102 protein-coding genes, 2 tRNA genes and 1 other RNA gene (2 of these 105 running past the window's edge) are annotated in these 115,343 nt (G+C 75.1%); 79 read left to right on the top strand and 26 right to left on the bottom strand.

Translation table 11 applies throughout. The features are described from left to right. A protein-coding gene (locus tag LQU92_RS11025; protein WP_230780721.1) for a phosphotransferase crosses the window boundary here: on the bottom strand, nt 1-892 show its 5' portion. The gene continues 662 nt to the left of window position 1, outside the view; only the first 892 of its 1,554 coding nucleotides appear in the window; its start codon is at nt 890-892; its stop codon lies off the left edge, out of view. 100 nt (nt 893-992) lie between these two features. Between LQU92_RS11025 and nudC the strand changes: the two genes are divergently transcribed. Both nudC and LQU92_RS11015 read left to right on the top strand, forming a co-directional pair. Beyond that, nucleotides 993-2,081 carry an NAD(+) diphosphatase gene (nudC, locus tag LQU92_RS11020; RefSeq protein ID WP_308071624.1) on the top strand — a complete coding sequence of 363 codons (1,089 nt, stop codon included), beginning with the start codon at nt 993-995 and terminating at the stop codon, nt 2,079-2,081. Then, entirely contained in the window at nt 2,078-4,003 is a 1,926-nt protein-coding gene (locus LQU92_RS11015) for an ATP-dependent helicase (RefSeq protein ID WP_230780719.1), read from the top strand. Before nudC ends, LQU92_RS11015 begins: the two co-directional genes overlap by 4 nt. Here the strand turns inward: LQU92_RS11015 and LQU92_RS11010 are convergent. Beyond that, nucleotides 3,976-4,686: a hypothetical protein gene (locus tag LQU92_RS11010; RefSeq protein ID WP_230780718.1), complete on the bottom strand. Its 711-nt coding sequence runs from the start codon at nt 4,684-4,686 to the stop codon at nt 3,976-3,978. The genes LQU92_RS11015 and LQU92_RS11010 overlap by 28 nt on opposite strands. A 441-nt stretch (nt 4,687-5,127) precedes the next feature. On the opposite strand from LQU92_RS11010, the gene LQU92_RS11005 reads away from it, so the two are divergent. Then, on the top strand, nt 5,128-5,742 hold the full coding sequence (locus LQU92_RS11005; protein ID WP_101852017.1) for a M48 family metallopeptidase: 615 nt from the start codon (nt 5,128-5,130) through the stop codon (nt 5,740-5,742). Here LQU92_RS11005 and LQU92_RS11000 read toward each other — a convergent pair. Beyond that, nucleotides 5,670-7,070 (bottom strand): zinc-dependent metalloprotease, encoded by a 1,401-nt coding sequence (locus LQU92_RS11000; protein ID WP_230780717.1) that lies wholly within the window; start codon nt 7,068-7,070, stop codon nt 5,670-5,672. The two genes, LQU92_RS11005 and LQU92_RS11000, sit on opposite strands and share 73 nt — an antisense overlap. A 225-nt stretch (nt 7,071-7,295) precedes the next feature. Between LQU92_RS11000 and LQU92_RS10995 the strand changes: the two genes are divergently transcribed. The 3 genes from LQU92_RS10995 (at nt 7,296) to LQU92_RS10985 (ending at nt 11,613) form a co-directional block, all read left to right on the top strand. Then, nucleotides 7,296-8,366 (top strand): S16 family serine protease, encoded by a 1,071-nt coding sequence (locus LQU92_RS10995; RefSeq protein ID WP_230780716.1) that lies wholly within the window; start codon nt 7,296-7,298, stop codon nt 8,364-8,366. Between the two features lie 145 nt (nt 8,367-8,511). Next, nucleotides 8,512-11,490 carry a UPF0182 family protein gene (locus LQU92_RS10990; protein WP_230780704.1) on the top strand — a complete coding sequence of 993 codons (2,979 nt, stop codon included), beginning with the start codon at nt 8,512-8,514 and terminating at the stop codon, nt 11,488-11,490. Between the two features lie 46 nt (nt 11,491-11,536). Continuing rightward, nucleotides 11,537-11,613, top strand: a tRNA-Met gene (locus LQU92_RS10985). Between the two features lie 382 nt (nt 11,614-11,995). Here LQU92_RS10985 and LQU92_RS10980 read toward each other — a convergent pair. Further along, a complete protein-coding gene (locus LQU92_RS10980) occupies nt 11,996-12,739 on the bottom strand; it encodes a PspA/IM30 family protein (RefSeq protein ID WP_058859227.1) in 744 nt (247 codons plus the stop codon). 134 nt (nt 12,740-12,873) lie between these two features. Further along, nucleotides 12,874-14,910 carry a TPM domain-containing protein gene (locus LQU92_RS10975; protein ID WP_230780702.1) on the bottom strand — a complete coding sequence of 679 codons (2,037 nt, stop codon included), beginning with the start codon at nt 14,908-14,910 and terminating at the stop codon, nt 12,874-12,876. Nucleotides 14,911-15,173: 263 nt separating this feature from the next. Between LQU92_RS10975 and LQU92_RS10970 the strand changes: the two genes are divergently transcribed. Next, a complete protein-coding gene (locus tag LQU92_RS10970) occupies nt 15,174-16,586 on the top strand; it encodes a S1C family serine protease (protein ID WP_230780700.1) in 1,413 nt (470 codons plus the stop codon). A 120-nt stretch (nt 16,587-16,706) separates the two neighbouring features. Here LQU92_RS10970 and LQU92_RS10965 read toward each other — a convergent pair whose 3' ends face one another. Further along, nucleotides 16,707-17,174: a tRNA (cytidine(34)-2'-O)-methyltransferase gene (locus tag LQU92_RS10965; protein WP_101852020.1), complete on the bottom strand. Its 468-nt coding sequence runs from the start codon at nt 17,172-17,174 to the stop codon at nt 16,707-16,709. A 42-nt stretch (nt 17,175-17,216) separates the two neighbouring features. Between LQU92_RS10965 and LQU92_RS10960 the strand changes: the two genes are divergently transcribed. From LQU92_RS10960 to secA, 10 genes are all read left to right on the top strand, one after another. Beyond that, nucleotides 17,217-18,437 (top strand): cysteine desulfurase family protein, encoded by a 1,221-nt coding sequence (locus LQU92_RS10960; RefSeq protein ID WP_230780698.1) that lies wholly within the window; start codon nt 17,217-17,219, stop codon nt 18,435-18,437. A 70-nt stretch (nt 18,438-18,507) separates the two neighbouring features. Further along, nucleotides 18,508-19,707, top strand: coding sequence for a tRNA 2-thiouridine(34) synthase MnmA (mnmA, locus tag LQU92_RS10955; RefSeq protein ID WP_230780696.1), 1,200 nt, complete (start codon nt 18,508-18,510; stop codon nt 19,705-19,707). Between the two features lie 10 nt (nt 19,708-19,717). Beyond that, the gene (locus tag LQU92_RS10950) at nt 19,718-20,119 is read left to right on the top strand and encodes a chorismate mutase (RefSeq protein ID WP_058859221.1); all 402 of its coding nucleotides are present in this window, start codon (nt 19,718-19,720) and stop codon (nt 20,117-20,119) included. Continuing rightward, entirely contained in the window at nt 20,116-21,168 is a 1,053-nt protein-coding gene (locus LQU92_RS10945; RefSeq protein WP_230780694.1) for a hypothetical protein, read from the top strand. The genes LQU92_RS10950 and LQU92_RS10945 overlap by 4 nt, the downstream gene beginning before the upstream one ends. A 219-nt stretch (nt 21,169-21,387) precedes the next feature. Then, nucleotides 21,388-22,071 carry an MtrAB system response regulator MtrA gene (gene mtrA / locus LQU92_RS10940; protein ID WP_058859220.1) on the top strand — a complete coding sequence of 228 codons (684 nt, stop codon included), beginning with the start codon at nt 21,388-21,390 and terminating at the stop codon, nt 22,069-22,071. Continuing rightward, the gene (gene mtrB, locus LQU92_RS10935; RefSeq protein WP_230780691.1) at nt 22,068-24,002 is read left to right on the top strand and encodes an MtrAB system histidine kinase MtrB; all 1,935 of its coding nucleotides are present in this window, start codon (nt 22,068-22,070) and stop codon (nt 24,000-24,002) included. Before mtrA ends, mtrB begins: the two co-directional genes overlap by 4 nt. After that, nucleotides 23,999-25,717, top strand: coding sequence for an LpqB family beta-propeller domain-containing protein (locus tag LQU92_RS10930; protein ID WP_230780687.1), 1,719 nt, complete (start codon nt 23,999-24,001; stop codon nt 25,715-25,717). The genes mtrB and LQU92_RS10930 overlap by 4 nt, the downstream gene beginning before the upstream one ends. Nucleotides 25,718-25,942: 225 nt before the next feature. Then, nucleotides 25,943-26,728, top strand: a complete 786-nt coding sequence (locus LQU92_RS10920) for a phosphoribosyltransferase family protein (RefSeq protein ID WP_308071623.1) — start codon at nt 25,943-25,945, stop codon at nt 26,726-26,728. 103 nt (nt 26,729-26,831) lie between these two features. Next, nucleotides 26,832-27,518 (top strand): ribosome hibernation-promoting factor, HPF/YfiA family, encoded by a 687-nt coding sequence (gene hpf, locus LQU92_RS10915; RefSeq protein WP_083529594.1) that lies wholly within the window; start codon nt 26,832-26,834, stop codon nt 27,516-27,518. A 167-nt stretch (nt 27,519-27,685) separates the two neighbouring features. After that, nucleotides 27,686-30,397 (top strand): preprotein translocase subunit SecA, encoded by a 2,712-nt coding sequence (secA, locus tag LQU92_RS10910; RefSeq protein WP_230780685.1) that lies wholly within the window; start codon nt 27,686-27,688, stop codon nt 30,395-30,397. 257 nt (nt 30,398-30,654) lie between these two features. On the opposite strand, the gene LQU92_RS10905 is transcribed toward secA, so the two are convergent. Together LQU92_RS10905 and LQU92_RS10900 are read right to left on the bottom strand one after the other, a co-directional pair. After that, the gene (locus tag LQU92_RS10905) at nt 30,655-31,173 is read right to left on the bottom strand and encodes an Rv3235 family protein (protein ID WP_219588421.1); all 519 of its coding nucleotides are present in this window, start codon (nt 31,171-31,173) and stop codon (nt 30,655-30,657) included. A 38-nt stretch (nt 31,174-31,211) separates the two neighbouring features. After that, nucleotides 31,212-32,162, bottom strand: a complete 951-nt coding sequence (locus tag LQU92_RS10900; RefSeq protein WP_230780683.1) for a LysM domain-containing protein — start codon at nt 32,160-32,162, stop codon at nt 31,212-31,214. A 415-nt stretch (nt 32,163-32,577) separates the two neighbouring features. On the opposite strand from LQU92_RS10900, the gene LQU92_RS10895 reads away from it, so the two are divergent. After that, the gene (locus LQU92_RS10895; protein WP_230780681.1) at nt 32,578-33,141 is read left to right on the top strand and encodes a hypothetical protein; all 564 of its coding nucleotides are present in this window, start codon (nt 32,578-32,580) and stop codon (nt 33,139-33,141) included. 12 nt (nt 33,142-33,153) lie between these two features. Here the strand turns inward: LQU92_RS10895 and LQU92_RS10890 are convergent, their stop codons facing one another. After that, nucleotides 33,154-33,369 carry a helix-turn-helix domain-containing protein gene (locus LQU92_RS10890; RefSeq protein ID WP_058859215.1) on the bottom strand — a complete coding sequence of 72 codons (216 nt, stop codon included), beginning with the start codon at nt 33,367-33,369 and terminating at the stop codon, nt 33,154-33,156. Between the two features lie 259 nt (nt 33,370-33,628). Between LQU92_RS10890 and LQU92_RS10885 the strand changes: the two genes are divergently transcribed. From LQU92_RS10885 to LQU92_RS10875, 3 genes are read left to right on the top strand one after another with little or no spacing between them, the layout of a single operon-like run. After that, nucleotides 33,629-34,285 (top strand): hypothetical protein, encoded by a 657-nt coding sequence (locus LQU92_RS10885; protein WP_101852027.1) that lies wholly within the window; start codon nt 33,629-33,631, stop codon nt 34,283-34,285. Next, on the top strand, nt 34,282-35,622 hold the full coding sequence (locus LQU92_RS10880) for a P-loop NTPase (protein WP_230780679.1): 1,341 nt from the start codon (nt 34,282-34,284) through the stop codon (nt 35,620-35,622). The genes LQU92_RS10885 and LQU92_RS10880 overlap by 4 nt, the downstream gene beginning before the upstream one ends. A gap of 48 nt (nt 35,623-35,670) precedes the next feature. After that, on the top strand, nt 35,671-37,227 hold the full coding sequence (locus tag LQU92_RS10875) for a sensor histidine kinase (protein WP_230780677.1): 1,557 nt from the start codon (nt 35,671-35,673) through the stop codon (nt 37,225-37,227). Between the two features lie 87 nt (nt 37,228-37,314). Here LQU92_RS10875 and LQU92_RS10870 read toward each other — a convergent pair whose 3' ends face one another. Further along, the gene (locus tag LQU92_RS10870; RefSeq protein WP_017833636.1) at nt 37,315-37,563 is read right to left on the bottom strand and encodes a WhiB family transcriptional regulator; all 249 of its coding nucleotides are present in this window, start codon (nt 37,561-37,563) and stop codon (nt 37,315-37,317) included. A gap of 324 nt (nt 37,564-37,887) precedes the next feature. Here LQU92_RS10870 and LQU92_RS10865 point away from each other — a divergent pair, with 324 nt between their 5' ends. The 6 genes from LQU92_RS10865 to LQU92_RS10840 all read left to right on the top strand — a co-directional run bounded on the left by LQU92_RS10865 (nt 37,888) and on the right by LQU92_RS10840 (nt 44,497). Beyond that, entirely contained in the window at nt 37,888-38,298 is a 411-nt protein-coding gene (locus tag LQU92_RS10865; RefSeq protein WP_058859212.1) for a hypothetical protein, read from the top strand. Nucleotides 38,299-38,405: 107 nt separating this feature from the next. Beyond that, nucleotides 38,406-39,584: a glycosyltransferase family 4 protein gene (locus LQU92_RS10860; protein WP_230780676.1), complete on the top strand. Its 1,179-nt coding sequence runs from the start codon at nt 38,406-38,408 to the stop codon at nt 39,582-39,584. A 104-nt stretch (nt 39,585-39,688) separates the two neighbouring features. Continuing rightward, entirely contained in the window at nt 39,689-40,876 is a 1,188-nt protein-coding gene (gene glf, locus LQU92_RS10855) for a UDP-galactopyranose mutase (protein WP_230780673.1), read from the top strand. Beyond that, nucleotides 40,873-42,882, top strand: coding sequence for a glycosyltransferase (locus tag LQU92_RS10850; RefSeq protein WP_230780670.1), 2,010 nt, complete (start codon nt 40,873-40,875; stop codon nt 42,880-42,882). The genes glf and LQU92_RS10850 overlap by 4 nt, the downstream gene beginning before the upstream one ends. Then, nucleotides 42,882-43,742 carry an ABC transporter permease gene (locus tag LQU92_RS10845; RefSeq protein WP_058859208.1) on the top strand — a complete coding sequence of 287 codons (861 nt, stop codon included), beginning with the start codon at nt 42,882-42,884 and terminating at the stop codon, nt 43,740-43,742. Before LQU92_RS10850 ends, LQU92_RS10845 begins: the two co-directional genes overlap by 1 nt. After that, entirely contained in the window at nt 43,742-44,497 is a 756-nt protein-coding gene (locus tag LQU92_RS10840; protein ID WP_101852031.1) for an ABC transporter ATP-binding protein, read from the top strand. Before LQU92_RS10845 ends, LQU92_RS10840 begins: the two co-directional genes overlap by 1 nt. Nucleotides 44,498-44,578: 81 nt before the next feature. Here LQU92_RS10840 and LQU92_RS10835 read toward each other — a convergent pair whose 3' ends face one another. Next, nucleotides 44,579-46,690, bottom strand: coding sequence for a DUF6541 family protein (locus LQU92_RS10835; RefSeq protein WP_230780667.1), 2,112 nt, complete (start codon nt 46,688-46,690; stop codon nt 44,579-44,581). Between the two features lie 141 nt (nt 46,691-46,831). Between LQU92_RS10835 and LQU92_RS10830 the strand changes: the two genes are divergently transcribed. From LQU92_RS10830 to LQU92_RS10790, 9 genes are all read left to right on the top strand, one after another. Next, nucleotides 46,832-47,497 (top strand): glycosyltransferase family 2 protein, encoded by a 666-nt coding sequence (locus LQU92_RS10830; protein WP_230780662.1) that lies wholly within the window; start codon nt 46,832-46,834, stop codon nt 47,495-47,497. Between the two features lie 31 nt (nt 47,498-47,528). Beyond that, a complete protein-coding gene (locus LQU92_RS10825; protein ID WP_101852034.1) occupies nt 47,529-47,945 on the top strand; it encodes a DUF2304 domain-containing protein in 417 nt (138 codons plus the stop codon). A gap of 237 nt (nt 47,946-48,182) precedes the next feature. Beyond that, a complete protein-coding gene (locus LQU92_RS10820) occupies nt 48,183-49,445 on the top strand; it encodes a CpaF family protein (RefSeq protein WP_230780659.1) in 1,263 nt (420 codons plus the stop codon). Further along, nucleotides 49,442-50,299, top strand: coding sequence for a type II secretion system F family protein (locus tag LQU92_RS10815; protein WP_230780656.1), 858 nt, complete (start codon nt 49,442-49,444; stop codon nt 50,297-50,299). The genes LQU92_RS10820 and LQU92_RS10815 overlap by 4 nt, the downstream gene beginning before the upstream one ends. Continuing rightward, nucleotides 50,296-51,243, top strand: coding sequence for a type II secretion system F family protein (locus LQU92_RS10810; protein WP_230780654.1), 948 nt, complete (start codon nt 50,296-50,298; stop codon nt 51,241-51,243). The genes LQU92_RS10815 and LQU92_RS10810 overlap by 4 nt, the downstream gene beginning before the upstream one ends. A 112-nt stretch (nt 51,244-51,355) precedes the next feature. Continuing rightward, the gene (locus LQU92_RS10805) at nt 51,356-51,547 is read left to right on the top strand and encodes a hypothetical protein (protein WP_058859933.1); all 192 of its coding nucleotides are present in this window, start codon (nt 51,356-51,358) and stop codon (nt 51,545-51,547) included. A gap of 194 nt (nt 51,548-51,741) precedes the next feature. Further along, nucleotides 51,742-52,089, top strand: coding sequence for a TadE/TadG family type IV pilus assembly protein (locus tag LQU92_RS10800; RefSeq protein WP_230780651.1), 348 nt, complete (start codon nt 51,742-51,744; stop codon nt 52,087-52,089). Between the two features lie 70 nt (nt 52,090-52,159). Then, entirely contained in the window at nt 52,160-52,543 is a 384-nt protein-coding gene (locus LQU92_RS10795) for a hypothetical protein (protein ID WP_230780648.1), read from the top strand. Beyond that, nucleotides 52,540-53,007 carry a pilus assembly protein TadG-related protein gene (locus LQU92_RS10790; RefSeq protein WP_230780646.1) on the top strand — a complete coding sequence of 156 codons (468 nt, stop codon included), beginning with the start codon at nt 52,540-52,542 and terminating at the stop codon, nt 53,005-53,007. The genes LQU92_RS10795 and LQU92_RS10790 overlap by 4 nt, the downstream gene beginning before the upstream one ends. Nucleotides 53,008-53,021: 14 nt before the next feature. On the opposite strand, the gene LQU92_RS10785 is transcribed toward LQU92_RS10790, so the two are convergent. Continuing rightward, nucleotides 53,022-54,182, bottom strand: a complete 1,161-nt coding sequence (locus LQU92_RS10785; protein WP_230780643.1) for a sugar phosphate nucleotidyltransferase — start codon at nt 54,180-54,182, stop codon at nt 53,022-53,024. A gap of 101 nt (nt 54,183-54,283) precedes the next feature. On the opposite strand from LQU92_RS10785, the gene prfB reads away from it, so the two are divergent. From prfB to LQU92_RS10765, 4 genes are all read left to right on the top strand, one after another. Continuing rightward, complete coding sequence (gene prfB / locus LQU92_RS10780; protein ID WP_101852041.1) at nt 54,284-55,405, top strand: peptide chain release factor 2; 1,122 nt, start codon at nt 54,284-54,286, stop codon at nt 55,403-55,405. A 227-nt stretch (nt 55,406-55,632) separates the two neighbouring features. Beyond that, nucleotides 55,633-56,115: an SsrA-binding protein SmpB gene (smpB, locus tag LQU92_RS10775; RefSeq protein ID WP_101852042.1), complete on the top strand. Its 483-nt coding sequence runs from the start codon at nt 55,633-55,635 to the stop codon at nt 56,113-56,115. Nucleotides 56,116-56,198: 83 nt separating this feature from the next. Then, nucleotides 56,199-56,582, top strand: a transfer-messenger RNA (tmRNA) gene (ssrA, locus tag LQU92_RS10770). A gap of 163 nt (nt 56,583-56,745) precedes the next feature. Beyond that, complete coding sequence (locus tag LQU92_RS10765) at nt 56,746-57,555, top strand: DUF4190 domain-containing protein (RefSeq protein WP_230780640.1); 810 nt, start codon at nt 56,746-56,748, stop codon at nt 57,553-57,555. 135 nt (nt 57,556-57,690) lie between these two features. Here LQU92_RS10765 and hisN read toward each other — a convergent pair whose 3' ends face one another. The 4 genes from hisN to LQU92_RS10745 are packed head-to-tail and all read right to left on the bottom strand — an operon-like array spanning nt 57,691 to nt 61,566. Then, on the bottom strand, nt 57,691-58,491 hold the full coding sequence (gene hisN / locus LQU92_RS10760) for a histidinol-phosphatase (protein ID WP_230780637.1): 801 nt from the start codon (nt 58,489-58,491) through the stop codon (nt 57,691-57,693). A gap of 55 nt (nt 58,492-58,546) precedes the next feature. Then, nucleotides 58,547-59,656 carry a ribosome small subunit-dependent GTPase A gene (locus LQU92_RS10755; protein WP_230780635.1) on the bottom strand — a complete coding sequence of 370 codons (1,110 nt, stop codon included), beginning with the start codon at nt 59,654-59,656 and terminating at the stop codon, nt 58,547-58,549. Next, nucleotides 59,646-61,010 (bottom strand): 3-phosphoshikimate 1-carboxyvinyltransferase, encoded by a 1,365-nt coding sequence (gene aroA / locus LQU92_RS10750; protein WP_230780632.1) that lies wholly within the window; start codon nt 61,008-61,010, stop codon nt 59,646-59,648. Before aroA ends, LQU92_RS10755 begins: the two co-directional genes overlap by 11 nt. Nucleotides 61,011-61,026: 16 nt before the next feature. Next, complete coding sequence (locus tag LQU92_RS10745) at nt 61,027-61,566, bottom strand: DoxX family membrane protein (protein WP_058859192.1); 540 nt, start codon at nt 61,564-61,566, stop codon at nt 61,027-61,029. A gap of 343 nt (nt 61,567-61,909) precedes the next feature. Here LQU92_RS10745 and LQU92_RS10740 point away from each other — a divergent pair, with 343 nt between their 5' ends. Both LQU92_RS10740 and rsrA read left to right on the top strand, forming a co-directional pair. Beyond that, a complete protein-coding gene (locus tag LQU92_RS10740; protein WP_230780630.1) occupies nt 61,910-62,596 on the top strand; it encodes a sigma-70 family RNA polymerase sigma factor in 687 nt (228 codons plus the stop codon). A gap of 2 nt (nt 62,597-62,598) precedes the next feature. After that, entirely contained in the window at nt 62,599-62,865 is a 267-nt protein-coding gene (gene rsrA / locus LQU92_RS10735) for a mycothiol system anti-sigma-R factor (protein WP_101852046.1), read from the top strand. A gap of 122 nt (nt 62,866-62,987) precedes the next feature. Here rsrA and LQU92_RS15390 read toward each other — a convergent pair whose 3' ends face one another. The 3 genes from LQU92_RS15390 to LQU92_RS10725 all read right to left on the bottom strand — a co-directional run bounded on the left by LQU92_RS15390 (nt 62,988) and on the right by LQU92_RS10725 (nt 67,746). Then, nucleotides 62,988-63,062 carry a 50S ribosomal protein bL37 gene (locus tag LQU92_RS15390; RefSeq protein ID WP_095343185.1) on the bottom strand — a complete coding sequence of 25 codons (75 nt, stop codon included), beginning with the start codon at nt 63,060-63,062 and terminating at the stop codon, nt 62,988-62,990. A gap of 151 nt (nt 63,063-63,213) precedes the next feature. Further along, the gene (locus LQU92_RS10730) at nt 63,214-63,813 is read right to left on the bottom strand and encodes a GDSL-type esterase/lipase family protein (RefSeq protein ID WP_101852047.1); all 600 of its coding nucleotides are present in this window, start codon (nt 63,811-63,813) and stop codon (nt 63,214-63,216) included. A gap of 93 nt (nt 63,814-63,906) precedes the next feature. Further along, the gene (locus LQU92_RS10725; RefSeq protein ID WP_230780628.1) at nt 63,907-67,746 is read right to left on the bottom strand and encodes a multifunctional oxoglutarate decarboxylase/oxoglutarate dehydrogenase thiamine pyrophosphate-binding subunit/dihydrolipoyllysine-residue succinyltransferase subunit; all 3,840 of its coding nucleotides are present in this window, start codon (nt 67,744-67,746) and stop codon (nt 63,907-63,909) included. A 275-nt stretch (nt 67,747-68,021) separates the two neighbouring features. Here LQU92_RS10725 and LQU92_RS10720 point away from each other — a divergent pair, with 275 nt between their 5' ends. The 3 genes from LQU92_RS10720 (at nt 68,022) to LQU92_RS10710 (ending at nt 72,061) form a co-directional block, all read left to right on the top strand. Beyond that, nucleotides 68,022-69,488 carry a GuaB1 family IMP dehydrogenase-related protein gene (locus LQU92_RS10720; RefSeq protein WP_230780627.1) on the top strand — a complete coding sequence of 489 codons (1,467 nt, stop codon included), beginning with the start codon at nt 68,022-68,024 and terminating at the stop codon, nt 69,486-69,488. Nucleotides 69,489-69,653: 165 nt separating this feature from the next. After that, nucleotides 69,654-70,982 (top strand): hemolysin family protein, encoded by a 1,329-nt coding sequence (locus LQU92_RS10715; protein ID WP_230780623.1) that lies wholly within the window; start codon nt 69,654-69,656, stop codon nt 70,980-70,982. Continuing rightward, nucleotides 70,979-72,061 (top strand): hemolysin family protein, encoded by a 1,083-nt coding sequence (locus LQU92_RS10710; protein WP_230780613.1) that lies wholly within the window; start codon nt 70,979-70,981, stop codon nt 72,059-72,061. Before LQU92_RS10715 ends, LQU92_RS10710 begins: the two co-directional genes overlap by 4 nt. Nucleotides 72,062-72,071: 10 nt before the next feature. On the opposite strand, the gene LQU92_RS10705 is transcribed toward LQU92_RS10710, so the two are convergent. Beyond that, a complete protein-coding gene (locus LQU92_RS10705) occupies nt 72,072-73,019 on the bottom strand; it encodes a diacylglycerol kinase family protein (protein ID WP_230780611.1) in 948 nt (315 codons plus the stop codon). A gap of 13 nt (nt 73,020-73,032) precedes the next feature. After that, nucleotides 73,033-73,461, bottom strand: coding sequence for a Fur family transcriptional regulator (locus LQU92_RS10700; RefSeq protein WP_101852051.1), 429 nt, complete (start codon nt 73,459-73,461; stop codon nt 73,033-73,035). A 109-nt stretch (nt 73,462-73,570) separates the two neighbouring features. Here LQU92_RS10700 and LQU92_RS10695 point away from each other — a divergent pair, with 109 nt between their 5' ends. Together LQU92_RS10695 and LQU92_RS10690 are read left to right on the top strand one after the other, a co-directional pair. Beyond that, nucleotides 73,571-74,233 carry an MBL fold metallo-hydrolase gene (locus LQU92_RS10695; RefSeq protein WP_230780608.1) on the top strand — a complete coding sequence of 221 codons (663 nt, stop codon included), beginning with the start codon at nt 73,571-73,573 and terminating at the stop codon, nt 74,231-74,233. A gap of 143 nt (nt 74,234-74,376) precedes the next feature. Further along, nucleotides 74,377-74,805, top strand: coding sequence for an HIT family protein (locus LQU92_RS10690; RefSeq protein ID WP_230780605.1), 429 nt, complete (start codon nt 74,377-74,379; stop codon nt 74,803-74,805). 72 nt (nt 74,806-74,877) lie between these two features. On the opposite strand, the gene hrpA is transcribed toward LQU92_RS10690, so the two are convergent. Next, on the bottom strand, nt 74,878-78,972 hold the full coding sequence (hrpA, locus tag LQU92_RS10685; RefSeq protein WP_230780600.1) for an ATP-dependent RNA helicase HrpA: 4,095 nt from the start codon (nt 78,970-78,972) through the stop codon (nt 74,878-74,880). 200 nt (nt 78,973-79,172) lie between these two features. Here hrpA and LQU92_RS10680 point away from each other — a divergent pair, with 200 nt between their 5' ends. From LQU92_RS10680 to LQU92_RS10660, 5 genes are all read left to right on the top strand, one after another. Beyond that, a complete protein-coding gene (locus LQU92_RS10680; RefSeq protein WP_230780598.1) occupies nt 79,173-80,168 on the top strand; it encodes an ABC transporter substrate-binding protein in 996 nt (331 codons plus the stop codon). A 178-nt stretch (nt 80,169-80,346) separates the two neighbouring features. Beyond that, nucleotides 80,347-81,285, top strand: coding sequence for an ABC transporter permease (locus tag LQU92_RS10675; RefSeq protein ID WP_058859180.1), 939 nt, complete (start codon nt 80,347-80,349; stop codon nt 81,283-81,285). A 3-nt stretch (nt 81,286-81,288) separates the two neighbouring features. Then, on the top strand, nt 81,289-82,116 hold the full coding sequence (locus LQU92_RS10670) for an ABC transporter ATP-binding protein (protein ID WP_230780595.1): 828 nt from the start codon (nt 81,289-81,291) through the stop codon (nt 82,114-82,116). Between the two features lie 96 nt (nt 82,117-82,212). After that, on the top strand, nt 82,213-82,587 hold the full coding sequence (locus LQU92_RS10665) for a hypothetical protein (RefSeq protein WP_230780592.1): 375 nt from the start codon (nt 82,213-82,215) through the stop codon (nt 82,585-82,587). Nucleotides 82,588-82,657: 70 nt separating this feature from the next. Continuing rightward, nucleotides 82,658-83,998, top strand: coding sequence for an APC family permease (locus LQU92_RS10660; RefSeq protein WP_230780590.1), 1,341 nt, complete (start codon nt 82,658-82,660; stop codon nt 83,996-83,998). 198 nt (nt 83,999-84,196) lie between these two features. Here the strand turns inward: LQU92_RS10660 and LQU92_RS10655 are convergent. Beyond that, a tRNA-Arg gene (locus LQU92_RS10655) sits at nt 84,197-84,269 on the bottom strand. A gap of 131 nt (nt 84,270-84,400) precedes the next feature. Here LQU92_RS10655 and argS point away from each other — a divergent pair. The 9 genes from argS (at nt 84,401) to LQU92_RS10610 (ending at nt 96,578) form a co-directional block, all read left to right on the top strand. After that, nucleotides 84,401-86,071, top strand: coding sequence for an arginine--tRNA ligase (gene argS / locus LQU92_RS10650; protein ID WP_230780587.1), 1,671 nt, complete (start codon nt 84,401-84,403; stop codon nt 86,069-86,071). Beyond that, a complete protein-coding gene (gene lysA / locus LQU92_RS10645; protein ID WP_230780584.1) occupies nt 86,068-87,525 on the top strand; it encodes a diaminopimelate decarboxylase in 1,458 nt (485 codons plus the stop codon). Before argS ends, lysA begins: the two co-directional genes overlap by 4 nt. Further along, the gene (locus tag LQU92_RS10640) at nt 87,526-88,869 is read left to right on the top strand and encodes a homoserine dehydrogenase (RefSeq protein ID WP_374229690.1); all 1,344 of its coding nucleotides are present in this window, start codon (nt 87,526-87,528) and stop codon (nt 88,867-88,869) included. It abuts the gene before it with no gap. Between the two features lie 94 nt (nt 88,870-88,963). Next, nucleotides 88,964-90,073, top strand: a complete 1,110-nt coding sequence (gene thrC / locus LQU92_RS10635; RefSeq protein WP_058859174.1) for a threonine synthase — start codon at nt 88,964-88,966, stop codon at nt 90,071-90,073. A gap of 7 nt (nt 90,074-90,080) precedes the next feature. Beyond that, nucleotides 90,081-91,043 (top strand): homoserine kinase, encoded by a 963-nt coding sequence (gene thrB, locus LQU92_RS10630; RefSeq protein WP_230780582.1) that lies wholly within the window; start codon nt 90,081-90,083, stop codon nt 91,041-91,043. A 320-nt stretch (nt 91,044-91,363) separates the two neighbouring features. Further along, the gene (gene rho / locus LQU92_RS10625) at nt 91,364-93,409 is read left to right on the top strand and encodes a transcription termination factor Rho (protein ID WP_230780579.1); all 2,046 of its coding nucleotides are present in this window, start codon (nt 91,364-91,366) and stop codon (nt 93,407-93,409) included. A gap of 117 nt (nt 93,410-93,526) precedes the next feature. Further along, nucleotides 93,527-94,609: a peptide chain release factor 1 gene (gene prfA, locus LQU92_RS10620; RefSeq protein ID WP_101852060.1), complete on the top strand. Its 1,083-nt coding sequence runs from the start codon at nt 93,527-93,529 to the stop codon at nt 94,607-94,609. Between the two features lie 13 nt (nt 94,610-94,622). Then, a complete protein-coding gene (prmC, locus tag LQU92_RS10615) occupies nt 94,623-95,492 on the top strand; it encodes a peptide chain release factor N(5)-glutamine methyltransferase (protein WP_230780576.1) in 870 nt (289 codons plus the stop codon). A 12-nt stretch (nt 95,493-95,504) separates the two neighbouring features. Next, on the top strand, nt 95,505-96,578 hold the full coding sequence (locus tag LQU92_RS10610) for an L-threonylcarbamoyladenylate synthase (protein WP_230780573.1): 1,074 nt from the start codon (nt 95,505-95,507) through the stop codon (nt 96,576-96,578). Between the two features lie 199 nt (nt 96,579-96,777). Here LQU92_RS10610 and LQU92_RS15170 read toward each other — a convergent pair whose 3' ends face one another. Continuing rightward, nucleotides 96,778-97,758 carry an NAD(P)-dependent oxidoreductase gene (locus LQU92_RS15170; protein ID WP_058859169.1) on the bottom strand — a complete coding sequence of 327 codons (981 nt, stop codon included), beginning with the start codon at nt 97,756-97,758 and terminating at the stop codon, nt 96,778-96,780. 299 nt (nt 97,759-98,057) lie between these two features. On the opposite strand from LQU92_RS15170, the gene LQU92_RS10595 reads away from it, so the two are divergent. From LQU92_RS10595 to murA, 15 genes are all read left to right on the top strand, one after another. Continuing rightward, on the top strand, nt 98,058-98,969 hold the full coding sequence (locus tag LQU92_RS10595) for a glycosyltransferase (protein WP_101852064.1): 912 nt from the start codon (nt 98,058-98,060) through the stop codon (nt 98,967-98,969). Then, complete coding sequence (locus LQU92_RS10590; protein ID WP_308071621.1) at nt 98,966-99,796, top strand: glycosyltransferase; 831 nt, start codon at nt 98,966-98,968, stop codon at nt 99,794-99,796. The genes LQU92_RS10595 and LQU92_RS10590 overlap by 4 nt, the downstream gene beginning before the upstream one ends. A 56-nt stretch (nt 99,797-99,852) precedes the next feature. Next, a complete protein-coding gene (locus LQU92_RS10585) occupies nt 99,853-101,736 on the top strand; it encodes a nucleoside-diphosphate sugar epimerase/dehydratase (RefSeq protein ID WP_101852065.1) in 1,884 nt (627 codons plus the stop codon). After that, nucleotides 101,733-102,857, top strand: a complete 1,125-nt coding sequence (locus LQU92_RS10580; protein WP_230780570.1) for a glycosyltransferase family 4 protein — start codon at nt 101,733-101,735, stop codon at nt 102,855-102,857. Before LQU92_RS10585 ends, LQU92_RS10580 begins: the two co-directional genes overlap by 4 nt. After that, nucleotides 102,854-103,219, top strand: coding sequence for a hypothetical protein (locus LQU92_RS10575; RefSeq protein ID WP_230780567.1), 366 nt, complete (start codon nt 102,854-102,856; stop codon nt 103,217-103,219). The genes LQU92_RS10580 and LQU92_RS10575 overlap by 4 nt, the downstream gene beginning before the upstream one ends. Further along, on the top strand, nt 103,216-103,677 hold the full coding sequence (locus tag LQU92_RS10570) for an AtpZ/AtpI family protein (protein ID WP_230780564.1): 462 nt from the start codon (nt 103,216-103,218) through the stop codon (nt 103,675-103,677). Before LQU92_RS10575 ends, LQU92_RS10570 begins: the two co-directional genes overlap by 4 nt. A gap of 33 nt (nt 103,678-103,710) precedes the next feature. Next, nucleotides 103,711-104,502, top strand: coding sequence for a F0F1 ATP synthase subunit A (gene atpB, locus LQU92_RS10565; protein WP_230780562.1), 792 nt, complete (start codon nt 103,711-103,713; stop codon nt 104,500-104,502). Nucleotides 104,503-104,608: 106 nt separating this feature from the next. Beyond that, the gene (atpE, locus tag LQU92_RS10560; protein ID WP_017833261.1) at nt 104,609-104,812 is read left to right on the top strand and encodes an ATP synthase F0 subunit C; all 204 of its coding nucleotides are present in this window, start codon (nt 104,609-104,611) and stop codon (nt 104,810-104,812) included. Nucleotides 104,813-104,859: 47 nt separating this feature from the next. Then, nucleotides 104,860-105,411, top strand: a complete 552-nt coding sequence (locus LQU92_RS10555; RefSeq protein WP_058859163.1) for a F0F1 ATP synthase subunit B — start codon at nt 104,860-104,862, stop codon at nt 105,409-105,411. Further along, complete coding sequence (locus LQU92_RS10550) at nt 105,411-106,223, top strand: F0F1 ATP synthase subunit delta (RefSeq protein WP_230780559.1); 813 nt, start codon at nt 105,411-105,413, stop codon at nt 106,221-106,223. The genes LQU92_RS10555 and LQU92_RS10550 overlap by 1 nt, the downstream gene beginning before the upstream one ends. 120 nt (nt 106,224-106,343) lie before the next feature. Continuing rightward, entirely contained in the window at nt 106,344-107,969 is a 1,626-nt protein-coding gene (gene atpA, locus LQU92_RS10545; protein WP_101852069.1) for a F0F1 ATP synthase subunit alpha, read from the top strand. Nucleotides 107,970-108,029: 60 nt separating this feature from the next. Further along, the gene (locus LQU92_RS10540; protein WP_058859160.1) at nt 108,030-108,944 is read left to right on the top strand and encodes a F0F1 ATP synthase subunit gamma; all 915 of its coding nucleotides are present in this window, start codon (nt 108,030-108,032) and stop codon (nt 108,942-108,944) included. A gap of 52 nt (nt 108,945-108,996) precedes the next feature. Further along, the gene (atpD, locus tag LQU92_RS10535; RefSeq protein WP_230780557.1) at nt 108,997-110,463 is read left to right on the top strand and encodes a F0F1 ATP synthase subunit beta; all 1,467 of its coding nucleotides are present in this window, start codon (nt 108,997-108,999) and stop codon (nt 110,461-110,463) included. A 2-nt stretch (nt 110,464-110,465) separates the two neighbouring features. Next, nucleotides 110,466-110,738: a F0F1 ATP synthase subunit epsilon gene (locus tag LQU92_RS10530; RefSeq protein WP_101852071.1), complete on the top strand. Its 273-nt coding sequence runs from the start codon at nt 110,466-110,468 to the stop codon at nt 110,736-110,738. Nucleotides 110,739-110,865: 127 nt separating this feature from the next. Beyond that, the gene (gene murA, locus LQU92_RS10525) at nt 110,866-112,140 is read left to right on the top strand and encodes a UDP-N-acetylglucosamine 1-carboxyvinyltransferase (RefSeq protein WP_101852072.1); all 1,275 of its coding nucleotides are present in this window, start codon (nt 110,866-110,868) and stop codon (nt 112,138-112,140) included. Between the two features lie 103 nt (nt 112,141-112,243). On the opposite strand, the gene LQU92_RS10520 is transcribed toward murA, so the two are convergent. Both LQU92_RS10520 and nucS read right to left on the bottom strand, forming a co-directional pair. Next, nucleotides 112,244-112,447 carry a cold-shock protein gene (locus tag LQU92_RS10520; protein ID WP_058859157.1) on the bottom strand — a complete coding sequence of 68 codons (204 nt, stop codon included), beginning with the start codon at nt 112,445-112,447 and terminating at the stop codon, nt 112,244-112,246. Between the two features lie 265 nt (nt 112,448-112,712). Beyond that, nucleotides 112,713-113,408: an endonuclease NucS gene (gene nucS / locus LQU92_RS10515; protein ID WP_058859926.1), complete on the bottom strand. Its 696-nt coding sequence runs from the start codon at nt 113,406-113,408 to the stop codon at nt 112,713-112,715. A gap of 87 nt (nt 113,409-113,495) precedes the next feature. Between nucS and LQU92_RS10510 the strand changes: the two genes are divergently transcribed. The 3 genes from LQU92_RS10510 to LQU92_RS10500 form a co-directional block, all read left to right on the top strand. After that, nucleotides 113,496-113,840 carry an ATP/GTP-binding protein gene (locus tag LQU92_RS10510; protein WP_101852073.1) on the top strand — a complete coding sequence of 115 codons (345 nt, stop codon included), beginning with the start codon at nt 113,496-113,498 and terminating at the stop codon, nt 113,838-113,840. A gap of 213 nt (nt 113,841-114,053) precedes the next feature. Then, complete coding sequence (locus LQU92_RS10505) at nt 114,054-115,013, top strand: tetratricopeptide repeat protein (RefSeq protein WP_230780554.1); 960 nt, start codon at nt 114,054-114,056, stop codon at nt 115,011-115,013. Nucleotides 115,014-115,141: 128 nt separating this feature from the next. Then, nucleotides 115,142-115,343: the 5' end (the start) of an ABC transporter ATP-binding protein gene (locus LQU92_RS10500; RefSeq protein ID WP_230780551.1), read on the top strand. The gene runs 656 nt beyond the window's last position; the window shows 202 of its 858 coding nt (coding positions 1-202); its start codon is at nt 115,142-115,144; its stop codon lies off the right edge, out of view.

Raw genomic sequence — 115,343 nt, 5'->3', positions numbered from 1 at the left:
GCGCCACGGCGAGCTCCGCGTCGAGCCGGGCCCGGTCCAGCAGGTGCGGGTCCGGGTCGGCGTCGGGCGCGCGGAAGGTCCGGTCGCGGCAGGTCCCGGCGTAGGCCTCCAGCACGGCGGCCGCGAAGCGGGCGTCCCGGGCGCCGATCAGCCACGCGAAGTCGTCGGCGGGGTCCCCGACGTGCAGGTCGGTCCAGCCGGTCACCCCGCGCACCCGCCCGCGGGAGATCACGATGTCGTCCTCCTGCAGGTCACCGTGCACCACGCGGGGGACGAAGCCCCACACGGCGTCGTCGCCGAGCACGCGCTCCCACCGTCCCACGAGGGCGGCCGGCACCCGCCCGGTCGCCTCCGCGCGCCGCAGCTCGGCCAGGCGCCGCTCGCGGCACTGACCGGCGGTGTAGGAGGGCAGGTCCGCGTCCAGCACGAGGGACGGCGGCAGGGCGTGCACGGCGGCCAGCACCCGGCCCAGCTGCACGGCCAGCGGCGGCAGCGGCTCGGCGCTGGGCACGTGCCGGTGGTGGGCGGGGTCCGGGTGCGCGGCCATGCGCGCGAGCGCGTCCAGGCCCAGCGGCTCGCCCTCGATGTGGGAGTGCACCACCGCGTGCAGCCGCTCGTCCTCCACGGCGGCCACCGCGGTGGGCACCAGGAAGGGCAGCCGGGAGCGGATCGCCGGGGTGAAGGAGCGCAGCACGAGGTGCTCGGTCTCCAGGCGCACCCCCGCCTCGGGGGTCACCGGCGCGCGCACCCGCCAGCGCCGGCCCTCCGCGTCGAGGACCACGGCCGAGCGGAAGTCGGCGTCGTCGTCCGGGGAGGGGCCCACCGCCACGGGCGCCAGCCCGGGCACGCCGGCGGCCGCGACCGCGGCGAGGTGCTCGAGGGAGGTGCTCACCCGCCCACCCTACAAGAGGCGGGACCGGGTCCCCGGGCCGGTCGCGGCCCTCCGTGGACACCCCGCCTGCGGGTTGGCCCCGGTCGCTACAGTGGACGTCGTGCCCGCCTCCGACTGCCCTCCGCCCCGCCCCGAGCCCGCCCGCCCCGCCGCCCCGGAGCGCCTCGACCCGGCCCGCATGCCCTTCACGGCCGCCGCCGTCGACCGGGACGGGATCGAGCGCGAGCTGCGCGACGTCCGGCCGGTCGCGGCGCAGGAGCCCGGGACGCTCGTGCTCGTCCTCGCCGGCGGGCTCGCGCCCGTGGCCGGGGACGACCTGCTCCTGGTGCCCGCCGAGGGCCTCCCGCCCGGCCCGGCGGACCCGCGCCACCCCGAGGTCTACCTCGGGCGCACCACCGCCGGGGGCGTCCCGGGAGCCCGGGTGCTGCTGCGCCCCGTGCCCGGCCCCGCCCCCGGCGCCGCGCAGGAGCCCGCCGAGACCGGCGCGACGGCCCCGGGTCAGGACCTGCTGGCGGCCGTGGCCCGGCACGCGGCCGCGGACGGCGCGCCCGCGCTGCGCTGGGCCGGGCTGCGCGAGCTGGGCCCCGTGCTCGCCCCGGAGGACGCCGCGCTGCTCGTGGCCGCCCAGTCCGTGGGCCTGTGGCACCGCGACCACCCCCGCTGCCCGCAGTGCGGCGGCCCCACCGACGTCGTCCGCTCCGGCTGGGCCCGCCGCTGTCCCCACGACGAGTCCCTGCACTTCCCCCGCACGGACCCCGCGATCATCGTCGCCGTCTCCGACGGCGACCCCGACCCCGCCCGCGAACGGCTCCTGCTGGGCCGCTCCGCCCTGTGGCGCGGCAACCGCTTCTCGACCTTCGCGGGCTTCGTCGAGCCGGGGGAGTCCCTCGAGCAGGCGGTCGTGCGCGAGGTCGAGGAGGAGACCGGCCTCGTCGTCGGCGACGTCCACTACCTCGGCTCCCAGCCCTGGCCCTTCCCGCGCTCGCTGATGCTGGGCTGCCGCGCCGTCGTGCGCTCGGGGGCGGCCGTGCCGGACGGCCAGGAGATCCTCGAGCTGCGCTGGTTCACGCGCGCGCAGCTGCTGGCGGCCGCCCGCGACGGGTCGGTGACCCTGCCGGGGAAGGTCTCCATCGCCCACGCCCTGATCGAGCACTGGCTCGGCGAGGCCCTGCCGGAGAGCACCTGGTGAGCGAGGCCCGTCCGGGCGGGGCCCCGGAGCTGCCGCTGGAGGAGCGCATCCTCGAGGGCCTGGACCCGGAGCAGCGCGAGGTCGCCATGACCCTGCGCGGGCCGGTGTGCGTGCTCGCCGGGGCGGGCACGGGCAAGACCCGGGCGATCACCCACCGGATCGCCTACGGCATCGCCACCGGCGTCTACACCCCGCAGAAGGTCCTGGCCCTGACGTTCACGGCGCGGGCCGCCAACGAGATGCGCAACCGGCTGCGCGGTCTGGGCGCGTCCGGGGTCCAGACCCGCACCTTCCACGCCGCCGCCCTGCGCCAGCTCCAGTACTTCTGGCCGCAGGCGGTGGGCGGGCCGCTGCCCGGGCTCGTCGAGCACAAGGCGCGGCTGATCACGGAGGCCGCGCAGAACATGCGCCTGTCCACCGACCGCGCGGCCGTGCGGGACCTCGCGGCGGAGATCGAGTGGGCCAAGGTCTCGATGCTCACCCCGGACACCTACCCGGCGCGGGCCGCCGGGCGGGACATGCCCCTGGGCTACGACGTGCGCACGGTCCAGCGGCTCTACCAGTCCTACGAGGAGCTCAAGACCGACCGCCACCTCATCGACTTCGAGGACGTGCTGCTGCTGACCGTCGCCGTGCTCGAGGAGGACGAGCGGGTCGCCGCGACCGTGCGCGAGCAGTACCGTCACTTCGTGGTCGACGAGTACCAGGACGTCTCCCCGCTGCAGCAGCGGCTGCTCGACCGGTGGCTCGGCGGCCGCGACGACGTGTGCGTGGTGGGCGACGCCTCCCAGACCATCTACTCCTTCACGGGCGCCACCTCCCGGCACCTGCTCGAGTTCCCCCGGCGGCACGAGAACGCCCGGGTGATCGAGCTCGTGCGCGACTACCGCTCCACCCCCCAGGTCGTCGAGACCGCCAACCGGCTGCTGGCCGCCCGCCGGCCCGCCCCCGGCTCGACGCCGGGATCCTGGGCCACGCCGCTGCGGCTCGTCGCCCAGCGTCCCGACGGGCCCCGGCCCTCGTGGAACGAGTACCCCGACGACGAGGCCGAGGCCGCCGGGACCGCCGCGCGCATCCGCGACCTGCTCGACGACGGCGTGCGCGCCGCCGAGATCGCGGTGCTGTTCCGCACCAACGGACAGTCGCAGGCCTTCGAGGCCGCCCTGGCCGAGGCCGGCATCGGCTTCCAGCTGCGCGGCACGGAGCGGTTCTTCAACCGGCCCGAGGTCAAGCAGGCCGTCGTGCAGCTGCGCACCGCCGCCCGCGCCGCCGGCGCCGCGGAGGACACGCCCCGCCTGGTCCGCGACATCCTCTCCTCGCTGGGCTACAGCGACCGCGCCCCGCGCTCCACGGGCGCCGTCCGGGAGCGGTGGGAGTCCCTGGCCTCCCTGGTCTCGCTCGCGGACCGGATGGCGCAGGACGCCGCGGCGCGCGGCGAGGAGTTCGGGCTGCCCGCCCTCGCGGCGGAGCTCGAGCGACGGGTCGCCCAGCAGGACGCGCCGGTGCTGGAGGGCGTCACCCTGGCCTCCCTGCACTCGGCCAAGGGCCTGGAGTGGGACGCGGTCTTCCTCGTGGGGCTCAGCGAGGGACTGATGCCGATCGGTTTCGCCGAGACCGCCGACGAGGTCGACGAGGAGCGGCGGCTGCTCTACGTGGGCATCACCCGTGCGCGCGAACACCTGGTGCTGTCGTGGACCCTCTCCCGCACCCCCGGGGGCCGGCCGAACCGGCGGCCCTCACGCTTCCTCGAGGCCCTGCGCGCGCCCGAGGAGGCCGCCGCCGGGGGGCGGCGCAATGCGGTGCGCGGCGGCCCGGCGCCCCGGAGCGGGCCGCCCCGGACCGGGCCGGCCCGGGGCGGGACCTTGCGCCCGGGCGCCGCCGGGGCCCGGGCGGGTCAGCCGCGGTCGCCGGGCAGGTCCTGACCCAGCCCGCACAGGCACGACCGGCGGTCGATCGCCAGCGGCTCGGACCCGGCCGGGAAGGGCGGGCGCAGGACCTCGGCCTGTCCGGGGCCACCGCCGCCCGGCAGCGGGAGGCCCCCGTCCAGCGAGGGCAGGGCCACGGCGAGCGCCTCCGCGGCGAGGCGGGCGGCGACGGCCGCGCCGAACGCCGGGCGCGCCCAGGCGGCCAGCACCTGCTCCCGCCGGCCCGCCCGGGCCCGCGGCACGGCCGCGAGGGTGGCCCGCAGGCAGTCGGGGCAGGGCCGGTGGGCCCAGGCGACGACCGGCCAGCGCACCACGGCCCCGGGCACCGCGTGCACGGACAGCAGCGGGTGCTCCGGGGCGGCGGCGTCCCCGGGGTCCGGGCACAGGGCGCGCCCGCCGGCGTCGTGGACGCCACCGCGCAGCACGAGGCACCCGGGCAGCAGCGGACCGGGGAACAGCTCCGGGCCGCTGACCGGGGCACAGCGGGGGTCCTGGGCGCGCAGCCGCCCGCGCAGGGCCGCCTCCCGGGGGCGGCCCAGGTCCCCGCGGGAGTAGGCGCCGGTGCCGAGGTCGGTCTCCGTGACGGGGCCGGGGTCGTTGACGTTGAGGGAGAGCACCCCGCAGCGCAGCAGGTGCACGGCGGCCGCGGCGGTGATCCCGTCGAGGCCCAGCACCAGCACGTGCACCTCCTCGGGGCGCGGCAGCCCCGCGGCCGGCACCGCGTCGCCGGCCGCACCGGGCCGGCGTCTCGGCACCCGGGCGGGCCCCGGGCCGACCGGGCCGGGGCGTCCGGGGCCGCTGCGCACAGGAGCCGGGACGGAGGGATCCGGGACGGCGGGATCCGGGACGGAGGGGCCCGGGACGGCGGGGCCCGGAGCGGCGGGAGCCGGGGCGGCGGCACCCCGGCGGAGGGGACCCGGCCGGGCGGCGTGGGCCGGGAAACCGGGCGGCGGGGCGGGGGAGCGGGTCACGAGCACCTCCGGGTCGTGCGGGCGGGAGCTCCCCACCCTGCCCGCGCGCCGGGACCGGCGCACGGCGGGCCGCAGTGTCCACAGTCCACAGACCCCGGGTGCGCACACGGCCGTCTCGCGCCCCCGGCCGCCGGCGTGTTCAATGTCCCCATGACCGCACCCTCCGAGCCCGAGGTCGTGGTGCGCCGCTCGGCGCGCCGCCGCAAGACCGTCTCCGCCCACTGGAGCGAGGACACGGTCGTGCTCTCCGTGCCCCAGGCGGCCACCCGCCGGCAGATCGAGCACTGGACGCGCGAGCTCGTGCCCCGCGTCGTCGAGCGCCGCCGCCGCGAGGCCGCCCGCGGCGCCGCCCGGCGCTCGGACGACCGCCTCCTCGAGCGCGCCCAGGAGCTCTCCCGCCGCCACCTCGAGGGCCGGGCGCGCCCCTCGGACGTGCGCTGGTCGGCGCGCCAGCAGGCCCGGTGGGGCTCGGCGACCCCGGCGACCGGGGTGATCCGCCTCTCCGCGCAGCTGCAGGAGGCCCCGGAGTGGGTCCTGGACTTCGTGCTGGTGCACGAGCTCGCGCACCTGCTCGAGGCCGACCACAGCCCGCGCTTCCGCGCGCTGGAGGCCCGCTACCCGCACGCGGAGCGGGCGCGGGCCTTCCTCGACGGCGCCGCGTGGGCGCACCGGCAGGGCGCGCCCGGGACGGATCAGCGGGAGCCGCCGCCGTCCTGCGGGCCGTCCTCCGCGCCGGAGGGCCCGGAGCCGTCCGGGTCGTCGTAGTCGCCGGAGAGCAGCTTCTGCAGGGCGGCGTCGACCTCGTCCTCGGAGGCCGTGAGCAGCCCCCGGCGCGCGGTGAAGCCCGCCGGGTCGTCGAGGTCCTCGTCCGTGGGCAGCAGCTCGGGCGCGTCCCACAGCCGGTCGCGCTCCCCGACGCCCCGCTGCCCGCCCACGTGGCGCCAGAACTCCGCCGCCTCGCGCAGCCGCCGCGGGCGCAGCTCCAGGCCCACGAGCGCGCCGAACGCGTGCTCGGCGGGTCCGCCGGAGGCGCGCCGGCGGCGGATCGTCTCGGACAGCGCCCCGGCCGAGGGCAGGTTCGCCGTCGACTCCGCCGTCACCACGTGCACCCAGCCCTCGACGAGCGCCAGGACGGTCTCCAGGCGCTTGAGGGTGACCTCCTGGTCGGGGGTCTGCTGCGGGGCGAAGATCCCGGAGGACAGCGCCTCCTGCATGCTGGAGGGGTCCATGGGGTCGATGTCGCGGGCGGCCTCCTCGATGCGGGCCATGTCGATGTGGATGCCCTCCGAGAAGCGGCGGACCAGGTCCAGAACGTGCCCGCGCAGCCAGGGGTTCGCGGTGAACAGGCGCACGTGGGCGGCCTCCCGCACGGCCAGGTAGAGCATGATCTCCTGGGCCGGGAGGTCCAGGCCCTCGCCGAACTCCTTGATGCTCGCGGGCAGCAGCGCGGAGCGGCCCTCGGCCAGGGGCAGGCCGATGTCGGTCGAACACAGCACCTCGCGGGAGAGCCCGCCGATCGCCTGGCCCAGCTGCATGCCGAAGAGCATGCCCCCGGCGCCGGCGAGCATGCCCGTGGCCCCGCCCATCATGGCCGTCAGCTCTGCGGGCAGCTGCTGGGTGAGCGCGTCCGTGAGCGCCTGCGTGACGGAGCCGGCCACGGGGCCGGTCATCTCCTGCCACGTGGGCATCGTCGCCTCGATCCACTCGGCCCGCGACCAGGCCTGCGGGCGCACGGCGGTCGGGTCGAACGCCGTGTGCTCGCCGAGCCACAGCTCCGCGAGCTTCATGGCGTCCTCGACGGCCCCGCGCTGGGCGGCGGTGACGGAGGGGTCGCCGTCGGCGGCCGCGATCCGCCGGGCGTGGTCGTGGGCGAGCTTCCAGTTGACGGGTCCCTCGGTCCCGGCCCCGCCCATCATGGACTGGATCTGCTGGAACATCATGGACATCGTCTGGGGGTCCATCGGCACGCCGGCCCGGCGCAGGTCCTCGGGGTTCATGCCGCTGCCGCCGAGCAGGCGCTCGAGCATCTCCTGGAAGGGGTCCTTGCGCCCGTCGTCGTCGCCGGAGGGGTCGTGGGGAGGCTGGGAGGTCATGGGTCCACCGTTCGGTCGGGTCGGGGCTGGGGCCCGGGCGAGCGGGCGCCCGGGCGGTCTCTGCACCCAGCGTAGCCACGGCGCCACGGAGCCGACCACGGGCGAACTCCCAGTTCGCTGGAAGCTCACGGCGCCGGCGCCCGGGTAGACTGGGCCGCTCGGACCGGGGCGCCCGCCGCGGCACACGGCCCGGTCCGCCGCCCCGCCGACCGCCGAGGACCGTCCGTGACCCCTTCCCCCCGCCCGCGCCGCCGCAGGGACCTGCCGTCGTGGGCGCTGCTCGGCTCCGCGGGCCTGCTGCTCGCCGGCACGCTGCTGCCCGCCCCCTTCGTCCTCGAGGCCCCCGGCCCGACGTTCAACACCGTGGGGGAGCACGAGGGCCGGCAGCTGCTGGAGGTCACCGGGGCGCCCACCTACCCCACCGAGTCCGTGCTCGACCTGACGACCGTCTACGTCTCCGGCGGCCCCAGCAGCGACGTCGGGGTCCTGGGGGTGCTGCGCGCCTGGCTGGACCCGTCCACCGCCGTCGTCCCCGCCGACGTCCTGTACCCGCACCGGGTCTCCGCGGAGGAGCTCGACGCCTCCAACTCGGTCGCGATGACCTCCTCGCAGGAGACCTCGGTGGCCGCGGCCCTGGACCACCTGGGCATCGAGCACAGCACCCGGCTCGTGGTGCGCGGCACCGTGCCCGGCAGCCCCGCGGAAGACCGGCTCGAGCAGGGCGACGTCCTGCGGGCCGTGGACGGGGGACCGGCCGGGAGCGTCGAGCAGCTGCGCTCCGCCCTCGACGCCGCCGGTGAGCGCGGGGTCCTCCTGCGCGTGGAGCGCGACGGGACCGAGCGCGACGTGCGGGTGCCCACCGTCCAGGACGAGGCCTCGGGGCACCGGCAGCTGGGCGTGCTCCTCGAGCCCGACCACGACTTCCCCCTCGAGGTCTCCTTCGCGCTGGAGGACGTCGGCGGTCCCAGCGCCGGGGCCATGTTCGCCCTCGGGATCGTCGACGAGCTCACCCCCGGCTCGCTGGCCGGGGACCACCACGTCGCCGGGACCGGCACCGTGGACGCGGACGGGCTGATCGGCCCCATCGGCGGCGTGCGCCAGAAGCTCGACGGCGCGGCCGCCGCCGGCGCCGAGCTGTTCCTGGCCCCGGAGGGCAACTGCCCCGAGGTGCGCGGGCACGAGCCCGAGGGCCTCACCGTCGTCGCGGTCCGCGACCTGGACGACGCCGTGGCCGCCGCGTCGGCCGCCGGCCGCGGGGAGGACCTCTCCGCGCTGCCCTCCTGCGGGACGCCGTGAGCGGCCCGCCGTGCACGATTGCACCCCCTTCAACGCCCTGGGCAGAATGGACGGGGTGCGCCGGCCGGACAGTGCCGTCCCGCCGGCCGTTCCCCCGACCGAGCCCCGCTCGACCCCGACCCGACGCCGAATGCAGAGGTAGCCAGTGACCGCCGGACCCACAGCCCCCCGACCACCGAGGCAGCAGCCCGACGGACAGCGGAGGAAGCGGGGTGCGCTGTGGCCCACCGTCGTGGTCGTGCTCGTGCTCGTGGCCGCCTTCGTCGGCGCGACCCAGCTCTACACCGACGTGCTGTGGTACGACCAGCTCGGCTACCTGAGCGTCTTCCTCACCGAGAACCTCGTGAAGATCGTGATCTTCACGGTCGCCGCGGTCCTGGTGGCCGCGCTGATGTTCGCGAGCCTCTACCTCGCCCACCGGCACCGGCCGATCACGGCCGAGTCGATCGTCGACGACAACCTGCGCCGCTACCAGGAGGCCCTGGAGCCGGTGCGCAAGATCGTCATGGTGGTCGTGCCCGTGCTCTTCGGCCTGTTCGCGGCGTCCACGGCGATGACCCAGTGGGACACCGTCCTGCTGTTCCTCAACCAGGAGCCGTTCGGCCGGGAGGACCCGCAGTTCGGCCTCGACATCGCCTTCTACGTCTTCACCCTGCCGTTCCTGCGCTTCCTCATCGGCTTCCTCGTCTCGGCGATCCTGCTCGCGGGCGTCGGCGGGATCCTCATGCACTACGTCTACGGCGGGATCCGGATCAACGAGCGCGGGCTGGCCACCACGCGCGCCTCCCGGGTGCACCTGGGCGTGCTCGCGGCCCTGTTCCTGCTGCTGCAGGCGGCGAACTTCTGGCTGGACCGCTACTCGACCGTCCAGTCCTCCTCCGGGAAGTGGACCGGCGCGCTGTACACCGACGTCAACGCCGTGATCCCCACCAAGGCGATTCTGGCGGCCGCCGCCCTGATCGTGGCGGTGCTCTTCGTCGTCGCTGCCGTGATCGGGCGCTGGCGCCTGCCCGTGATCGGCACCGCGGTGCTGCTCGTGGTGGCCGTGGTCGCCGGCGGGATCTACCCGTGGATCGTCCAGCGCTTCCAGGTGCTGCCGACGGAGCAGGCCCTGGAGAACGAGTACATCCAGCGCAACATCGAGCTCACCCGCGCCGCCTACGGCCTCGACGAGACCGAGGTCATGCCCTACGACGCGACGACGCAGACGGAGCAGGGCGCGCTGCGCCAGGACACCGAGACCACCTCGAACATCCGCCTGCTGGACCCCAACGTGGTCTCCGCGGCCTTCTCGCAGCTGCAGCAGTTCCGCCCGTACTACCAGTTCCCGGACACCCTCAACGTCGACCGCTACGAGATCGACGGCGAGGTCCAGGACACCGTGATCGCCACGCGCGAGCTGAACCCCGACCAGAACCAGGGCTGGTACAACCAGCACGTCGTCTACACCCACGGCTACGGCGTGGTCGCCGCCTACGGCAACCGCGTGCAGGCCGACGGCAAGCCGCAGTTCATGCAGGCGGGCATCCCCTCCCGGGGGGAGATCTCCGACGACTACGAGCCGCGGATCTACTTCGGCGAGAACTCCCCGGAGTACTCGATCGTCGGCGGCGGCGAGGGCGACGAGCCGCTCGAGCTCGACCGTCCGCAGACGGCCGACGACGAGGGCGCCGACGCGAAGACGACCTTCGCCGGCGACGGCGGCCCCTCGATCGGCAACTTCTTCAACCGCCTCGCCTACGGCATCAAGTTCCAGTCCTCGGATCTGCTGCTCTCCGACGCGGTGCGCCCCGAGTCGCAGATCCTCTACGACCGGGACCCGCGCGAGCGGATCGAGAAGGTCGCCCCGTACCTGACCGTCGACGGCTCCCCGTACCCGGCGATCATCGACGGCCGGGTGCAGTGGATCGTGGACGCCTACACCACCTCCGACGCGTTCCCGTACTCGACGCCGTCGGTGCTGCAGGAGGCGACCCAGGACACCCAGACGGCCCAGGGCGCCGCGGCGACCCTGCCCCCGGAGCGGGTCAACTACATCCGCAACTCCGTCAAGGCCACGGTCGACGCCTACGACGGCTCCGTGGAGCTCTACGCCTGGGACGACCAGGACCCCGTGCTCAAGGCCTGGCAGAAGGTCTTCCCGGACACGCTCAAGCCCTACTCGGAGATGTCCGCCGACCTCATGGCGCACGTGCGCTACCCGCAGGACATGTTCAAGGTCCAGCGCGAGCTGCTCAACCGGTACCACGTCACCGACGCGAACAGCTTCTACGCCAACGACGACGTGTGGTCGGTGCCCAACGACCCCACGCAGGACCGCGACGTTGCCCTGCCCCCGTACTACCTGTCGATGCGCATGCCGGGGGAGGACCAGGCGAACTTCTCGCTGACGACCTCCTTCATCCCGCAGCAGTCGGAGACCGGCAACACCCGCAACGTCATGTACGGCTACCTCTCCGCCAACGCGGACGCCGGCACCGGCGAGGACGGGGTCAAGAGCGAGGAGTACGGCACGCTGCGGCTGCTCGAGCTGCCGCGCTCCTCGGTGGTGCCCGGTCCCGGCCAGGCGCAGAACCTCTTCAACTCGGACACCGACGTCTCCACGGAGCTGAACCTGCTGCGCCAGGGCGCCTCCGAGGTGATCAACGGCAACCTGCTGACCCTGCCCGCCGGCGGCGGCATGCTCTACGTCCAGCCGGTGTACGTGCAGTCCTCCGGGGACGCCGCGTACCCGACGCTGCGGCGCGTGCTGGTCGGCTTCGGCGAGGAGGTCGGCTTCGCACCGACCCTCGAGGAGGCCCTGGACGAGGTCTTCGGCGGCGACTCCGGCGCCCAGACCTCCAGCGGCGCCGGCGTGAGCGAGGCCGAGGCCGAGGCGGGCGCCGAGGGCGGCGACGGGGCCCCGGCGGACAGCGGCAGCCTCGAGGACGCCCTGTCCCAGGCCAACGAGGCGATCCAGGAGTCCGAGCAGGCGCTGCAGGACGGCGACTGGGCCCGCTACGGGCAGGCCCAGGACCGGCTCCAGCAGGCCATCGAGCGGGCCCTCGAGGCGGACGGCGTCGTGGCGCCCGAGGCCGAGGGCGCCCTGGCCCCCGAGGAGGGGGACGAGCAGCCCGCCGAGTAGCCGATTTGCGGGCCCACCCCGCGGCACGTATAGTCGTACATGTCGCCGCGGGGTGGAGCAGTTCGGTAGCTCGCTGGGCTCATAACCCAGAGGTCGCAAGTTCAAATCTTGCCCCCGCAACCACGGAAAGGCCCCGGACCACCAGGTCCGGGGCCTTTCGCCTGTCCGGGTGCGGGTCTCCGCCGCCGCAGGTCTCCGCCACCGGTGTCCGCCGCGGGTCAGCGGCGCGGGTCGTCCCCGCCGCGCCCGGTCCCGGCGGCCTCCCGGGCCCCGCACCCCGACTGCTCCCTGCTGCCGGCTCGGGCCCGCCGCCCCCGGTGCCGGCCCTCCGTGCCCGAGCGCGCCACCGCGCGACCCCGGCCGACGCGCGACGGCCCGTCCGCCCGGTGCCGGTCGTCACCGTGGCGCGCTCCCGGAACGGGCGAGGCCCCGTGGCACGGATGCCACGGGGCCTCGCCCGTCGTGCGCTCGGCCCGCCCCGGCGGGGGAGCGGCGCCGGCTGCCCTCAGACCTCCTCGGAGGAGACGATCCGCTCGGCGCTGCGGGACTTCAGGGCCGCCAGGCGGGCCTCGACCTCGGTCTGCTGCCCGAGCTCCTCGAGGGACTCGAACTGGGCGTCCAGGGAGGACGCCGCGAGCTCCTGCTGGCCCAGCACGCGGGCCTCCTCGCGCCGGATCTTGTCCTCGAACCGGGAGACCTCGCTCGTGGGGTCCAGCACGTCGAACGCCTTGAGGGCGTCCTGGACCTGCGCCTGGGCCTGGACGGTCTTCTGGCGGGCGTTGAGCTCGTCCCGCTTGTTGGACAGCTCCTGGAGCTTGCCCCGCATCTTGTTCAGACCGTCCTTGAGCTTCTCGACGACCTCGGTCTGCGCCTGGATCTGCGGCTCCGCGCCCTTGGCCTCCGTCTCGTACTGGATCTGGCGCTGCAGGGCCACCTTGGCGAGGTTGTCGAACTTGTCGGCCTCCGAGCCGCGCCCGGCGGCGCGGAACTCCTCGGCCTTGTTGGACGCGGCCAGGGCCTTGTTGCCCCACTCCCGCGCCTCCTGCACGTCCTCGGCGTGGTCCTGCTCGAGCAGGCGGAGGCTGCCGATGGTCTGGGCGACGGCGGCCTCCGCCTCGCGGATGTTCTCGGTGTAGTCGCGCACCATCTGGTCCAGCATCTTCTGCGGGTCCTCGGCGGCGTCGATCAGGGCGTTGATGTTGGCCTTCGCGAGCTGGGCGATGCGGCCGAAGATGGACTGCTTGATCATGGTGCTCTTCTCTCCTCGGGGTCGAGCCCGGGCGGCGCCCGGGACGGTGGTCGGTCGGGGAAGCTGGTCGCCGGCGGCGGCGCGGGCCGGCGGGTGCGCGGGGTCGGGCGTGCCCGGTCCCGGCGGGTGCGGGCTCAGAAGTTGCCGCCGATCCCGCCGTCGAAGCCCCCGAAGTCGATGCCCCCGCCCCCGCCCCCGCCGAAGCCGCCGCCGAAGCCGCCGCCCAGCCCGCCGCCGCCGTTGAGGATCGAGCCCAGCAGGATCCCGCCGAGCATGGCGCCGCCGAGGCCGCTGTTGCTGCGGCCCCGGTAGCCGTAGCCGCCCTGGGGCAGGCCGAAGCCGCCGTGGCCGAAGCTGTCGACGTCGTGCTGGGCGATGTACTGGGCCTCGCCGGCCAGGCGGACGGCCTCGTTCGCGTGGCCGAGGGCCTCGGAGGGGCTGGACGAGCGCAGCTGCTGGGCGGTCGCGAGGCAGCGCTCCGCCTCGGCCAGCCGCGTGCGCGCCTCGGGCCCCACACCGCCGCGGCGCGCCCAGATGTACTCGCTCGCGGAGCTGACCTGGGCCTGGGCGGAGACGAGGGTGTGGGCGAGGGTCTCGCGCGCCGAGCGGTCCCGCTCGTTCTGGGAGCGCACCGAGGCGAGGCCCTTGTCGAGCTCGTCCTTGGCCACGGCGAGCCGGCGGCTCAGCCCGAGGGGGTCGACGCGCCCGCCGGCCATCTGCTCCTCGACCAGCCGCAGCACCTCCTGGACGCCGGCGGCGGCGCCGGCCAGCTCGGGGTTCGTGCCGCGGCGGACCAGGGCGTCGGCCTCGGCGACGTCTCGGCGGGCGATGGTCACCGCGTCCTTGAGGGACTCCTCGGCCTGGGCCAGCTCCCGGGCGGCGTGCTCGACGGCGTCGAGGAGCCCGCCCGCCTGGCCCACCGCCTCCTCGGCGGCCCGGACGTCGAGCACGGCGTCGCTCGTGCGCCCGGCGGCCAGCTCGTCCCGGGCCTCGTCGACCGCGGTGCCGACGAAGGCCAGGCGCTCGCGGGCCTGCTCCACGTTGTCGCGCACGGGCGCCAGCGCCGTCTCGTTGTAGCGCTGCCCCAGCTGCCGCAGCCGCTGCTCCGCGGTGTCCAGGCGGGGCCGGACACCGTGGGCGGCGCGCTCGACGTCCTCGAGCGCCTCGGGGGCTCGGGTCTCGAGCCGGCGCAGCTCGCTGAAGGCCTGCTCGTGCTGCTCGAGCGGGCGCTGGGCGTCCTGGGAGCGGCCGATGATCTCCGTCAGCCAGGCGCGCTGCTGCTGCTCGGTGTCGGGGATGTGGTCCTCGAGCTGCTGCTGGAGGGCGAAGGAGGCCTGCATGTGCCGCTTGGCGTCCTCGAGGGCCCGCCGGAAGGGCTCGACCTGCTCCCGGCCGTACTGCATCTCGGCGAAGGCGAGCTCCTGCTCGGAGTGCTGGATGGCGTTGTCGGTCGCGACGAGCAGCGCGCCGGCGCGCCGGCGCAGCTCGGGGATCGGCACCTCCTGGTGGGGCTGCGCGGGCCCGCCCGGCCCCGCCGGGGTCCCCTGCCGCTGGGGGGCCCGCTCCCGGCGCTTCTTCCGGCTCGCGGCGAACCCGTAGGCGGCCAGGCCGCCGGCGCCGAGCAGCCCCACGCCCAGCAGGGCCAGCCCGCCGCCCCCGCCGTCGTCCGTCCCACCGGCCGCGGCGCCGCCGGAGAGCTCGGTCCCGATGCCCTCGACGGCGCCGAGCACGGCCCCGTCCCAGTCGCCGGCCGAGAGGGCGGGGAGAATCTGCTCCTGGTAGATCGCCCGCAGCGCCGCGTCGTCGAGCGGGCCGCCGTCGGCGGCGTCGAAGCGGGCCTGCCGGTCCTCGGTGGCGATCGCGAGGACGGCGTCGTTGCTGCCGAAGCCGTTGAGGTCGGCGAACTCCTGGACCCACCGGTCCGGGTCCGAGGGGCTGGTGAAGGAGTCGACCGTCACCGCGTAGAGGGTCACGCCCTCCTCGGTGGCCAGCTGCCGGATCTCCGCCTCGAGCGCGGAGGGGTCCTCGAGGGCGCCGCTGCCGTCCACCACGCGCTCCCCCGGGGGGACGTCCACGGGCGGCTGGGCCACGGCCGCGCCCGCGGGCACGAGCAGGGCCAGGGCCAGGCCGCAGCCGGCGGCGGTCCGGCGGGAAGTGGTGCGCCAGGTCATGATCTCCCTCACGTCGTTCGGTGGTGCCGATTCTAGGGCCGGCCCCCGGGGGCGGGGCAGGGACACCGCGGCCTACGCGCAGGGCGAAACCCCCGTGACGGCACCGTGGACGGTGCCGTCACGGTCCCGGCGTCGTGCCCGTGCCCGGCCCGGCGCGGGGTCCTCTCAGCGTCGTCTCAGTGCCCGTTGCGATACTGGGGGCGAATCCCACCGGCCCGCGGCGGCTCCCCGGCCCGCCGCGCCCCTCCCCGAGGAGTTGCCCCATGACCGAGCCCCGCGACCCGAGCCGCGGCACGGACCCCCAGCACACCCGGCCCCTCCCGCCCGTGGACGGCCGGGCCGGCGAGCGCGACCCGTGGGCCCGGCCCCTCTACGGCGCCCCCGCCGGCGGGGAGGGCCCGGGCGGCGGGCACGGGTCCGGCTCCTCCGCCGGCCCGGCCCCCGCCGGCCCCGCCCCGGCGGGGGCCCGAAAGCGGTTCACCGGGGGCGCGCTCGTCACCGGCATGGTCCTGGCGGCGCTCGTCGGCGCGGGGACCGCCGCGGGGACCGACGCGCTCCTGGACCGGGGGTCCACCGGCGCCGCGGGCGGCTCGGCGCCGGCCTCGGTCATCGTCAACGACCAGGACGAGGTCAACGCGGTGACCGCCGCGGCGCAGAAGGCGTCCCCCTCGACGGTGACCATCTCCGTGTCCGCGGGCAACCAGGCCGGCTCGGGCTCGGGCGTGGTCGTCGACGACGAGGGCCACATCCTCACCAACACCCACGTGGTGACCCTCGACGGCACCGCCGGGGACCCGTCCATCGAGGTCCGCCTCGACGACGGCACGGTGCACCCGGCCACGGTCGTGGGCACCGACCCCCTCTCCGACCTCGCCGTGCTGAAGGTCGACGCCCCCGGGCTCGTGCCCGCCGAGCTGGGCTCCATCGAGGACGTCAACGTCGGGGACACCGCCATCGCCATCGGCGCGCCCCTGGGGCTGTCGGGCACCGTCACCGACGGCATCGTCTCGACCCTGGACCGCACCATCGCGGTCGCCTCCTCCGCCGCGCCCGACACCCCCTCGGAGGGCGACGGCGGCCGGACCCCCGGCCGGGACGACTTCTTCTTCGACCTCCCCGAGGAGGGCGGCGGGGGAGGCTCCTCGCGCGGGGCCTCGGAGTCCGTGTACCTCAACGTCATCCAGACCGACGCCGCCATCAACTCCGGCAACTCCGGGGGGCCGCTGGTGGACCGCGACGGCCGGGTGATCGGGATCAACGTCGCCATCGCCTCCGCCGGCGCCTCGGGGGAGGCCGGCAACATCGGCGTGGGCTTCGCCATCCCCGTGGACACCGCCCGGCGGGTCGCGGAGGAGATCATCGCGGACGGCTCCGCGAGCCACGGCTACCTCGGCACCACCGTCTCGGCGGCGGCGGCCGCGGACGGGCGCAGCCAGGCCTTCTCGGCGGGCGCGCAGGTCCAGGAGGTCGTGGACGGCTCCCCGGCCGACGAGGCCGGGCTGCGCGCCGGCGACGTGATCACCGAGTTCAACGGCCACCGCATCGAGGACGCCACCTCCCTGACCGCCGCGGTGCGCGAGCTCCCGGCCGGGGGCACCGGTACCGCCGTGTACCTGCGCGACGGCGAGCAGCGGACCGTCGAGGTCACGGTCGCCGACGCCGCCGAGCAGGGCTGAGCCGGACCGGCACGCCCCGCGCGGATCCGGGCGGGGCGAGCCGGGCGGTGCGGGACCGGGCGCGTCCCGGGACGGGCCCGGGCGGCCCGGACCGGGCGGGGGCCGGGGCTGTCCGGGCCCTCAGCGCCCCGCGCCGGCGAAGCCCAGCTGGCGCCACGCCTCGTAGACGGCGATCGAGGCGGCGTTGGCGAGGTTCAGCGACCGGCGCGCGGGCAGCATCGGGATCCGGACCCGCGCGGTGACGTGCGGGTCCGCCTTGACCTCCGCGGGCAGCCCGTCGGACTCCCGGCCGAACAGCAGCACGTCGCCGTCCCGGTAGGCGATCTCCGTGTGGGCGAGCTCGCCGTCGGTGGTGAACGCGAACACCCGCTCCGGGGCCAGCGCCGCCCACGCGCTGTCGAGGTCGGGGTGGACCGTGAGCACCGCGAGGTCGTGGTAGTCCAGTCCGGCCCGCCGCAGGTGGGCGTCGGCGAAGCCGAAGCCCAGCGGCTCCACCAGGTGCAGCTCGGCGCCGGTCACGGCGGCGAGGCGGATGGCGTTGCCCGTGTTGCCCGGGATCTCGGGGGTGTGGAAGAGGATGCGGAGCATCCGGCCAGTCTACGGAGCCGCGGGCCCGCCTAGACTGGGGGGATGGCCCGCCCCGCCGTCTACCTCGACCACGCCGCCACCGCACCCCTGCGTCCGGCCGCGCTCGCGGCGCTCACCGACCAGCTCGCCCGCGGCGGCAACCCCTCCTCGCTGCACGGGCCGGGGCGGGCGGCGCGCGCCGTCGTCGAGCAGGCCCGCGAGGACGTCGCGGCCGCCCTGAACGCGGACCCCGTCGAGGTCGTCCTGACCTCCGGGGGCACCGAGGCCGACAACCTGGCCGTCCAGGGTCTCTACCGCCGCCGGCGCGCCGAGGACCCGCGACGGCGGCGGATCCTCGTCTCCGCCGTCGAGCACGCCGCCGTGGCCGAGACCGCCGAGTGGCTGGCCGCCCACGAGGGCGCCGAGGCCGTGTGGCTGCCCGTCGACGCGCAGGGGCGGGTGGACCCCGAGCGGGTCCGGGCCGAGATCGCCCGGGACCCGGCCGCCGTGGCGCTGCTCGCGGTGATGTGGGCCAACAACGAGGTCGGCACCGTCCAGCCGGTCGCCGAGCTCGGGCGGCTCGCCGCCGAGGCCGGGGTGCCGTTCCACTGCGACGCCGTCCAGGCCTTCGGCGTCCTGCCCGTCGACGCCCGGCTGCCCGGGCTGACCACGCTCGCGGTCTCGGCGCACAAGATCGGCGGCCCCGTCGGCGCCGGCGCGCTCGTGGCCGGCCGCGGGGTCGGCCTCGAGCCGGTCCTCCACGGCGGCGGGCAGGAGCGCAGGGTGCGCTCCGGGACCCTCGACGCCGCGGCCCTGGCCGGCTTCGGCGCCGCCGCCCGCGAGGCCGCCGCCGAGCGGGAGACCGAGGCGGCCCGGCTCGCCCGGCTCCGCGACCGGCTCGTCGACGGCGTGCTGCGGATCGTGCCGGACGCCGTGCCCCGCGGACCCCGCACCCGCGGTCCCGGCGAGGACCGGCTGCCCGGCCTGGCCCACTTCACCTTCCCGGGCTGCGAGGGCGACTCCCTGCTGTTCCTGCTCGACGGCGCCGGGATCGCCTCCTCGACCGGCTCGGCCTGCCACGCCGGGGTGCCGCGGGCCTCCGCCGTGCTCCTGGCGATGGGCCTCGACGAGACCGCCGCCCGTGGCGCCCAGCGGTTCAGCCTCGGGCGCACCAGCACCGAGGCCGACGTCGACGCGCTGCTCGCGGTGCTGCCCGAGGTGCACGACCGGGCCCTGCGCGCGGGGCTCTCCGGGGCCGCCGCCCCCGGCCCCGGCCGGGAATAGTCCCGCCCCCGGCCCCCGTTGAGGCCACGGACCCCCGCACCCCACCGAAGAACCGGAGGCAAGACCCACCGTGCGCGTACTGGCAGCCATGAGCGGCGGCGTCGACTCGGCCGTGGCGGCGGCCCGCGCCGTCGACGCCGGCCACGACGTCACCGGCGTCCACCTCGCCCTCTCCCGCGCCCCCGGCACCCTGCGCACGGGCTCCCGCGGGTGCTGCACCGTCGAGGACTCCCGCGACGCCTGGCGCGCGGCCGACCTGCTGGGCATCCCCTACTACGTGTGGGACTTCTCCGAGCGCTTCCAGGCCGAGGTCGTCGACGACTTCGTCGCCGAGTACGCCGCCGGGCGCACCCCCAACCCGTGCCTGCGCTGCAACGAACGGATCAAGTTCGCGGCCCTGCTCGAGAAGGCCCTCGCCCTGGGCTTCGACGCCGTGTGCACCGGCCACTACGCCAAGGTCGTCGAGGGCCCCGGCGGCCACCGCGAGCTGCACCGCGCCGCGGACTGGGCCAAGGACCAGTCCTACGTGCTCGGCGTGCTCACCGCCCAGCAGCTCGAGCACGTGCTGCTGCCGCTGGCCGGGACCCCGTCCAAGGCCGAGGTCCGAGCTGAGGCCGCCCGCCGCGGGCTGTCCGTGGCGAGCAAGCCCGACTCCCACGACATCTGCTTCATCCCCGACGGCGACACCCGCGGGTGGCTGGCCGAGCGGATCCCGCCCGCCGAGGGCGAGATCAAGGACGCCGAGGGCGCCGTCGTGGGGACCCACCCCGGCGCCCACGCCTTCACCGTCGGCCAGCGCAAGGGCCTGCGCATCGGCACCCCCGCCCCCGACGGCCGGCCCCGGTTCGTGCTGGAGATCCGGCCCAAGGACAACGAGGTCGTGGTGGGCCCCAGGGAGGCGCTGGCCGTCGACGAGCTGCGCGGGATCCGCCCCAGCTGGGCCGGGCGTCCCGTGCCCGAGGCCGAGCAGCTGCTGCAGGGCCCGCGCGAGGCGGGGCGCACGTCGTCGTCGTTCCCCGTCCTCGCCCAGGTGCGCGCCCACGGGGACCCGGTCCCCGCGCGCGCCCGGCTGGAGCTGGTCGAGGGCCCGGACGCCGAGCCCGCCCCCGAGCTCGTGGTCCGCCTCGACGAGCCGATGAACGGCGTCGCCCCGGGGCAGTCGGTCGTGCTCTACCAGGGGAGCCGGGTGCTCGGGCAGGCCACCGTCTCCGCGACCCGGTCCCCGGTCCGCCCGGCCGCCGGCGCGGGCGGGCCCGCCGCCGGCCGATAGACTGGCGCCCATGAGCGCACTGCACGACAACGCCCCCGCCGACGTCCGCGCGCACCGCGACTTCGACCCCGAGGCCTCCTCCCTCCACGGCGAGGCCGACCCGGCCGTGCTCGCCGAGCTGCAGGCCATCCGCGGCACCATCGACAACATCGACGCCGCCCTCGTGCACATGCTCGCCGAGCGCTTCCGCGCCACCCAGCGCGTCGGCGTGCTCAAGGCCGCCCACGGCCTGCCCGCCGGCGACCCCGACCGCGAGGCCGCCCAGATCGGCCGCCTGCGCGCCCTCGCGGCCTCCGCCCAGCTCGACCCCGAGTTCGCGGAGAAGTTCCTGAACTTCATCATCAGCGAGGTCATCCGCCACCACGTGGCGATCTCCGAGGACCACCGGCGCCGGGACGACGGCACCCCGTGAGCCGCGGCGAGTCCACCGGCACCGGCCACGACGGCCCGCCCCGGGTCACCGGCACGGCGCTCGGGGTGCTCCCGGGCACGGACGTGCTCGAGGCGGTCACCCTCCTGCGCGGGGAGCTCGGCGCCCCCCACCTCTCCTTCCTCCCCGCCCTGCCCGACCGCGGCCCGGTGGCCGGGCCCGTGGCGCGCACGGCGGCGGTGCTCGAGGAGCTGCACGCCGACCGGCAGCCGCACGGCTGGCGCGTGTCGGGCACCCCGGGCAAGGACTCCCGGGCGGCGCGCGCGCTGCTGGGCAGCGACGTCAACGTCCTCGCCGACGTCGTCGGCGCCGAGACCGGCCCCGACGACGCCCCCGTGAAGACCCAGCTGCTCGGACCGGTCAGCCTCGCCGCCGAGCTGCACCTGCACGCGGGGGAGCGGGCGGTCAGGGACCACGGGGCACGGCGGGACGTCGCCGCGTCCCTCGCCGCCGGCATCGGCGAGCACGTGCGCGCCGTCGCCGCGGCCGCGGCCGGCCGGGACGTGGTGGTCCAGCTCGACGAGCCGCTGCTGGACCGCGTGCTCGCCGGCAGCCTGCCCACCGCGAGCGGCCTGCGCACGCTGCGGGCGGTGCCCGCCGCCGAGGCCCGCGCGGCGCTGGCCCTCGTCGTGGAGGCGGCCCGGTCCGCGGGCGCCGCCGGCGTCGCCGTGCGCCCCCCGGCCGGGACCGATCCCCGCACCGCCGCCGAGGCCGGCGCCGACGCCCTGGTCCTCGACGCGCCCGCCGGCTCCGCCCGCGAGTGGGAGCCCGTCGCGGCCCTCGTGGAGGCCGGGCTCGAGCTGTGGCTGGGCGCCGTGCCGGTGCCCGCGGGCACCGGTGGCGCCCGCGCGGCGGCGGCCGGGCTGTGGCGGTCCTGGCGGGACGTCGGCCTGCCCGCCGCCGCCCTGGACCGGGTGCGGATCACCCCGCGCGCGGAGCTCGGGGCCCTGGACCCGGCCGGGGTGCGGGCGGTCCTCGCCCTCGTCACGGCCACGGCCGAGGCCCTCGCCCGCACGGCGGCCGAGGCGTGAGCCGGGGCGGGGACCCCGGACCGACACGTTGCGCCCCGGGGTGCGCCACCGCCCGGGAATCGGACACAATGCAGGTGGACCGTGCTCGCGGACCCCGCCGGCGGACCGTTCCGCGGCCCGCCCGCGCAGCCGACCGGTCCACCACCGCGCCCCGGACCTCCCGGGACCGCGGCGGGAGCCCGTCCCCGGGCCGGCCCGCACCACACCAGCGGAGAGGCGATGAACGCGCGAATCCTGGTCGTCGACGACGACGCCGCCCTGTCCGAGATGATCGGGATCGTCCTGACCTCCGAGGGCTTCGAGCCGGTCTTCTGCTACGACGGCGCCACCGCCGTGGAGACCTTCCGGGCGGTGGAGCCCGACCTGCTGCTGCTCGACCTGATGCTCCCGGGCAAGGACGGCATCCAGGTCTGCCGCGAGATCCGCGCCGTCTCCGACGTGCCCGTGGTCATGCTCACCGCCAAGTCCGACACCGTCGACGTCGTGCGCGGTCTCGAGGCCGGCGCCGACGACTACGTCCCCAAGCCCTTCAAGCCCGCCGAGCTCGTCGCCCGCGTCAGGGCCCGCCTGCGGCCCGTCGAGCGCGCCAACGCCGCGGAGCTGCGCATCGGCGACGTCACCATCGACGTCACCGGCCACAGCGTCCGGCGCGGCGACCACGAGATCAACCTCACCCCGCTGGAGTTCGACCTGCTCACCGCGCTCGCCCGCGCCCCGCACCAGGTCTTCTCCCGCGAGATGCTGCTGCGCGACGTCTGGGGCTACCAGCACGCCGCCGACACCCGGCTGGTCAACGTGCACGTGCAGCGCCTGCGCGCCAAGGTCGAGAAGGACCCGGAGAACCCGGAGATCGTCGTGACGGTGCGCGGGGTCGGCTACAAGGCGGGCCCGACCCCCCGATGACCGCACCGGAGGCCGCCCGCACCCGGCGGAGCGCATCCGGTCGCCTGGGCCGGCGGCTGCGCCTGGGCCGGACGCTGGTGGCCCGCCGCTGGCGGCAGTCCCTGCAGTTCCGGGCGCTCGCCGTCGCGCTGTCGCTGACCGCCCTGGCGTTCTTCGTCACCGGCAGCTTCCTGTCCCACCAGATCGCCGACCGCCTCTTCAGCGACCGGCTCGAGCAGGTGCTGGCCGGGGCGAGCGCGGACTTCGAGGACGTCCAGGCCAGCTTCGACGCCTCCGACGCCGCCGACCGCGACGAGCTGCAGGCCCTGGCCGCCTCGACCCTGGGGGCGCTGTCCACCGACGGCTCGGACGCCCAGCGGCGGTGGATCCTCGTGCCGATGGACTACACCAGCGGCCAGGCCCTGATCCCCGCCCAGAGCCAGAGCCCCTGGATGACCTCCAGCACGGTGCCCCCGGAGCTGCAGGAGCGGCTGGCCGCCCAGGACGGCGTGTACTGGCAGCCCGCCTCCGTGCCGATGAGCGAGAACGGGGACGAGGTCCCGGTCATCGTCGTGGGCACCGTGGTGGAGCTGCAGCAGAACGCCCGCTACGGGCTCTACCTCGTCTACGACTTCTCCGACCCGCAGCGCACCCTGGACGCCATGCACGCGGTGCTGCTGCTGTCCGTGGTGGTGCTGCTGCTGCTCGTCGGGGCGATCGTGTGGTACGTGACCCGCGAGGTGGTCCGGCCCGTGACGAGCACCGCCCGGGTCGCCGAGCTGCTGGCCGAGGGCGACCTGGGCGTGCGCATGCCCGTGAGCGGCGCCCACGAGGTCGCCCGCCTGGCCCGCTCCTTCAACCGCATGGCCGACAGCCTGCAGGAGCAGATCGTCCAGCTCGAGCACCTGTCCTCGATGCAGCAGACCTTCGTCTCCGACGTCTCCCACGAGCTGCGCACCCCGCTGACGACCGTGCGGATGGCCGCGGAGGTGCTCTTCAACGCCCGCGAGGACTTCGACCCCGTCAACCGCCGCTCCGCGGAGCTGCTCTACCACCAGGTCGACCGCTTCGACGCCCTCCTCGCGGACCTGCTCGAGATCTCCCGCTTCGACGCCGGCGCGGCCCGCCTCGAGGTCGCCAACGTGGAGCTGTTCTCCGTGATCCAGGACGTCGTCGAGGCCGCCGCCCCGCTCGCCGTGTCCTCCGGGTCGGTGATCACCGTGCGCTCGGGCCTGACCCGCTGCACGGTCCAGGGCGACCCGCGGCGGCTCGAGCGGATCCTGCGCAACCTCGTGGTCAACGCCCTCGAGCACGGCGAGGGCCGGCCGGTCGAGGTGGTCGTCGCCGAGGCGGACGCGGTGGTGGCCGTCGCAGTGCGCGACCACGGCATCGGCATGACCGAGGAGGAGGCCGAGAAGGTGTTCAACCGCTTCTGGCGCGCCGACCCCGCCCGGGCCCGCACGACCGGCGGCACCGGGCTCGGGCTGGCGATCGCCACCGAGGACACGCGCCTGCACGGCGGGCGCCTCGACGTGTGGGGTGCGCCGGGGGAGGGGGCGTGCTTCCGGCTGACGCTGCCGCGCGTGCAGGGCCGCCGCCTGGGACCGGAGGACCCCAGCCCGCTGCCGCTGCCCCCGGCCGCCGCGGAGCTGCCGGAGCGCGCCGGGACCACCCCGACGGGCACGCTCGTGCTCGTCCCGGGCCCCGCGGAGCCCGCCGGGCCCGGGACGGGACCGGACGGCGCGGCGGCCGGGGACCGTGCCGGGGAACCGCCCGCGGCGGACCCGGTGCCGGCGTCCGGCCCGCAGACCGCTGCGCCCGCCCCGGAGGAGCCCGCCGCCGGCCGGCCCGCACAGGCGCCCGGCGCCCCGCCACCCGGTGGTGCGGCACCCGGTGGTGCGGGGCCGCAGGCTCCGGTGCGCGCGGACGGTCCCGCGGGGCCGCGGCCGTGACGGCCCGCAGCGGCCGGGCCGCCCGGCGGGCGAGGACCGGGGCCGCGGCGACGGCCCTGGTGCTCGGGGTGGTCGTCACCGGATGCGGCGCCATACCCCGCTCCGGGCCGGTGCACCGCCACGCGGAGCCCAGCCCCACGGCCACCGAGGCCCGCCCCACCTACCTCGTGGACCCCGCCGGGCCCGTGCCGGGGGCCGGCCCGGAGCAGGTCGTGGAGGGCTTCCTCGCGGCCGGCACCGGGGTCGCCGACGACTACTCGGTGGCCCGCGAGTACCTGACCCCCGAGCTGGCCGCCACCTGGCACCCGGACGCGCGCACGCTCGTGCACCGGGGCGAGCCCTCGCTCGTGCCCCGGCTCGAGGACGGCCAGTACCGGCTCAACGTCGAGGTCTCCGCCGTCGTCAGCGCCACCGGCGTCATGGAGCGCAAGCCCGCCGGCTCCACCGAGGTGCTCGACTTCGAGGTCGTCCAGGTGGACGGGCAGTGGCGGATCGCCGAGGCCCCCGACGCCACGCTGCTGACCCCCTCGGACTTCGAGGACATCTTCGAGCCCCACGAGCTCTACTTCGCCGACCCCGACCTGTCCAACGCGGTGGTCGACCCGCGCTGGTTCCCGGAGCGCACCCCGGTGTCGACGTCGATCGTCCGGGCCCTGCTCAACGGCCCCGCGGCCTACCTGCGCGGCGCCGTGAGCACCTCCTTCCCGACCGGCACGACCCTCGCCGGCTCGGCGGTGCCCGTGCAGGACGGCACGGCGACCGTGGAGCTGAGCGTGCCGGACTTCGACCCGGCCGACATCGAGGTCAACCGCAGGATGCACGAGCAGCTGCTGCTCAGCCTCGCCCAGCTGGAGTCCGTCGACTCCGTCGAGCTGGTCGTCGACGGCGCCCCCGTCGAGCTCGGCGCCGCACGGGGTGAGCCGGAGCTCGCCGACGAGGTCACCGTCCCCTCCCGCCAGGTCGGGCTGGTCGACCGGCAGCTCGTCTTCTACCAGGGCGGTCAGACGGAGCCCGTCCCCGGTCTGCCCGCCCTCGACGCGCTCCAGCCGTCCCTGCCGGCGATGGACGCGGCCGCCGAGCACTTCGCCGTCGTCGACGGCGCCGACGGCTCGCTGGTCACCCTCGCCCGCGGCGAGCAGCCCGCGGAGCGCTACAGCGGGACGGGCCTGACCCGGCCCAGCTTCGACGAGCACGGCTGGGTGTGGACCGCCGACTCCGCCGGGACGGTCCGGGCCGTGCGGGCCCCGGCCCGCGGCGGGGAGCCCGTGCGGGTCGAGGCGCAGTGGCTCGCGGCGCGCACCGTGACCTCCCTGCGCGTCTCCCGCGGCGGCACCCGCGCGCTCGTGGTCACCCAGCAGGACGGCGTCTCGCAGCTGTGGCTCGCCGGGATCGTGCGCGATGGCGACGGCACGCCCCGCCGGCTCAACGAGCCGTACCGGGTGGCCGCCGACGTCGACGCCGACATCGCCCTGTGGCTGAGCGACCGCGAGTTCGTCGCCGCCCCGCTGGGCGGCGCCGACCCCGTGCGGCCCCGGATCTACGACGTCTCGGGACAGTACGAGGAGCTGCCCGCCATCGGCGGGCTGACCGGGCTCAGCGCCGGCAACGGCCCCTCCGCGGTCTACGCGCTGGCCGACGGCACGCTGCACATGCTCACGGGCAGCGCCTGGGCCCCCCAGGACGACGAGGTGCGCGACCCCGCCTTCGCCGGCTGAGCGTCCCGGCCGGGGCCGGCGGGGGACGACGACGGGGCGCGGTCCCGCCGCCGGCACCGGACCTCGCCCCGCGGCCGGTGGGCGGGCACGGCCCCGCCGGCCCGGGCGCGGTCCCGCCCCGACTCGGCGGGACCGGCAGCCCTCGGCTCCCGGCCCCGACCACCGGTCCTCCACAGGCGCGGCGGGCGGGGTGCGCGGGGCGCCGGTGCCGGCGAGGATGGGCCCGTGCCCCCGGACCCCGCCGCCCTCGACCGCACCGCCGCCCGCGCCCTCCGCCGCCTGGCCGAGGTCGCCGAGGTGCTCGTACCGGTCGAGTGCGCCGTGTGCCGCGCCCCGGGGGTCCCGCTGTGCCGGGGCTGCCGCGCCCGGCTGCGCCGCTCCTGCGCGCGCCCCTGCGAGGTCTCCGCCGCCGCACCCCTGCTGGAGCCCCCGCTGCCGGTCGTGGCCGCGGGGCGCTACGGCCACGAGCTGGCCGCGTGCCTGCTCGCCTTCAAGAACGGCGGGCGCACCGACCTGGGACCCGTGCTGGCGGCCTGCCTGGCCACCGCCCTGCACACGGGCGCCGCACAGTGGGAGGCGCCCGCCGCGGACGGGCGCCCGGTCCTGCTCGTCCCCGTGCCCACCGCGCCGGCGGCCCTGCGCCGGCGCTGGTTCGACCCCGTCGCCGTGCTCCTGGACGAGGCCGGACGCCGCGGGGTCCTGCCCGCCGGCACGGTCGTGGCCCGTGCGCTCCGGCACCGGGGAGCGCCGGCGGGACCCGCGCAGAAGCGGCTCGGGGCCGCGGCCCGCCGCACGCGCCCGGCGGGCACGATGCGCGCGGCGGGGGCAGCGGGGCGGCGGTGCGTCGTCGTCGACGACGTCCTCACGACCGGGGCGACGCTGGCCGAGGCCCGGCGCGCGCTGGCCGCCTCCGGGGCGGTGGTCGTGGGCGCGGCGGTGCTCGCGGCGGTGCGCGCACCGGCGGTTCCGCCGACCGCTGATTCGGCTCCCGCCACGCCGCCGGCCGGGTGACCCCCGGGTGTGATTCGACTAACGTTGAGTCACGGGACGCAACACGACCTCCCGGGTGGGCGGCCCGTCCGCCCACGTCACCCCCGAAGAACTGGAGGGCATCATGGAACTGAACGTCATGGGGCGCAACGTCGTCGTACCGGAGCGGTTCAAGGAGTACGCCGCCGAGAAGGTCGTCAAGTTCGAGGAGCTGGGCAACAAGGTCCAGCGCATTGATGTCAAGGTCACCAAGGAGCACGACCTGCCCGGCCACCAGGGCATGGGCGTCGAGATCACCGTGACGGGTCGCGGTCCGGTCCTGCGGGCCGAGGCGCGCAACGACGACAAGTTCGCGGCCTTCGACGAGGCCTACGGCAAGCTCCTGGAGCGGCTGCGCCGCGCCCGGGACCGTCGCAAGGTGCACCGCGGGCAGCACCGCCCCACGGCAGTCCACGAGGCCACCGGCACCCTGCCCGTGGTCCCGAGTTCCGGCCCCATCTACTCCACCCCCGAGGAGCTCGCGGCGGCGGAGACCGCCGCGTTCGACCAGAGCGTCAGCCTCACCGACGCCGTCACCCCCGTCGAGATCCGCCGCAAGCGCTTCCCCGCCGACGAGCTGAGCGTCGACGAGGCCGTGGACCGCATGGAGCTCGTCGGCCACGACTTCTTCCTGTTCGTCGACCGGGAGACCGGCGAACCCTCCGCCGTCTACCGCCGCAAGGGCTGGAGCTACGGCGTGATCAGCCTCAGCCCGGACGGCGAGGAGGCCGAGGAGAGCGTGCGGGCCTACCAGCCCGAGCCCGCGCGCTGACCCTCCCGCACACCCTTCGGCGCCCGGGACGGACCCGGCGCCGGACGAGCCCGGCGGCACGGCCCGCCGGGCTCGTCCGCGCCCGGGGCCCCTCCCGTAGACTGGAGGACGGCGCCGGAACCCCCAACTCTTCCGGTGCGGCCGACGAGACACCGAGGAGCTTGCACGTGGCGTCAATCCTGGAGAAGGTCCTCAGGACCGGGGACAAGAAGGTCCTGTCGAGGCTGCGGTCCTACACGGATGCCGTCAACAGCCTCGAGGACAGCTTCCGGGAGCTCAGCGACGCCGAGCTGCGTGCGGAGACCGACGCGTTCCGCGCGCGCGTGGCCGACGGCGAGTCCCTGGACCGGCTGCTGCCGGAGGCCTTCGCCGTGGTGCGCGAGGCGGCCTCCCGCACCCTCGGCCAGCGCCACTACGACGTCCAGCTCATGGGCGGGGCCGCCCTGCACCTGGGCAACATCGCCGAGATGAAGACCGGTGAGGGCAAGACGCTCGTGGCCACGGCCCCGGCCTACCTCAACGCCCTCACGGGCAAGGGCGTGCACGTGGTGACGGTCAACGACTACCTGGCCGAGTACCAGGCGAACCTCATGGGCCGCGTCTACCGCTTCCTCGGCATGGAGACGGGGGTGATCCTCGCCAACCAGGACCCCGCCACCCGCCGGGCGCAGTACGCGGCGGACATCACCTACGGGACGAACAACGAGTTCGGCTTCGACTACCTGCGCGACAACATGGCGTGGTCCCCGGAGGAGCTCGTCCAGCGGGGGCACCACTTCGCGGTCGTCGACGAGGTCGACTCGATCCTCATCGACGAGGCCCGCACCCCGCTGATCATCTCGGGGCCCGCCTCCGGGGAGGCCAACCGCTGGTACACCGAGTTCGCCCGTCTCGCCCAGCGGCTCGTGCCGGGGACCGACTACGAGGTCGACGAGAAGAAGCGCACCGTCGGCGTGCTCGAGCCCGGGATCGAGAAGGTCGAGGACTGGCTCGGGATCGAGAACCTCTACGAGCCCCAGAACACCCCGCTGATCGGCTTCCTCAACAACGCGATCAAGGCCAAGGAGCTCTTCCGCGCCAACAAGGACTACGTGGTGCTCAAGGGCGAGGTCATGATCGTCGACGAGCACACCGGGCGCATCCTCGCCGGCCGGCGCTACAACGAGGGCATGCACCAGGCCATCGAGGCCAAGGAGCAGGTCGAGATCAAGGCCGAGAACCAGACCCTCGCCACCGTGACCCTCCAGAACTACTTCCGCCTCTACGACAAGCTCGCGGGCATGACCGGCACCGCGGAGACCGAGGCCGCGGAGTTCATGAACACCTACGGGCTCGGCGTCGTGGCGATTCCCACCAACAAGCCCCTGGCCCGCATCGACCGCCCCGACCTGGTCTACAAGAACGAGGTCGCGAAGTTCGCCGCGGTGGTCAAGGACATCGAGGAGCGCCACCGCAAGGGCCAGCCGGTGCTCGTGGGCACGGTCTCGGTCGAGAAGAGCGAGTACCTCTCCAAGCTGCTGGCGCAGCGCGGGGTCCGCCACGAGGTGCTCAACGCGAAGAACCACGCCCGCGAGGCGGCCATCGTCGCCCAGGCCGGGCGCCGGGGCGCCGTGACGGTCGCGACGAACATGGCCGGGCGCGGCACCGACATCATGCTCGGCGGCAACGCCGAGTTCAACGCCGTCGAGCGCATGCGCGAGCGCGGCCTGGACCCGGTGCGCGACGCCGAGGAGTACGAGCGCGTCTGGCCGGAGGTCCTCGCCCGGGCCGAGGAGGAGACGAAGGCCGCCCACGAGGAGGTCGTCGGCCTCGGCGGGCTCTACGTCCTGGGCACCGAGCGCCACGAGTCCCGGCGCATCGACAACCAGCTGCGCGGGCGCTCCGGGCGCCAGGGGGACCCGGGGGAGTCGCGGTTCTACCTCTCCCTCGCCGACGACCTGATGCGCCTGTTCAACGCCGGTGCCGCGCAGCGGCTGATGGCGGGTGCGCCCGACGACACCGCCCTGGAGCACAAGATCGTCTCGCGGGCCATCGCCTCGGCCCAGAGCCAGGTGGAGGGCCGCAACGCCGAGCAGCGCAAGAACGTGCTCAAGTACGACGACGTGCTCAACCGCCAGCGCGAAGCGGTCTACCGGGACCGGCGCCGGGTGCTCGAGGGCGACGACCTGCACGAGCAGATCGCCCAGTTCGTGGAGGAGGTGCTCACCTCGACCATCCAGGAGCGCACCTCGGCGGGCCACCCCGAGGACTGGGACCTCGAGGACCTGTGGGAGGCCCTGCGCATGGTCTACCCGGTGACCCTCACCGTCGACGAGGTCGTCGAGGAGGCCGGCGGGCGGACCCGGCTCACGGCGGAGTTCCTGCGCGAGCAGATCCTCTCCGACGCGCGGGTCGTCTACGCCCAGCGGGAGGAGGAGGCCGGCAGCGAGGCGATGCGCAACCTCGAGCGCCGCGTCCTGCTGTCGGTGATCGGGCGCAAGTGGCCCGAGCACCTCTACGAGATGGACTACCTCAAGGAGGGCATCGGCCTGCGCGCCATGGCCCAGCGCGACCCGCTCGTGGAGTACCAGCGGGAGGGCTACGCGATGTTCCAGGCGATGATGGAGGCCATCCGCGAGGAGACCGTGAGCACCCTGTTCCGGATGGAGATCCGGCGCCAGCGCGCCGGCGCCGGCGGGGCGGTCGACCTGCAGATCCCGCGCCAGCCGAAGTTCCTGCAGTACTCCGCGCCCGACGAGACGGGCGGCACGGAGACCCACGTGGAGCCGGCCCCCTCCGGCGCGGACGGCGAGCGCCCGGACGGGTCGCCGGGCGCCGAGGCCGCCCCCAACCGCGCCGGCCGGCGCGCCCGCGCCCGGGCCGGCGGCGCCGAGTCCTGACCGGGCGGAGGGTTCCGCTCGACGAGGGCACCCGCGGGGCCTGAGGCCGGTCCCGTCCGGGCGGGCCCGGACGGGATGCCGCCGGGACCTGCGGGGGTGCTCCGCGGGGCCGCGGGGGTCGTGGCCGGGATCCACGGCAGCGTCCCGCGGGGCCGCGGAGGCCGCCGCAGGGCGGCGGGGCGGCCTGCGGTTGCCGGCGGGTGCCCGTCTGTTCGCCCGGGGCCGGCGGCGTCCTGTGCGCCCCGATCGCCCGGGGCTCAGCCGACCTCGAGCTCGGTGACGCACCAGCCGCGGCCGAGGCGCTCGACCCGCAGGGCGACCGCACGGGCCCGCCGCGGCTCGTCGACGACGAGGGCCACCTCGTAGACGCCGGGGCGCACCCGGCAGGCCCGGCACCGGCGCACGTGCGGGTTGCGGTGGAGCTCCTGCAGCTGCGGCTTGTTCTCGAACTGCTCCTGGAGCAGCCGCAGCATCTCGGCGCGCAGCTGGAAGCGTTGCACGATCTCCGGTGTCGTCCAGCGCGCCAGCTGGGCCGCGGGTCGGCTGCCGCCGAGCACCTCCACGGCGGCCTGGCCGATCGAGCGCGCCAGTGCCGTGACGCGGGACTGCTCGTCCCCGGGCCCCGCCGTGACGGTGCGCGCCGCGCCCCAGCGGTAGCCGCCCGGCGCCGTGGGCGGTCCGGACCGGCCGGAGGCCGCGGGCGCACGGGCCGGCACGGGCGGCCGCGGGGCCGGGACGGTCGGGGCGGCGGGATCGGAGCCTGCGGTGGTGCTCATGACGTCTCCTGGGACTCGGGCGAAGGGAGGGCAGCGGTTCACGGGGCTCGGCACGGCGGGCCGGCGGGGACCTCGAGCTGCTGACCGGGCAGCAGGCGGTCGGGGTCGTCGCCGAGGACGGCGCGGTTGAGGGCGTGCCAGCGGGGCCAGGCGCGGGCGATCTCGGCGTCGGTGGCGCCGGGGCCGAGCGCGGCCGCGGCGAGGGACCACAGGCTGTCCCCGCGCCGGACCGTCACGCGCCCGTCGACCGTCCGGGCCGCGAGGTCCCCGGCGGCGGGTCCGGGTGCCGGGCGCTCCCGGCCCGGCTGCTGCGGCCCGCGGGCGCCGTCGGCGGCGGAGCCGGGGCTCTCGTGCGGCTGCTGCGGGGCGTCCCCGGCCTGCCGGTCCCGCGGGGCGCTCCCGGGCCCCTCGCCCGCACCGGGATCCGGGGCGTCGGGACCCGAGCCCGACGGTGGGGCGCCGTCCGGGGACCCGCCCGCCCGGGACCCGCCGGGGCCCGGCTCCGGCGGCGGGCCGGTGTCCGGGCGCCCGCCCGGCGGGGGGCCGGACACGTCCTCCGGTGCGGCGGTCCCCGCCGTGCTCCCGGCGGGGGAGTCCGTCCCGGATCCGGGCGGTGCGGTCTCCCCGGCCGTGCGGCCGGCGGAGGGGGTGGGCTCGGGCCAGAAGGGGGAGGGCCCGGTGTCCGCCCGGGCGGCCGGGACCACGACCAGCTGCAGGCCCAGCACCGCGACCGCCGCCCGGCGCAGCAGCGCCGGGGAGAGCCGCCGGCACACCCGGCCGGTGCGCTCCCAGCGGCGGTGGTGGGCCACCACGGCGAGCAGGGCGAGCGCCGCGGCGACCGCCCACGCGAGCACCAGCAGGCACCCTGCCGCGGCCGCCGCCAGACCCAGGAGCGTCCCCGCTCCCCGCGGGCCGTGGGCGGGGCCCGCGCCGAGCAGCACCGCGGCGCACCCCGCGAGTCCCGTGCCGAGCACCGGCGCCGCGAGCACCGGCCACCAGGGAACCGGTGTCCCGGATGCTCCCGGGCCACGGGCGTGTGCGGGTCCCGTCCGTGCAGGGCGGTCCGTGCCGGTCATCTGGTCCCCCGATCGGGCCGACGGGCGGGAGCGGCGGGTCCACGGGGACCGCTGTGCCGTCGCCGGCTCTGTGATGCTGTTCGATGCCGTTTGACGCTATTTGACGCTGTTTGACGCTGTTTGACGCGTTTTGCGTCGTGGTGCATTGCTACCACCGCCTGCGCCGGGGTGTAAAGACCCGCGGCCGGGTCCGTGGACGGTCCTCGACGGCCGCGTGGCACGAGCGGCTCCGCGACGCCCGCGGCCCTTGACGGCTCCGGGGGCCCCGCCTAGCGTGAGCGGCTCCGCGACGGGCTGCGCGGGGACGCGAGGGACGAGGAGGACCGCGGTGCGCTGGGACGAGCTGTTCGCCGACATGGAGGCCCAGCTGGCCGCCGCCGGTCAGCAGGCGCTCGAGGCGGAGGCCGCGGAGCAGGCCCGGGCCGAGTACTCCCGGGTGCTGCTCGCCGACCGGCTGCGCGCGTGCCACGGGGAGCCCGTGCGGGCCCTGCTGGCGGACGGGGCCCCCGTCGCGGGGCGGGTCGCGTCCCTGGGGGCGGGATGGGTCCAGCTCGCCGAGCGGGACGCGGAGCACCTCGTGCCCCTGGACGCCCCGGTGTGGTGGGAGCTGCCGGGGCGCCGGTGGGCGCCGGGCGACGACGTGCTCGCCCTGCGCCTGGGCCTCGGCCACGCCCTGCGCACGCTGGCCCGGGCGCGGGCCCGCGTGCGCGTGCGGCTCGCCGGGGCCGGTCCGTCCGGCGTGCTCGACGGCACCCTCGACGCGGTGGGCGCCGACTTCGCCGACCTCGCCCTGCACCCCGGCGAGGACTGGCGGCGGCGCGGGAGCGTGCGCGCGGTGCGGAGCCTGCCGTTCGCGGCCCTGGCGTGCGTGTCCTCGGCCCCGGGGGAGTGAGGGGCCGGCGGCTCAGTCCAGCGAGCCCGCGCGCACGGCCTCGGCTGTGCGTTCGTAACCGCGGGTAATGTACTCCTCGAGCTTGACCTTCTCGACCCGCCACTGCCCGCGGCCGCCGACCTGGATGGCGGGCAGCTCCCCGCTGCGCACGAGCGCGCGGGCCTGCGAGGCCGAGACGTTGAGGATCTCGGCGACGTCCGCCAAGGTCAGGAAGCGCTGCTGCGTCATTTCCCGCCTCCTTGTCCGTGGGTGCACTCCGGCTCCCAGTCTGCCACCGAACGCCCCCGCGGGGGTCCCGTCCACAGCGGCCGCGCCCCTGCACCGCGCGCGGCGGGCGTGCCGCGCGCGGTGGGCGCGGGACGACGGCGCTGTCCCCAGTTGTGCACCGGCCGGTTCCGGGCCCGGCCGGGTCCGTGCAGAATGTGGGCGACGTGCGCGCCGGGGGTGCGCCGGGAGACGACGGCGGAGCACGGGAGGCGGGCGGCGGATGAGCGCGACGGTCGGGGGCACGCACTCGGGAGGCGCTCGGTTCCGGCGGCCCGCCTGGCGGGACCCGAGGCTGCTCACCGGCCTGCTGCTGGTGCTGCTGTCCGTCGCCGGGGTCGCGGCGGTCGTGGCCGTCACCAACCGCACGGAGCCCTACTGGGCCGCCGCCCGGGACATCGCGGTGGGCCAGGAGGTCACGGCTGAGGACGTGGTGGCCGTCGACGTGCGGCTGCAGGACTCCGCCGAGCGCTACCTGCCGGCGGCCTCGGCCCCGGACCCCGGCACCGTCGCCGTCCAGCGCATCGCCGGCGGCGAGCTGCTGCCCCGCACCGCGCTGGCCGACGCCGACCGGCTCGACCGCAAGCCGGTGGGCATCGCCGTGGACCACCCGCTGCCGGACGAGGCCGGCCCCGGGTCCCGGGTCGACGTGTGGGTGGCCGACCCGCAGCGGTCCGGGCGCGGCTTCGAGCCCGCCCGGCTGCTGCTGCCCGCCGCCGAGATCGCCTCCGTGGAGGCCGAGCAGACCGCGCTCGGCGCGGGCCGCGGCACGGTCGTGCACGTGCTCGTGGAGGACGGGCCGATGGAGGAGCTCGTGGACGCCCTCGGCAATGACGCCCGGGTCACGCTCGTGTGGAACCCGGCGGGACGGGCCCCGTGAGCCTGCCCCTGATCACCCTGGGCGTGTCCACCTGGCCGCTCGTGGACGGGCTCGAACGGCTGCACGGGACCGTGACGGTCGTGCGGCGCTGCCTGGACCTCGCCGAGCTGCTCGCCGCCGGCCGGACGGGCCTGGCGCGGGCCGTGCTCGTGGCCGAGGGCGCCGAGGAGCTCACCGCGAGCCTGGCCGAGCAGCTGCGGCTGGGCGGGGCCGTGCTGCTGGTGCTCGAGGGCCACGACGCCCGCCGCCTCGCCTCCCTGGGCGCCGTCGTCGTGCCCGAGGCCGCGGGCCCGGAGGAGACGGCCCGGCTGGTGGAGACGGCCGTCGCCGACGGTGCGCGGGCCCCCGGGACGGCCGGCTACGCCGAGGTGGGCGCGGCCGCAGGCACGGTCCCGGACGGGGCGGCGGCCACGGCCGGCGAGGACGCGGCGGAGCCGCCGGCACCGACCGGTCCGCGCGGCCCGGTGGTTGCCGTGTGGGGCCCCACGGGCGCCCCCGGGCGCACCACGGTGGCCGTCAACCTCGCGGCGGAGCTCGCGCTGCTCGGGCAGGAGACGGTCCTGCTGGACGCCGACACCTACGGCCCGTCGGTCGCGGCCTCGCTGGGCATGCTCGACGAGGCGGCCGGGCTGGCCCAGGCCTGCCGGCTGGCCGAGCAGGGACGCCTCGACGGGGCCGCGCTGCGCCGCACGGTCGCCGACGTGGCGGTCGCCGGGCGCACCCTGGGGGTGCTCACCGGTCTGACCCGCCAGGACCGCTGGCCCGAGCTGCGCTCCGGGGCCGTCGCGACGGTGCTCGAGGCCTCGGCCCGGGAGTACGCCGCCACGGTCGTGGACTGCGGCTTCGCCCTCGAGGCCGACGAGGAGCTCAGCTTCGACACCCTCGCGCCCCGCCGGCACGCCGCGGCCCTGACGGTGCTCGAGCGGGCCGACGTCGTCGTCGCGGTGGGCGCCGCGGACACCGTCGGGATCCCCCGGCTGCTGAAGGCCCTCCCGGAGGCGGTCGCGGCCGCCCCGCAGGCCCGGCTGCTCGTGGTGGTCAACAAGGTGCGCCGGGCGGCCGCGGGGCGCGACCCCGAGCTCGCCGTGCACGAGGCCTGGGCCCGCTACGGCCCCGGCGGCGCCCCCGAGCTGTTCCTGCCCTGGGACCCCGGCGCGCTCGACGAGGCGCTGCTGGCGGGCGCCGTCCTGGCCGAGAGCGCCCCGGGCGCCCCGGTGCGCGGGGCCCTGCGCGGGGCGGCCGGCCGCGTCCTCGGCGACGGCGACCCGGCGGAGCAGCCCGTGCCGGCGGGCGGGACTACGCTGGGGCGGAGGATCCGGGGCCGGATGCGCCGCTGATCCCGGGGCGGCACCGTGCCGGCCCGCCCGAGCAGAACCGGAGGCGACGTGGCGTTCACCGAACCGCTCAGGCGCAGCGAGGACTTCGGGCCGGGGGACTACGAGTGGCTCCACCTGCTCGTGGGCGACTGGCAGCTCGTCTCCGACCTGGGCTTCGCCGACCTGGTCCTCAGCTTCCCGGTGGACTACATCCCGGCGGCCGGCAGCGGCAACGGCCGCGGCATGCCGGCCCCCGGCAGCGCCTTCGAGGTCCTGGCCCACGTGCGCCCGCTGACCGGCCCCACCGTCTTCCACCAGGACCTCGTGGGGGAGCTGCTGCCGGCGGAGCTGTCCGGGCCGCTGCGCGCGGCGTGGGTCGCCCGCCGCCCGGACACGCTGCGCGCCGGGGCCGGACGCGGCGAGGGCGCCCGCCAGGTCACGGCGGTGCCGCTGGTGCGCAACGGACGCACGCTGGCCGTGCTCACCGTGCACACCCGGCGCCGGGCCGGGGAGGAGGCCACCCGCCAGGAGCTGGTCTACCGGGAGACCGCCGACCTGCTGCTGCGCATGGCCAACGAGGGGCTGTGGCCGGACTTCTCCGCGCCCACGGGCTCGCGCCGCGGCGCCCCCCGCGTCGGGGACGGGGCGATCCGCCTCGACGCCGACGACCGCGTGGTCTACGTCTCGCCCAACGCGGACTCGTCCCTGCGCCGGCTGGGCATCGACGGCGAGCTGGTCGGGGAGCGTCTGATGGACCTCGTCCCGCCCGCGCTGGGGGCGGGGTCCGTCCCGGACGAGACCCTGGCGCCCGTGCTGACCGGCCGGATGCCGTGGCGCACGGAGGTCTCGGGCAGCCGGGCGAGCATCTCCTTCCGCTCCGTGCCCCTGAAGGACCGCTCGAGCCGCTTCGGGGCCCTGCTGCTGTGCCGGGACGTCACGGAGCTGCGCCGGCGCGACCTCGACCTCGTCTCGCAGGAGGCGACCGTGCGGGAGATCCACCACCGGGTGAAGAACAACCTGCAGACCGTCTCGGCCCTGCTCCGGCTCCAGGCCCGGCGGATGACCACCCCCGAGGCCCGGCACGGGCTCGAGCAGGCGATGCGCCGGGTGGCGACCATCGCCCTCGTGCACGAGACCCTCTCGCAGGGCTTCACCCAGAACGTCGACTTCGACGAGCTCATCGAGCGGCAGTTCCGGCTCGCCGCCGAGGTCGCCGCCCCGGAGCAGTCCGTGCGCACCCGCATGATCGGGGAGTTCGGGGAGCTGCCCGCCCGGCTGGCGACCCCGCTGGCGCTGGTGATCAACGAGCTCGTGACCAACGCCGTCGAGCACGGCCTCGGCCGGCGCCCCGGCACGGTCACCCTCGAGGCCCGGCGCACGCCGGGGACGGAGGACGGCGGACCCCGTCTGGAGGTCGTGGTCAGCGACGACGGGGCCGGGATGGACCGGCCCGTCGTCGAGGAGTCCGGGGCCGCCGCGTTCCGGCAGGCCGGCCCCGGCGAGGGCCTGGGCATGCAGATCGTCCGGACCCTGGTCGCGAGCGAGCTCGACGGCACGATCCGCTGGGCCCCGCGGGAGGGCGGCGGCACCGAGGTGACCGTCTCCGTGCGCCTCGAGGAGCCGTGACGGCAACGGCCGAGGACCGGGACCCCGCGGGGTCCCGGTCCTCGGCCGCCGGCGCCGCTCAGCGGCGCCGTGTCGGGGGTGCCGTGCTCAGGAGGCGCGGCGGGCGCGGGCGGCGCGGCGCTTGAGCGCGCGGCGCTCGTCCTCGCTCATCCCGCCCCAGACGCCGGCGTCCTGGCCGGACTCGAGGGCCCACTGGAGGCAGGTGTCCATCACCGGGCAGGACCGGCAGACGGCCTTGGCCTCCTCGATCTGGAGGAGAGCAGGACCGGTGTTGCCCACGGGGAAGAACAGCTCGGGATCCTTCTCCAGGCATGCAGCGCGACTACGCCAATCCATGGTCGACGATCGCTCCTTTCGAGGACGGGTCCCGGGGCAGGGCGGAGCGTCCTGCTGCACAGGGTCCGGGACAAGAGAAAAGGCCCATTTCGCACGGGCCTTGTGGAGAACTGACGTCTACTCTGGCACGTGAACGACCGGTGAACAAGGGATCTGCGGCGCCTGTCACACCCCCGTCCGTGAGGTCTTCCTCACACCGCGGGCCGGCGGGCGCCGCCGCCTGCCGACCCGCTCCGGCCCGCCCCCGCAGGCCGGGCTCCCGGCGTCCGGGGTGGCCCCGGACGCCCCCGCCCCGCACGAACACCCCGCACGAAGGAGACCCCCGTGACCCCCACGGCCGCCCCGACGCCCCCGGGCCCCCGCCCGCGGGCCGTCACCGTCCTCGCCGCCGTCGTGCTGCTCGAGGCCCTCGCCCTCGCGCTCGCGGGAGCGCGGCTGCTGTGGTCGCTGGTCGCCGAGGAGCCGCTGACGGTGGGCGGCACGGTGTTCCTGCTCGTGGTGGCCCTCGCCGGGGCCCTGTGGCTGCACCGGGTCGCCCGCGGCCTGTGGCGGGGCTACCGGTGGCCCCGCGCCGCGGCCCTCGTGGTCCAGCTGTTCCTCCTCGTGCTCGGCGTGCCCCTGCTGCAGGGCGGGCAGTGGGCGGCCGGACTGGCGCTCGCCCTCCCGGCGGCGGTCGTGCTCCTGCTGCTGTTCCGGCCCGCCGTGCTGGCCTGGACCAGCCGCACCGTGCGCTGAGCCGCACCGGCGGGGACCGGGCAGTACAGTTGTACCGCCGCGGTCGGCCCCGTCGTCGTCGCGCCCGCCCCGACGCGTCCCCGAAGCTCCCCCGAACAGGTGGTCCCGTGCCCTCGCGCCGCATCGTCATCGTCAGCCGCATCTTCGCCCCCGAGCCCGCGGCGGCCTCCTTCCGCCTGCGCGCGCTCGCGCGCGGGCTGACCGAGCAGGGCGCCGAGGTCGTCGTGCTCACCACGCGCCCGCCGGCGTCGGCGACCGTCGAGCCCGAGCCCTACGCGGTGCGGCGCTGGCCGGTGCTGCGCGACCGCTACGACTACGTGCGCGGGATCGTGCCCTACCTCAGCTTCGACCTGCCCGTCCTGCTGCGCCTGCTCGTCACGCGCGCGGATCTCGTGGTCAGCGAGCCGCCGCCCACGACAGGGCTGGCCGTGCTCGTCTCCTCCTGGCTGCGCCGCCGACCCTACGTCTGGTACGCCCCCGACATCTGGACCACGGCCACGGAGAAGATGGACGTCTCCCCGCTGCTGAAGCGGGCCATGCGCCTCATGGAGACCCTCGCCGCCCGGCGCGCCGCCGGCGTGCTCACCGTCTCGGAGGCCATGGGCGAGGAGCTGCGGGCCGTCACCGGGGTCGACCGGGAGAAGATCCTCGTCGCGGAGAACGGCATCGACACCGACGTGTTCCGCCCCGACGGCCCCGTGGCCGAGCCCGGGGCCCCGTACTTCGTCTACGCCGGGTCCATGTCGGAGTGGCAGGGCGCGGACGTGCTCGTGCGCGCCCTGCCCGAGGTGCTCGCCGTCCACCCGGAGGCGCGGCTGCGCTTCCTCGGGCGGGGCTCCGACATCGAGCGCGTCGAGGAGGTCGCCCGCCGGCTGGCCCCGGGCAGCGTGGTGTTCGAGGGGCTGCGCCCCGCCGAGGAGACCGCCGCCTGGACCCGCGGGGCCGTGGCGGCCCTGGGGGCCGTGATCCCCGGCATCGGCTACGACTTCACCAAGCCCACCAAGATCTACGCCGCCGCCGCGTGCGGGACGCCCGTGATCTACGCCGGCGCCGGGGTGGCCGCGGAGCTCGTCGAGCGCAACGGCCTGGGCGCGGTCGTCGACCACGACCCGCACGCGGTGGCCGCGGCCATGATCGAGGCCCTCGACCGCGCCGCCGACCCGGCGCGCGCCGAGGAGAACGACCGGTTGCGCCGCGAGCGCTCCGCGTGGGCGGCCGAGCACGCCTCCCTCGCGGCCTCCGGGCGCCTCGCCGCCCGCTGGCTGCTCCGGGGGCTGCAGCGGTGATCAGGTACTTTGGTGTGCAGTCCCCGCCCGGGGCGCCCGCGCCGTCCCCCGCGCCCGGGTCCCTCCCGGGCCGCCCCACGACCCCGACCCCCAGGAGCTAGTCCGTGAACGCAGATCTCGTCGTCGTCGGGTCGGGCCTCTTCGGCCTGACCGTGGCCGAGAGGGCCGCCACCGAGCTGGGCCTCGACGTGGCCCTCATCGACCGGCGCTCCCACATCGGGGGCAACGCCTACTCGGAGCGGGAGGCGAGCACGGGGATCGAGGTCCACCGCTACGGCGCCCACCTCTTCCACACCTCCAACGAGCGGGTCTGGGACTACGTCAACCGCTTCACCGGCTTCACCGACTACGTGCACCGGGTCTACACGCGCCACCACGGCGAGATCTTCCCGATGCCGATCAACCTCGGCACCATCAACCAGTTCTTCCGGGCGGCGTACTCGCCGGCCGAGGCACGGGCGCTGATCCAGGAGCAGGCGGGCGAGCTCGCCGGCACCGATCCGCAGAACCTCAACGACAAGGGCATCCAGCTCATCGGCCGCCCCCTCTACGAGGCGTTCATCAAGCACTACACGGGCAAGCAGTGGCAGACCGACCCGAAGGACCTGCCGGCCTCGATCATCAACCGCCTGCCCGTGCGCTGGACCTACGACAACCGGTACTTCAACGACAAGTACGAGGGCCTGCCGGTGGACGGCTACACGGCGTGGCTCGAGCGCATGGCGGACCACCCCAAGATCGACGTCCGCCTCGACACCGACTTCTTCGACGACGGGCACGAGTACTCGCGCGCGGCCGTCTCCGGGCAGGTGCCCGTGGTCTACACGGGCCCCGTGGACCGCTACTTCGACTACGCCGAGGGCGACCTGTCGTGGCGGACGATCGACCTTGAGCAGGAGGTCCTCCCGATCGAGGACTTCCAGGGCGCGCCCGTGATCAACTACCCCGACCCGGACGTGGACTTCACCCGGATCCTCGAGTTCCGCCACTTCCACCCCGAGCGCGACTACACCAAGGACGCCACGGTGATCATGCGGGAGTTCTCCCGCTTCGCCGAGAAGGGCGACGAGCCCTACTATCCGGTCAACACCCCGGTGGACCGCGAGAAGCTGCTGAAGTACCGCAACCTCGCCCGCGGCGAGGACAAGGTCCTGTTCGGCGGCCGGCTCGGCACCTACAAGTACCTGGACATGCACATGGCCATCGGCGCGGCGCTGTCCATGGTCGACAACAAGATCGCCCCCCACTTCACCGGCGGGGCCACCATCGAGAGCGGGGGAGTGGACGCGTGAGCACGACGACCGAGACGGCGGCCCGGACCACGGACGAGAGCGGGGCGGGCGCCCTGCGCGTGCTGCAGGAGGTCGTGCTGCCCGCCAAGGACCGCCTGGCCACCCAGCCCCTGTACATGGACACCCGCGCCGACACCGGTGCGGCGGTCCAGCCGGAGGACGGCGCGCGCAAGAGCTCCCCGATCGTGGTCAACGTGGCCTCCGAGACCGCGGCCACCGACGCGCTGGCGATCCTGGACCGGCACCGGCTGCGGGTCCACGCCCGGGCGACCGTGTCCTTCGCCACCTACTTCAACGCGTTCCCGGCCAGCTACTGGCGGCACAACACCCACGTGCGGGAGGTCGTGCTGCGGGTGCGCACCACCGGGCGCGGCACCGTGAGCGTCTACGGCTCCAACGCCCGCGGCGAGTCCGTGCCCGTGTCCGTGCACGAGGTCGCCGGCGCGGAGCACACCACGGAGGCCGTGCTGCCCCTGAAGGCCTTCGCCGACGGCGGCTGGTACTGGTTCGACCTCACCGCCGCGGACGAGGACCTCGAGCTGCGCGGCGCCGAGTGGCTCGCCGACGGCACCGGGATCCCCGAGGGCAGCGTCACCCTGCAGATCACGACGATGAACAAGCCCTCCTACTGCCTGCGCAACGCCCGGCTGCTGTTCGACCAGCGCGAGCGCCTCCCGCAGGTGCGCGAGGTCGTCATCGTGGACCAGGGCAACCAGAAGGTCGTCGACGAGCCCGGCTTCCGCGAGGTGCAGGAGCGCTTCGGGGAGCGGCTGCGGGTGCTCGACCAGGCCAACCTCGGCGGCGCGGGCGGCTTCGCCCGCGGGATGTACGAGGCCGTGCGCGCCGGGTCCGACTACGTGCTGCTGATGGACGACGACGTCGAGATCGAGCCCGAGGCCGTGCGCCGGATCAGCGTCTTCGCCGACTTCTGCAAGCGTCCCACGCTCGTGGGCGGGCACATGATCGACCTGCTCAACCCCACGAAGATCCACAACTTCGGCGAGGAGATGGACCCGTACAGCTTCCAGTACGGGCCCGCCGGGGAGGGCGTGGAGATCGGCCACGACTTCCGGCACAGCAACCTGCGCGCGACCCCGTGGATGCACCGGCGCATCGAGGTCGACTACAACGCGTGGTGGATGTGCCTGATCCCCACCTCCGTGATCCGCGAGATCGGCCTGGCCCTGCCCGTGTTCATCAAGTGGGACGACGTCGAGTACGGGGTGCGCGCCAAGGCCGCCGGCTACCGGACCGTGTCCCTGCCCGGGGTGGCGGTGTGGCACCTGGCGTGGGCCGACAAGGACGACACCATCAGCTGGCAGGCCTACTTCCACAAGCGCAACCAGCTCGTGGCGGCGCTGCTGCACTCCCCGTTCGAGCGCGGGGGCGAGGTCCTGGGCCGCAACGGCATCAAGGACCTGCGCCACGTGCTGTCGATGCAGTACTTCGCCGAGGAGGCCCGGGTGCTCGCCCTGCGCGACGTGCTGGCCGGCCCGGAGGCCCTGCACGAGCTGCTGCCCCAGCGCATCCGCGACGTGCGCCGGATGATGACCCAGCACTCCGACGCCGTCTACGAGGCGGACCTGGACGCCTACCCCGCGGTCGCGCCGGCGAAGCCGGCGCGCACCCGGCGGCTGTCCTCCCCGCACGGGCTGAAGGTGCTGACCTCGGCGGCCACCGCGGTCGTGCGCCACCTGGCCGTGTCCCCGGGGGCCGGGGCGCAGGAGCACCCGCAGGTGCACCTGCCCTACCAGGACGCCCGCTGGTGGCGGCTCGCCCGCTACGACAGCGCCCTGGTGACCGCCTCGGACGGCACCGGCTACACGTGGTACAAGCGCTCCCCGAAGGACGCCCGCGCCCTGCTGGCGGAGTCCGCCCGCCTGCACGCCCAGCTGGTGCTGCGCTGGCCCGAGCTCTCGCGGCGCTACCGCGAAGCCCTGCCCGCGATCACGTCGCTGGAGGCGTGGGAGGAGACCTTCCGCGAGCACTCGGAGATCGGCGTCTGATGCCCGCTGCCACGGTCGTGCGGGACCCGTCCCCCGGGACGGGCCTGCCGGCGGTCTTCCGCCAGCGCTACCTGCTGAAGCTGCTCGTGGACAAGGAGCTGCAGATCCGCTACCGGGGCACCGTCCTGGGGCTGCTGTGGTCCTACGTCAAGCCCGGGATCCAGTTCGTGGTCTTCTACGTCGCGCTGGGCATCTTCCTGGGCCTCGAGCGGGGGATGGAGAACTTCGCGGTCTACCTGTTCTCCGGGATCATCCTGATCAACTTCTTCTCGGAGGCCTTCGGCAACGCGGCCCGCTCGGTCGTGGCCAACGCGAGCCTGATCAAGAAGATCTACCTGCCGCGGCAGATGTTCCCCGTCGCCTCGGTGTGGGTCGCGGGCATCCACCTGCTGCCGCAGCTGGCGGTGATGCTGCTGGCGTGCCTGCTCGTGGGCTGGTCGCCCACGTGGCTGTCGCTGCTCGCGGTGCCGGGGGCGCTGCTGATCGTGGGGCTGCTGGCCACCGGGCTGGGGCTGCTCTTCGGCGCCGCGAACGTGTTCTTCCGCGACGCCGAGAACTTCGTGGACCTCATCGTCATGGTCAGCACCTGGTCCGCCCCGGTGCTCTACGCATGGACGATGGTCCGCGACGTCCTGGGCCCCGTGTGGTTCGCGGGCTTCATGCTCAACCCGCTGACCGTGGCCGTGGAGCTCTCCCACGCCGCGTTCTGGCTGCCGACCACCACCCCCGGCGCGCACGAGGTGCCGCCGCACCTGTTCTCCCTCTGGACGCCCGTGGCCCTGGCCGTCACGGGCCTGATCATGCTCGCGGGCGAGCTCGTCTTCCGCCGCCTCGAGGGCCGATTCGCGCAGGAGCTGTGATGAGCACCGACCCGACCCGCCCGGCGGTGCTCGCGGAGCACCTGGCCAAGGAGTTCGCCCTGCGCCACGCCCGCTCCCTGAAGGAGACGGTGATGTGGCTCGCCCGCGGCCGGCGCCAGGACCTCTCGAACCGCTTCCGCGCCCTCGAGGACCTCTCCGTGCGCATCGAGCCGGGGGAGTCCGTGGCCCTCGTGGGCCTCAACGGCTCCGGGAAGTCCACCTTCCTCAAGCTGGTCTCCGGGGTGATGAGCCCCGACGGCGGCTCCCTCGCGGTCAACGGCCGCGTGGCCGGGCTGATCGAGGTCGGCGCCGGCTTCCACCCGGACCTCACCGGCCGGGACAACGTCTACCTCAACGGCGCGATCCTCGGGATGTCCAAGGAGGAGATCGACCGGAAGTTCGACCGGATCGTCGCCTTCTCCGAGATCGAGCAGTTCATCGACACCGAGGTGAAGTTCTACTCCTCGGGGATGTACCTGCGCCTGGCCTTCGCGGTCGCCGTGTTCACCGACCCGGACATCTTCATCATCGACGAGATCCTCTCCGTGGGCGACGAGCCGTTCCAGCGCAAGAGCCTGGGCCGGGTCAAGGAGCTCTCGGCGGAGGGCAAGACGCTGCTGGTCGTCAGCCACGACTTCGACGTGGTCCGCACGGTCTGCGCGCGCGGGGTGTGGATCGAGCACGGCCGCGTCCGCCGCGACGGGCCCATCGACGAGGTCATCGACGCCTTCCGCGCCGCCGAGAACGCCGGCTGAGCCCCGCCGACGACGGAACGGGCCCTCCGCCGCGCCGCCGCGCGCCGGAGGGCCCGTTCCGTGGTCCGGGTGGCCCGGGGCTCAGGGACCGTCGCAGCCGACGACCTCGTAGAGCACCGCACCGCCCTCCCGGGCGACCGGGGCCAGCCCCGGGTCCGCCGCGGGGTCCACGGCCGTGACCCCGGAGTAGACCTCGAGGGGCTCGGTGGCCCACGGCACGAGCAGCTGGGTGCCGAAGTCCAGGACCCACTCCACGCCCAGCTCCTCGGCGGCCGCGCACGCGGGGGAGCCCGGGGCGGCCGTGTCGATGCCCGCCACCAGCTCGTCCAGCGGGGGCTCGGGGTCCTCCACGTGGTACTGGGTGACGGGGCGCTCGGCCACGGCCCAGGCCAGCGACCCGCCGTTCCAGGGGTTCACGGCGACGACGTCGCCGGGGCCCGTGAGCCGGCCGAGCTCCTGCAGCAGCTCGAACTCGTCGTGGCCGAGGATCGACTCGGGCCCGTCCCAGGCGTAGTAGCGCTTGACCTCCTGCGTGGTGCGGGTCAGCGAGCCCATCTGGGACACCGGCACGGCCACGGCCAGCACGAGCACCGCGGCCACCGGATAGGCGACCGGGCGGGCCCGGCCGGCCGCTGCGGGCCGGGCGGCCGCCCGTCCCCCGCGCAGCACGGCGGCCGCGGCGGCGAGGCCGGCGGCCAGGCGCGCGGCCAGGTGCTCCGCGCCCAGGGCCGCCAGCGGCAGCGCGGTCAGCGGCAGGGTCGCCGCCAGCCGGTGGGAGTCGGTGTACCAGCCGCTCGTGAGCCAGTCGCGCCAGGGCCCGTCCTCCCCGGCGGCCGCGACCGCGTAGAGGTAGGCCAGCAGCAGGTGGGCCACCACGAGCCAGCGCAGCCGTCGCCGCACGACCGCCGCGTAGATCCCGGCACCGGTGAGCACCACGAGCACCCACGGCACGTCCAGGCGGCCGTTGGTGCCGTACAGCAGCGCCTCGCCGACCCCGCGCGGCAGCGTCGTGAACGGCGCCCAGAAGAACGTCGTGGTCAGGGTGTTCCACACGAGCAGCCACACGGCGGCGGCGAGCACGGCGGCCACGGCCAGCAGCGCCGTGCGCCGTCGTCGTCCCGCGCGCACCGCGGCGCGCAGGCCGAGGGCCCACGCGGTGGCGACCAGGGGCACGCCCACGACGAGCAGGGCCAGGACGCCGTTGGGCTGGGAGACGAACAGCGCCCCGAGGGCCACGAGCAGGCTCGCGGCCGTCCGCAGCCGGGCGGGCCCGTCCGGGATGCGCGCCGTGGGGTCGGCGCCCAGGCCCGGGCCGAGCAGGCGCACGAGCAGACCCAGCACGACCGGCAGCAGCACGAGGGAGAGGATGTTGGGGAACAGCGGCCCCCACGCCATGAGCCCGTAGGGGAACAGGCCGAAGCCTGCGCTCGCCGCACCGGCCACCACGGCGGCGACGGGGGAGGGGCCCACGAGGCAGCGCGTGAGGAACACGCACGAGGCCGGCCACACCACGCCGGCCACGGCCAGCAGCGTGAGGTTGTGGGCGGCCAGCACGCTGTCGCCGGCGACGGGCACGGCCAGCGACGCCAGCTGGTGCCACGCGGCCGGGTACAGGGCGACGGTCCGCTCGGGGTCGACCATGCGGTTGAGCGTCAGCGTCGAGCCGCTGCCGGTCTCCACGACCCAGCGGATCGCGTTGAGGTGGAAGATGTTGTCCCAGCGCTGGGCCATCGCCTCGGGCTCCCCGATCGCGGAGACCATGCGCCGCAGCAGCAGGACCGCCCCGACGGCGACGCCGACGGCGGCCGCGGCCGGGAACACCCACGGGCGGGCCGGCGCAGCCGCATCCGGCCCGGTCCCCGCCCCCGGGGCGCCCACCGCCGTGGCACCCGCTGCCGGGCCGACCTCCGGTGCGGGGGCGTGGCCGCCGCGCGGCAGCACGCGCCCCACCAGCCAGGCCGCAGCGGCCAGCACGAGCGCGGCGCCGGCCTGGGAGAGCAGGTCGTAGCGGATCCCCAGCAGGTCCAGGGCCACCCCGGAGACGCCGACGACGGCGACGGAGAAGGCCGGGGCGGTCAGCAGGATCCGCCCGCCGCGCTGGCCGAAGGCCCACAGCAGCGCCAGCCCCGGCAGCCACAGCACCGCGAGCAGCAGCAGCAGGGCCGGGGCGTAGGGCGCCCACGCCGTCAGCACGTCGGTCCTGGGTGGGTCGTGCGGGCAGCGGGCACGGTCTCGTCCTCGGGGGTGGGGGGCAGGGTCCGGTCGATTATAGGTCCGCCCCCGCGCCCGTCCCGCCGGGCCGGGCGGGCGCGGCGGCTGTGCGAGAATGTCCGGGTGAGTCGCGTGTGGATCGTCATGCCCGTGTACAACGAGGCGGCCGTGGTGGGAGAGGTGCTGGCGGAGCTCCGCAGGACCTTCCCCCACGTGGTGTGCGTGGACGACGGCTCCTCCGACGACTCGGCCCGGATCTGCGCCGAGGCCGGCGCCGTCGTGGTCCAGCACCCCATCAACCTGGGCCAGGGCGCGGCCCTGCAGACCGGCTTCGAGTACGCCCTGCAGGACCCGGAGATGGACTGCGTGGTCACCTTCGACTCCGACGGCCAGCACCGCGTGGTCGACGCCTGGGACATGGTGGGGCGGATCCGCTCGGGCGAGGCCGAGGTCGTGCTGGGCTCCCGGTTCCTCGACCGGCGCACCAACGTCTCCGCGCTCAAGCGGCTCGTGCTGCGCACGGCGGCGTTCTTCTCGAAGCTGTCCACCGGCATGGACCTCTCCGACGCCCACAACGGGCTGCGCGCCCTCGACCGCGGCACGCTCTCCCGGATCCGCCTGACCCAGAACCGCATGGCCCACGCCTCCGAGATCGTCAACCAGCTCGCGGACCTGCGCCCCCGGTGGGTCGAGCACCCGGTGCAGATCGTCTACACCGACTACTCGCGGTCCAAGGGCCAGTCCCTGCTCAACGGCGTGAACATCCTCGCCGAGCTGTTCGTCAAGTAGCCCCCGCCGCCGACCCCCGGGAGATCCCGCTGTGCTCTACGTCGTCCAGATCCTGCTCGTGCTCGCCGTGGGCTACGGCGCGCTCGCGCTCATCCGCGGCGGGGCCAACGCCAAGCACCAGGCCATCCGCCGGGTCGTGGGCCTGGCCTTCTTCGCCTTCGCCGCGCTGTCGATCTTCTTCCCCGACCTGCTCAGCGCCGTGGCCCGGTTCCTGGGCATCGGCCGCGGCACCGACCTGGTGCTCTACGGCCTCGTCGTCGTGTTCATGATCACCCAGGCCACCGCCGCCCTGCGCAACCGGCAGCAGGAGGTCAACGTCACCCGCCTGGCCCGCCACATCGCCGTCGCCGAGGCCGAGCGCCCCTGGGCCCCGGCCCCCGAGCACGCGCAGCGCCCCTCCGTCACCGGCTTCGCGCAGGTCTCCCCGGGGCAGCGCCCCGCGGACTGAGCCGCCCGTCCCCGCCCCGCACCGGCCGCCCGCCCCCGGGCGGCCTTCTTCATGCGTTGACATCCTGCGACGGAGATGTCGTTCGCCTTTGGGAAGAACGTCGCAGGTCAGGACGGGCTGTCCACAGGCGCCGCCGCACGGGTTGTCCCCGCCCCCCGGCGCCGATCTATGGTCCTGTGCGTGCGCTCCGCGGGGGAGCGGCCGGCGCGGGGGCGCCGGGACGGCACAGGGGGACCCATGACGGCAGTGCTCTCGGCGGACGCCCTCGGGCTCGTCGAGGCCGAGGTGCGCGAGCTGATCCGCCGCCGCGGCCTGGACCCCGTGCTGCAGCTCGAGCAGACCCGCGGGCTCGTCGACGCGGCCGTGCGCGACTACGACCAGCGCTCCGCCCGCGGGGTGCTGCCGGCGCTCGCCGACCTCGACGCCGCCCGCCGGGCGCTGCTGGACCTCGTCGCCGGGTTCGGCCCGCTGCAGCCGCTGCTGGACGACCCGGAGATCGAGGAGATCTGGCTCAACGGCCCCGCCGAGGTCTACGTCGCCCGCCGGGGCGAGTCCGAGCTGACGTCCCTCGTGCTCACCGAGGCCCAGGTGCGCAACCTCGTGGAGCGGATGCTCAAGAGCTCCGGCCGGCGCCTGGACCTCAGCTCGCCCTTCGTCGACGCCGCCCTGCCCGACGGCTCCCGGCTGCACGTGGTGATCCCCGACGTCACCCGGACCCACTGGGCCGTGAACATCCGCAAGTTCATCGCCCGGGCGCGGCGGCTCGACGACCTCGTCGAGCTCGGCTCGCTCTCCCCGCGCGCGGCCCGTTTCCTCGAGGCGGCGGTCGCCTCCGGGCTCAACATCCTGGTCTCCGGCGCGACCCAGGCGGGCAAGACGACGCTGCTGAACTGCCTGTGCGCCGCCATCGGCCCGCGGGAGCGGGTCGTGACCGTCGAGGAGATCTTCGAGCTGCAGGTGCCGCTGCGCGACGTCGTGGGGATGCAGTGCCGCCAGGCCAACCTCGAGGGCGCCGGCGAGATCCCGCTGCGCCGCCTCGTGAAGGAGGCGCTGCGGATGCGCCCGGACCGGCTCGTCGTGGGGGAGGTCCGCGAGGCCGAGAGCCTCGACATGCTCGTGGCCCTCAACAGCGGACTGCCCGGGATGTGCAGCCTGCACGCCAACTCCGCCCGGGACGCGGTGACCAAGATCTGCACGCTGCCCCTGCTCGCCGGAGCCAACATCAGCTCCGGGTTCGTGGTGCCCACCGTGGCCTCGTGCTTCGACCTCGTGGTGCACTGCCGGCGGGAGGCCGACGGCCGCCGCCGCGTCGCCGAGGTCCTCGCCCTGGGCAACCGCGTGGAGAACGGCGTGATCGAGACCTACCCGGTCTTCGCCCTGCGGGACGGGGACCTGCGCGCGGTCGCCGCGGAGGCCCCGTCCCCGGAGAAGTTCGCCCGTGCCGGCTGGTCGGTGCGCGAGCTGCTCGAGGACGACGCCGGCGCCGGGGGCCCGCGGTGAGCGCCGCCCTGGGCGCGCTGCTGGGCGCGGGGGTGCTGCTGGTGTGGTGGTCGTGCTGGGCCGAGGACGCCCCGCGCGAGGCCCCCGCCCGGCGCCCGGGCCGGCTGCGGGAGCTCCTGCTGCGGGCGGGACTGCCCGGCGTCGGTCCCGCGGCGCTCGTGCTCGCGTGCCTGGCCTGCGGGGCGCTGTCCGGGCTGCTCGTGGCGACCCTGACCGGGGCCGCCACCTTCGGGGCCTGCGCCGCGCTGCTCGGGGCCTGGGCGCCGTTCGCGGCCGTGCGGCACCGGGCCCGGGCGCGGACGGTCGCGCTGCGGGAGGTGTGGCCCGACGTCGTCGACCACCTGCGCTCCGCGATCCGCGCCGGGATGTCCCTGCCCGAGGCCCTGGTCCAGCTGCAGTACCGCGGACCCGAGCCGGTGCGCCCGGCCTTCGCCCGCTTCGCCGCCGACTACCGGGCCTCCGGGCAGCTGCAGGGCTCCCTGACGCGGCTCAAGGACCGGCTGGCCGACCCCGTGGCGGACAACATCGTCGAGGCGCTGCGCGTGACCCGCGAGGTGGGCGGCACCGACCTGGGCCGGCTGCTGGGCACCCTCTCGGAGTTCCTGCGCGAGAGCGCCCGCACGCGCGGGGAGCTCGAGGCGCGCCAGTCCTGGACGGTCAACGCCGCCCGCCTGGCCGTGGCGGCGCCCTGGATCGTGCTCCTGCTGATGTCCTCCCAGCCGGCCGCAGTGCGCGCCTACGACACCACGGAGGGGGCGGCCGTGCTCCTGGGCGGGCTGGCCGTCTCCGTGGCCGCCTACCGGCTCATGCTGCGGCTGGGCGCTCTCCCCGAACCACGCCGGGTGCTGCGGTGAGCGCCCCGGACGCCCTCGTGCTCCTGCTCGGGGCGGCCCTCGCGGGCGGGCTGTGGCTCGTGCTCACCGGTGTCCGTGCGAGCCGCGGCACGGCCTTCGCGGACCGGATCGCCCCGCAGCTGCGCTCCGTGGAGGTCGAGTCGTCCCTGCTCGCCGGCCCCGAGGCGTTCCGGGCCGCCGGCCTGCTCGGCCCGGCGGCCCGTGTGCTGCGCACCCTCGCCGCGGACGCCGTCCGGCGCGCCGCCCGCCACGCCGGGCCGTCCGCCGGTCTCGAGCGGCGCCTGGAACGGGCCGGGTCCCACGGCTCGGTCGCCGACCACCGGGCCGAGCAGCTGCTGCTGGCCACGGCCGGGCTGCTCGCGGGCGTGCTCCTGGGGCTGGCCGCCGCCGCGCGCCTGGGCACCGGTCCGGGCGGCGTCGTGCTCGCGGCCGCGGCCGGGGCCGGCGCGGGCTGGCTGCTGCGCGACCGTCTGCTCGCCCGCCGGATCAGGGCCCGCGAGCGCCGCATGCTCGCGGAGTTCCCGGCCGTGGCCGAGCTCATGGCCCTGTCCGTGGGCGCGGGGGAGAGCGCCGTGGGCTCGCTCGAGCGGGTCTGCCGCGTCGCCGACGGCGAGCTCACGGCCGAGTTCCGCGCGGTGCTGGCCCGCACCCGCTCCGGGGCAGGCCTCGGCGAGGCCCTCCAGGAGTTCGCCGCACGCACCCCGGTCGCCCCGGTGGGCCGCTTCGTGGACGGCATCGTCGTGGCCCTCGAGCGGGGCACGCCCCTGGCCGACGTCCTGCGCGCGCAGGCGCAGGACGTGCGCGACCACGACAAGCGCGAGCTCATGGAGGCCGCGGGCCGCAAGGAGATCGCCATGATGGTCCCCCTCGTCTTCTTCGTCCTGCCGCTCACCGTCGTCTTCGCCGTCTACCCCGGCATCGCACTGCTGGAGCTCGGCTTCTGACCCGCCCGTGGACCACCCCGGCGGGTCCGCCCGCCGCCCACCCGAAAGGACTCACCCCGTGCGACTGCCCCTCCGGATCGCCGCCCTCCTCGGCGCCGCCCTGCTCCTGCTCCTGCGCGGTCCTTCCCGTCCGGACCGGCCCGGCGCCCGCCCGCCCGCCGACGACCCCGACCGCGGGGACGTCCCCGGCTGGGTGATGCTCACCCTGATGTCGGCCGTGCTCGTGGCCGGACTGCTCCTCGTGGCCCAGCCGGCCCTGGAGGGGCTGTTCCGGGACGCCATCGGCCGCGTCAGCCAGAACTGACCGTGCGGCCCCTCCGGGACCCGCACGCGCCCGCCCGGCACCGGGCGGGGACGCCCGCCGGCCGGCGCGCTCGTACGCCCCTCGGCCGGGAGCGCGCCCCGGCCGGTCCGGTCCGCTCGGGACGCGCTCCGGGCGGCGGAGCGCGGGACGCGCCCGGGACGCTGCCTCCGGAGCACCCGGACCGGGGCAGCGCCGTGGCCGAGTACGTCCTCGTGGCCGGGCTGCTCGCCCTGCTGTTCACCGGGACGCTGCAGCTGGCGCTGGCCCTGCACGTGCGCAACACCCTCATCGACGCCGCGGCGGCCGGAGCCCGCTACGGCACGCTCGCCGACCGCACGCCCGAGGACGGCGTCGCGCGCACCCGGGAGATCATCGCCGGCCACCTCGGTCCGGCGTACGCCCAGGACGTCACCGCGGCCCCGGCCGAGTCGGGCGGGGTGCGCACGCTGCGCGTCGAGGTCGTCGCGCCCCTGCCCGTCGTGGCGCTGCTGGGCCCGCCCGAGTCCGTCACCGTCCACGGCCATGCCGTCCTCGCCGGCTGAGGCGCCCCGACCCCGGGGCGGCGAGGGGCGCAGTGCCGGGGCGGAGGCCGCCGACGAGGGCAGCGCCGTGGTGGAGTTCGTCGCACTGGGCACGCTGCTGCTCGTGCCGGTCGTCTACTTCGTGCTCACCGTCGCCCACGTCCAGGCCGGGGCGTTCGCGGTGGTCGCCGCCGCCCAGCAGGCCGCCCAGGTGCTCGCCCAGGCCGAGCCGGGCACGGTCGCCGAGGAGGACCTCGCCGCGGCGGCGCAGCTGGCCGCCGCCGACCACGGCTTCGCCCCCGGCGCCCTCGAGCTCAGCCTCGACTGCCCGGGGGAGGGCTGCGCCGCCCCGGGCGGGGTGGCCACCGTGCGCGCCGCCCTGACGGTGGAGCTGCCGCTCGTGCCCGGCCTCGACGACCTCGGGATCGCGCGGCTGAGCTCGTCGGCCACGGTCGTCGTGGGACGGTACGCGTGAGCGGCCCGCACCCCGCGCGGCGAGCCCCCGGCGGCGAGGACGACGGGCAGATCACGGTCCTGGCGCTGGGCTTCACCGTGGTGGCGCTGCTGCTCGCCGTCGTCGTCATGGGCGTCACCGCCGTGCACGTCGGGGAGCGCAGGCTGCAGGTGCTCGCCGACAACGCCGCGCTCGCGGCCGCGGACACGTTCGTCGAGCTGCGCCCGGGCGCCCCCGGGGCGCCGCCGTCCACCGTGCTCGACGACGACGCCGTGGCCGGCGCGGCCACCAGCTACCTCGGCACGGTCCGGGCGTGGGAGGACACCCCCGGGCTGGCGCTGGGAGCCCCCACCGGCACCCCCGACGGGCGCACCGCCGAGGTCACCCTCGTCGCGGTGGTGCACCCGCCCGTGGTGAACCTCGTCGTCCCCGACGGGATCCCGATCACCGCCTCGAGCGAGGCGCGGGCCCGGCTGGGCCGGTGAGCGCCGGCGGGTCCTCAGAAGCCGCGCGGCAGGGCGGCGCCCCGGTCGAAGTCCTCGACGGAGGCGACCGTCCCGGTCCCGTCGAGCAGCGTCACGGCCCCCGCCCGCCCGTGCTCGCCCGCCGGGACGCGGGCACCGGCGTCTGCCACCACGTTGACCAGGACCGCGCCCGCGGGCACGTGCACGCCGTCGAGCAGCACGCAGTGGCGCACGACGGCGCCCTCGTCGACCACGACCCGCGGGCCGAGCACCGAGTGCTCCACGGTGCCGGCCACGACCGCCCCGGCGGCGACCATCGACCCGCGCACCTCGGCCGAGGCGGCGACGCGGGCGGGCACCAGCTGCGGCTGGGCGGTGAGGATCGGCCAGTCGGGGTCGTCGAGGGCCACGCCCTCGCCGTCGAGCAGCTGCAGGTGGGCGGTCCAGTACGACTGCACCGTGCCCAGGTCCATCCAGTATCCCTCGAGCCGGTGCTCGACCACCCGGGCGTGCTCGACGAACCACGGCACGAGGTCGTTGCCGTAGTCCTCCAGCTGCCCCTGGCGCTCGTGCAGCTCCTCGAGCGCCTCGAGCAGCCGGGCGGCGTCGTAGAGGAACATCTCGCCCGCCACGAGCCGGCCCCGCGGGTCCTCCGGCTTGTAGTCGAAGCCGGTCACGACCCCGTCGTCGTCGACCTGGACGACCCCGTAGCGGGAGGGGTCCTCGGCCACCTCGGTGGTGACCATGGTCAGGTCCGCGCCCTGCTCGAGGTGGGTGTCGACGACGTCGAGGAAGTTGATCGTGTAGAGGTGGTCGGCGCTGAGCACGAGCACGAGGTCCGGGGCGAACTCGCGGATCAGGTCCTTCTGCCGGTAGATCGAGTCGGCGTTGCCCTCGGCGAAGCCCTCGCCCTCGGCGCCCTGGTACGGGGGCAGGACCTGCAGCCCGCCGTGGGTGCGGTCCAGGTCCCAGGGGCGGCCGTTGGCCAGGTGGGCGTTGAGGCCGTGGGGCAGGTACTGCTGGACCACCCACACGTCGGAGATGTGGGCGTGCACGAGGTTGGACAGGGCCACGTCGATCAGCCGGTAGGTGCCCGCCACGGGCAGCGCGGGCTTGACCTTGTCCTCGGTCAGGGCGCCCAGGCGGGAGCCCTTGCCACCGGCGAGGACCAGGGCCAGGATCCGGGGAATGCGCACGGTCGCGTCCTCTCTGCTCCGTTGTCGGTGTGCTCATCGTGCCAGAGCCGGGCGGGGGAGCACCCGGGGCGATTTGCCCCCATGGGATAATCTTGGCTTCCATGGCCTCCCTTGACTTCCCGGCTGAGATCTCCGCCCTCCGATCCACCTTCGCCTCCATCGAGGCGGTGAGCGACGTCGAGGCCCTCGAGCGCGACGTCGCCGAGCTCTCCCGGCAGGCGACGGCCCCGGACCTGTGGGACGACCCTGCCGCGGCGCAGAAGATCACCTCCCGGCTCTCGCACAAGCAGTCGGCCCTCGACCGGCTCGGGGAGCTGCGCGGTCGCATCGACGACATCGAGGTCATGGTCCAGCTCGCCGACGAGGAGGACGACCCCGAGACCCTCGAGCTCGCCGGCGAGGAGCTCGCCGCGGTGAAGAAGGCCCTCTCCCAGCTCGAGATCCAGACCCTGCTCGCGGGCGAGTACGACGAGCGCGAGGCCGTGGTCACCATCCGCGCCGGCGCCGGCGGCGTGGACGCCGCGGACTTCGCCGAGATGCTGCTGCGCATGTACCTGCGCTGGGCCGAGCGCCACGGCTATCCGACCGCCGTGCTCGACACCTCCTACGCAGAGGAGGCCGGGCTGAAGTCGGCGACCTTCGAGGTCAAGGCCCCCTACGCGTTCGGCACCCTCTCCGTGGAGGCGGGCACGCACCGGCTCGTGCGGATCTCGCCGTTCGACAACCAGGGCCGGCGCCAGACCTCGTTCGCCGCGGTCGAGGTCATCCCGCTGATCGAGCAGGACGACTCCATCGAGATCCCGGAGAACGAGATCAAGGTCGACGTCTTCCGCTCCTCGGGCCCCGGCGGGCAGTCGGTGAACACCACCGACTCCGCGGTGCGCATGACCCACCTGCCCACGGGCATCGTCGTGTCGATGCAGAACGAGAAGTCGCAGATCCAGAACCGGGCCGCCGCCCTGCGCGTGCTCCAGTCCCGGCTGCTGCTGCTGCGCCAGGAGCAGGAGAACGCGAAGAAGAAGGAGCTCGCCGGCGACGTCAAGGCCTCCTGGGGCGACCAGATGCGCTCCTACGTGCTCAACCCGTACCAGATGGTCAAGGACCTGCGCACCAACCACGAGGAGGGCAACCCCTCCGCCGTGTTCGACGGCGCCATCGACGCCTTCGTCGACGCCGGCATCCGCTGGCGCGCCGACCAGCGCCACGCCCCCGCGGACGCCTGAGCCGCACGGGCCGGGCGATCCGGCACCTGCGGGCCCTGCCCCGTGCGCCGCACCGTTCCCCGGGGCCGCGACGGCGACCCGGGCGGTCGCCGGCCCGGCAGCGGCCGGGCCGCCGCCGGGCGCGGTAGCGTAGGATGGTCGTTCTGCCGCGCCCCCGGGCGCGGCAGCGGGACGCCGTGCGGGCGGACCCGCACCAGCCGAGCGCACAGTCGAGGGAGGGGTGGGCCATGGCCAAGACCAAGAAGGACACCGGCCGCCAGGTGATCGCCAGCAACAAGAAGGCCCGCCACGACTACCACGTCCTGGACACCTACGAGGCCGGCCTCGCCCTGATGGGCACCGAGGTGAAGTCCCTGCGGATGGGCCGGGCCTCGCTCGTGGACGGCTTCTGCCAGTTCTACAACGGCGAACTGTGGTTGGAGCACGCCTACATCCCCGAGTACCTCGCAGGCTCCTGGACCAACCACGCGGCGCGGCGGCGCCGAAAGCTGCTGCTGCACCGGGAGGAGCTCGCGAAGATCGAGCAGAAGACCAGGGAGACCGGGTTCACCATCGTGCCGCTGTCGCTGTACTTCGTCGACGGCAAGCGGGTCAAGGTCGAGATCGCGGTGGCCAAGGGCAAGAAGGAGTACGACAAGCGCCAGACGCTGCGGGAGAAGCAGGACAACCGCGAGGCCCAGCGGGCGATGCGCTACAAGAACATGGGCTGAGCCCGGAGGGTCCCTTGCACCGCCCCGTACCCCGCGGTAGACTGGGTCGTCCCGCTCCGGCGGGGTGCTTGGAAACAGAATACGGGGATGATCGGTTTCGACGATGTGTGTTGAGACAGGGGAAGCGGGTCGAGGACGCAGAGTTATCTCGTAAACGCTCTCTGTAAAACAATAGTTGCCAATTCCAAGAGCAACGTCGCCCAGTCTGACCTCGCGCTCGCCGCGTAACCAGACCACCAGGTGACTGTCAGCCCGGGTTCGCCTTCGGCCCGGGGTCTGGCATCAGCCAGAAGGCCACTGCTCCGAACGGGTGTCGCGGACGTCCGGAGAACATCAACTCGCGACTGAGTCCGTCGGCCACGGGTCTGCACGAGGGCCGGGACTGAGAAGACGCTACGCAGACTGCACCCGGAGAAGCCCTGACGAAGCTGCATCGGACGGGGGTTCAATTCCCCCCATCTCCACGATTCCCCGGCCGGGGAGCGCCCACCAGCGCTCCCCGGCCTTTTCCGTGCCCGGGCTCGGGGCCGCACGCGGCTGCGGCCCTGCACACCGGGGGCCGTGCGGTCCCGTCGAGGCCCCGGTGTGACAAGCTGGAGGACGTACGGACGACCGACGAAAGGCAGCGCCATGAGCCACCCCGACCACACGCCCGACCCGGACCGCGACGCGGACGCCCCGCGCCAAGAGGGCCGGAGCGAGCCGGAGTTCGGGCAGCGCGTCGAAGGGGCTCCGGCCGGCCCGTCCTACCAGCCGCCGCAGTACGGGCGGGGCGAGCCCGGCGGACAGTACGCCGCCCCGGGCTACGGCCAGGGCCAGCAGGAGCAGTACGGTCAGGGCCAGTACGGTCAGGGCGGCCAGCAGGGGCAGTACGGCCAGAACCTGTACGGCGAGCAGGGCCAGTACGGTCAGGGCCAGTACGGCCAGAACCAGTACGGCGAGCAGGGCCAGTACGGTCAGGGCCAGTACGGCCAGAACCAGTACGGTCAGCAGGGCCAGTACGGCGAGGGCCAGTACGGCCAGGCACCGTACGGCGGGGCCTACCAGGGCTCCTACGACATGGGCCAGTACGGCGCCCCGGCCAAGCCCGCGGGCACGGGGCTCGGCATCGCCGCGCTCGTGCTGGGCATTCTGTCGCTGCTGGGCTCGTGGCTGTTCGGCCTGGGCTTCGTCCCCGGCGTCGTCGGTCTCGTGCTCGGCATCGTCGCCGTGCGCAAGCTGTCCCGGGCGCAGGGGGCGTCCAAGGCGGTGCCGGTGATCGGCATCGTCCTCAGTGCCCTCGGCATCGTGGCCAGCGTGCTGTTCTTCTTCGCGATCCTGTCCTTCATGGGCCCCGTGCTCGACGCCGTGAACGGGCCCTGCAGCCAGTACCTCGACGACCAGGCCGCCCTCGAGCAGTGCCTGATGGACGAGATGCAGCTCAACGCCATGGCGCAGTGACCGCGCCGGGGATCCGGTGACCGGCTCCCCGGCGCGTGCGCGGCCGACGGGGAGGGCGGGACGGCGAGAGGCGTCCCGCCCTCCCCGTCCGTCCCTCGCACCCCGTCCGTCGCCGGTGCGCCGGGGTCCGGGAGCTCAGCCGCGGGCGGGGGCGAGCCGCTGCAGGACCTCGTCGTGGAGCAGGCCGTTGCTGGCGAGGGCGTTGCCGCCGAACGGCCCGGGCTCGCCCTCCAGGGACGTGAACCGTCCTCCCGCCTCCTCGACCAGGGGCACGAGCGCGGCCATGTCGTGGAGGTTCAGCTCGGGCTCGCACGCGAGGTCCACCGCCCCCTCGGCGACGAGGCAGTAGGACCAGAAGTCGCCGTAGGCGCGGGTGCGCCACACGTCGTCGGTGAGCTCGAGGAACTGCTCCCGCACGCCCAGGTCCCGCCAGCCGGTCAGCGAGGAGTAGGACAGGGAGGCGTCGGCGAGCCGGTCGACCCGCGAGACCGTGATCCGCTGGGCGCTGGCCAGGGACTTGCCGGTGTAGGCACCGGAGCCCGCGGCGGCCCACCAGCGCCGGCCGAGGGCGGGGGCGGAGACCACGCCCACCACCGGCCGGCCCTCGTCGACGAGCGCGATGAGGGTCGCCCACACCGGCACGCCCCGCACGAAGTTCTTCGTCCCGTCGATGGGGTCGACGACCCACTGCCGGGCCCCGCTGCCGCTGCGCCCGAACTCCTCGCCGATCACGGCGTCCCGGTTGCGCGCGCGCCCCAGCTGGGCGCGGATCAGCTGCTCGGCCTCGCGGTCCGCGTCCGTGACGGGGGTGAGGTCGGGCTTGGTGTCCACCGCGAGGTCCTGGGCCTTGAACCGCCGCATGGTCAGGCGGTCCACGGCGTCGGCCAGGATGTGGGCGAGGCGGAGGTCGTCGGTGTAGGTGCTGGGACTGCGCATTGGTCCAACCTACCCCGAGACGGTTCCCCGCCTGGTCGGAGCGGGGCCGGGGGCCTCAGCCGACGCCCAGCTCCTTGTCCTCCGGGGCGTCCCCGGAGCCCTCGCGGGCCCGCAGCAGCCGCCGCAGCGACGCCAGCCGGGCGGCTCCCGCGGCGCCGGCCCGTCCCCGGGCGACCCAGCCGTCGAGGGCGCAGCCGGGGGAGTCCTCGGTGTGCCGGCAGCCCTTGGGGCACTCGGCGATGGCCTCGCCGAGCTCGTCGAACGCCTCGACGATCCGGTCGGGGTCCACGTGCGCGAGGCCGAAGGAGCGGATCCCCGGGGTGTCGATGATCCACGAGCCGGGGGAGGCGTCCTCGACCTTCAGGGCCAGGGCCGACGACGACGTGTGCCGGCCGCGCCCCGTCACGGCGTTGACCCCGCCGGTGGCGCGGTCGGCGCCCGTGAGGGCGTTGACGAGCGTGGACTTGCCGACCCCGGAGTGGCCCAGCAGCACGGAGACGCGCCCGTCCAGACGCTCCCGAAGGGCCTCGACGAGGCCCCTGTCCAGCGGCAGGCTCGCGCCGTCCCCGGCGGGCGCGGCGCCGGCGGCGGGCCCGGAGACGAGCACGGGCAGGTCGAGGGCCGTGTAGTGGGCCACCAGCCCGGCGGGGTCGCGCAGGTCGGTCTTGGTGATGCACAGCAGCGGGTCGATCCCGGCGTCGTAGGCGGCCACGAGCGCCCGGTCGACGAACCCGGTGCGCGGCTCGGGCTCGGCCGCCGCGACCACCACCACGAGCTGGTCCGCGTTGGCGACGACGACGCGCTCGACGGGGTCGTCGTCGTCGGCGCTGCGCCGCAGCACGGTCGAGCGCTCCTCGATGCGCACGAGGCGCGCGAGGGTGTCGGGGGCCCCGGTGACGTCGCCGACGAGCCCCACGAGGTCCCCGGCCACCACGGGGCGTCGGCGCAGCTCCTTGGCGCGCACGGCCACCACGAGTCGCTCCGCGTCGGTGTCCTCGTCGAGCACGGCCGTGTAGCGGCCGCGGTCCACCGTCACGACCCGGCCCGTGACGGCGTCCTCGTGGGCGGGCCGGTCCTTGGTGCGCGGCCGGGACCCGGACTTGTGCGCCCGCACCCGGACGTCGGTCTCGTCCCAGTCCCGGCGGGTGGAGCTCCTACGCGCCACGGCCCCGCTCCACGAGCTCGGCCCACAGCGCGGGGAACTCCGGCAGGGTCTTGGCGGTCGTGGCGATGTTCTCCACGACCACGTCCGGGACCACGAGCCCGACCACGGCGCCGGCGGTGGCCATCCGGTGGTCCTCGTAGCTGTGCCACGTCCCCCCGTGCAGCGGTGCCGGGCGGACGACCAGCCCGTCCGCCGTCTCCTCGGCGTCCCCGCCCACCCGGTTGATCTCGGCGACCAGCGCGGCCAGCCGGTCCGTCTCGTGCCCGCGCAGGTGGGCGATCCCGCGCAGCCGGGACGGGGTCGAGGCCACGGCGCAGATCGCGGCGACCGTCGGGGCGAGCTCCCCGGCCTCGGAGAGGTCGAGGTCCACGCCGCTGACGACCTCGGGCCCCGTCACGGTGAACGTCCCGCCGGCGAGCTCGGCCTGCGCCCCGAAGGCGGGCAGGATCTGCTTCCAGTGGTCCCCGCCCTGCGTGGTGCGCCCGGGCCACCGGGGCACGCTGACCCGGCCCCCCGTGACGACCGCCGCCGCGAGGAAGGGCCCGGCGTTGGAGAGGTCCTGCTCGACCTCCACGTCGAAGGCGCGCACCGGCCCGGGCGCCACCCGCCACTGCGAGGGCACGGTGTCGTCGACGTCCACGCCCAGCTCCCGCAGGACCTCCACCGTCATCTGCACGTGCGGCATCGAGGGCACCCCCCGGCCCCCCGCGCCGCGGTGGCGCAGCACGAGCCCCTCCTCGAAGCGCGGGGCGGCCAGCAGCAGGGCGGAGACGAACTGGCTCGAGCCCGTCGCGTCGATCTCCAGCTCCCCGCCGCGCACCCGGCCGGTGCCGTGCACGGTGAACGGCAGCCGGCCGCGCCCGTCGTCGTCCACGCGGACCCCGAGCTCGCGCAGGGCCCGCACCACCGGCGCCATGGGCCGCACGCGCGCGGCCGGGTCGCCGTCGAAGGTCACCGCCCGGCGGGTCAGCGCGGCGACGGGCGGGACGAAGCGCATGACCGTCCCTGCCAGCCCGCACTCGACCCGCACGGGGTCGCCGGCCTCCCGCGGGGCGGGGCCGATCACGAGGTCGGGGCCGAAGTCGCCGTCCCCGGGGACCTCCTCCACGGCGGCCCCGAGGGCGCGCAGGGCGGCCACCATCAGCCGGGAGTCGCGCGAGTGCAGGGGCTGGCGCAGCCGGCACGGGCCGTCGGCGAGGGCGGCGAGCAGCAGGTAGCGGTTGGTCAGGGACTTGGAGCCCGGCACCGTCAGGGCGCCGGAGACGGGGCGGGAGCCCGCGAACGGGGCCGGCCACAGCTCGTGCGGCGGGACCGGCCCCGCCGTGCCGGGCGCGGGGGCCTCGGGGTGTCTCACCGGTGGGACCCGCCGGTCAGGACTGCTTGACCGCGTGCTGGACGGCCTTCTCCGCCCGGGCGACCTGCTTCTGGGTGTCCTTGCCCAGCTTCCGCGCGTTCTTCTTCACGTCCTCGGCCAGGTGCTCGGCGCGCCAGAGGAGGGAGGGGCTGCCCTCGGTGTCGACGGCGGCGAGCATCACGGCCCCCACCAGCGAGCTGTTCTTGAAGGCGGTGCTGCGGCGGGCCGCCTTCTGCTCCGGGGTCCCGGCCTCGGCGGCGCGGTAGTCGGCGTAGGCGTTGAGGGCGGTCGTCGTCACGAGCACGCCCGCCGAGAGGCGGGGGAGGCGGCCGAGGGCGAAGAGCACGGCCGCGCCGACCTGGGCGGCGGCGAGGCCCTGGGCCACCATCGCGGGGTTGCCCAGCGCGGGGCCGGCCTGCGGGAAGGCCTTGCCGGCCGCGGTGACGACCGGGGCGAGGTGCTGGGCGGCGCTCGACGAGTTGCGGAAGGACTCGACGCCGTTGGCCACGTAGCCGGTGGCCAGCAGCGGGCGGGCGATGCGACGGACGATGCTCATGGTCTTCTCCTCTGCGGCCGGCAACCGCGGGGTCGGGTCGTGCGGGACGGGGCTGCGGCGGAGGCCGCCGCCCGTTCCATCCTAGCCGCGCCCTCCCGCGCGGGGGCCAGCGCCGCCCCGGGGCGGCGGGCCCGCGCGGCACCGGCGCGTGCCGCGCGGCCGGTGCCGCGCGGGGCGCGGCGGGGAATAGCGGCCCGGGGGTGCCCCGTTGCACCAGGGGAGCAGGACCGGGGACCCCGGTCGTCGTCGTGCGAGCACCCGTGGGCACCGGCCCGCCGGGGGGAAGGAGGAGCCGTCGCCCCCGCCCCCAGCGCCCGCCCCGCCCGCCGTAGGATGGGCGGTGATGAACGAGCAGAACCAGCAGGAGGCCGTCCCCGCCCGGACCGAGCCGCCCGTCGACGTCGCCACCGAGACCACCGAGGACCGCAAGGCGCGCTTCGAGCGGGACGCGATGGAGTACGTGGACCAGCTCTACGCGGCCGCCCTGCGGATGGCCCGCAACCCCGCCGACGCGGAGGACCTGGTGCAGGAGGCCTACACCAAGGCGTTCTCGGCCTTCCACCAGTACCGGCCCGGGACCAACCTCAAGGCGTGGCTGTACCGGATCCTGACCAACACCTACATCAACCTCTACCGCAAGCGCCAGCGCGAGCCGCAGCAGGCGAACACCGACACGGTGGAGGACTGGCAGCTGCACCGGGCGGAGTCCCACACCTCCTCGGGCCTGCGCTCGGCGGAGGTGGAGGCCCTGGACCACCTGCCCGACTCCGACGTCAAGCGGGCCCTGCAGGAGCTGCCCGAGGAGTTCCGGCTGGCGGTGTACTTCTCGGACGTGGAGGGCTTCGCCTACAAGGAGATCTCCGAGATCATGGACACCCCCATCGGCACGGTGATGTCCCGCCTGCACCGCGGGCGCAAGCTCCTGCGCGAGAAGCTGGCCGACTACGCCGCCGAGCGCGGCTTCGACACCTCGAAGGTCACGGCGGACCGGAAGGCCGCCGCGGACAAGAAGAAGGAAGAGGACCACTAGACATGGCCGACTGCGAGAGCCTGGGAGGCTGCACGGACGAGCGGATCCGGCGGATCTACGAGTACCTCGACGGGGTGCTCCCGGCGGACGACCTCGAGGACATCCACGGGCACCTGCGCGAGTGCCCGGCCTGCGCCCGGGAGTACGACCTGGAGTGCGTGATCCGCTCGGTCGTCCGGCGCTCCTGCTCGGAGACGGCCCCGGCCGACCTGAAGGTCTCGATCCTCGCCCGGATCCACGCCCAGCGACAGGGACCGCCGGCGGCCTGAGGCGAGGGCCCCGCGCCCTTCCGGCGCCGCGGGACCCGGACGGGCACGGACGTGCGGAAGGGCCCCGGACCGATCGGTCCGGGGCCCTTCCGTCCACGGCGGTGCCGGGTCCGCGGGGGACCTCAGGCGTTGGGGCGCTTGCCGTGGTTGGCGCCGCCCTTGCGGCGGTCCTTGCGCTTGCGTCCTCGCTTGCTCATGCGAGCCTCCTGTCTTCCGCGGGGGTGCCGCGGTGGATCGTGGTCGTCGTCGTCCGTTCCCGCACGGTCGGGGACCGCAGCGGTGGCCGGACGGGGCACTGCCCGCCATTGTCTCACACGCCCCGCGCCGTCGTGGCGCGGCGGGGCGGGGTCACTGCGGCTCGGGCAGGTCCAGCCAGGCGTACCAGCCGCGGTGGAGCACGAGCCAGGCCATCAGCCCGTAGCCGGCCTGCCCGGGGCGGCCGTGGTTGGCCGCGAGGTCCTTGCGCCACTGCTCGTGGTGCTGGAGGGGGTTGAAGGTGTCCACGTAGACGTGGTTGCGCCGGGTGGTGACGTCCGCGTACGCCGCGGAGAGGTCGGCGATCCGCCGGTTGCGCTCCGTGTCCAGGGTGGGCGGGGGGCCGACGACGAGCACGCGCACGTTGTTCTGCGAGGCGGTGTCGATGATGTTGGCCATGTTCAGCCGCGAGCGGGCGCTCGTGATGCTCAGGTCGATGTCCCGGGTGGAGGGCGCGATGACCAGGCGGTTGTCGTGGCCGGGGGCGAAGCGGCGGCCCGCCTCGCCGAGCCAGCGCTCGTTCAGCGACTCGCTGCCCTCGTCCGGTGCGGCGAGGTTGTAGGCGGACACGGGCGCCGCGTGGCGCGGGGTCCGGGCCATGACCCGCCCGAACCAGCCCAGGGCCCGGGGGTCGCCCTCGCCGGCCAGCAGCTCGTCACCGACCGCGACAATTCTGATCCTTCGTTGCTCCACGTCGTTCTTCCTGCTCGGGGGATGGGGGCGGGGCGCAGTGCGGGGCGGCGGGGGCCGCAGCCCCCGCCGCCCCGCACTGCGCGGTGCGCGTGCTCAGGCGCGCTCGAACGCCGTCTGGACGAGGGTCTCCAGCTCGGCGGTGTGCCGCTTCGCGGAGCCGTTGGCCGGGGAGGCCGAGGCCGGGCGGGAGGCCAGCCGGACCTTCCGGTCGAGCTCGGGCACCAGGTTCACGGCCATGAACGGCCAGGCGCCCTGGTTGGCGGGCTCGTCCTGGGCCCAGGTCAGCCGCGCCTGCGGGTACTTGGCCAGCTCCTCCTTGATCTCGGCCAGCGGCAGCGGGTGCAGCTGCTCGACGCGCACGATCGCGGTGGTGGTGTCCCGGTTCTTCTCCCGGGCGGCCGCCAGGTCGTAGTAGAGCCGGCCGGAGACCAGCACCACGTCGGTGACCTTCGCCGCGTCCAGCCCGGCCCGGTCGCCGATCACCGGGCGGAACGTGCCGTCGGTGAACTCCTCCACGGGGGAGGCGGCGGCCTTCAGGCGCAGCAGCTGCTTGGGCGTGGCCACGACCAGCGGCTTGCGCGGGCGGCTGTAGGCCTGCCGGCGCAGCAGGTGGAAGTGGTTGGCCGGGGTGGAGGGGTTGGCCACGACCATGTTCTTCTCCGCGCACAGCTGCAGGAAGCGCTCGATGCGCGCCGAGGAGTGGTCCGGGCCCTGGCCCTCGTAGCCGTGCGGCAGCAGCAGCACCAGCGAGGAGCGCTGGCCCCACTTCTGCTCGGCCGAGGCGATGAACTCGTCGACGACGATCTGGGCGCCGTTGACGAAGTCGCCGAACTGGGCCTCCCACACGGTCAGCGCCTCGGGGCGCTCCACGGAGTAGCCGTACTCGAAGCCCATGACGGCGTACTCGGACAGCAGGGAGTTGTAGATCGCCAGCCGCTCCTGGTCGCCGGCCAGGTGGTTCAGCGGGGTCCACTCGGCGCCGGTCTCCGCGTCGAAGAACACGGCGTGGCGCTGGGTGAACGTGCCGCGGCGGACGTCCTGGCCGGACATCCGCACCGGCACGCCCTCCATGAGCAGGGAGCCGAAGGCCATGAGCTCGCCCATGCCCCAGTCGACGCCGCCCTCGCGGGTCATCGCCTCGCGGCGCTCCAGGAGCTTGCGCAGCTTCTTGTGCACCGTGAAGTCCTCGGGGATCTCCAGGTGGGCCGCGCCGATCCGCTGGGCGGCCTCGGTCGAGATCGCGGTCGAGCGGGGGATGGACACCCCGGAGTCCGCCTGCTGGGCAGAGGGGCGCTCGATGTTGGAGATCGCGGCGGAGTCGCCGGTGACCAGCGGGATCGAGGAGGTCTGCGCCTCGTGCGTCTCGGCGAAGACCCGCTCCAGGCGCTCCTGGTAGTCCTTCAGCGCCCGGTCGGCCTCCTCCTGCGTGATGTCGCCGCGGCCCACGAGGTTCTCGGTGTAGATCTTGCGGGTCGAGCGCTTCTGCTCGATGAGGTCGTACATCAGCGGCTGGGTCATCGAGGGATCGTCGCCCTCGTTGTGCCCACGCCGGCGGTAGCACATCAGGTCGATGACCACGTCCTTGTGGAAGGCCTGCCGGTAGGCGAAGGCCATCTGGCCCACGTGGGTGACGGCCTCGGGGTCGTCGGCGTTGACGTGGAAGATCGGGGCCTGGAAGCCCTTGGCGATGTCGGTCGCGTAGGTCGAGGAGCGCGCCGCCGAGGGCGCGGTCGTGAAGCCCACCTGGTTGTTGACGATCACGTGGACCGTGCCGCCGACCGCGTAGCCGGGCAGCAGGGCCATCTGCAGCACCTCGGCCACCACGCCCTGTCCCGCGAACGCGGCGTCGCCGTGGACCTGGATGGGCAGCACCGGGAAGGTGCCGTCGCCCTCGGGGCCGGCGCCCAGCACGTCGGTCTTGGCGCGCACGATGCCCTCGATCACCGGGTCGGCCGCCTCGAGGTGCGAGGGGTTCGCGGCGAGGTAGACCTGGGTCTCGTTGCCGTTGTCCGAGGTGAAGGTGCCCTCCGTGCCCAGGTGGTACTTCACGTCCCCGGAGCCCTCGGTGGTGCGCGGGTCCTGGCTGCCCTCGAACTCCCGGAACACCTGGGCGTAGGACTTCCCGGCGATGTTGGTCAGCACGTTGAGCCGGCCGCGGTGGGCCATGGCGATGCCGACCCCGGCCAGCCCGGCGTCGGCCGCGTCCGAGATGATCTCGTCCAGCAGCGGGATGAGGGACTCGCCGCCCTCGAGGGAGAAGCGCTTCTGCCCGACGTACTTCGTCTGCAGGAACGTCTCGAAGGCCTCGGCGGCGTTGAGCCGGCCGAGGATGCGGAACTGCTCCTCGCGGGAGGGCTTCTGGTAGCCGTGCTCGAGCTGGTCCTGGAACCACTCGCGCTCCTCCGGCTCCTGCAGGTGCATGTACTCCACGCCCACGGTGCGGCAGTAGGCGTCGCGCAGCCGGCCGAGGATCGTGCGCAGGCTCAGCACGTCGGCCCCGCCGAAGCCGCCGGTGGGCCACTCCCGGTCGAGGTCCCACAGGGACAGCCCGTAGGTGAGCACGTCGAGGTCCGGGTGCTTGCGCATCACGTACTCGAGGGGGTTGGTGTCGGCCATGAGGTGCCCGCGCACCCGGTAGGCGTGGATCAGCTGCTGGATCCGGGCGACCTTGTTGACCTGGATCTCGGGGTTGACCTGGTTGTCCACGGCCCAGCGCACGGGCTCGTAGGGGATCCGCAGGGCCTCGAAGATCTCGTCGTAGAACCCGTCCTCGCCCAGCAGGTAGGACTCGATCAGGCGCAGGAACTCGCCCGAGCCGGCGCCCTGGATGACCCGGTGGTCGTAGGTCGAGGTCAGGGTGATGATCTTGGACACGCCCTGGCGGGCGATGGTCTTGGGGGAGGCGCCCTTGAACTCGGCGGGGTAGTCGAGCGCGCCCACGCCGATGATGCACGCCTGGCCCTTCGACAGCCGCGGCACGGAGTGGACGGTGCCGATGCCGCCGGGGTTGGTCAGGGACACCGTGGTGCCCTGGTAGTCCTCCATGGTCAGCTCGTTGGTGCGGGCCCGGCGGACGATGTCCTCGTAGGCGGACCAGAACTGCTGGAAGCCCATGGTCTCGGCGCCCTTGATGTTCGGCACCACGAGGTTGCGGGAGCCGTCCTTGTTGGGGATGTCGATGGCCAGGCCGAAGTTCACGTGCGCGGGGTGGATCGCGACCGGCTTGCCGTCCTGCTCGTCGTAGACGACGTTCTGGGACGGGAAGTTGGCGAGGGCCTTGATCACGGCGTAGCCGATGAGGTGCGTGAACGAGACCTTGCCGCCGCGGTTGCGGGCGAGGTGGCTGTTGATGACGATCCGGTTGTCGATCAGCAGCTTCGCGGGCACGGCGCGCACGGTCGTGGCCGTGGGCACGGTCAGGGAGGCGTCCATGTTCGCGGCCACGGCCTTGGCGGGCCCGCGCAGCTTGACGACCTGGTCCTCGGCCGGCGGCTCCGGGGCGGCGGCGCGCGGCTGGGCCGGCTGGGCGGGGATGGGGCGCTTGGACGCGGTCTCGCCGTGCTCGGTCTCCGGGCGGTTCTCGGCCTTCGCCCCGGACTTGGCGGGGGCGGGGGCGGCCGCCCGGGACGCGGCCGGGCGCTGCGCGGGCTTCTCCGCCGGCTTCGCGGGCTGCTGCTCCGGGGCGGGCTTCTTCCCGGCCGGCTGGGCGGTCGACGCGGGCTTCTCCGCCGGCCCCGCGGCCTGCTTCCCGGCCGGCTGCGAGGCGGCGGGCTCCGGTGCCGCGCCGTCCTCCGCGCTCATGGCCTCGAACACCGGCCACCACTTGCGGTCGACCGAGTTCCGGTCCTCCTGGTACTTCTCGAAGAGTTCGTCGACGAGCCACTCGTTACCTGCGAATTCTTCAGGGATCAGATGCTGTGGCTGATGTGGCACGGGGAATACGCCTCTTCCATGTTGTTCGCGCGGGAGCCTCCTGTCCGGTCCCCGCAGTGTCGGTGTGCCGGCGGCGTCCGGACCTGCCGCCGGGCTCGTCGCGGCCGCGGCCGCCCGGGGACCGGCCGGCTCGTCCTCCGGGACGTCCCGGCCGGTCGTCCGGGCGGGCGCGGCCGTACCTCCGGTCGAGTCTAGTGACGCGCGCGGCGGCATGGCTAGTCCGCGCGGGGCGGGCCCCGGCGGCGTGTCGGGGGCCCGCCGCTAGACTGGCGGGCGTGCGCTTCCTCAACACCCCCACCTCGGACCTGACCTACGACGACGTCTTCCTCGTCCCCTCCAGCTCCCGCGTCACCTCGCGCTTCAACGTCGACCTCGCCCCCCGCGACGGCACCGGCGCCACGGTCCCGCTGATCGCGGCGAACATGACGGCGGTCACCGGCCGGCGCATGGTCGAGACCCTGGCCCGCCGCGGCGGGCTGGGCGTCCTCCCGCAGGACATCCCGCTGGACGTCATCGCCGAGGTGGTCGGGTGGGTCAAGGAGCGCTCGCCCCGCTTCGAGACCCCCGTGGTGCTGGCCCCCGAGGACACCGTGCACGACGCCCTGGGGATCATGCACAAGCGCCCGCACGGCGCCGTGGTCGTGTGCGGGCCCGGCCGCACCTACCGGGGCGTGGTCCTGGCGGGAGACTGCACGGAGGTGGACCGCTTCACCCAGCTGGGCTCGATCATGCGCACCGACGCCCCCGTCCTGCCGCTGGCCGACGTGCTGGCCGACGGCGCGCACGCGCAGCACGGCGTCCTGGCCGCCGCCTACGACCGCCTGACGCAGTCGCGGGTGCACGTGGCCCCCGTCCTCGACGGCGACGAGGTCGTGGGCGTGCTCACCCGCAAGGGCGCCGTGCGCTCCACCATCTACACCCCCGCCCTCGACGACGCCGGGCGGCTGCGGGTCGGGGCCGCCGTCGGCATCAACGGCGACGTCCGCGGCAAGGCGCGCGCCCTCGTCGAGGCCGGCGTGGACGTGCTCGTCGTCGACACCGCCCACGGCCACCAGCGGCGGATGCTCGAGGCCCTCGGGGCCGTGCGCGCCGTGGCCCCCGACGTCCCGGTCGCGGCCGGCAACGTGGTGACCGCCGACGGCGTGCAGGATCTCGTCGACGCCGGCGCCGACATCGTCAAGGTCGGGGTCGGCCCCGGTGCGATGTGCACGACCCGGATGATGACGGCCGTGGGCCGCCCCCAGTTCTCGGCCGTGCTCGAGTGCGCGGAGGCCGCCGCCGGCCTGGGCCGCCACGTCTGGGCCGACGGCGGGGTCAAGCACCCGCGCGACGTCGCCCTCGCGCTCGCGGCCGGGGCCAGCCAGGTGATGATCGGCTCCTGGTTCGCCGGTACCCACGAGGGGCCCGGGGACCTCAACGTCGACGCCGACGGGCGGATGTACAAGGAGAGCTTCGGGATGGCCTCGACCCGCGCCGTGCGCGAGCGCACCCGGGAGGAGGGCGCCTTCGCCCGGGCCCGCAAGGCCCTGTTCGAGGAGGGCATCTCCAGCTCCAAGATGTACCTCGACCCGCAGCGCCCGGGGGTGGAGGACCTCGTGGACCACATCACCGCCGGGGTGCGCAGCTCCATGACCTACGCGGGGGCCACGACGCTCGAGCAGTTCGCCGCGCGGGCGGTCGTGGGCGTGCAGTCCCGCTCCGGCTACGAGGAGGGCCGGGCACGGCCCGTCAGCTGGTCCTGAGCCGCCGGGGCTCCGGTATCCTGGAGCTCCCATGGACTCGTACAGTAGTTGCCGGCCCGGCCGCGGCGTCCCCCGCCGCGGCCCCCGCGCCGGCGCCCCCCGTTCCCCCCGCCCCGCCGCTCCCGCCCCCGGGCGCGGACCGGCCTCCCGGGGAGGCCCCGCCTGATGGACTGGTTGCTGCTGGCCACGGGCCTGCTGCTGATCCTCGGCACCGGCTTCTTCGTCGCCGTGGAGTTCTCCCTGGTGGCCCTGGACCAGACCACGGTCCGCCGGGCCATCGCCGAGGGCGACCGCCGGGCCGAGCCCCTGCTGAAGTGCCTGCGCTCGCTGTCCACCCAGCTCTCGAGCTGCCAGCTCGGGATCACGCTGACGACGCTGCTGACCGGCTACACCCTCGACCTCGCGCTCCAGTCGTTCCTGCGCGAGCCGATCATGGACCTCACCGGCCTCTCCGCCGCGGCCGCCGGGGGCGTGACCCTGACGATCTCGATGCTGATCTCCACGCTGCTGTCGATGCTCGTGGGCGAGCTCGTGCCGAAGAACTGGGCGATCGCCGAGGCCTACCGGGTCGGGCGCGCCCTGGCCCGCCCCCAGCTGGTGTTCACCGCAGTGTTCAAGCCGTTCGTGCTGGGCCTCAACGGCGTGGCGAACCGGGTGCTGCACCTGTTCGGCATGGAGGCCAAGGAGGAGCTCTCCGGGGCCCGCTCGCCCGAGGAGCTGTCCTCGATGGTGCGCCGCTCCGCGAAGATGGGCACCCTCGACGCCGGGACGGCCGCGTTCGTGGCCAAGACCCTCACCTTCGCCGAGCGCACCGCAGCGGACGTGATGACCCCCCGCATCCGGGTGCAGATGCTCGACTCCCACGACTCCGTGGCCGAGGTCGTGGCCGTGGCCTCCCGCACCGGCCACTCCCGCTTCCCCGTCGTCGACGACTCCCCGGACGAGATCCGCGGCGTGGTCCACGTCAAGAAGGCCGTGGCCGTGCCGGCCGACCGCCGAGCCGCCCTGGAGTGCGGGGCGATCATGGAGGACGTGCTGCGCGTGCCCGAGACCGTCCACCTCGACTCCCTGCTCGTGCAGCTGCGCTCCGGGGGTCTGCAGATGGCCGTGGTCGTCGACGAGTGGGGCGGCACGGCCGGCGTCGTGACCCTCGAGGACCTCGTGGAGGAGGTCGTCGGCGAGGTCTCCGACGAGCACGACCGGATCAGCCCCGGCGCCCTGCAGTCGGCCAGCGGCGAGTGGACCTTCCCGGGCCTGCTCCGCCCCGACGAGGTCTCCGAGCAGATCATCGAGCTCGACATCGAGGACGGGCCCGCCTACGAGACCATGGGGGGCTTCATGATGGACCGCCTGGGCCAGGTCCCGCGCGTGGGCGACGCCGTGCCCGTCCAGGGCGGGGTGCTCGAGGTCGCCCGCATGGACGGGCGCCGGGTGGACCGGATCCGGTTCGTGCCCGCGCCGGCCCCGGCGCCGACCGAGGAGGCGACCCGATGAGCGACTGGGCAGGACTGGCCTGGCTCGTGGTGCTGCTCGCGGGCAACGCCTTCTTCGTGGGCGGGGAGTTCGCCGTCATGTCCGCGCGGCGCTCGCAGATCGAGCCGCTCGCGGAGACCGGGCACAAGCGGGCGCGCACCGCCCTCTACGCCATGGAGCACGTCTCCCTCATGCTGGCGTGCTGCCAGCTGGGCATCACCGTGTGCTCGCTGCTGATCCTCAACATCTCCGAGCCCGCGCTGCACCACCTGGTCTCGGGCCCGCTCGGCCGGCTCGGGGTGCCGGCCGAGGTCGCCGACGTCAGCGGCTTCCTCACCGCGCTCGTGGTCGTGACCTTCCTGCACGTGGTGCTGGGGGAGATGGTGCCGAAGAACATGTCGGTCTCCGCCGCGGACCGGGCCGTGCTGCTGCTCGCGCCGCCGCTCGTGCTGGTCTCGAAGCTGGTGCGCCCGGTGATCGCGACCCTGAACTGGACGGCCAACCACGTGCTGCGGCTGATGGGCATCGAGCCCAAGGACGAGGTCTCCTCGACCTTCACCCTGGACGAGCTGCAGTCGATCGTCGAGGAGTCCACCAAGGAGGGCACGGTCGCCGACGAGACCGGCCTGCTCTCCGGCGCCCTGGAGTTCTCCGCCAAGCGCGCCGCGGACGTCATGGTCCCGCTCTCGCACCTGGTGACCCTGCCCGTGGACGCCTCCGCGGCCGACGTCGAGAAGGCCGTGGCCCGCACGGGCTTCTCCCGCTTCGCCCTCGCCGAGGCCGACGGCGAGCTCAACGGCTACCTGCACCTGAAGGACGTGCTCTCCGTGCCGCACGGGCGCTACACCGAGCCCGTCCCGGTGACCCGGGTGCGCTCCCTGGCGAACCTGCCCCCGGACATGGAGATCGACGAGGCCCTGGCGGTGATGCAGCGCACCGGCTCGCACCTGGCCCGCATCGTCGACGCCGGCGGGGCCACGACCGGCGTGCTGTTCCTCGAGGACGTCATCGAGGAGCTCGTGGGCGAGATCCGCGACACGACCCAGGACCGGCGGCTGCGCCGCGGCGACCGCGTCGACAGCACCGACCCGCCCCGCTGAGCGGCGCCGCTCAGGCGAGCACGCCCACCGCGCCGGGCAGCACGTCCACCCGCAGCGGGGTGGGGCCGGCCCGCTCGCCGTCGGCGTAGGCGACCACGCCCGGGGCCTCGAGCACCACGGAGCGCACGCGCTCGACGCGCACGCACGGCAGCCGGGTGTGCCGTCCCGCGAGCAGCGCCGGCAGCAGGGCCAGCAGCCGGGCCCGGCCCAGGGGGTCCACCCCGACCAGCTCGAGCAGCCCGTCGTCGGCCCGGGCGTCCGGGGCGATCCGCAGCCCCCCGCCGAAGGACGAGGTGTTGGCGAGGTCGAGCAGCAGCCCCGGCCGGTGCGCGGTGCGCGTGCGCCCGGCGGCGTCGACGGTCTCGAGCCGGTAGTCCAGGGGCCGCAGCCGTCGCAGCTCCACGAGCATCGCCGCGAGGTAGCGGGCCGCCCCCCGCAGGTGGGGCCGGCGGTTGGCGCGCTCGTTGACGGCCGCGTCGAAGCCGGCCGCCAGGACCGTGCCGAAGTGCACCGTGCGCCCGTCACCGGTCCGGGCCCGGCCCACGTCCAGGCGGGGCGGGGGCGGGCCGTCGAGCCGGCGCAGGATCCGCCCGGCGGCCGCCTCCGGGGCCTCGCGCGGAATCCCCAGGTGGCGGGCGAGGTCGTTGCCGGTGCCGCACGGGACCAGGCCCAGGGGCACGTCCGCGCCCTGGGGGCCGAGCCCGACGAGCACGCCGAGCACCGCCTGGACCACGCCGTCCCCGCCCACGGCCACGACCGCCCGCACCGGGGCGGCCGGCTCCCGCAGGTGCTGCCGGAGGAGCTCCAGCAGGGACCCGAGGTCGGCGGCGGCGAGCACCACCGGCTCCAGCCCCCAGACGCGCAGCACGCCCGCGGCCCGCTCGGCGTGCTCGAGGCCGCGGCCGCGCCCGGCGCGGGGGTTGACGGCCAGCACCACGGTGCCCCCGGCAGGACTCACCGCGACCGGCCGCTCACGCGTCGTCCCGGGCCCCGCACGCGGCGCACAGCCCCGTGATCTCCACGGTGTGCTCGACCCGGGTGAAGCCGTGGGCGGCGGCGGTGCGCCCGGCCCACTCCTCCACGGCCGGGGCCTCGAGCTCCACGGTCGCCCCGCAGCGGCGGCACACGAGGTGGTGGTGGTGGTGCTCGGCGGCGCAGCGGCGGTAGATCGCCTCGCCGTCGTCGGAGCGCAGCACGTCGAGCTCCCCGAGCTCGCTCATCGACTGCAGGACCCGGTACGTCGTGGCCAGCGACACCGACTCCCCGCGCCGGCGCAGCAGCGCGTGCAGGTCCTGCGTCGAGATGAAGTCCTCGAGCCCGTCCAGGGCCTCGGCGACCGCCCGGCGCTGCCGGGTGTTGCGGATCTCGCCGGTGCCGCGCCCGGCCGTCCGTGCGCCCACTGCCGTTGCCTCCTCCCGCCCCGGGCGGTGCGCGCGGGGCGCTCCCCAGCTTAACAACTGCCGGGCCCACCGCCGCGGGCCGCGGCGGCGGGCCCGCTAGGCTGGCGGGATGGAGCTGATCAAGTACACCCACTCGTGCGTGCGGCTCGAGAAGGACGGGCGGGTGCTCGTCCTGGACCCGGGGGTCTTCTCCGGGGCGGAGGAGCTGGCCCGGGCCCTCGACGGCGCCCACCACGTGCTGATCACGCACGAGCACCCGGACCACCTCGACGCGGAGGCCCTGCAGGCCCACCTGCAGGCCCACCCGGAGACCGTCGTGCACGCCCCGCCCGCCGTGGCCGCCGGGCTGCGCGAGGCCCTGGGGGAGCGGTGCGCGGTCCACGACGCCGGGGCGGGGCAGGTGCTCGAGCTCGACGGGTTCACCGTGCGCACCTTCGGCGGCCAGCACGCCCTGATCCACCCGCTGATCCGCACCGTGGACAACGTCGGCTACCTCGTCGACGACACCGTCTACCACCCCGGGGACTCGTTCGTCGTCCCGCACGACGTCACGGCCCCCGTGCTGCTGGCGCCGCTGCACGCGCCGTGGAGCCGGATGGCCGAGGTGATCGACTTCGTGGTCTCCGCGCGGCCGCGCCGGGTGTTCCCGGTGCACGACGCCCTGCTCTCCGACAACGGCCTCGGGGTCGTCGAGAAGCAGGTCTCCGCCTTCGCCGCGACGTACGGCGTCGCCTACCGGCGCCTGGTCCCCGGCGAGCGCGTCACCCTCTAGCCGCCCGGCCCGCCGCTGCCCGCCCTCCGGGGCCGCCCCGCCCGGGAACGGCCCCGCCCGGGAACGGCCCCGCCCGGGTGCGGGCTCCGGGCGGCCGCACCGCACCCCGTCCGCACCGTTTCCCCCGACCGAAAGGCGTTCCCGTGAGCACCGTGTTCACCAAGATCATCGACGGCGAGATCCCCGGCCGCTTCGTGTGGCGCGACGAGCGCGCCGTGGCGTTCCTGTCCATCGACCCGCTCGCGCAGGGCCACACCCTGGTGGTCCCGCGCGAGGAGATCGACCACTGGATCGACCTGCCCGAGGACCTCGCCCTGCACCTGATGGCCGTCTCGCGCACCATCGGCCGGGCCCTCGACGCCGTGTGGCGCCCCGCCCGCGTGGGGCAGATGATCCAGGGCTTCGAGGTGCCCCACACCCACGTGCACGTGTGGCCGGCGCAGTCGGTCGAGCAGTTCCAGTTCGCCAACGTGATCCGCGATCCGGACCCGGCCTGGATGGACGAGGCCGCCGAGCGCCTGCGCACCGCGCTGCGGGAGGCCGGGCACGGGGAGCACGTGCCCGCCGGCTGACCCGCGGGGCCCCGGGCGCCCGCCCCGGAAGGGGCGGGCGCCCGGGCCGCCCGGTCCAGGACGCCGCCCGCCTCAGGCGCGGGCGGCGTCCAGGGCCTCCCTGAGGGCGCGGCGCACGCGCTTCTCCGAGACCGTCTGGGCGGTGCCCAGCTCCTGGGCGAACAGCGACACGCGCAGCTCCTCGATCAGCCAGCCGACCCGCCGCAGCTGCTCGGGCACGGGCGCGGCCGGCGGCAGCCGGGTCAGGGCGGCGTCGTAGTCGTCCTCGAGCTTCTGCACGAGCAGCAGGTTCGCCGTGTCGCGCTGCAGGTGCCCGCCGAGCTTCTCCAGGCGCACCTCCATGGCGCGCACGTAGCGGGGCAGGTGCTGCAGCTGCGCCCAGCCGGTGGCCGCCACGAAGCCGGGGTGCACGAGGTGCTCCAGCTGGGCCTTGACGTCGTTGAGCGAGTTGACGGCGGCGAGCGAGGCCGAGCGCTTGAGCGTGCGCCGGACCCGCGCCGCGCCGGAGAGCACCTGCTCCACGACCGCGGTCACCTGGAAGACCGTGTCGATGAGCTCCGCGCGCACGTGCTCGTGGACCCGGTCGTACTCGGCGCGCGTGAACGGCGGGTCGGGGGGGACGAGCTTGTCGATCGCGGCCACCTTGCAGTCGGCGATCAGCTCCGTCACCGACCCGTGGGGGTTCTGGGCGAAGACGAGCTTCTCCTGGTTGTTCAGGTGCTCCAGGACGTAGCGCTCGGGGGAGGGCAGGCCCCGCTGCAGCAGCGCGATCGTGCCGCGGCGCTGCGCGGCGTGCTGCTCGGCCGCCGAGGAGAGGATGCGCACGGCCACCGTGGTGGCCCCGCCCGCGGCGGCCTCCTCCGGGACCAGCGCAGGGTAGCCCGTGATGCGCTGGCCCGCGACGGTGGACTCCACGGTGCGCGGCAGGTCCTGCGCCGGCCACGCGGTCAGCCCCGAGCGCTCCAGGGCCGGGGGCGCCTGCTCCGGCGCGCGCGGCGCCGCGGCGGCCCGCCCGGAGGGGTCCTTCCGCCCCGGCGGGTCCGTCCGGCCGGCCCGCGTCCCGGCGGTGCCCGCCGGCCCGGCCGGCACCGCGCCGAGGGACTCGGCCAGGGCCGCGCGGATCTCGTCGCGCAGCCCGGCCCGCAGCGCCTCCAGGTCCTCGCCCTCGCCCAGCACCCGGTTGCGGCGGTCGCGGACCTGGAAGCGCATCCGCAGGTGCGCCGGGACGGCCTCCCAGGTCCAGGACCCGGGCGGGACCACGTGCCCCTGCATCCGGCGCAGGACCAGCTCGAGGGAGGGCTCGAGCGCGTCCGTCGCCGGGTCGAAGTCGGCGGCGAGCGCCTCGACGGCCCGGCGGGCCACGTCCGGGGCCGGCACGAAGTGGCGGCGCACGGCCTTGGGCAGGGACCGGATGAGGGCGGTGACGAGCTCGGCGCGCAGGCCCGGCACGTGCCAGCGGAACGGCTCCGGGTCCAGCTGGTTCAGGAACAGCACCGGCACCCGCACGGTCACGCCGTCGGCCTGCTCCGCGCCGGGGGCGAACTCGTAGTCGAGGTCCAGCACGAGCTCGCCGTCCCGGGTGCGCTGCACCCACTGGCGCGGGTAGAGCGACTCGTCGTAGTCGCGGGCGTCCTCGGCGATCAGCTGCTCGGGGTCCAGGTCCAGCAGGTGCTCGTCCTTCGCCCGGGCCTTGCGCCACCACGAGTCGAAGTGCCGGGCCGAGACCACGGACTCGGGCACCCGCTCGTCGTAGAAGGCGAACAGCGCCTCGTCGTCGATCCGCAGGTCCTTGCGGCGCAGCCGGTTCTCGAGCTCCTCGACCTCGGCCAGTCGCGCCCGGTTGCGGGCGAAGAACCGGTGGCGGGTCTGCCAGTCGCCCTCCACGAGGGCGTGGCGCAGGAACAGCTCCCGCGCCCCGGCGGGGTCCACGCGCCAGTACTGGATCCGGCGCCGGGCGACGATCGGCACCCCGTAGAGGGTGACCTTCTCCCAGGCCAGCACGGAGCCCTGCGCCCGGGACCAGTGCGGCTCCGAGACGGAGCGCTTGACCAGCCCCGGGGCCAGCTCCTCGGCCCACAGCGGGTCGATCACGGCGTTGACGCGGGCCCACAGCCGGGAGGTCTCCACCAGCTCGGCGGACATCACCCAGTCCGGGGACCTCTTGAACAGGTTGGAGCCCGGGAAGATCGCGAAGCGGGTGCCGCGGGCGCCCTGGTACTCGCGCCGGCGCTCGTCCTTGAGCCCGATGTGGCTGAGCAGCCCGGAGAGCAGGGAGACGTGGATCTCCCGCTCCTTGCCGACGGGGTCCACCTCGCGGCCCTTGCCGACCCGGATGCCGGCCTGCTGGCCCATCTGGCGCAGCTGGGCGTAGAGGTCCTGCCACTCGCGGATCCGCAGGAAGTTCAGGTGCTCCCGCTGGCACAGCTTCCGGAACCGGGTCGAGGACAGCTCCTCCTGCTGCTCCTGGACGTAGCGCCACAGCAGCAGGAAGCTCGTGAAGTCGGAGTTCTCGTCGATGAAGCGCCTGTGGGCCTCGTCGGCCTGCTGGCGCTTCTCGAGGGGGCGCTCGCGGGGGTCCTGCACGGTGAGGGCCGCGGCGAGGACCATGACCTCCCGGGCGCAGCCGCGCCGGTCGGCCTCGACGATCATCCGCCCCAGCCGCGGGTCCACCGGCAGCTGCGCGAGCTGGCGGCCCACGGCCGTGAGCGGGCCGCGGCGCGCGTCGTCGTCCCCGGCGCCCCGCCGGGGGCGGCCGGGGGAGCCGGCCCGAGGGTCCTCGAGGGCGCCGAGCTCGCGCAGCAGGGCCACGCCGTCCTTCACGGCCCGGGACTCGGGCGGCTCCACGAAGGGGAAGCGCTCGATGTCCCCGGGCTCGTTGACGACCCCCACCGAGGTCATCTGCAGGATGACGGCGGCCAGGTTGGTGCGCAGGATCTCCGGGTCCGTGAACTCGGGCCGGGACAGGTAGTCCTCCTCCGAGTACAGGCGGATGCAGATGCCGTCGGACACGCGCCCGCAGCGGCCCGCGCGCTGGTCGGCCGAGGCGCGGGAGATCCGCTCGATGGGCAGGCGCTGGACCTTGGTGCGCGCCGAGTACCGGGAGATGCGGGCGGTGCCGGGGTCGATCACGTACTTGATGCCCGGGACGGTCAGGGACGTCTCCGCGACGTTGGTGGCCAGCACGATCCGCCGCCGCCCCGAGGGCGCGAAGACGCGGTGCTGCTCGGCCATCGACAGCCGGCCGAAGAGGGGCAGGATCTCGGCCTCGGCCATCCGCGGGATCCGCTTCAGGGCCCCCTGGAGGGCCTCCTGCGCGTCGCGGATCTCCCGCTCCCCGGCGAAGAACACGAGGATGTCCCCGGGGGCCTCGCGGGAGAGCTCCTCGACGGCGTCGCAGACCGCGTCGATGGGGTCCCGGTCCTCGTCCTCCAGCCCGTCGCCGGCGTCCTCGGCGTCGGCCCCGCCGTCCCCGGAGCGCGGCTCGGACAGCGGCCGCCAGCGGATCTCCACGGGGTAGGTGCGCCCGGAGACCTCGATGACGGGCGCGGGCTCGGGCTCGCCCCCGGGCTCCTCCGGGGTGCCGGGCCGCTCGGCGGGCCCGACCGGGTCCGGGGCGCCCGGGGCGAAGTGCCGGGCGAAGCGCTCCGGGTCGATCGTGGCCGAGGTGATGATCACCTTCAGGTCGGGCCGGCGCGGCAGGATGCGCCGCAGGTAGCCCAGCAGGAAGTCGATGTTCAGCGAGCGCTCGTGGGCCTCGTCGATGATGATCGCCGAGTAGCGGCGCAGCAGCCGGTCGTGCTGGATCTCGGCGAGCAGGATGCCGTCGGTCATCAGCTTGATCCGCGAGTCCTGCCCCACCTCGGAGGTGAAGCGCACCTGGTAGCCCACGGTGGCGCCGACCTTCTCGCCGAGCTCGGCGGCGATCCGCTCGGCCACCGAGCGGGCGGCGAGGCGCCGGGGCTGGGTGTGGCCGATCAGGCCCCGCTCGCCCAGGCCCAGCTCCAGGCACATCTTGGGGATCTGCGTGGTCTTGCCCGAGCCGGTCTCCCCGGCGATCACGACCACCTGGTGGTCGGCGATCGCGCGCATGATGTCCTCCCGGCGCGCGGAGACGGGGAGGTCCTCGGGGTAGACGACGGCACGGGTGCGGGGCGGGGATGCTGTCATGGCCCCCCGATCCTACCGGGGCGGGGCCTGCGCGGGCCGCCCGGCGGACGCCAGCGGCCGGCGGGCCCCTCCGGGTGGACGGTGCGGGGTGCCGCGGCGGCCCGCGGGCCCGGATTGTCCGCTCTTGTGAGCTGTCTCTCATTTCCTCCCGAACGACGGGTAACATCCATCGCATCACCCTTTTCGAGAAAGGAACCACCATGAAGCGACTGTTCCCGTTGACAGCGGCGCTCACCTCCTCGGCCCTGCTGCTCACCGCGTGCGGCGGCTCGGAGGGCGGCTCGGAGGCCTCCGGCGGGGGCGCCGAGGAGGCCACCGTCGGGATCAGCCAGTTCGTGGAGCACCCCTCGCTCGACGCAGCGCGCGAGGGCTTCGTGGCGGCGCTCGAGGAGGGCGGCTACACGGAGGGCGAGAACCTCACCCTCGACGTCCAGAACGCGTCCGGCGACCAGGGGACCTCGACCAACATCGCGTCGAACTTCGCGAACTCCGACGCCGACCTGGTCCTGGCCATCGCGACCCCCTCCGCGCAGGGCGTCGCCCAGTCCGTGACCGACAAGCCGGTGCTGTTCACGGCGGTGACCGACCCCGTCGAGGCGGGCCTCGTCGAGTCCCTCGAGTCCCCGGGCGGCAACGTCACGGGCACGACCGACATGAACCCGGTGGCCGAGCAGATCGCCCTGATCAAGCAGCTCGACCCGGAGGCCACCTCCGTGGGCATCATCTACAGCTCCGGCGAGACCAACTCGCAGGTCCAGGTCGAGATGGCCAAGGAGGCGGCCGCCGAGGAGGGCCTCGAGGTCGTCGAGAAGGCGGTGACCAACACCTCCGAGGTCGCCCAGGCCGCCGAGTCCTTCGACACCGACGCCATCTACGTCCCGACCGACAACAAGGTCGTCGCCGGGCTCGAGGCCGTCATCTCCGCCGCCGAGGCGAAGAAGATCCCGCTGATCGCGGGCGAGGGCGACTCCGTGGAGCGCGGTGCCCTCGTGACCCAGGGCATCGACTACGAGCAGCTCGGCCGCCAGACCGGCGAGATGGCCCTGCGCATCCTCCAGGACGGCGAGGACCCCGCGTCCATGCCCGTCGAGTCCCAGGAGGACACCCAGCTGATCGTCAACCTCAAGGCCGCGGAGCGCATGGGCGTCGAGGTGCCCCAGGAGATGCGCGAGAACGCCGACCAGGTCATCGAGTAGGCCCCGGAGGGCCCCGCCGGTCGGGGCCCTCCGGCGCCGGCCGGGGCCCGACGGCCCCGGCGCGCCGGGCCCCCACCCGGGGCCCGGCGCCCCGGCGGGCGGAGCCCGCACCGCCCGGCCCGGGCCGCCGCACCCGGCCGGCCCGCACGTCCCACCGACCAGAACGGATCCACCAGAAGTGATAGCCGGAATCGAACTCGGACTGCTGTACGCGGTCATGGCACTCGGCGTGTACCTCACGTTCCGGGTGCTCGACTTCCCCGACCTGACCGTCGACCAGTCCTTCACCACGGGCGCCGCCACGACGGCGATGATCATCCTCGGCGGGGGCAACCCGTGGCTGGCCACCGCCGCCGGCTTCGTCACCGGTGCGCTCGCGGGGCTGATCACGGGGCTGCTGCACACCAAGGCCCACATCAACGGCCTGCTCGCCGGCATCCTCACGATGACCGCGCTGTACTCGATCAACCTGCGCGTGATGGACGGGCGGGCGAACCTGTCCCTGCTGCGCGAGGACACCGTCTTCACCCCGCTCGCGGAGATGGGCATCACGGGCACGTGGCTGGGGATCGGCCTGTTCCTGCTCGGGGTGGCCGTGGTCAAGGTCGTCCTCGACTGGTTCCTGTACACCGACGCCGGCCTCGCCATGCAGGCCACCGGCGACAACCCCGACATGATCCGCTCCTTCGGGGTCAACACCGACCACCAGAAGATCCTCGGGCTGTGCCTGTCCAACGGCCTCGTGGGCCTGGCGGGCTCGCTCGTGGCCCAGTACCAGGGCTTCGCCGACATCGGCATGGGCATCGGCCTGATCGTCGTCGGCCTCGCCTCGGTGATCCTCGGGCAGGGCCTGTTCGGCTCGCGCACGGTGGTCATCGCGACCCTCGCGGTCGTCCTCGGCTCGGTCGTCTACCGCCTCGTGATCACCGTGGCGCTGGAGGCCGGCCTGAACCCCTCCGACATGAAGCTGATCTCCGCGGTGCTGGTGGTCCTGGCGCTCGTGGTCCCGCAGCTGCAGTTCTTCCGCAAGCGCCGGGAGAAGCACATGGCCAGCCAGGCCGCGCAGCTCGTCGACGACCTCACCGACACCCCCGCGACCACGAAGGCAGGTGCGTGACCCGTGCTCACCATCGACAACGTCCACAAGACGTTCTTCGCCGGGACCGTCAACGAGCGCCGCGCCCTCGCGGGCGTCTCGCTGCGCCTCGAGGAGGGCGACTTCCTCACCGTCATCGGCTCCAACGGCGCCGGGAAGTCCACGATCCTCAACACGATCTCGGGGACCCTCATCCCGGACTCCGGGACCGTGCGCGTCGACGACCACGACGTCACCCGGCTGCCGGAGCACAAGCGGGCCCGCTACCTCTCCCGCGTGTTCCAGGACCCCATGAAGGGCTCGTCGCCGACCATGACGGTCGAGCAGAACATGGCCATCGCCTACCAGCGCGGCAAGTCCCGCGGCCTGGTGCCCGGGCTCACGGGCGCGCGGCGCACGCTGTTCCGGGAGAAGCTCGCGAGCCTCGAGCTGGGCCTGGAGAACCGTCTCGGCGCGAAGGTCGGGCTGCTCTCGGGCGGTCAGCGCCAGGCGCTGGCCCTGCTGATGGCGACGTTCTCGGAGCCGCGGATCCTGCTGCTGGACGAGCACACCGCGGCGCTGGACCCCCAGCGCGCGGACCTCGTCTCCCGGCTCACGGGCGAGATCGTGGCCGAGCAGGGCCTGACCACGGTGATGGTCACCCACAACATGGAGCAGGCGCTGCGGCTGGGCAACCGGCTGATCATGATGCACGAGGGCCGGATCCTCTTCGAGCTGGACGACGAGCAGAAGCGCTCGATGACCGTCCCGGGGCTGCTCGAGCAGTTCCGCCGGCTCCAGCCGGGGGCGGGCCAGGACGCCTTCGACGACGCTACGCTGTTCGAGAGCGTCAAGACCGACGACGGCCGCTGAGCGCGGCCCGCAGGACCCCGGACGGCGGGGCGGACCGCTCACGGTCCGCCCCGCCGCCGCGTCCGCCCCGAACCGTCCCGCCAGGAGAGCCCCGCCGTGCCGCACCGTCCCGACCCCCACCGCGCCCGCCGACGCCGCAGGGGAGGGGCGATGCTCGCGGCGGGCGTGGTCGCGCTGTTCGCGGCGACGTTCACCGTGCCCGAGGCGATCATCCACCTGGCCCGCGCCGCCGCCGAGGACCCGGTGCCCCTGGGCCCCCGCGCGGTGACGGTCACCGCGCTCGCCGTGGTGTTCCTGGTCGGCGGCGGGCTGCTGACCATCGTGGCGTTCAACCGCCGCCGCGCCACCGAGGAGCCGCACCCGGAGGACCTCGCCGACGACGCCGAGTTCGGCGACGCCCCGCTGCGCCCCTTCGACCCGGACCGCTTCCGCCGCCGCCCCGGGCCGGGCGCCGACGACGACGGGGCCTGAGCCGCGCCGGAGCGCTCCGTCCCCGCGACGTCCGCGCGGCAGCGGCGCCCGCGGGCCTACACTGCGGAGCATGAACGATCAGTCTGCTGACGGCACCGGTCTCCGGCGCCGCATCACCGGCCCGCTCCTGTTCCTCTTCATCCTCGGCGACGTCCTGGGCGCCGGCGTCTACGCCCTCGTGGGCGCCATCGCCGGGGAGGTCGGCGGCGTGACGTGGGCCCCCATGCTGCTGGCCCTGCTGCTGGCCCTGCTCACCGCGGCGTCCTACGCCGAGCTCGTCACCAAGTACCCCCGCGCGGGCGGGGCCGCCGTGTTCGCCGCCCGCGCCTTCGGCTCGCAGGCCGTGTCCTACCTCGTGGGCTTCTGCATGCTCGCCGCCGGCATCGTCAGCGCCTCCGCCCTCGCGCTCGCCTTCAGCGGGGACTACCTCGTGGCGTTCGTCGAGGTACCGCCCGCGCTCGGAGCCGTGGTGTTCCTCCTGGCGGTCGCGGCGCTCAACGCCCGCGGGATCAAGGAGTCCCTGCGCGCGAACGTCGTCATGACGGCCGTCGAGGTCTCGGGCCTGGTCCTCGTCGTCGTGGCGGTGGCGCTGCTGGTCGGTGCGGGCGGTGGCGACCTCGGCCGGGCCGTGCGCTTCGGGGAGGGGGTCGACCCGCTGACCGGGGTGCTGGGCGCGGCGCTGCTCGCCTACTACTCCTTCGTGGGGTTCGAGACCTCGGCGAACGTCGCCGAGGAGATCCGCGACCCCTCGCGGGTGTACCCGCGGGCGCTGTTCGGCGCGCTCGTGGCGGCCGGGGTCATGTACGTCCTGGTGGGCACGGCCGCCTCGGTCGCGCTGCCCGCGCAGGAGCTGGGGGCCTCGAGCGCGCCGCTGCTGGACGTGGTCGCGGCCACCGGCGTGCCCGTCCCGCCGTGGCTGTTCAGCCTCCTGGCCCTCGTCGCCGTCGCCAACGGCGCGCTGCTCACCATGATCATGGCCAGCCGCCTCACCTACGGCATGGCCGCCGAGGGGCTCTTCCCCGCGGTGCTCGGCCGGGTCCAGCCCGGTCGCGGCACCCCCTGGGTCGCGATCGCCGCGACCACGGCGGCCGCGGTCCTGCTGACCCTCACGGGCGGGGTCGTGGTCCTCGCGGAGACGGTCGTGCTGCTGCTGCTCGTGGTCTTCCTCAGCACCAACACGGCCGTGCTCGTGCTGCGCCGGGACGCGGTGGCCCACCGCCACTTCCGCGTGTGGGCGCCGGTGCCGGTGCTGGCCGTCCTGTCGTGCCTGGTGCTGCTCACCCAGCTGGAGACCGCCGTGTGGCTGCGCGGCGGCGTCGTCCTCGCCGTCGGGGTCCTGCTCCACGTCGTGGGACGGCGCGGCGGGCGGAGGGCGCCGGCCGCCGACCGGGCGGTCGCCCGGCGCGGATGAGACCCCGGGCGGGCCGGCGCAGCCCCCGGTCCCGGAGGCCCGGGGAGCGGGGGCCCGCCCGGCGCCGGACCGGCACCCACGGGCGCGGGTGCCGGCCCGGGGGTGCCGGTGCCCGGAACGTCGTTCCGGGCACGACAAAGGGCCCGGACCCACATCCGTGGGTCCGGGCCCTGCCGATGTCCTGCGACATCGCACCGGTGCCCGCGACAGGATTCGAACCTACGACCTTCTGCTCCGGAGGCAGACGCTCTATCCACTGAGCTACGCGGGCGCTCCACCGCTGTGGGCGGCGGACCTCGAGAATCCTAGCAGGTTTCCCGGCCGCCGCGCGCACCCGGCCCCGCGCCGGGCCCGGCGGCCGGGGCGCGCGGGCCGCCGGGGCCGCACGGTTACACTGTCCGGGTGACTCCAGAAGAACTCTCTCTCGCCGTGTCCGCATGCCTGCAGGACGCCGTGGCGGAGGGCGCGCTCGCGCTCGCCGACGGCGCCGAGCTGCCGGAGGTGCGCATCGAGCGGCCGAAGAACCGGGAGCACGGGGACTGGGCCACCAACGTCGCGATGCAGCTGGCCAAGAAGGTCGGGCGCGCCCCCCGCGAGGTCGCCGGCGTCGTCCAGGAGCGGCTGAGCACCACGCCCGGCGTCGCCGCCGTGGACGTGGCCGGGCCCGGCTTCCTGAACATCACCCTCGACGCCGCGGCGGCCGGCGGGCTCGCCCGCACGGTCGTGGAGCAGGGCGAGGCCTTCGGCCGCTCCGGCGCCCTGGCCGGCACGCGCATCAACCTCGAGTTCGTCTCCGCCAACCCCACCGGCCCCGTCCACCTGGGCGGCACCCGCTGGGCCGCGGTGGGCGACTCCCTCGCCCGCGTGCTCGAGGCCCAGGGGGCCTCCGTGGTGCGCGAGTACTACTTCAACGACGCCGGGGCCCAGATCGACCGCTTCGCCCGCTCCCTGCTGGCCCGGGCCAAGGGCGAGTCGGCCCCCGAGGACGGCTACGGCGGGGAGTACGTCACCGAGATCGCCGAGCGCGTGGTCGCGGAGAACCCCGGGATCCTCGACTCCGGCGACCCGCAGGAGGCCTTCCGGGCCGCGGGCGTCGAGCTGATGTTCGCCGAGATCAAGTCCTCCCTGCACGAGTTCGGCGTCGACTTCGACGTCTACTTCCACGAGCAGTCCCTGTTCGACTCCGGCGCCGTCGAGGGCCTGCTCGAGCAGCTGAAGACCTCCGGCTCCCTCTACTTCGCCGACGGCGCGTGGTGGCTGCGCTCCACCGCCTTCGGCGACGACAAGGACCGGGTCGTGATCAAGTCCGACGGCGACGCCGCCTACATCGCCGGGGACATCGCCTACTTCAAGGACAAGCGCGAGCGCGGCGCCGACCTGTGCATCTACATGCTCGGCGCGGACCACCACGGCTACGTGGCCCGGCTCAAGGCGGCCGCCGCGGCCCTCGGCGACTCGCCCGAGCGGGTCGAGGTGCTCATCGGGCAGATGGTCAACCTCGTCAAGGACGGCGTGCCCGTGCGGATGTCCAAGCGCGCCGGCACCGTCGTCACCATGGAGGACCTCGTCGAGGCCGTCGGCGTGGACGCGGCCCGCTACTCGCTGACCCGCTACTCGGTGGACTCCAACATCGACATCGACCTGGACCTGCTGACCCGCCGCTCCAACGAGAACCCGGTCTTCTACGTCCAGTACGCCCACGCCCGCACCTGCGCGGTCGGGCGCAACGCCGCCGCCGCCGGCGTCGCGCGCACGGACGCGTCCGGGGAGCCCGTCTTCGACGCCGCCCTGCTGGACCACCCGCTGGAGGGCGAGCTGCTGGCCGCCCTGGGGCAGTACCCCTCGGTGCTGGCCCAGGCCGCCGAGTTCCGCGAGCCGCACCGCGTGGCACGCCACCTCGAGGTGGTCGCCGGCACCTACCACCGCTGGTACGACGCCTGCCGCGTCGCCCCCCAGGGCGACGACGAGGTGACCGACCTGCACCGCACCCGGCTGTGGCTCAACGACGCCGCCCGCCGGGTGCTCGCCAACGGCCTGGGCCTGCTCGGCGTCGGCGCCCCGGAGCGGATGTGAGCGCCGCGGCCGCCGGGGACGCCCAGCGCCGCACCGGCAACCCGCTGGCTCCCGCCTGGCTGAGCGTCCCGCAGGACCTCGACGCCCTGGACCCCGCGATCTGGCCGAAGGACTTCGGCCGCGACGCCGCGGGCCGGCTCACCGTCGGGGGGATCCCCGCCGACGAGCTGGTCGGGCGCTGGGGCAGCCCGCTCTACGTGTACTCCGAGGACGCCTTCCGCCGGCGCGCCCGGCAGTTCCGCGACGCCTTCGCCGAGGCCTTCGCCCCGCTGGGCGCCGAGGTCTCCGTCTACTACGCGGGCAAGTCCTTCCTGACCACCGAGGTCGTGCGCTGGGTGCGCGAGGAGGGCCTGAACGTGGACACCGCCTCCGGCGGGGAGCTGGCCGTGGCCCTGCGCGGGGGCATGCCCCCGGAGCGGATCGCGCTGCACGGCAACAACAAGTCCGCCGCCGAGATCGTGCGGGCCCTCGAGGCCGGGATCGGGCGGATCGTCGTGGACTCCCTGGCCGAGATCGAGCTCGTGGGCCGGCTGGCCCGAGGCCTCGGCGTCGTCGCCCCGGTGATGATCCGGGTGACCCCGGGGGTGCACGCCTCGACCCACGAGTTCATCGCCACCGCCCACGAGGACCAGAAGTTCGGGCTCTCGCTGGCCGCGCCCGAGGACGGCGGGGACAGCCCCGCCCTGCAGGCCGTGGCCGCGTGCACCGCCGACCCCGCCCTGGACCTGCGCGGGCTGCACTGCCACATCGGCTCCCAGATCTTCGACGCGGAGGGCTTCGGCCTCGCCGCCGAGCGGGTGCTGGCGCTCGCGGCCGAGGCCGCCGAGCGCTTCGGCACCGAGCTGCCCGAGCTCGACCTCGGCGGCGGCTACGGCATCGCCTACACCGAGGCCGACGACCCCCGCCCGGCCCGCGAGATCGCCGAGTCCCTGGCCGGGAAGGTCGCCGCCGCCGCCCGGGCGCTCGGCACCGCCGTCCCGCACCTGTCGATCGAGCCCGGCCGGGCGATCTCCGGGCCCAGCGGCTGCACCCTCTACACCGTCGGCACCCTCAAGACCGTCGCCGTCGAACCGGGGGCGCAGCGCCGCTACGTCTCGGTGGACGGCGGGATGAGCGACAACGCCCGGCCGGTGCTCTACGGCGCCGACTACACGGCCGTGCTCGCCGGACGTCCCGCCGCGGCCGGGCCGGTGCTCTCCCGCGTGGTGGGCAAGCACTGCGAGTCCGGCGACGTCGTGGTGCGCGACGTCTACCTCCCCGAGGACCTCGCCGCCGGCGACGTCCTCGCGGTGCCCGCCACGGGCGCCTACTGCTGGGCCCTGTCCAGCAACTACAACTGGGTCCCCCGCCCGCCCGTGGTGGCCGTGCGCACCGAGGGCGAGCAGCCCGGCGCGCGGCTGATCGTGCGGGGCGAGACCGAGGACGACCTGCTGGCCCGCGACCTGGGAGCCTGAGTGAGCGACACCACCCCCGAGACCACCCGAACCGAGACCGACCCGGCGGCCGCCGGGCGCACCGTGCGCGTCGCCCTGCTGGGCGCCGGCAACGTCGGCGCCGAGGTCGCCCGCACCCTGCTGGACCACGGCGGCGAGTTCGCCGCCCGCGTCGGCGCCCCGGTGGAGCTGGCCGGCATCGCCGTGCGCGACGTCAACGCCCGCCGCACCGTGGAGCTGCCCGCCGAGCTGTTCACGACCGACGCGGAGGCGCTGATCGACGCCGCCGACGTGGTGATCGAGCTGACCGGCGGCATCGAGCCCGCCCGCAGCCGCATCCTGCGCGCCCTGCACGCCGGCAAGCCGGTGGTCTCGGGCAACAAGGCGCTCATCGCCCGCCACGGGCGGCAGCTGCAGGACGCCGCCGACGCCGCGGGCGTGCCGCTGTCCTACGAGGCGGCCGTGGCCGGGGCCATCCCCATCGTGCGGCCCATGCGCGACTCCCTCGCCGGGGACCGGGTGGACCGGGTGCTGGGCATCATGAACGGCACGACCAACTACGTCCTCGACCAGATGGACACCACGGGCGCGAGCTTCGGCGACGCCCTCGCGGAGGCCCAGCGCCTGGGCTACGCCGAGGCCGACCCGACCGCCGACGTCGAGGGCCACGACGCCGCGGCCAAGGCCGCGATCCTCGCCTCGATCGCCTTCCACTCCACCTTCACGATCGACGACGTCTACTGCCGCGGGATCACCGGGGTCACCGCCGAGGACGTCGCCGCCGCCCGCGAGGCCGGCTACGTCATCAAGCTGCTGGCGATCTGCGAGCGCTGCCCGGGCGGGGTCAACCTGCGCGTGGTGCCGACCATGATCCGCCGCGACCACCCGCTGGCGGGCGTGCACGGGGCCTACAACGCCGTGTTCGTCGAGGCTGCCAACGCCGGGTCCCTGATGTTCTACGGCGCCGGCGCCGGCGGGGCCCCGACGGCCTCGGCCGTGCTCGGGGACTTCGTCTCGGCGGCGCGCCGGCTCGTGCTCGGCGGCCCGGCCCAGGTGGCGGAGCCCCACGCGCAGCTGCCGGCCGTGCCCATGGACGACGTGCGCACGAGCTTCTCCATCACGCTCACCGTCCAGGACCGGCTGGGCGTGCTCGCCCGGATCGCCCAGGTCTTCGCCGACCACGGGGTCTCGATCCTCACCATGCAGCAGACCGACCACCCCGGCGGGGCCCCCGACCTCGCGCAGATCCGCCTCGTGACCCACCGCGGCGCCAACAAGGACCTCGTGGCCACGGTGGACGCCCTCGGCGAGCTGGCCTTCGTCGAGGAGGTCGCCGGCGTGATCCGCGTCGAGCACGCCGACTGAGCACCCGCGCCGGTCCGCCCGGCGCCCGCGGCCCGGCCCCGCCGGCCGGACCGCCCCGTCCCATCCGCAGCAGCCCACAGGAGAGTTCGAGCACATGGCACACGTCTGGCAGGGCGTCATCAACGAGTACCGCGACCGGCTGCCGGTCACGGAGTCGACCGACGTCGTCACGATGGGGGAGGGCGGGACCCCGCTGATCCGGGCCCGGGCCCTCTCCGAGCTGACCGGCTGCACGGTCTGGCTGAAGTTCGAGGGGATGAACCCCACCGGCTCCTTCAAGGACCGCGGGATGACCATGGCCATCACCAAGGCCAAGGAGGAGGGCGCCGAGGCGGTCGTGTGCGCGTCGACCGGCAACACCTCCGCCTCCGCGGCCGCCTACGCGAAGCAGGCCGGTCTCACGTGCGCGGTGCTCGTGCCCGAGGGCCGGATCGCGATGGGCAAGCTCTCCCAGGCCGTGGCCCACGGCGCGGACATCATCCAGGTGGACGGCAACTTCGACAACTGCCTCGAGGTCGCGCGCAAGCTCGCCGAGTCCTACCCGGTCTTCCTCGTGAACTCCGTGAACCCCTACCGCATCGAGGGGCAGAAGACCGCGGCCTTCGAGGTCGTGGACACCCTCGGCGACGCCCCCGACCTGCACGTGCTGCCCGTGGGCAACGCGGGCAACATCACGGCGTACTGGAAGGGCTACCAGGAGTACGCCCGCCCGTGGACCGCACCCTCCGGCGAGGAACTGCCCGCCGTGTCGACGCGGCTGCCGGTGATGTGGGGCTTCCAGGCCGAGGGCGCCGCGCCGCTGGTGCTCGGGCACCCGGTGACCGAGCCGGACACCATCGCCACGGCCATCCGGATCGGCAACCCGGCCTCGTGGGACTCCGCCGTCGCCGCGCGCGAGGAGTCCGGCGGGCTCATCGGGGCGGTCTCCGACGACGAGATCCTCACCGCCCACCGCTGGCTCTCCGCGAAGGAGGGCGTGTTCGTGGAGCCGGGCTCGGCCGCGGGCGTGGCCGGGGTGCTGCAGAAGCACGCCGCGGGGGAGCTGGCGGCCGGGCAGACGGTCGTGATCACCGTGACCGGCCACGGCCTCAAGGACCCGCAGTGGGCGATCAAGGCCGCCGAGCGGGAGGACCCCTCCCTCGTCGAGCCGCGCCGCGTGCCCTTCGACGTGGTCTCCGTCGCCGACGCCCTCGGCCTGGAGTAGGCGGGGCATGGGCTCGGAGCTGTTCGAGATCGGCCGGCGGGTCGCGGTGACCGTGCCGGCCTCCACGGGCAATGTGGGGCCGGGCTACGACAGCCTCGGCCTGGCGCTGGCCCACCACGACGAGCTCGCCGTGACCGTGCTCGAGGACGGCCTCGAGTTCGCGCTGCACGGCGAGGGCTCCGAGGCCGTGCCGCGCGACGCCGGGCACCTCGTGGTGCGGGCGATGCGCGCCGCCTTCCGGGCGGCCGGGGTCGAGGAGATGCCGGGGCTGCGCCTGGAGGCCCGCAACCGCATCCCGCACGGGCGCGGCATGGGCTCGAGCGCCTCCGCCGTCGTCGCCGGCGTGCTCGCCGCCGAGGCCCTGCTGCCGCCGGAGCGCGCCCTCGGGCCGCGGCGGGTGCTGCAGGTGGCCGCGGCCATGGAGGGCCACCCGGACAACGTGGCCCCCTCCCTCTACGGCGGGCTGGTCATCTCGTGGGCCGACGGCGAGGGGTGGTCCAGCGCCCCCGTGGCCGTGCACGAGGACGTCGTGCCGGTCGTCGCGATCCCCGACTACGAGGTCCCCACCCGGCTGGCCCGGTCGCTGCTGCCGGCGCAGGTCCCGCACCACGACGCGGCCGTCAACGCCGGTCGCGCCGCCCTGCTCGTGGAGGCGATGACCCGCCGCCCCGAGCTGCTGCTGCCCGCCACCGAGGACCGTCTCCACCAGCCCTACCGGGCGGCCGCGATGCCGCCCAGCGCGCGGCTCGTCCAGGGCCTGCGCGAGCGGGGGCTGCCCGCCGTCGTCTCCGGGGCCGGGCCCACCGTGCTGGTGCTCGCGGCCGGGACCGGTGCGGCCGCGGAGGCGGAGCGGGCGGTGGCCGAGCTGACGGCCCCCGACGCCGGCTCCGTCGCGTGGCGTGTCCTGCGCCTGCGCGTCGACGGGCAGGGTGCTAAGCTGGAGGAGCACCCGCAGCAGATCCAGGGGTAGGAGGCCGCGCACCGCGCGGCGAGGACGGCGGGCATCCCGAGGGGCCTCGCCCCGGGCAGATGACCGGCCCACCTCGTCTCCGCACCCCGGACTTCCGGTGACCTCCCGACGACAGCGGATTCCTCGTTGCCGCCGGCACCTCCGGCCCGCACCACGACCGGTCGTGCACCGCATCCTCCGGGTGCCACCTGCTCGCCCAGGCCGCCGCGCCCCCGTGCGCCGCGCCGCAGGCGGCCCGCTCTCGCGGCCCGCCGGGAACCCCATCCACGGTCCTGGACTCTGAGATCCACGGACCCCCCACCGAGGGAGAAGGACACTTCGTGACCGAGACCACCGACCTTTCCACGGGTACGGACGAGACCACCGCCGATCCGCGCAGCGCCGGGCTGTCCGCGCTGAAGCTCGCGCAGCTGCAGGCCCTCGCCTCCCAGCTGGGCATCACCGGCGCCCGCCGGATGCGCAAGTCGCTGCTGGTGGACGCCATCGCGGCCCACCAGCGCGGCGGCGCGGTCGCCGACCGGGACAAGGCGGTCGAGGAGAAGATCGCACGCACCGTCGAGAAGACCGCGGAGAAGGCCGAGACCCGCACCGACGCCCCCGCGGAGACCACCCCGGCCGTCGAGCAGCCCGCCCGCCGCTCGCGCTCCCGCCGGGCCGGCAGCGACGGCGTCGTCGCCGCAGAGGCGCCCGACGCCCCCGCGGAGCGCGCCGCGCAGGAGGGCCCCGCCGAGCAGGCCGCGCCCCGCGGCGAGCAGACCGAGGCCGAGGGCGGCGCCCAGGGCGCGCGCGGCGGCGAGGACCGCTCCGGCGGCGACCAGGACGGCGGTCGCGGGCGCGGCCGGGGCCGCAACCGCGGTCAGAACGGCCAGGACCAGCAGGGCGGGCGCCAGGACAAGGGCGGCCAGGACCAGCAGGGCGGGCGCCAGGACAAGGGCGGCCAGGACCAGCAGGGCGGGCGTCAGGACAAGGGCGGCCAGGACCAGCAGGGCGGGCGTCAGGACAAGGGCGGCCAGCAGCGCGCCAAGGGCCAGGACGGCCGCCAGGACAAGGGCGGCCAGGACGGCGAGGGCGGCAGCCGCCGCAGCCGCCGCAACCGCAACCGCAACGAGCGCGCCGAGCGCAACGACCGCGCCGAGCGCAACGAGCGCCGCAACCGCCGCGGCCGCGGCAGCGGCCCGGAGGTGGACGACACCGAGCTGACCGAGGACGACGTCCTGCTGCCCGTGGCCGGGATCCTGGACGTGCTCGACAACTACGCGTTCGTGCGCACCTCCGGGTACCTGCCGGGCCCCAACGACGTCTACGTCAGCCTCGCCCAGGTCAAGAAGCACAGCCTGCGCAAGGGCGACGCCGTCGTCGGCGCGATCCGCGCCCCCCGCGAGGGCGAGCAGCAGAACAGCTCCCGGCAGAAGTTCAACGCGCTCGTGCAGCTGACCACGGTCAACGGCCGCACGCCCGAGGAGAACAAGGACCGGGTCGACTTCGGGAAGCTGATCCCGCTCTACCCGCAGGAGCGGCTGCGCCTGGAGACCGAGCCCAAGAAGATCGGCCCGCGCGTGGTCGACCTCGTGGCGCCGATCGGCAAGGGCCAGCGCGGCCTGATCGTCTCCCCGCCGAAGGCCGGCAAGACCCTCATGCTGCAGTCGATCGCCAACGCGATCACCACGAACAACCCCGAGGTCCACCTCATGATGGTGCTCGTCGACGAGCGCCCCGAGGAGGTCACGGACATGCAGCGCACCGTCAAGGGCGAGGTCATCGCCTCGACCTTCGACCGCCCCGCCGACGACCACACCACGGTCGCCGAGCTCGCGATCGAGCGCGCCAAGCGCCTCGTGGAGATGGGCATGGACGTCGTCGTGCTCCTGGACTCCATGACCCGCCTGGGCCGGGCCTACAACCTCTCCGCCCCGGCCTCCGGCCGGATCCTCTCCGGCGGCGTGGACTCCGCGGCGCTGTACCCGCCGAAGAAGTTCTTCGGCGCGGCGCGCAACATCGAGAACGGCGGCTCGCTGACCATCCTCGCGACCGCGCTCGTGGAGACCGGGTCCAAGATGGACGAGGTCATCTTCGAGGAGTTCAAGGGCACCGGCAACATGGAGCTGCGCCTGTCCCGCTCGCTCGCGGACAAGCGGATCTACCCGGCCGTGGACGTCAACTCCTCGGGCACCCGCCGCGAGGAGAACCTCCTGTCGCCGGAGGAGATCAAGATCATGTGGAAGCTGCGCCGCGTCCTCTCCGGGCTCGACCAGCAGCAGGCCCTGGAACTGCTCACGAACAAGCTGCGGGACACCCAGTCCAACACCGAGTTCCTGCTGCAGGTCCAGAAGACCACGCTGTCGGTCAAGGCCGAGAACGACCGCTAGCACCCCGCCGCCGCCGCGGCCCCGCCCGGGAAGCCGGACGGGGCCGCGGCGGCGTCGTCGTGCCGGGACCCCGCCGGTCCCGGCCCCACCCGCCGCGTCCCCCAGGAGGAGCGCCCCATGCAGGACCCCATCCAGTCCCTGCTCGACGAGCACGCCGAGCTCCAGCAGCAGCTGGCCGACCCCGCGGTCCACGCCGACCAGGGGCGGGCGCGGCGGCTCGGGCGCCGCTACGCCGAGCTCAACGGCGTGGTCGAGGCCCACCGGCGCGTCGGGCGCCTCGAGGAGGACCTCGGCGCCGCCCGCGAGCTCGCCGCCGAGGAGCCCGAGTTCGCCGAGGAGATCCCCGCGCTCGAGGCCCAGCTCGACGAGGCCCGGGAGAAGCTGCGCCGGCTGCTGATCCCGCGCGACCCGGACGACGGGCGCAACGTCATCCTCGAGGTCAAGGCGGGGGAGGGCGGCGACGAGTCGGCCCTGTTCGCCGGGGACCTGCTGCGGATGTACGTCAAGTACGCCGAGTCCCGCGGCTGGAAGACGGAGATCATCTCCGCGACCGAGTCCGACCTCGGCGGCTACAAGGACGTCCAGCTCGCCGTGAAGTCCTCCGCCACGGACCCGGCCGAGGGCGTGTGGGCGCGGCTGAAGTACGAGGGCGGCGTGCACCGCGTCCAGCGGGTCCCGGTCACCGAGTCGCAGGGCCGGATCCACACCTCGGCCGCGGGCGTGCTCGTCTTCCCCGAGGTGGACGAGCCCGAGGAGGTCGAGATCAGCCAGAACGACCTGAAGATCGACGTCTACCGCTCCTCGGGTCCCGGCGGGCAGTCCGTGAACACCACGGACTCGGCCGTGCGCATCACCCACCTGCCCACGGGGATCGTGGTGGCCATGCAGAACGAGAAGTCGCAGCTGCAGAACCGGGAGGCTGCGATGCGCGTGCTGCGGGCCCGCCTGCTCGCCCACCAGCAGGAGCAGCTCGACGCCGAGAACGCCGCCGCCCGCCGCTCCCAGGTGCGCACCATGGACCGCTCCGAGCGGATCCGCACCTACAACTTCCCCGAGAACCGGATCAACGACCACCGCACCGGCTACAAGGCCTACAACCTCGACCACGTGATGGCCGGGGACCTCGAGCCCGTGGTGCGCTCGGCGATCGAGCTGGACGAGAAGGTCCGGCTCGAGGCCCTCGGCCGGCAGTCGGGCTGAGCGGGGGACGGCGGTGAGCAGATCGCTGGGCCAGGCCGTGCGCTGGGCGGAGCAGGTCCTCGCCGGGGCGGGCGTCGAGTCCGCCCGCACGGACGCGCTGCTGCTGGCCGGGCACCTCCTGGGCCTGTCGCGGGGCGAGGTCGAGGCGCGCGCCGTGATCGGCGCCGACGAGCCGGCGGGCTACGCCGAGCTCGTCGCCCAGCGCGCCCGCCGCGTCCCCCTGCAGCACCTCACGGGGGTCGCCCACTTCCGCTACCTGAGCCTCGCCGTGGGCCCGGGCGTGTTCGTGCCCCGTCCCGAGACCGAGGTCGTGGTCCAGGCGGTCGTGGACGAGCTGCGCCGCCGGCTCGCCGAGGGGGTGCACCGTCCGCGGGTCGTGGACCTGGGCACCGGCTCCGGGGCCATCGCCGCCTCGGTCGCCCACGAGGTCCCGCAGGCCCGCGTGCACGCCGTCGAGCTGTCCGGGGCGGCCCACGCGTGGGCCGCGGAGAACCTGCGCGGCACCGGCGCCGAGCTCGTGCGCGGGGACCTGCGCACCGCCTTCCCCGAGCTCGCCGGCCGCTGCGACGTCGTCGTCTCCAACCCGCCCTACATCCCCGCCGGGGCCGTGCCCCGGGAGCCCGAGGCCCGCGAGCACGACCCCGACCTGGCCCTGTACGGGGGCGGGGAGGACGGGCTCGAGCTCCCGCGCGCGGCCGTGGCCTCCGCGGTGCGGCTGCTGCGCCCCGGCGGGTACTTCGTGATGGAGCACGCCGAGGTCCAGGCCGGGGCCGTCGCCCGGATCCTCGCCGGGGCCGGGTTCACCGGGGTCACCGGCCACCAGGACCTGACCGGCCGCGACCGCGCCACCGCCGGCCGCCGCCCGGACGCCGCCACGAGATAGGAGAATGAGCCCGTGAGCACCACCGTCTACGACTGCAGCAACGTCGCCGAGCGCGCCGCCGGCCTCAAGCACGCCGCCCGGGCCCTGGCCGCCGACGGGTGCGTCGTGCTGCCGACCGACACCGTCTACGGCATCGGCGCGGACGCGTTCTCCGCCCGCGGGGTCACCGGCCTGCTGGCCGCCAAGGGCCGCACCCGCGCCATGCCCCCGCCCGTGCTCATCGCCCACGCCGGGGTCCTCGACGGGCTGGCCGACGAGGTCTCCGAGGACGCCCGGGCGCTCGCGCGCGCGTTCTGGCCCGGAGGGCTGACCCTGATCCTGCACGCGCAGCCCTCACTGGGCTGGGACCTGGGGGAGACCCGGGGGACCGTCGCGCTGCGCGTGCCCGACGACGACGTGGCGCGGGCGCTGCTGATCGAGACCGGCCCCCTGGCCGTGTCCTCGGCCAACCGCACCGGCCGGCCCGCGGCGACCACCGCGCAGGAGGCGGCCGCGATGCTGGGGGAGTCGGTCGAGCTCTACCTCGACGACGGCCCGCGCGGGGAGCCCGGCACCGACCCGGTCGCCTCCACCATCGTCGACTGCACCGGGGAGGTCCCGGTGGTCGTGCGCCAGGGGGCGATCCCGCTCCAGCGGCTGCGGGAGGTCGTGCCCGCCGTGACGGCCGGCGACGAGCCCGCCGCCGTCCCGCCGCCCGGGAGCACCGGGGCGCACGCCGTGGACCCGGCCGCGCACCCCGCCCCGGGGGAGGCCCCGGAGCCCGCGGCCACCCCCGGCACGGACGGTGCCGGCACGGACGGCACCGGCGCGAGAGGTGCCGGCCCCGCGGGCGGGGGACCGGCGCAGCCGGCCGGGACGACGGTCCCGGCCGGGGGCGCCGCGCCGCCGCGCACGCCGGGGCCGGCCGCGGCGGCCGAGGACCAGCACCTCGCCGCGACGCTCGTGGCCCGCTCCGCCGGGGCACCGGCGCCGGCCGTGGACCAGGACCGCGCCCGCCGCGGTCCGCAGGCCCCGGCGGGGCCGCAGCCGCCGCTGCCGGTCGAGGAGGCGGCGCGCCTGGTCGCCCGGGGGCTCGGCACGGACTGAACCGCTCCGGCCGGGGGACCGGCCGGGACCGGAGCCTCCACCCCGGGCGACCGCCCCCGGGCGACCGCCCCGGGGCGGCGCCGACGCCCGGACGGTCCGGGGGCGGCACCGACGGGTGCGGCGCAGGAGACGGCGCACCCGGGGACCGGCGCACGCGGAGCCCGCGCGTCCGGGGAGCCCCGGGGGCCCGTGCCGGGCCTCAGCCCCGGCGGCGGCGCCCGGCGGCGAGGTGGGCCTGGCGCAGCACCTCGCCGATGCGCGGCTCCGGGACGGCGTCGTGCTCCTCGGCCCAGCCGCGCGCCTGCCGCTGGCCGAACCAGGTCACCTCGAGCCGGCGCACGAGCCCGTGCCACCGGTGCCCGGCCAGGGCCGAGAGCCCGAAGGCGGTGTCCACGACCAGCCGGCACAGGGGCGCCGGCAGCCGCAGCGGCTCCCGCCGCCCGGCGTCGCGCAGGATCGAGGCCGTCGTCGCCCCCTCCCAGGGCTGGAGCACGACCGGCGGCAGCGTCCCGGCGTGGCGCCCCGCGCGGGAGGTGAACTCGGCCAGGGCGTGCACGGAGGTCACCGGGGTGTGCGCCGTGCCGTCCCCGGCCACCGAGCTGACCGGCGAGGACGCGAAGCGCACCAGGCGGGCCGTCGTGCGCCGCCCGGAGCCCTGCACGGAGGTCGCGCGCAGCACGGTCACCCCCGGCGCGTCCGGGTCGTCGACCCAGTCGCGGCGCAGCTTCAGCAGCGCGCTCTCACCGAGGGCCTTCGAGAAGGAGTAGGGGGAGAAGGGCCGCACCGTGGGCGTCTCGTCGAGGACGTCGACGTCGCCCTGCACCGCCGCGGAGCTGACGTGGAGGACCCGGCGCACGCTCGTGCGCCGGGCCGCGAGCGCGACGAGCACGGGCAGCAGGGCGTTGGCCCCGATCAGCGACTCCTCGTGGCGCTGGTCCGGGGCCGCCAGCCCGGCGGCGTTGAGCACGACGTCGGCGCCGGCGAAGGACTCCGCGAGGTAGTCCAGCACGGACTCGAGCCGGCCGGCCTGCTGCAGCAGGTGGTGGACCGTGTGCGCCCCGGAGGCCAGCCGCGGCGCGGCGACGGGGACCACGCGCTGCCCGTCGGCCTGCAGCCGGGCCACGGTCGCGGAGCCCACGAACCCGGTCGCTCCGAGCACTGCCCAGGTCCTCGATGTCACGGTGCCTTCCTTCCTGCCGGCTGCGCCCGGCCGGCGGCGGTGCCCGGGGGCGCCGCCGTCGGGTCCGGATCCTTGCGCTCATCGTACAGACCGGCCCCGGCCCGGACCGGGACCCGGGGCCGGGGCCGCCCGCCCCGGCCGGACGCGGGCGCCCGGCCCGGGCCCGCCCGCGGCGCCGTGCCGCTGCGGACGAGGTCCCCGCCCGGTCCTGGCGGGGACGCCTTGCTAGACTCGGCCGGGCTCCCCGCCCCTCGGGCCCGCACCCCCGCGGCCCGCCCCGCACCCCTGGAGGACCCCGCATGCCGTCGAAGCCCGCGCCGACCGTGGCGGTGGCCTGCGTCACCCAGGACCGGCCCGAGGACGTCCTCGCCCTCGTCGCCGCCCTGCGCGAGCAGACCGTGCCCGTGGCCTCCCTGTGCCTCGTCGACGCCGGGCGCGAGGAGGTCCCGCGGGAGCGGCTCGAGGCGGCGGTCGACGGGGCGTTCCGGCTCGAGCACGTGCGCTCCCTGGCCAACCTGGGCGGGGCGGGCGGCTTCGCGCTGGCGATCCTCACGGCGCTGGCCACGGGCGCCGAGCGGGTGTGGCTCATGGACGACGACGCCCGGCCCGTGGACCCGGGCTGCCTCGCCGTGCTCCTCGAGGAGGCGCAGGCCCGGGAGCTGTCCGTGGTCTCCCCGCTGGTCGTGGCCCCCCAGGACCACGGGGCGCTGGCCTTCTCCTACCGGCTCGGGGGCCGGCTCACCCGCTCCCGCGCCGCCCTGGAGCCGCTCGGGTTCCTGCCCGGCTACGCCGCGTTCTTCAACGGCGCCCTCGTGGCCGAGGACGTCTTCTTCCGCATCGGCCTGCCCGACCTGCGGCTGTTCCTGCGCGGGGACGAGGTCGACTTCCTCGTGCGCCTGCGCCGGGCCGGGGTGGCCTTCGGCACGAGCACGCGCACGGCCGTGGCCCACCCGCCGGGCTGGGACGAGGAGCACGAGGTGCTCCCCGGCCGGCTGAAGGTCGTGGTGCCGGGCACCGCGTTCAAGCGCGCGCACTTCTTCCGCAACCGCGGCTGGACGACGTGGCACTACCGCCGCGTCGTCCAGCTCGGCGCCGACCTCGTCGGCTACCCCCTGCACTACCTGCGCCGCGGGGACCTGCGCGGGCTGGCCGAGACGGCGGCCCGCTACGCCGAGGGCATGCGCGGGCGCGGCTTCGGCGGGCCGCGGTGAGCGGGGCGCCGTTCTCGGTGCTGATGCCCGTCTACCGGGGCGACACCGCGCAGCGGGTGCGCCGGGCGGCGGAGTCCAGCACCGTCGAGCAGCGGCGCCGGCCCGCCGAGCTCGTGATCGTGCGCGACGGGCCCGTGCCCGCTCCCGTCGAGGCGGAGCTGGCCCGGCTCGAGCGGGAGCTGCCCGTCCCGGTGGTCCGGGTCGACCTGGCGGTCAACGCCGGGCTGACCGCCGCCCTCAACGCCGGGCTCGCCCGGTGCCGGCACGAGCTCGTCGCCCGCGCCGACGCCGACGACGTCTCCTACCCCCGCCGCTTCGCCGTGCAGCTGCCGCTGCTCGAGGCCGGGGCCGACCTCGTGGGCTCGTCGATGCACGAGATCGGCGACGACGAGACCCGCCCGCTGGCCCTGCGCCGGGCCCCGGTGGGGGAGCGGGACATCCTGGCCGTCTCCCGCCACCGCAACCCCGTCAGCCACCCCACCGTCGTGCTGCGCCGCTCCGCCGTCGAGGCCGTCGGCGGCTACGAGGACGTGCCGCTCGCGGAGGACTACTGGCTGTGGGTGCGGATGCTGCGCGCGGGCGCCCGGGTCGCCAACGTGGCCGAGCCGCTCGTGGGCTACCGGGTCTCGGCCGGCTCCTACGAGCGCCGGGGCGGGATGCGGGTCTTCCGGGCCGAGCTGGCGCTGCAGGCCCGCCTGCGGGGGATCGGCCACGTCAGCTCCCTACAATGGGTGCGCAACGTCGTGGTCCGCGGCGGGTACCGCTTCGTGCCCACCCGGCTCCGGGAGCTCGCCTACCGGACCATGGTCGGCGCCCCCCGCCGCTGACCGGCCGTGCCCGCGCACCGAGCGGCCGGCGGCACCGACCACGAAAGGAACGCCCCATGAGTGGTGAGCCCGAGCGACCCGCGCCCCCCGCGGTGACCGACCGGCCCGCGGCGTGGCTGTGGATCCAGATGCTGCTCGACTCGGCCGCGTGGGCGGTCGCCCTCGTGCTGGCCCTCGTGCTGCGCTACGAGATGAACCTCCAGTTCATCTCGGTGCCCGGGCTGCTGGTGGTCTCGGCGGTCGCCGTCGCCGCCCAGCTCGTCGTCGGCTTCTCCTTCGCCCTCTACAAGGGCCGCTACTCCTTCGGCAGCTTCGACGAGGCCAAGCTGCTCGTCGTCGTGACCCTCATCGTCACCGCGGTGCTGCAGGTGCTGCTGCTCGTGGTCGGCACGGCCATCGGCATCCCGCGCTCCACCGCCCTGATCGCCTTCCCGTTCGCGTGCCTGTTCATGGCCGCCTTCCGCTACCTGAAGCGGATGTACCAGGAGGCCTCCGCCCGCCCGGGGGCCGCCGCCCAGCAGGTCGTCGTCTACGGCGCCGGGCGGCTCGGCACGTTCCTGGTCCAGCGCATGATGCAGGACCCCCGCTCCGAGTTCCTGCCCGTGGCGCTGCTCGACGACGACCCCGCCAAGAAGCACCTGCGGATCTCCTCCGTGCCCGTCCTGGGCACCCTGCACGACGCCCGCGAGGTGCTCGCCCAGACGCGCGCCTCGGTGCTGATCGTGGCGATGTCCACCCCGGACCCGCAGATCATGCGGCGGGTGTCGGACGCGGTCGCCGGCACCGGCGCGCGCGTGGTGACCATGCCCCCGCTGGGGGAGGTCCTCGCCAACCGCAACCGGGCCGTGGACTTCCGCGACATCAGCATGGAGGACCTCATCGGGCGCCGTCCGGTGGACATCGACGTCGAGGAGATCGCCGGCTACGTCCGCGGCCGGCGGGTGCTCGTCACCGGCGCCGGCGGGTCCATCGGCTCGGAGCTGTGCCGCCAGCTCGTGGGCTTCGAGCCGGCGGAGCTGATCATGCTCGACCGCGACGAGTCCGCCCTGCAGGCCACGCAGATCTCCATCACCGGCCGCGGGCTGCTCGACGGCGAGGACACCGTGCTCGCCGACATCCGCGACCCCGAGACCCTCACCGCCGTCCTGGAGCGGCGCCGCCCCCACGTGGTCTTCCACGCCGCCGCCCTCAAGCACGTCTCGCTGCTCGAGCAGTACCCGGACGAGGCCTGGAAGACCAACGTGCTGGGGACCCTCAACGTGCTGCGCGCCGCCGAGCGCGCCGGCGTGGAGGTGTTCGTGAACATCTCCACCGACAAGGCCGCCAACCCCACCACGGCCCTGGGCCACTCCAAGCGGGTCGCCGAGAAGCTCACCGCCTGGATGGCGGACCGCACCGGGCGCCGCTACGCGTCCGTGCGCTTCGGCAACGTCTTCGGCTCCCGCGGCTCCATGCTGCCGCTGTTCACCGAGCAGATCCGCCAGGGCGGGCCCATCACCGTCACGGACCCCGAGGCCACCCGCTACTTCATGACCATCCCCGAGGCCTGCCAGCTCGTCGTCCAGGCCGGGGCGATCGCCCGCGGCGGCGAGGTGCTGATCCTCGACATGGGCGAGCCCGTGCGCATCATGGACATCGCCGAGCGGCTGCGGGTGATGAGCGGGCGCGAGGACGTCGAGATCGAGATCACCGGGCTGCGCCCCGGCGAGAAGCTGCACGAGGACCTGATCGGGCTCGGCGAGCAGGACGAGCGGCCCTTCCACCCGAAGATCTCCCACGCCCGCGCCGACCGGCTCGACCCCGCCCAGCTCGACCGGCACACCTGGAAGGTGCGCGGCGGGATGGTCTACACGGGCACGATCCCCGTGGTGCGCGCCTCGACGCAGCCCCCGCCCACCTCCGTGCAGCGGCCCCGCAGCTCCTCGGGGAGCGCGTCGTGAGCGCCGCCGTGCACGCCGCGGCCGCGCTGCTGCCCGCCGCGGGCCCCGACCTCACCGACCCCGGGGCCCCGCCCGACCCGCAGGAGCTGCTGCTGCTCGGCCAGCTCGTGCTGGGCGTGGGCCTGCCCGCGCTCGTGCTCGGGCTCCTGCTGCCCTTCGCCGTGCGCCCGCTGCTGGCCCGCTGGGGTGTCGTGGACATCCCCGGGGAGCGCTCCTCCCACCAGCACGAGGTGCTGCGGGGGATGGGCCTGGCCGTGGCCGCCGCGGTCCTGGCCGCCTACGGCCTGGCCCTGCTCACGGGCACCGTGGAGGTCGACCGCTCCGTGGCGCTCGTGGTCCTGGCCGTCGCCGGGCTCGCCGCGGCGCTGGGCTGGGCCGAGGACTACCGGGGGCTGTCCGTGCGGGCCCGCCTCGCCGCCCAGCTCGGGCTCGGGCTGGCCGCGACCGCGGTGCTCACCGCCGTGCTGGGCACCTCCGTGTGGTGGCTGCCGGTGGGCACCCTCGCGGTCGCCGCGTACGTCAACATGGCCAACTTCATGGACGGGATCAACGGGATCTCCGGGCTGCACGGGCTCACCGCCGGGCTGCTCTACGCGTGGGCGGGGGCCTCCAACGACCTCACCTGGATGACCGCCGCCGGGCTGGCCGTGGCCGGGGGCTTCGCGGGGTTCCTGCCGTGGAACCTCGGGCGGGGCACCGTCTTCCTCGGCGACGTCGGCTCCTACCTGCTCGGCGGCTCGCTCGCCGGCATCGCGGTGGCCGCGTTCCTCTCGGGCGTCTACGTCGAGTACCTCCTGCCCCCGCTGGCCGTCTACGTCGCGGACACCACCGTGACCCTGCTGCGCCGCGTGCGCGCCGGCGAGGTCTGGTGGCGCCCCCACCGCCGCCACGTCTACCAGCGGCTCACCGACACCGGGCTCAGCCACCTGGGCTCCGCCCTCGTGGTCGCCGGGGCCACCGTGCTCGTCTCGGCCGCCTCCCTGCTGGGCCTGCGCGGGGGCACCACCACGACCGTGCTCGCCGGGGCCTTCGCCCTCGCCGTGCTCGCCGTCTACCTGACCCTGCCCGAGCTCCTGGCCCGCACGGCGCGGGCCCGCCGCGGCCGGGGCGCCCGCGCATGAGCGCGGCCCTGCTCAGCGCCCTGGCCGGGGCCGGGCTGGTGGCGGCCGTCGCCGCCCTCACCCTCGCCGTGACCGCCCTCACCGCCCGGGCGGCGACCCCCGTCGCGGCCCCCGCGCTGGCCGCCACCTACGTCCTGAAGGTCCTCGTCCTGGGCTGGGTGCTGCTCACCGTCCCGGCGCCGGAGGCCCTCGAGCGCCCGTGGTTCGGCGCGGGCGCGGCCGCCGGCGTCGTCGGCTGGCTCGCCGCGGCGGCCGCGCTGGCCGCCCGCTGGCACCGGCGGGCCGGCGCGGCCCGCACCGCCGCCCGGCCCGCCGGGACCGGACCCGACCCCGACCCCGACCCCGAGGGAGCGAGCCCGTGACCCACCCCCAGGACCCCGGCCGCGGACCCGGCGACGACCCCGGGCGCGACCCCGGGGAGCGCATCCCCGGGGACCCGGCCGCCGGGCCCCCGCGCCGCACCCCCGTGCCCGGCGGCGGCCCGGACGGCGCCCCCGGCCGGACGGGGGAGAGCCCACGGACGGGGCGCGGGCTGCGCACCGCCGGGCAGCTCGTGGAGGGCGGCGGAGCCGCCGGGGCCCTGGCGACACTCGCCTACGTGGTGATCGGGATCGGGTTCTGGAGTTTGGTAGGGTGGGGTGCGGATCGCGTGCTGGGAACCCGGTGGATCGTGGTCCTGGGAGCGAGCATCGGCGCCGCCTCCGGGATCTACGTCGTGTACCTCCACATGCAGGCGGCGCTCCGGCGCGACAAGACCTCCGGCGGAGCTGATCCTCACCACCCGCACCAGTCCGGCCCGGACTCGGCGCCCCGACCGTGACACCCGGCCAGAGCACTGCAGAAAGGACCCGCATTGAACGCCGCCCTGAGGCTCCCCGCGACCGGAGGGTTCACCGCTCCGACCGTCGACGAGATGCACCTTCCTCCGTTCTTCGAGCTGGGAACCTTCGAGTTCGGCAAGCAGATGCTGCTGATCCTCCTGTCGGTCGTGCTGATCGCGGGCTTCTTCATGTGGGCCATCCGCCACCGCGCGCTGGTCCCCTCCAAGGCCCAGTACCTCGGCGAGGCCGGCTACGGCTTCGTGCGCAACCACCTCGGCCGGGACATCATCGGCGAGAAGGAGTTCCGCCCCTACATCCCGCTGCTGTTCACGTTCTTCTTCTTCATCCTCGTGAACAACCTCTTCGGCTCGATCCCCGTGCTGCAGCTGCCGACCCTCTCCCACGCCGGCTCCGCCTACGTCCTCGCGGGCATCGCCTACGTCACCTGGGTGTTCATGGGCATCAAGCGCCACGGCCTCGGCGGGTTCATGGGCAAGATGACCATGCCGCCGGACGTCCCGAAGGCCCTCTACGTCTTCCTCATCCCGATCGAGTTCCTCTCGAACCTGATCATCCGCCCGGTCACCCACGCGCTGCGTGTGTTCGCGACGATGTTCGCCGGCCACCTCGCCCTCATGGTCGCCGCCTCGATGACCGCCTTCCTCCTCACCAACGGCGGGCTGCTGAGCGTGGTCTCCGTGGGCTCCACGGTGCTGGGCATCTTCATCTACTTCCTGGAGATTCTCATCCAGGTCCTCCAGGCCTACATCTTCACCCTGCTCTTCGCGGTCTACGTCCAGGGCGCCCTGCAAGAGGGCCACTGACCCGCGGGCACCGGCCCCGGCCGGTGCGACGAACCTCCCCGAACTGTCCAGAGCCGAATCCCGGCTACGACGCCCGACCCGGGCACCTAGAAAGGAAACACCCCTCATGACTGGTTCGCTCAGCGCCATCGGTTACGGTCTGGCCGCCATCGGCGGCGGCATCGGCGTGGGTCTGATCTTCGCCGCGTACATGCAGTCCGTCGCCCGTCAGCCCGAGTCCCAGCGCGTCCTGCAGCCCATGCTGTTCTTCGGCTTCGCCGTGGTCGAGGCGCTCGCGATCCTCGGGTTCGTGCTCGCGTTCATTGCCTGAGTGGCGCCCCCGTTACTAGTCCTTCCGAGAGAACAGGAATCGCGAACATGACACTGGTGCTGGCAGCCGAGGAGGGGGCGAACCCCCTCTTCCCCAACGTGTGGGAGATGGCGATCACCCTCATCGGGTTCCTGATCCTGCTCTTCCTCGTCGTCAAGTTCGTCGTCCCGGCCTTCGAGCGCGTCTACCAGGAGCGCACGGAGGCCATCGAGGGCGGTCTCGCCAAGGCCAAGGCCGCGCAGGCCGAGGCCGCCGCCGCGCGGGACGAGTACAACCAGCAGCTGGAGAGCGCTCGCCTGGAGGCCCAGAAGATCCGCGAGGAGGCCCGCACCGAGGGCGAGAAGATCCTCGCGGACTTCAAGGACCGGGCCAACGCCGAGTCGGCGCGGATCACGGAGAACGCCCACCGCACCATCGAGGCCGAGCGCTCGGCGGCCGTCGTGTCGCTGCGCAACGAGGTCGGGGTGCTCGCCACGCAGCTCGCGTCGAAGATCGTGGGGGAGACCCTCGACGACGACGCGCGCGCCAACCGCGTGGTGGACCGCTTCCTCGCGGACCTCGAGGCCGACCAGCAGCGCAACGCGGGTGCGGCGCGATAATGGCGGCGACGAGCAACGACCCCCGCGCCCAGTCGGCCGCCGCGGTCGAGCGCTGGGCGGGCTCCGCCCGTCCCGCGCTCGCCCGTGAGGTCTTCGGCGTGCTGGCCGTCCTGGACGAGAACGGGGCGCTGCGGCGCTCCCTGACCGATCCCTCCTACCCGGGGGAGGCGCGGGTGCAGGTCATCCGCCGCCTGTTCACCGGCAAGGTCTCCCCGGAGGCCGTGGAGGTCGTCGCCGCCCTGGCGGAGCGCCGCTGGAGCGACGACCGCGGGATCGGCGACGCCCTCGAGCACGCCGGGGTCGCCCTCACGGCGGCCGCCGCGGAGAACCGCGCCGGCGTGGAAGGACTGGAGCGGCTGGTGGACGAGCTGATCGCCTTCAAGGGCGTGCTCGACGGCTCGCCCGAGGCGCAGACCGCCCTCGGCGACCCCCGCGCGTCCACCGAGGCGAGGACGCGCCTGGCCCGCCGCCTGGCCCCCGGCGTCTCGGAGGAGGCCGACCTGCTCATCGAGCAGGCGGTGCTCTCGCCCCGCGGCGCCCTGGTCGGGCGGCTCGTGGAGCGCTTCGCCGAGGAGGTCGCCGCCCGCCGCGAGCGGTGGATCGCCCGGGTGAGCACTCCCCGCCCGCTGACCCAGGAGCAGCGCGCCCGCCTGCAGCACCAGCTCAACGTGCTGTACGGCAAGGACCTGAAGCTGACCGAGGAGATCGACCCCGCCCTCATCGGCGGGCTGCGGGTCCAGGTCGGCGAGGAGGTCATCGACGGCAGCGTCGCCACCCGCATCGACGAGCTGCGCCAGCGCATCCGGGCCTGACCCCTTCGCGGGGCGGCCCGGCCGCGCCGGCCGGCGGCGGCCCACCGCGCCGACGCCACAGAATGGACTCACGGTCACCGCCGCGGCAGTGATCACGAACTAGGAGAGCAGGGACAGGACATGTCCGAAGTCACCATCAACGCCGACGAGGTGCGCAGCGCGCTGAGCGAGTTCGCCGCGTCCTACGAGCCCGGCGCCGCAGAACGAGTCGAGGTCGGCCGGGTCAGCAGCGCCGCCGACGGCATCGCCCGCGTCGAGGGCCTGCCCTCGGTCATGGCCAACGAGCTGCTGCGCTTCGAGAACGGCACCCTGGGCCTCGCCCAGAACCTGGACGTGCGCGACATCGGCGTCGTCGTCCTCGGCGACTTCCGCGGGATCGAGGAGGGCCAGGAGGTGCACCGCACCGGGGAGGTCCTCTCCGTGCCGGTCGGCGACGCCTACCTCGGCCGCGTGGTCGACACCCTCGGCCAGCCCATCGACGACCTCGGCCCCATCGAGGCCGAGGGCCGCCGCGCCCTCGAGCTGCAGGCCCCCGGCGTGACCATGCGCAAGTCGGTGCACGAGCCGCTGCAGACCGGCATCAAGGCCATCGACGCGATGATCCCGATCGGGCGCGGCCAGCGCCAGCTGATCATCGGCGACCGCCAGACCGGCAAGACCGCCCTGGCCGTCGACGCGATCCTCAACCAGCGCGCCAACTGGGAGTCCGGCGACGTCTCCAAGCAGGTGCGCTGCATCTACGTGGCGGTCGGCCAGAAGGCCTCGACGATCGCCGGCGTGCGCCAGACCCTCGAGGACAACGGCGCCCTGGAGTACACCACGATCGTGGCCGCCCCCGCCTCCGAGTCCGCGGGCCTGAAGTACCTCGCCCCCTACACCGGCTCGGCCATCGGCCAGCACTGGATGTACGGCGGCAAGCACGTCCTGATCGTCTTCGACGACCTGTCCAAGCAGGCCGAGGCCTACCGTGCCGTGTCCCTGCTCCTGCGCCGCCCGCCGGGGCGCGAGGCCTACCCGGGCGATGTCTTCTACCTGCACTCCCGCCTGCTCGAGCGCTGCGCCAAGCTCTCGGACGAGCTCGGCGCCGGGTCGATGACGGGCCTGCCCCTGGTCGAGACGAAGGCCAACGACGTCTCCGCCTTCATCCCCACCAACGTCATCTCCATCACCGACGGGCAGATCTTCCTGCAGTCGGACCTGTTCAACGCCAACCAGCGTCCCGCCGTGGACGTGGGCGTGTCCGTCTCCCGCGTGGGCGGCGCCGCCCAGATCAAGGCGATGAAGAAGGTCTCCGGCACGCTGAAGCTCGAGCTGGCCTCCTACCGGTCCATGGAGGCGTTCGCGATGTTCGCCTCCGACCTGGACGCCGCCTCCCGCCAGCAGCTGACCCGCGGCGCGCGCCTGATGGAGCTGCTCAAGCAGAAGCAGTACACCCCGTACGCCGTGGAGGACCAGGTCGTCTCGATCTGGGCCGGCACCAACGGCCACCTGGACGAGGTCGAGGTCGCCGACGTGCAGGACTTCGAGCGGGCCCTGCTCGACCACGTGCGCCGCACCACGAACGTCATGGACTCGATCGTCGCCACCGGCAAGCTCGAGGACGACGCCGTCGCGGCCCTCGAGACCGCCGTCGGCGAGGTCAAGCGGGACTTCCGCGGGACCAAGCACGGGATCGAGGCCGGCCACGAGGAGCACCAGCCCCTCGACGCCTCCGAGGTCGACCAGGAACGGATCGTCAAGAAGTAGCCGTCCGACCGGTGCGCCGCCCGCAGCGGCGCACCGGCCTCGGTGACGAAAGGAAGTCACATGGGAGCGCAGATCCGGGTCTACCGGAACAAGATCGCGTCGACCAAGTCCATGAAGAAGATCTTCAAGGCCATGGAGATGATCGCGACCTCGCGCATCAACAAGTCCCGTCAGCGCGTGGACGCCGCGCGGCCGTACGCGAACGCGCTCACCCGCGCCGTCTCGCAGGTGGCCGGCCAGCACAACGTCTCCCATGTCCTGACGACGAAGGTCGAGGACGCCCGGCGCTCCGCCGTGGTGATCATGACCTCGGACCGGGGCCTGGCCGGGTCGTACTCCTCCAACGTGCTCAAGGAGGCGGAGTCGCTCATGGAGCTGCTCCGCAGCGAGGGCAAGGAGGTCAAGGTCTACCTGGTCGGCCGCAAGGCGCAGGCGTACTTCGACTTCCGCCGCCGCGGCTACGAGCGCAACTGGACCGGGGACACGGACAACGCCCAGGCGGACCGGGCCCGCGAGCTGCGCCGCGTGCTGGTCGAGGACCTCGAGACCCCCTACGAGCAGGGCGGCGTCGACGAGATCCACGTGGTCTACACGGTCTTCCGCTCGATGGTCGTCCAGGAGCCGCGCGTGCTGCGCCTGCTGCCGCTGGAGGTCGTGGACGCCAACGCGCTCACCGACGACGTGGCCAAGGACTTCGACGAGCTGGAGGAGCCCTCGAGCACCTTCGAGTTCGAGCCGAACCCTGAGGAGTTCCTCGACGCGGTGCTCCCGCGCTACATCGACGCCCGCCTCTACGCGTGCCTGGCCAACGCGGCCACCAGCGAGCTCGCCGCCCGTCAGCGGGCGATGAAGGCGGCCGGCGACAACGCGGACGAGCTGATCAAGAAGTACACGCGCCTGATGAACAACGCCCGTCAGGCCGCGATCACCACCGAGCTCACCGAGATCGTGAGCGGCGCCGCGGCCCTCGAGTGACCCCGCCCCGGCGATCCAGCAACCACCCACCGCAATCAGTGAAGTGAGAGAAATGACTGCCACCATCAGCGAACAGGCCGGGCAGCCGGTCGCGGGCGGCGCCACCGGCCGCGTCGCGCGCGTCATCGGCCCGGTCGCGGACATCGAGTTCCCGGAGCACTCCGTCCCGGACGTCTACAACGCCCTGACCGCCGAGTACGAGCTCAACGGCGAGACGAAGAAGATCACCTTCGAGACCGCCCAGCACCTCGGCAACAACATGGTCCGCGCGATCTCCCTGCAGCTGACCGACGGCCTGGTCCGCGGCGCCGCGGTCGTCGACACCGGCGCCCCGATCTCCGTGCCCGTGGGCGACGTGGTCAAGGGCCACATCTTCAACGTCCTGGGCGAGGCCCTCGACGTGGAGACGGCCTCCCTGGAGATCACCGAGCGCTGGCCGATCCACCGCAAGGCCCCGTCCTTCGCGGAGCTCGAGGGCGCCACGGAGATGATGGAGACCGGCATCAAGTCGATCGACCTCCTCACCCCCTACATCAAGGGCGGGAAGATCGGCCTGTTCGGCGGCGCCGGCGTGGGCAAGACGGTGCTCATCCAGGAGATGATCACCCGCGTGGCCCGCAACTTCGGCGGCACCTCCGTGTTCGCCGGCGTCGGCGAGCGCACCCGCGAGGGCAACGACCTGTGGGTGGAGATGGAGGAGGCGGGCGTCCTCAAGGACACCGCGCTCGTCTTCGGCCAGATGGACGAGCCGCCGGGAACGCGTCTGCGCGTGGCCCTGACCGGCCTGACGATGGCGGAGTACTTCCGCGACGTGCAGAACCAGGACGTGCTGCTGTTCATCGACAACATCTTCCGGTTCACCCAGGCCGGCTCCGAGGTCTCGACCCTGCTGGGCCGCATGCCCTCGGCGGTGGGCTACCAGCCCAACCTCGCCGACGAGATGGGCGTGCTCCAGGAGCGGATCACCTCGACCCGGGGCCACTCGATCACCTCCATGCAGGCGATCTACGTCCCCGCGGACGACTACACCGACCCGGCGCCGGCGACCACCTTCGCCCACCTGGACGCGACCACGGAGCTCTCCCGCGAGATCGCCTCCCGCGGCCTGTACCCGGCGATCGACCCGCTGACCTCCACCTCCCGCATCCTCGACCCGCAGATCGTCGGCCAGCAGCACTACGACGTGGCCGTGCGCGTGAAGTCGATCCTGCAGGAGAACAAGGAGCTGCAGGACATCATCGCGATCCTGGGCGTCGAGGAGCTCTCCGAGGAGCAGAAGGTCGTCGTCTCCCGCGCCCGGCGCATCGAGCAGTTCCTGTCGCAGAACACCTACACGGCCAAGCAGTTCACCGGCGTGGAGGGCTCCACCGTGCCGATCGCCGAGACCATCGAGGCCTTCGGGAAGATCTGCGACGGCGAGTTCGACCACGTGCCCGAGCAGGCGTTCTACAACGTCGGCGGCCTGGACGACGTCATGCGCCAGTGGGACGAGATCAAGTCCCGGACCGGTGGCAAGTAGTCGTGGCTGAGATGATCGTCGAAGTCGTCTCCCTGGACCGCTCGATCTGGGCCGGCGCCGCCCGGATGGTGCGCGTGCGCACCTCCGAGGGCGACATCGGGATCCTGCCCGGCCACGAGGCCGTCGCGGGGCTGCTCAAGCCCGGTGCCTTCGCCGTGGACCCGGTCGACGGCCAGCGCCTCGAGGGCACCATCGACGCCGGGTTCGTCACCGTCGACAACGACCGCGTGACGATCGTGGCCGACAGCGTGGAGTTCGAGGGCGCCGCGGCCTGAGCCAGGACCGCCGCGGCCGGGCCGAGCCCGGTCGCCCGACCCGACGCGGCCTCCGCACCACCGGTGCGGAGGCCGCGTCCGTGCCCGGGGCCCGGTGCCCCGGGCCGACGACGTTGCAGGAGTGCTGATGGAAGACAAGATCGTCGTGCACGGGCCCACCGCCGTGCACGGGACGCTGCGCGTGTCCGGGGCGAAGAACAGCGTGCTCAAGCTCATGGCCGCCGCGCTGCTGGCCGAGGGCGAGACGACGATCGGCAACGTGCCCGAGATCCACGACGTCGTCATCATGGCCGAGCTGCTGCGCCGGCTGGGCTGCGGGGTCGCCTACGACCGGGCCGAGCGCACCGTGCGCATCGACGTCCCCGCCCGGCTGCACCACCAGGCCGACTACGACCTCGTCCGGGCCATGCGCGCGTCCATCTCCGTGCTGGGGCCGCTGGTCGCCCGCTGCCGCACCGCGGAGGTCGCGCTGCCCGGCGGCGACGCCATCGGCGCCCGCGGGCTCGACATGCACCGCGCCGGGCTCGAGGCCATGGGCGCCGTCCTGCAGATCGAGCACGGCTACCTCGTCGCCTCCGTCCCGGAGACGCTGCGGGGGACGACGTTCCGGCTGGACTACCCCTCGGTCGGGGCCACCGAGAACCTCATGATGGCCGCGACCCTGGCCGAGGGCACCACCGTGGTGGACAACGCGGCCCGTGAGCCCGAGATCGTCGACATCGGGCGGATGCTCCAGGGCATGGGCGCCCGGATCGAGGGTCTGGGCACCAGCACCGTCACGGTGCACGGGGTGGCGGCCCTGCACCCGGTCGAGCACCGCACCGTGCCCGACCGGATCGTGGCCGGCACCTGGGCGTTCGCCGCCGCGGTGACCGGCGGCACCGTGGAGATCCTCGGCGCCGAGCCCGACCACCTGACGGTCGTGCTGGACAAGCTGCGCGCCGCCGGCTGCCGGGTCGACACCGGCGACGGCCGCCTCGTGGTGGCCGGTCCCGAACGGCCCCGGGCGGTGAACGTCTCGACCCTGCCCTACCCCGGGTTCCCGACCGACCTGCAGCCGTTCGTGGTGGCCCTCAACGCCGTCGCGGAGGGCTCCGGGATGGTCACGGAGAACGTCTTCGAGGCCCGCTGGGGCTTCACGGCGGAGCTCGAGCGCCTCGGCGCGGGGGTGCGCCTGGACGGCCACCACGCCCTGGTGACCGGGGTGCCGCTGCTGTCCGGGGCGCCGGTGGAGGCCAAGGACATCCGCGCCGGGGCGGCCCTCGTGATCGCGGGCATGGCCGCCGAGGGGGAGACCGAGGTGCACGGGGTGGGCCACGTCGACCGCGGCTACGAGCACTTCGTGGAGCAGCTGGCGGCCGCCGGCGCCGCCGTCGAGCGGCGCATCGCGGGCGGACCCTGAAGCGCCTGCCGGGACGCGTCCCCGGCGTCCTCGCCCGGGACGGGGGAAGGGCCCCCACCCGTGCGGGTGGGGGCCCTTCCGTCGCCGGTACGGGCGGGACCGCTCAGATGACGGTCACACCGGTGGCCTGCGGGCCCTTCTGGCCCTGGCCGATCTCGAACTCGACGCGCTGGTTCTCCTCGAGGGTGCGGAAGCCGCCCGACTGGATCTCCGAGTAGTGGACGAAGACGTCCGAGTCGGAGTCGTCGGGGGTGATGAAGCCGAAGCCCTTCTCGGCGTTGAACCACTTGACGGTGCCCTGGGCCATGGAAGATCTCTCCTTGCGAGACTGGGGTGAAGAAAGGTGCACGGGGATGTGCACCAGGGCGGTGTCACGAGATGCGCGCCGGTCGGGTCCGTCCCCGGTCGTGCCGGGGTCGGGGGTCCGGGTCCAGGTCGAACGTCACGCTCGCTTTACCCGTTCTGCGAGCATGCGGTACATGGAACTCAGAACGCGTTCAGCTTCACACATCCCCGGGGGGCGGTCAACAGATCCGCCCCGCCGTCGCGGGGAACGGGCGCACGGGCCGGGCTCAGAACAGCCGTGAGGCGCTGTCGTCGACCCCGCGCATGGCGTCGTAGTCGAGGGTGACGCACGTGATGCCCCGGTCCTCGGCGAGCACCCGGGCCTGCGGGCGGATCAGCTGCGCCGCGTAGACCCCGCGCACGGGGGCCAGCAGGGGGTCGCGGTTGAGCAGCTCCAGGTAGCGGGTGAGCTGCTCGACGCCGTCGATGTCGCCGCGGCGCTTGAGCTCGACCGCGACCGTCGCCCCGTCGGCCGCACGGGCGAGGATGTCCACGGGCCCGATTGCCGTGGGGTACTCCCGGCGCACGAGGGTGTGGCCGGGGCCCAGCAGCTCCAGCTGCTCGGCGAGCAGGCGCTGCAGGTCCGCCTCGACGCCGTCCTTGACCAGCCCCGGGTCGGCCCCGAGCTCGTGGGAGACGTCCTCGTGCACGGCGAAGACCTGGATGACGAGCCGGTCGTCGCTCTTGGCGGCCTGCACCGTCCAGGTCTCGACCACCCCCTCCGCGGCCAGCTCGGGCGCCGGCGGGGCCACGTGCAGGCGGGCCGGGGGGCTCATCCAGTTCAGCGGCTTGTAGCTGCCGCCGTCCGAGTGGACGAGCACCGAGCCGTCGGCCTTCACGACCAGCAGGCGGCGGGCGGCGGGCAGGTGGGCGCGCAGACGCCCTTCGTAGTCGACGGAGCAATCGGCAATGACGAGACGCACGGGCACCAGCCTAGCGGGGGAGCGGCGGTGGTCCCGACGGCGGGCGCCCGCCCCGGGGCGGGGCGGGCGTGTGAGAGAATCCGGACCGTGCCGCGCTCCAACCGCTCCTCCCGGTCCCGCCGCTCCGGCGGGCCGCCCGGCGGTGCCCGGTCGTCCAAGTGGCAGCGGGCCGCCGGCCGGGAGCCGTGGTCGGTCGAGCGGGTCCTCGAGCCCGCCCCCGTCGTCGAACGGGCCGCCGACGGGGACTGGACGGTCCGCCACGTCCGCCCCGCCAACGCCGTGAAGGACTACACGTGCCCCGGCTGCGGCCGCACCATCCGCCCCGGCACCGCCCACCTCGTCGTCTGGCAGCAGGACTCCCTGCTCGGGGCCCGGGCCGCGTTCGAGGACCGGCGCCACTGGCACGAGCGCTGCTGGCGCACCCGCCGCTGAGCCCGCCCGCCGCCGGGCCCGCGCGCCGGGCATCCCGGCCCGGGGTGCCGGACCCGCGCGGGAGGCCCGCCCGGGGACGCCGCGTCACGCCGGGAGCGGACACGGGCCCGCCCCGGTGGTCGCCCCGGGGCGCGGGGACCGATAATCGAGGCCGGACCCGCGCCCGCGCCGGCGCCCCGACGACCGCACACCCCGCGAGAGGACGTTTTCGACGTGAACGAGTTCCAGCACCAGCAGCCCCGCCCCGCCGGCACCGCTCCGCAGCAGCAGGCCCCGCTGCCCGCCTCGGTCCGCGGCGCCGTGGACCTGGGGGCGGCGACCGCGCCCCCCGCCGCCGGGCAGGGCGCGGGCCAGGACGCCGCACCGGGCGGGTACCGGCGGGAGGTGACCGCCGCCGAGGTCCAGGAGCTCGCCCAGCTCTCGGCGCAGGTGCCGGTCGTCTTCGCCCTCTGGGCCCGCTTCTCCGAGCAGTCGGTGGCCTTCACCGACACCCTCGCCGAGCTCGTCGACCGCCACCGCGGCCGGATCCTGCTGGCCTCGGTGGACGCCGAGGCCGCCCCGGAGATCGCCCAGATGTTCCAGGCGCAGTCGGTGCCCACGGTCGTGGCGCTGCTCGGGGGCCGGCCCGTGCCGCTGTTCAACACCACCGTGCCGGCCGAGCAGGCCGCGCAGTACCTCGACGAGCTGCTGGCCCTGGCCGAGCAGAACGGGATCACCGGCACGGTCGAGCCCGTGCGCGCCGACGACGAGCCGGCGCCGCTGCCGCCCCTGCACCAGGAGGCCGTGGACGCCCTCGAGGCGGGCGACCTCGAGGGGGCCGAGGCCGCCTACCGCCGGGCCATCGCCGAGAACCCCGGGGACCGGGAGGCGAAGCTCGCCCTGGCCCAGGTGCACCTGCTCCAGCGCGTGATGCCGCTGGACGCCGCCGCCGTGCGCGCCGAGGCCGCCGCCGCCCCGGACGACGTCGACGCCCAGCTGCGCGTGGCCGACCTCGACGTCTCCGGCGGGCACGTCGAGGACGCGTTCCGCCGGCTGCTGGAGCTCGTGCGCCGCACCGCCGGGCAGGACCGCGACACCGTCCGCCGCCGCCTCCTGGAGCTCTTCGACGTCGTCGGCGGCGAGGACCCCCGGGTGGTCGCCGCCCGCGGCGCCCTGATGCGCGCCCTGTTCTGAGCCCCGGCGCCGCGGCCGGGCGGTCTCCGCCCCGGGGCGGAGACCGCCCCCGGTCCCGCCCGCGCGGCGGGCCCGGGATCCCCCGCGCGCCGGATGTCCCGGCCCGCGTCCCTGCCTAGGCTGGCCCCATGAGCTCTCCCGCGCCGCCGTCCCCGGACCGCACCCCGCCCCTGCCCCAGCAGGGCCCGCCGCCCCCGGACCGGCCCGGGGGGACCCCCGCGCTGTCCGTGCGCGGGCTCGTGCGGGTCTTCGGCCGGCCCGGCGACCCCTCGGCCAAGACCGCCGTGGACCGGGTCGACCTCGACGTCCCCCGCGGCTCCTTCTTCGGCC

The sequence above is a fragment of the Kocuria sp. LUK genome (assembly GCF_021012935.1).
In the GTDB taxonomy this organism is placed as follows: Bacteria; Actinomycetota; Actinomycetes; order Actinomycetales; family Micrococcaceae; genus Kocuria; species Kocuria flava.
The sequence above is the reverse complement of the archived record's forward strand: the minus strand, read 5'-3'. Positions and strand labels throughout refer to the sequence as shown.

Bases quoted from the DNA above. Each gene is read 5' to 3' on its own strand.
- LQU92_RS10890 (WP_058859215.1), bottom strand. From the start codon at position 33,369: ATGACGCAGCAGCGCTTCCTGACCTTGGCGGACGTCGCCGAGATCCTC.
- LQU92_RS10585 (WP_101852065.1), top strand. From the start codon at position 99,853: ATGAGTGGTGAGCCCGAGCGACCCGCGCCCCCCGCGGTGACCGACCGG.
- LQU92_RS11005 (WP_101852017.1), top strand. From the start codon at position 5,128: ATGACCGCACCCTCCGAGCCCGAGGTCGTGGTGCGCCGCTCGGCGCGC.
- LQU92_RS10960 (WP_230780698.1), top strand. From the start codon at position 17,217: ATGGCCCGCCCCGCCGTCTACCTCGACCACGCCGCCACCGCACCCCTG.
- prfA (WP_101852060.1), top strand. From the start codon at position 93,527: ATGCAGGACCCCATCCAGTCCCTGCTCGACGAGCACGCCGAGCTCCAG.
- mtrB (WP_230780691.1), top strand. From the start codon at position 22,068: ATGACCGCACCGGAGGCCGCCCGCACCCGGCGGAGCGCATCCGGTCGC.
- LQU92_RS10870 (WP_017833636.1), bottom strand. From the start codon at position 37,563: ATGGATTGGCGTAGTCGCGCTGCATGCCTGGAGAAGGATCCCGAGCTG.
- LQU92_RS10550 (WP_230780559.1), top strand. From the start codon at position 105,411: ATGGCGGCGACGAGCAACGACCCCCGCGCCCAGTCGGCCGCCGCGGTC.
- atpA (WP_101852069.1), top strand. From the start codon at position 106,344: ATGTCCGAAGTCACCATCAACGCCGACGAGGTGCGCAGCGCGCTGAGC.
- hpf (WP_083529594.1), top strand. From the start codon at position 26,832: ATGGAACTGAACGTCATGGGGCGCAACGTCGTCGTACCGGAGCGGTTC.
- LQU92_RS10765 (WP_230780640.1), top strand. From the start codon at position 56,746: ATGAGCCACCCCGACCACACGCCCGACCCGGACCGCGACGCGGACGCC.
- LQU92_RS10575 (WP_230780567.1), top strand. From the start codon at position 102,854: ATGAGCGCGGCCCTGCTCAGCGCCCTGGCCGGGGCCGGGCTGGTGGCG.
- smpB (WP_101852042.1), top strand. From the start codon at position 55,633: ATGGCCAAGACCAAGAAGGACACCGGCCGCCAGGTGATCGCCAGCAAC.
- LQU92_RS10840 (WP_101852031.1), top strand. From the start codon at position 43,742: ATGAGCACCGACCCGACCCGCCCGGCGGTGCTCGCGGAGCACCTGGCC.
- LQU92_RS10820 (WP_230780659.1), top strand. From the start codon at position 48,183: ATGACGGCAGTGCTCTCGGCGGACGCCCTCGGGCTCGTCGAGGCCGAG.
- LQU92_RS10680 (WP_230780598.1), top strand. From the start codon at position 79,173: ATGAAGCGACTGTTCCCGTTGACAGCGGCGCTCACCTCCTCGGCCCTG.
- LQU92_RS10695 (WP_230780608.1), top strand. From the start codon at position 73,571: ATGGAGCTGATCAAGTACACCCACTCGTGCGTGCGGCTCGAGAAGGAC.
- LQU92_RS10980 (WP_058859227.1), bottom strand. From the start codon at position 12,739: ATGATCAAGCAGTCCATCTTCGGCCGCATCGCCCAGCTCGCGAAGGCC.
- rsrA (WP_101852046.1), top strand. From the start codon at position 62,599: ATGGCCGACTGCGAGAGCCTGGGAGGCTGCACGGACGAGCGGATCCGG.
- murA (WP_101852072.1), top strand. From the start codon at position 110,866: ATGGAAGACAAGATCGTCGTGCACGGGCCCACCGCCGTGCACGGGACG.
- LQU92_RS10845 (WP_058859208.1), top strand. From the start codon at position 42,882: ATGCCCGCTGCCACGGTCGTGCGGGACCCGTCCCCCGGGACGGGCCTG.
- hrpA (WP_230780600.1), bottom strand. From the start codon at position 78,972: ATGACAGCATCCCCGCCCCGCACCCGTGCCGTCGTCTACCCCGAGGAC.
- mtrA (WP_058859220.1), top strand. From the start codon at position 21,388: ATGAACGCGCGAATCCTGGTCGTCGACGACGACGCCGCCCTGTCCGAG.
- LQU92_RS10905 (WP_219588421.1), bottom strand. From the start codon at position 31,173: ATGAGCACCACCGCAGGCTCCGATCCCGCCGCCCCGACCGTCCCGGCC.
- LQU92_RS10745 (WP_058859192.1), bottom strand. From the start codon at position 61,566: ATGAGCATCGTCCGTCGCATCGCCCGCCCGCTGCTGGCCACCGGCTAC.
- LQU92_RS10975 (WP_230780702.1), bottom strand. From the start codon at position 14,910: ATGACCTGGCGCACCACTTCCCGCCGGACCGCCGCCGGCTGCGGCCTG.
- LQU92_RS10660 (WP_230780590.1), top strand. From the start codon at position 82,658: ATGAACGATCAGTCTGCTGACGGCACCGGTCTCCGGCGCCGCATCACC.
- LQU92_RS10970 (WP_230780700.1), top strand. From the start codon at position 15,174: ATGACCGAGCCCCGCGACCCGAGCCGCGGCACGGACCCCCAGCACACC.
- LQU92_RS10520 (WP_058859157.1), bottom strand. From the start codon at position 112,447: ATGGCCCAGGGCACCGTCAAGTGGTTCAACGCCGAGAAGGGCTTCGGC.
- LQU92_RS10740 (WP_230780630.1), top strand. From the start codon at position 61,910: ATGAACGAGCAGAACCAGCAGGAGGCCGTCCCCGCCCGGACCGAGCCG.
- LQU92_RS10540 (WP_058859160.1), top strand. From the start codon at position 108,030: ATGGGAGCGCAGATCCGGGTCTACCGGAACAAGATCGCGTCGACCAAG.
- LQU92_RS10950 (WP_058859221.1), top strand. From the start codon at position 19,718: ATGAGCGCACTGCACGACAACGCCCCCGCCGACGTCCGCGCGCACCGC.
- thrC (WP_058859174.1), top strand. From the start codon at position 88,964: ATGGCACACGTCTGGCAGGGCGTCATCAACGAGTACCGCGACCGGCTG.
- LQU92_RS11000 (WP_230780717.1), bottom strand. From the start codon at position 7,070: ATGACCTCCCAGCCTCCCCACGACCCCTCCGGCGACGACGACGGGCGC.
- prfB (WP_101852041.1), top strand. From the start codon at position 54,284: ATGGCCTCCCTTGACTTCCCGGCTGAGATCTCCGCCCTCCGATCCACC.
- atpD (WP_230780557.1), top strand. From the start codon at position 108,997: ATGACTGCCACCATCAGCGAACAGGCCGGGCAGCCGGTCGCGGGCGGC.
- LQU92_RS10710 (WP_230780613.1), top strand. From the start codon at position 70,979: ATGAGCGACTGGGCAGGACTGGCCTGGCTCGTGGTGCTGCTCGCGGGC.
- thrB (WP_230780582.1), top strand. From the start codon at position 90,081: ATGGGCTCGGAGCTGTTCGAGATCGGCCGGCGGGTCGCGGTGACCGTG.
- hisN (WP_230780637.1), bottom strand. From the start codon at position 58,491: ATGCGCAGTCCCAGCACCTACACCGACGACCTCCGCCTCGCCCACATC.
- LQU92_RS10965 (WP_101852020.1), bottom strand. From the start codon at position 17,174: ATGCTCCGCATCCTCTTCCACACCCCCGAGATCCCGGGCAACACGGGC.
- LQU92_RS10555 (WP_058859163.1), top strand. From the start codon at position 104,860: ATGACACTGGTGCTGGCAGCCGAGGAGGGGGCGAACCCCCTCTTCCCC.
- LQU92_RS10715 (WP_230780623.1), top strand. From the start codon at position 69,654: ATGGACTGGTTGCTGCTGGCCACGGGCCTGCTGCTGATCCTCGGCACC.
- LQU92_RS10885 (WP_101852027.1), top strand. From the start codon at position 33,629: ATGAGCGCGACGGTCGGGGGCACGCACTCGGGAGGCGCTCGGTTCCGG.
- LQU92_RS10595 (WP_101852064.1), top strand. From the start codon at position 98,058: ATGCCGTCGAAGCCCGCGCCGACCGTGGCGGTGGCCTGCGTCACCCAG.
- atpE (WP_017833261.1), top strand. From the start codon at position 104,609: ATGACTGGTTCGCTCAGCGCCATCGGTTACGGTCTGGCCGCCATCGGC.